100 protein-coding genes and 1 riboswitch (2 of these 101 running past the window's edge) are annotated in these 114,219 nt (G+C 60.2%); of the genes, 57 read left to right on the top strand and 43 right to left on the bottom strand.

Translation table 11 applies throughout. The features are described 5' to 3' along the window. Positions 1-346: the 5' portion of an energy transducer TonB gene (locus HGP31_RS29325; RefSeq protein WP_020797383.1), read on the bottom strand. Its footprint begins 554 nt before the window's first position; the window shows 346 of its 900 coding nt (coding positions 1-346); its start codon is at positions 344-346; the stop codon falls past the left edge of the window. A gap of 64 nt (positions 347-410) precedes the next feature. Then, positions 411-1,364 carry a glutathione synthase gene (gene gshB, locus HGP31_RS29320; RefSeq protein ID WP_020797384.1) on the bottom strand — a complete coding sequence of 318 codons (954 nt, stop codon included), beginning with the start codon at positions 1,362-1,364 and terminating at the stop codon, positions 411-413. Positions 1,365-1,707: 343 nt separating this feature from the next. Between gshB and pilG the strand changes: the two genes are divergently transcribed. The 6 genes from pilG to HGP31_RS29290 all read left to right on the top strand — a co-directional run bounded on the left by pilG (position 1,708) and on the right by HGP31_RS29290 (position 11,816). Beyond that, entirely contained in the window at positions 1,708-2,112 is a 405-nt protein-coding gene (pilG, locus tag HGP31_RS29315; protein WP_020797386.1) for a twitching motility response regulator PilG, read from the top strand. A gap of 57 nt (positions 2,113-2,169) precedes the next feature. Continuing rightward, positions 2,170-2,535: a twitching motility response regulator PilH gene (gene pilH / locus HGP31_RS29310; RefSeq protein ID WP_007897961.1), complete on the top strand. Its 366-nt coding sequence runs from the start codon at positions 2,170-2,172 to the stop codon at positions 2,533-2,535. Between the two features lie 10 nt (positions 2,536-2,545). Further along, positions 2,546-3,079, top strand: coding sequence for a chemotaxis protein CheW (locus HGP31_RS29305; RefSeq protein ID WP_020797387.1), 534 nt, complete (start codon positions 2,546-2,548; stop codon positions 3,077-3,079). Positions 3,080-3,234: 155 nt separating this feature from the next. Continuing rightward, the gene (locus HGP31_RS29300; protein WP_020797388.1) at positions 3,235-5,295 is read left to right on the top strand and encodes a methyl-accepting chemotaxis protein; all 2,061 of its coding nucleotides are present in this window, start codon (positions 3,235-3,237) and stop codon (positions 5,293-5,295) included. A 49-nt stretch (positions 5,296-5,344) separates the two neighbouring features. Continuing rightward, a complete protein-coding gene (locus HGP31_RS29295) occupies positions 5,345-11,356 on the top strand; it encodes an Hpt domain-containing protein (RefSeq protein ID WP_168759076.1) in 6,012 nt (2,003 codons plus the stop codon). Then, entirely contained in the window at positions 11,349-11,816 is a 468-nt protein-coding gene (locus HGP31_RS29290) for a chemotaxis protein CheW (RefSeq protein WP_083349853.1), read from the top strand. The genes HGP31_RS29295 and HGP31_RS29290 overlap by 8 nt, the downstream gene beginning before the upstream one ends. Before the next feature lie 113 nt (positions 11,817-11,929). Here the strand turns inward: HGP31_RS29290 and HGP31_RS29285 are convergent, their stop codons facing one another. Continuing rightward, entirely contained in the window at positions 11,930-12,298 is a 369-nt protein-coding gene (locus tag HGP31_RS29285; protein WP_020797391.1) for a DUF6124 family protein, read from the bottom strand. A 677-nt stretch (positions 12,299-12,975) separates the two neighbouring features. Here HGP31_RS29285 and mdcA point away from each other — a divergent pair. From mdcA to madM, 9 genes are all read left to right on the top strand, one after another. Further along, a complete protein-coding gene (gene mdcA / locus HGP31_RS29280; RefSeq protein WP_083349852.1) occupies positions 12,976-14,646 on the top strand; it encodes a malonate decarboxylase subunit alpha in 1,671 nt (556 codons plus the stop codon). Then, complete coding sequence (locus tag HGP31_RS29275) at positions 14,646-15,521, top strand: triphosphoribosyl-dephospho-CoA synthase (RefSeq protein ID WP_168759075.1); 876 nt, start codon at positions 14,646-14,648, stop codon at positions 15,519-15,521. Before mdcA ends, HGP31_RS29275 begins: the two co-directional genes overlap by 1 nt. Beyond that, on the top strand, positions 15,521-15,820 hold the full coding sequence (locus HGP31_RS29270) for a malonate decarboxylase subunit delta (RefSeq protein WP_020797395.1): 300 nt from the start codon (positions 15,521-15,523) through the stop codon (positions 15,818-15,820). The genes HGP31_RS29275 and HGP31_RS29270 overlap by 1 nt, the downstream gene beginning before the upstream one ends. Beyond that, the gene (locus HGP31_RS29265; protein WP_033045264.1) at positions 15,813-16,664 is read left to right on the top strand and encodes a biotin-independent malonate decarboxylase subunit beta; all 852 of its coding nucleotides are present in this window, start codon (positions 15,813-15,815) and stop codon (positions 16,662-16,664) included. Before HGP31_RS29270 ends, HGP31_RS29265 begins: the two co-directional genes overlap by 8 nt. Next, positions 16,661-17,464, top strand: a complete 804-nt coding sequence (gene mdcE, locus HGP31_RS29260) for a biotin-independent malonate decarboxylase subunit gamma (protein WP_168759074.1) — start codon at positions 16,661-16,663, stop codon at positions 17,462-17,464. The genes HGP31_RS29265 and mdcE overlap by 4 nt, the downstream gene beginning before the upstream one ends. After that, complete coding sequence (locus HGP31_RS29255) at positions 17,458-18,078, top strand: malonate decarboxylase holo-ACP synthase (protein ID WP_033045268.1); 621 nt, start codon at positions 17,458-17,460, stop codon at positions 18,076-18,078. Before mdcE ends, HGP31_RS29255 begins: the two co-directional genes overlap by 7 nt. Beyond that, positions 18,075-18,986 (top strand): malonate decarboxylase subunit epsilon, encoded by a 912-nt coding sequence (gene mdcH, locus HGP31_RS29250; RefSeq protein ID WP_083349851.1) that lies wholly within the window; start codon positions 18,075-18,077, stop codon positions 18,984-18,986. The genes HGP31_RS29255 and mdcH overlap by 4 nt, the downstream gene beginning before the upstream one ends. Before the next feature lie 63 nt (positions 18,987-19,049). Beyond that, positions 19,050-19,466 (top strand): malonate transporter subunit MadL, encoded by a 417-nt coding sequence (madL, locus tag HGP31_RS29245; RefSeq protein ID WP_168759073.1) that lies wholly within the window; start codon positions 19,050-19,052, stop codon positions 19,464-19,466. A gap of 1 nt (position 19,467) precedes the next feature. Continuing rightward, positions 19,468-20,232, top strand: coding sequence for a malonate transporter subunit MadM (madM, locus tag HGP31_RS29240; protein WP_020797401.1), 765 nt, complete (start codon positions 19,468-19,470; stop codon positions 20,230-20,232). A 113-nt stretch (positions 20,233-20,345) separates the two neighbouring features. Here madM and HGP31_RS29235 read toward each other — a convergent pair whose 3' ends face one another. Beyond that, positions 20,346-21,266: a LysR family transcriptional regulator gene (locus HGP31_RS29235; RefSeq protein WP_151143667.1), complete on the bottom strand. Its 921-nt coding sequence runs from the start codon at positions 21,264-21,266 to the stop codon at positions 20,346-20,348. A 99-nt stretch (positions 21,267-21,365) separates the two neighbouring features. On the opposite strand from HGP31_RS29235, the gene trhA reads away from it, so the two are divergent. After that, positions 21,366-21,983, top strand: coding sequence for a PAQR family membrane homeostasis protein TrhA (gene trhA / locus HGP31_RS29230; RefSeq protein WP_033043069.1), 618 nt, complete (start codon positions 21,366-21,368; stop codon positions 21,981-21,983). A 26-nt stretch (positions 21,984-22,009) separates the two neighbouring features. On the opposite strand, the gene HGP31_RS29225 is transcribed toward trhA, so the two are convergent. Continuing rightward, complete coding sequence (locus tag HGP31_RS29225) at positions 22,010-22,915, bottom strand: LysR family transcriptional regulator (protein ID WP_020797405.1); 906 nt, start codon at positions 22,913-22,915, stop codon at positions 22,010-22,012. 109 nt (positions 22,916-23,024) lie between these two features. On the opposite strand from HGP31_RS29225, the gene HGP31_RS29220 reads away from it, so the two are divergent. From HGP31_RS29220 to HGP31_RS29210, 3 genes are read left to right on the top strand one after another with little or no spacing between them, the layout of a single operon-like run. Next, positions 23,025-24,266 carry a D-amino acid dehydrogenase gene (locus HGP31_RS29220; protein ID WP_033043071.1) on the top strand — a complete coding sequence of 414 codons (1,242 nt, stop codon included), beginning with the start codon at positions 23,025-23,027 and terminating at the stop codon, positions 24,264-24,266. A gap of 27 nt (positions 24,267-24,293) precedes the next feature. Next, on the top strand, positions 24,294-24,644 hold the full coding sequence (locus HGP31_RS29215; RefSeq protein ID WP_168759072.1) for a RidA family protein: 351 nt from the start codon (positions 24,294-24,296) through the stop codon (positions 24,642-24,644). 29 nt (positions 24,645-24,673) lie between these two features. Then, positions 24,674-25,576, top strand: a complete 903-nt coding sequence (locus tag HGP31_RS29210) for a transporter substrate-binding domain-containing protein (RefSeq protein ID WP_020797408.1) — start codon at positions 24,674-24,676, stop codon at positions 25,574-25,576. Positions 25,577-25,657: 81 nt separating this feature from the next. Here the strand turns inward: HGP31_RS29210 and HGP31_RS29205 are convergent, their stop codons facing one another. Further along, a complete protein-coding gene (locus tag HGP31_RS29205) occupies positions 25,658-26,377 on the bottom strand; it encodes a 16S rRNA (uracil(1498)-N(3))-methyltransferase (RefSeq protein ID WP_168759071.1) in 720 nt (239 codons plus the stop codon). Between the two features lie 134 nt (positions 26,378-26,511). Continuing rightward, complete coding sequence (locus HGP31_RS29200) at positions 26,512-27,918, bottom strand: adenosylmethionine--8-amino-7-oxononanoate transaminase (protein ID WP_020797410.1); 1,407 nt, start codon at positions 27,916-27,918, stop codon at positions 26,512-26,514. A gap of 221 nt (positions 27,919-28,139) precedes the next feature. Here HGP31_RS29200 and HGP31_RS29195 point away from each other — a divergent pair, with 221 nt between their 5' ends. The 3 genes from HGP31_RS29195 to HGP31_RS29185 all read left to right on the top strand — a co-directional run bounded on the left by HGP31_RS29195 (position 28,140) and on the right by HGP31_RS29185 (position 31,687). After that, a complete protein-coding gene (locus HGP31_RS29195) occupies positions 28,140-29,876 on the top strand; it encodes a flavin monoamine oxidase family protein (protein ID WP_020797411.1) in 1,737 nt (578 codons plus the stop codon). Between the two features lie 639 nt (positions 29,877-30,515). Continuing rightward, a complete protein-coding gene (locus HGP31_RS29190; protein ID WP_020797412.1) occupies positions 30,516-31,067 on the top strand; it encodes a cytochrome b in 552 nt (183 codons plus the stop codon). Positions 31,068-31,099: 32 nt separating this feature from the next. Further along, on the top strand, positions 31,100-31,687 hold the full coding sequence (locus HGP31_RS29185) for a YceI family protein (protein ID WP_008057034.1): 588 nt from the start codon (positions 31,100-31,102) through the stop codon (positions 31,685-31,687). Positions 31,688-31,926: 239 nt separating this feature from the next. On the opposite strand, the gene HGP31_RS29180 is transcribed toward HGP31_RS29185, so the two are convergent. The 4 genes from HGP31_RS29180 to ahcY form a co-directional block, all read right to left on the bottom strand. Beyond that, positions 31,927-33,795, bottom strand: coding sequence for an RNA helicase RhlE2 (locus HGP31_RS29180; RefSeq protein ID WP_020797414.1), 1,869 nt, complete (start codon positions 33,793-33,795; stop codon positions 31,927-31,929). A gap of 225 nt (positions 33,796-34,020) precedes the next feature. Then, positions 34,021-34,836: a substrate-binding periplasmic protein gene (locus tag HGP31_RS29175; RefSeq protein ID WP_020797415.1), complete on the bottom strand. Its 816-nt coding sequence runs from the start codon at positions 34,834-34,836 to the stop codon at positions 34,021-34,023. Positions 34,837-35,022: 186 nt separating this feature from the next. After that, the gene (gene metF / locus HGP31_RS29170) at positions 35,023-35,868 is read right to left on the bottom strand and encodes a methylenetetrahydrofolate reductase [NAD(P)H] (RefSeq protein ID WP_020797416.1); all 846 of its coding nucleotides are present in this window, start codon (positions 35,866-35,868) and stop codon (positions 35,023-35,025) included. 162 nt (positions 35,869-36,030) lie between these two features. Further along, on the bottom strand, positions 36,031-37,440 hold the full coding sequence (gene ahcY, locus HGP31_RS29165) for an adenosylhomocysteinase (protein WP_020797417.1): 1,410 nt from the start codon (positions 37,438-37,440) through the stop codon (positions 36,031-36,033). A gap of 23 nt (positions 37,441-37,463) precedes the next feature. Continuing rightward, positions 37,464-37,566: riboswitch (S-adenosyl-L-homocysteine riboswitch) on the bottom strand. A gap of 198 nt (positions 37,567-37,764) precedes the next feature. Between ahcY and HGP31_RS29160 the strand changes: the two genes are divergently transcribed. Further along, positions 37,765-38,169 (top strand): acyl-CoA thioesterase, encoded by a 405-nt coding sequence (locus HGP31_RS29160; RefSeq protein ID WP_020797418.1) that lies wholly within the window; start codon positions 37,765-37,767, stop codon positions 38,167-38,169. A 72-nt stretch (positions 38,170-38,241) separates the two neighbouring features. Beyond that, positions 38,242-39,129 (top strand): formate/nitrite transporter family protein, encoded by an 888-nt coding sequence (locus HGP31_RS29155; RefSeq protein WP_020797419.1) that lies wholly within the window; start codon positions 38,242-38,244, stop codon positions 39,127-39,129. Here HGP31_RS29155 and HGP31_RS29150 read toward each other — a convergent pair whose 3' ends face one another. After that, entirely contained in the window at positions 39,130-40,299 is a 1,170-nt protein-coding gene (locus HGP31_RS29150) for an MFS transporter (RefSeq protein WP_020797420.1), read from the bottom strand. 281 nt (positions 40,300-40,580) lie between these two features. Here HGP31_RS29150 and HGP31_RS29145 point away from each other — a divergent pair, with 281 nt between their 5' ends. Both HGP31_RS29145 and HGP31_RS29140 read left to right on the top strand, forming a co-directional pair. Then, positions 40,581-41,414 (top strand): EamA family transporter, encoded by an 834-nt coding sequence (locus HGP31_RS29145; protein ID WP_020800891.1) that lies wholly within the window; start codon positions 40,581-40,583, stop codon positions 41,412-41,414. A gap of 30 nt (positions 41,415-41,444) precedes the next feature. After that, the gene (locus HGP31_RS29140) at positions 41,445-41,828 is read left to right on the top strand and encodes an MAPEG family protein (protein ID WP_020800890.1); all 384 of its coding nucleotides are present in this window, start codon (positions 41,445-41,447) and stop codon (positions 41,826-41,828) included. Between the two features lie 123 nt (positions 41,829-41,951). Here the strand turns inward: HGP31_RS29140 and mltA are convergent, their stop codons facing one another. Then, the gene (gene mltA / locus HGP31_RS29135) at positions 41,952-43,124 is read right to left on the bottom strand and encodes a murein transglycosylase A (RefSeq protein ID WP_020800889.1); all 1,173 of its coding nucleotides are present in this window, start codon (positions 43,122-43,124) and stop codon (positions 41,952-41,954) included. Positions 43,125-43,252: 128 nt separating this feature from the next. Between mltA and HGP31_RS29130 the strand changes: the two genes are divergently transcribed. Then, on the top strand, positions 43,253-43,702 hold the full coding sequence (locus HGP31_RS29130) for a c-type cytochrome (protein ID WP_020800888.1): 450 nt from the start codon (positions 43,253-43,255) through the stop codon (positions 43,700-43,702). Between the two features lie 116 nt (positions 43,703-43,818). Here the strand turns inward: HGP31_RS29130 and HGP31_RS29125 are convergent, their stop codons facing one another. The 4 genes from HGP31_RS29125 to HGP31_RS29110 form a co-directional block, all read right to left on the bottom strand. Then, a complete protein-coding gene (locus tag HGP31_RS29125; protein WP_020800887.1) occupies positions 43,819-44,214 on the bottom strand; it encodes a DUF1090 domain-containing protein in 396 nt (131 codons plus the stop codon). A 104-nt stretch (positions 44,215-44,318) separates the two neighbouring features. Continuing rightward, a complete protein-coding gene (gene ligB / locus HGP31_RS29120) occupies positions 44,319-45,992 on the bottom strand; it encodes an NAD-dependent DNA ligase LigB (protein ID WP_168759069.1) in 1,674 nt (557 codons plus the stop codon). A 159-nt stretch (positions 45,993-46,151) separates the two neighbouring features. Next, complete coding sequence (gene metK, locus HGP31_RS29115) at positions 46,152-47,342, bottom strand: methionine adenosyltransferase (protein ID WP_020800885.1); 1,191 nt, start codon at positions 47,340-47,342, stop codon at positions 46,152-46,154. An 18-nt stretch (positions 47,343-47,360) separates the two neighbouring features. Beyond that, positions 47,361-48,356 carry an ArsR/SmtB family transcription factor gene (locus HGP31_RS29110; RefSeq protein ID WP_033045623.1) on the bottom strand — a complete coding sequence of 332 codons (996 nt, stop codon included), beginning with the start codon at positions 48,354-48,356 and terminating at the stop codon, positions 47,361-47,363. 272 nt (positions 48,357-48,628) lie between these two features. Between HGP31_RS29110 and tkt the strand changes: the two genes are divergently transcribed. From tkt to HGP31_RS29075, 7 genes are all read left to right on the top strand, one after another. Beyond that, positions 48,629-50,626 (top strand): transketolase, encoded by a 1,998-nt coding sequence (gene tkt / locus HGP31_RS29105; RefSeq protein ID WP_033045622.1) that lies wholly within the window; start codon positions 48,629-48,631, stop codon positions 50,624-50,626. A 190-nt stretch (positions 50,627-50,816) separates the two neighbouring features. Then, a complete protein-coding gene (gene epd, locus HGP31_RS29100; protein WP_033044723.1) occupies positions 50,817-51,872 on the top strand; it encodes an erythrose-4-phosphate dehydrogenase in 1,056 nt (351 codons plus the stop codon). Between the two features lie 26 nt (positions 51,873-51,898). Next, positions 51,899-53,062, top strand: coding sequence for a phosphoglycerate kinase (locus tag HGP31_RS29095; protein WP_020800881.1), 1,164 nt, complete (start codon positions 51,899-51,901; stop codon positions 53,060-53,062). 35 nt (positions 53,063-53,097) lie between these two features. Further along, on the top strand, positions 53,098-53,319 hold the full coding sequence (locus HGP31_RS29090; protein ID WP_020800880.1) for a putative periplasmic lipoprotein: 222 nt from the start codon (positions 53,098-53,100) through the stop codon (positions 53,317-53,319). Between the two features lie 56 nt (positions 53,320-53,375). Further along, positions 53,376-53,708 carry an MliC family protein gene (locus HGP31_RS29085; RefSeq protein WP_020800879.1) on the top strand — a complete coding sequence of 111 codons (333 nt, stop codon included), beginning with the start codon at positions 53,376-53,378 and terminating at the stop codon, positions 53,706-53,708. Positions 53,709-53,863: 155 nt separating this feature from the next. Further along, the gene (gene fba, locus HGP31_RS29080) at positions 53,864-54,928 is read left to right on the top strand and encodes a class II fructose-bisphosphate aldolase (protein ID WP_007975467.1); all 1,065 of its coding nucleotides are present in this window, start codon (positions 53,864-53,866) and stop codon (positions 54,926-54,928) included. Between the two features lie 266 nt (positions 54,929-55,194). Next, complete coding sequence (locus HGP31_RS29075; RefSeq protein ID WP_168759068.1) at positions 55,195-55,650, top strand: DUF3757 domain-containing protein; 456 nt, start codon at positions 55,195-55,197, stop codon at positions 55,648-55,650. Positions 55,651-55,895: 245 nt separating this feature from the next. On the opposite strand, the gene HGP31_RS29070 is transcribed toward HGP31_RS29075, so the two are convergent. Further along, positions 55,896-56,276, bottom strand: coding sequence for a hypothetical protein (locus HGP31_RS29070; protein ID WP_168759067.1), 381 nt, complete (start codon positions 56,274-56,276; stop codon positions 55,896-55,898). Positions 56,277-56,760: 484 nt separating this feature from the next. Then, entirely contained in the window at positions 56,761-57,429 is a 669-nt protein-coding gene (locus tag HGP31_RS29065) for a polysaccharide lyase family 7 protein (RefSeq protein WP_020800876.1), read from the bottom strand. A gap of 322 nt (positions 57,430-57,751) precedes the next feature. Between HGP31_RS29065 and HGP31_RS29060 the strand changes: the two genes are divergently transcribed. The 3 genes from HGP31_RS29060 to HGP31_RS29050 are packed head-to-tail and all read left to right on the top strand — an operon-like array spanning position 57,752 to position 60,785. Continuing rightward, on the top strand, positions 57,752-59,875 hold the full coding sequence (locus tag HGP31_RS29060) for a putative bifunctional diguanylate cyclase/phosphodiesterase (protein WP_168759066.1): 2,124 nt from the start codon (positions 57,752-57,754) through the stop codon (positions 59,873-59,875). A gap of 45 nt (positions 59,876-59,920) precedes the next feature. Next, complete coding sequence (locus HGP31_RS29055; protein WP_168759065.1) at positions 59,921-60,427, top strand: M48 metallopeptidase family protein; 507 nt, start codon at positions 59,921-59,923, stop codon at positions 60,425-60,427. Between the two features lie 58 nt (positions 60,428-60,485). Continuing rightward, positions 60,486-60,785, top strand: coding sequence for a winged helix-turn-helix domain-containing protein (locus tag HGP31_RS29050; RefSeq protein WP_020800873.1), 300 nt, complete (start codon positions 60,486-60,488; stop codon positions 60,783-60,785). 101 nt (positions 60,786-60,886) lie between these two features. Here HGP31_RS29050 and HGP31_RS29045 read toward each other — a convergent pair whose 3' ends face one another. Next, positions 60,887-61,339: a GNAT family N-acetyltransferase gene (locus HGP31_RS29045; protein WP_020800872.1), complete on the bottom strand. Its 453-nt coding sequence runs from the start codon at positions 61,337-61,339 to the stop codon at positions 60,887-60,889. Positions 61,340-61,593: 254 nt separating this feature from the next. On the opposite strand from HGP31_RS29045, the gene HGP31_RS29040 reads away from it, so the two are divergent. Continuing rightward, positions 61,594-62,331 carry a substrate-binding periplasmic protein gene (locus tag HGP31_RS29040; protein ID WP_033045007.1) on the top strand — a complete coding sequence of 246 codons (738 nt, stop codon included), beginning with the start codon at positions 61,594-61,596 and terminating at the stop codon, positions 62,329-62,331. Between the two features lie 31 nt (positions 62,332-62,362). On the opposite strand, the gene yccS is transcribed toward HGP31_RS29040, so the two are convergent. The 9 genes from yccS to betI form a co-directional block, all read right to left on the bottom strand. Further along, complete coding sequence (yccS, locus tag HGP31_RS29035) at positions 62,363-64,546, bottom strand: YccS family putative transporter (RefSeq protein WP_168759064.1); 2,184 nt, start codon at positions 64,544-64,546, stop codon at positions 62,363-62,365. A gap of 226 nt (positions 64,547-64,772) precedes the next feature. Further along, positions 64,773-65,951, bottom strand: coding sequence for a BaiN/RdsA family NAD(P)/FAD-dependent oxidoreductase (locus HGP31_RS29030; RefSeq protein WP_020800868.1), 1,179 nt, complete (start codon positions 65,949-65,951; stop codon positions 64,773-64,775). A gap of 144 nt (positions 65,952-66,095) precedes the next feature. Further along, positions 66,096-67,433, bottom strand: coding sequence for an ATP-dependent RNA helicase DbpA (gene dbpA, locus HGP31_RS29025; RefSeq protein WP_240963564.1), 1,338 nt, complete (start codon positions 67,431-67,433; stop codon positions 66,096-66,098). A gap of 105 nt (positions 67,434-67,538) precedes the next feature. Then, positions 67,539-68,966, bottom strand: coding sequence for a multidrug transporter subunit MdtD (gene mdtD / locus HGP31_RS29020; RefSeq protein WP_168759062.1), 1,428 nt, complete (start codon positions 68,964-68,966; stop codon positions 67,539-67,541). Between the two features lie 172 nt (positions 68,967-69,138). After that, on the bottom strand, positions 69,139-70,476 hold the full coding sequence (locus HGP31_RS29015) for a TldD/PmbA family protein (protein WP_020796096.1): 1,338 nt from the start codon (positions 70,474-70,476) through the stop codon (positions 69,139-69,141). Continuing rightward, complete coding sequence (locus tag HGP31_RS29010) at positions 70,476-71,918, bottom strand: TldD/PmbA family protein (RefSeq protein WP_020796095.1); 1,443 nt, start codon at positions 71,916-71,918, stop codon at positions 70,476-70,478. Before HGP31_RS29010 ends, HGP31_RS29015 begins: the two co-directional genes overlap by 1 nt. A 160-nt stretch (positions 71,919-72,078) precedes the next feature. Then, complete coding sequence (gene betA, locus HGP31_RS29005; protein WP_020796094.1) at positions 72,079-73,782, bottom strand: choline dehydrogenase; 1,704 nt, start codon at positions 73,780-73,782, stop codon at positions 72,079-72,081. A 183-nt stretch (positions 73,783-73,965) separates the two neighbouring features. Beyond that, positions 73,966-75,438, bottom strand: a complete 1,473-nt coding sequence (gene betB / locus HGP31_RS29000) for a betaine-aldehyde dehydrogenase (RefSeq protein WP_020796093.1) — start codon at positions 75,436-75,438, stop codon at positions 73,966-73,968. A 62-nt stretch (positions 75,439-75,500) separates the two neighbouring features. Continuing rightward, the gene (betI, locus tag HGP31_RS28995) at positions 75,501-76,094 is read right to left on the bottom strand and encodes a transcriptional regulator BetI (RefSeq protein WP_020796092.1); all 594 of its coding nucleotides are present in this window, start codon (positions 76,092-76,094) and stop codon (positions 75,501-75,503) included. Between the two features lie 381 nt (positions 76,095-76,475). Here betI and HGP31_RS28990 point away from each other — a divergent pair, with 381 nt between their 5' ends. Then, positions 76,476-78,416 (top strand): BCCT family transporter, encoded by a 1,941-nt coding sequence (locus tag HGP31_RS28990; protein ID WP_225441959.1) that lies wholly within the window; start codon positions 76,476-76,478, stop codon positions 78,414-78,416. Positions 78,417-78,610: 194 nt separating this feature from the next. Here the strand turns inward: HGP31_RS28990 and choV are convergent, their stop codons facing one another. From choV to HGP31_RS28975, 3 genes are all read right to left on the bottom strand, one after another. Beyond that, on the bottom strand, positions 78,611-79,789 hold the full coding sequence (gene choV, locus HGP31_RS28985) for a choline ABC transporter ATP-binding protein (protein WP_020796090.1): 1,179 nt from the start codon (positions 79,787-79,789) through the stop codon (positions 78,611-78,613). Then, the gene (choW, locus tag HGP31_RS28980; protein WP_020796089.1) at positions 79,786-80,631 is read right to left on the bottom strand and encodes a choline ABC transporter permease subunit; all 846 of its coding nucleotides are present in this window, start codon (positions 80,629-80,631) and stop codon (positions 79,786-79,788) included. Before choW ends, choV begins: the two co-directional genes overlap by 4 nt. 77 nt (positions 80,632-80,708) lie before the next feature. Beyond that, positions 80,709-81,656 (bottom strand): choline ABC transporter substrate-binding protein, encoded by a 948-nt coding sequence (locus HGP31_RS28975; RefSeq protein WP_020796088.1) that lies wholly within the window; start codon positions 81,654-81,656, stop codon positions 80,709-80,711. 438 nt (positions 81,657-82,094) lie between these two features. Here HGP31_RS28975 and HGP31_RS28970 point away from each other — a divergent pair, with 438 nt between their 5' ends. The 3 genes from HGP31_RS28970 (at position 82,095) to gbdR (ending at position 86,265) form a co-directional block, all read left to right on the top strand. Further along, complete coding sequence (locus tag HGP31_RS28970) at positions 82,095-83,471, top strand: L-serine ammonia-lyase (protein WP_151143613.1); 1,377 nt, start codon at positions 82,095-82,097, stop codon at positions 83,469-83,471. A 95-nt stretch (positions 83,472-83,566) separates the two neighbouring features. Further along, positions 83,567-84,673, top strand: a complete 1,107-nt coding sequence (locus HGP31_RS28965) for a hypothetical protein (protein WP_168759061.1) — start codon at positions 83,567-83,569, stop codon at positions 84,671-84,673. A 488-nt stretch (positions 84,674-85,161) separates the two neighbouring features. Further along, positions 85,162-86,265, top strand: a complete 1,104-nt coding sequence (gbdR, locus tag HGP31_RS28960) for a choline metabolism transcriptional regulator GbdR (RefSeq protein WP_007975492.1) — start codon at positions 85,162-85,164, stop codon at positions 86,263-86,265. A gap of 102 nt (positions 86,266-86,367) precedes the next feature. Here the strand turns inward: gbdR and HGP31_RS28955 are convergent, their stop codons facing one another. Next, positions 86,368-86,634 (bottom strand): hypothetical protein, encoded by a 267-nt coding sequence (locus tag HGP31_RS28955; RefSeq protein WP_020796085.1) that lies wholly within the window; start codon positions 86,632-86,634, stop codon positions 86,368-86,370. A 504-nt stretch (positions 86,635-87,138) separates the two neighbouring features. Between HGP31_RS28955 and HGP31_RS28950 the strand changes: the two genes are divergently transcribed. After that, on the top strand, positions 87,139-88,086 hold the full coding sequence (locus HGP31_RS28950) for an IS110 family RNA-guided transposase (RefSeq protein ID WP_168757207.1): 948 nt from the start codon (positions 87,139-87,141) through the stop codon (positions 88,084-88,086). A gap of 96 nt (positions 88,087-88,182) precedes the next feature. Here the strand turns inward: HGP31_RS28950 and HGP31_RS28945 are convergent, their stop codons facing one another. The 5 genes from HGP31_RS28945 to HGP31_RS28925 form a co-directional block, all read right to left on the bottom strand. Next, entirely contained in the window at positions 88,183-89,346 is a 1,164-nt protein-coding gene (locus tag HGP31_RS28945; RefSeq protein ID WP_168759060.1) for a gamma-butyrobetaine dioxygenase, read from the bottom strand. 12 nt (positions 89,347-89,358) lie between these two features. Beyond that, the gene (locus HGP31_RS28940; RefSeq protein WP_168759059.1) at positions 89,359-89,835 is read right to left on the bottom strand and encodes a thioesterase family protein; all 477 of its coding nucleotides are present in this window, start codon (positions 89,833-89,835) and stop codon (positions 89,359-89,361) included. A gap of 137 nt (positions 89,836-89,972) precedes the next feature. After that, a complete protein-coding gene (locus HGP31_RS28935; protein ID WP_020796081.1) occupies positions 89,973-90,938 on the bottom strand; it encodes an L-carnitine dehydrogenase in 966 nt (321 codons plus the stop codon). 91 nt (positions 90,939-91,029) lie between these two features. Next, complete coding sequence (gene cdhC / locus HGP31_RS28930; protein WP_020796079.1) at positions 91,030-91,917, bottom strand: 3-dehydrocarnitine:acetyl-CoA trimethylamine transferase CdhC; 888 nt, start codon at positions 91,915-91,917, stop codon at positions 91,030-91,032. 74 nt (positions 91,918-91,991) lie between these two features. After that, positions 91,992-92,936, bottom strand: a complete 945-nt coding sequence (locus HGP31_RS28925; protein WP_020796078.1) for a choline ABC transporter substrate-binding protein — start codon at positions 92,934-92,936, stop codon at positions 91,992-91,994. Positions 92,937-93,130: 194 nt separating this feature from the next. Here HGP31_RS28925 and HGP31_RS28920 point away from each other — a divergent pair, with 194 nt between their 5' ends. After that, positions 93,131-94,075: a GlxA family transcriptional regulator gene (locus tag HGP31_RS28920; protein WP_020796077.1), complete on the top strand. Its 945-nt coding sequence runs from the start codon at positions 93,131-93,133 to the stop codon at positions 94,073-94,075. A gap of 51 nt (positions 94,076-94,126) precedes the next feature. Here HGP31_RS28920 and HGP31_RS28915 read toward each other — a convergent pair whose 3' ends face one another. Further along, on the bottom strand, positions 94,127-94,543 hold the full coding sequence (locus HGP31_RS28915; protein WP_020796076.1) for a DUF3010 family protein: 417 nt from the start codon (positions 94,541-94,543) through the stop codon (positions 94,127-94,129). A gap of 59 nt (positions 94,544-94,602) precedes the next feature. Continuing rightward, entirely contained in the window at positions 94,603-95,004 is a 402-nt protein-coding gene (locus HGP31_RS28910) for a lysozyme inhibitor LprI family protein (protein ID WP_033044083.1), read from the bottom strand. A 235-nt stretch (positions 95,005-95,239) separates the two neighbouring features. Here HGP31_RS28910 and HGP31_RS28905 point away from each other — a divergent pair, with 235 nt between their 5' ends. From HGP31_RS28905 to HGP31_RS28875, 7 genes are all read left to right on the top strand, one after another. Then, a complete protein-coding gene (locus tag HGP31_RS28905; protein ID WP_008019494.1) occupies positions 95,240-96,217 on the top strand; it encodes a dipeptidase in 978 nt (325 codons plus the stop codon). A gap of 78 nt (positions 96,218-96,295) precedes the next feature. Beyond that, positions 96,296-96,826: a DUF5943 domain-containing protein gene (locus HGP31_RS28900; RefSeq protein WP_020796073.1), complete on the top strand. Its 531-nt coding sequence runs from the start codon at positions 96,296-96,298 to the stop codon at positions 96,824-96,826. Between the two features lie 15 nt (positions 96,827-96,841). Next, positions 96,842-98,902, top strand: coding sequence for a dimethylglycine demethylation protein DgcA (dgcA, locus tag HGP31_RS28895; protein WP_033044081.1), 2,061 nt, complete (start codon positions 96,842-96,844; stop codon positions 98,900-98,902). 134 nt (positions 98,903-99,036) lie between these two features. Further along, a complete protein-coding gene (dgcB, locus tag HGP31_RS28890; RefSeq protein ID WP_168759058.1) occupies positions 99,037-100,983 on the top strand; it encodes a dimethylglycine demethylation protein DgcB in 1,947 nt (648 codons plus the stop codon). Then, entirely contained in the window at positions 100,983-102,203 is a 1,221-nt protein-coding gene (gene etfA / locus HGP31_RS28885; protein ID WP_168759057.1) for an electron transfer flavoprotein subunit alpha, read from the top strand. Before dgcB ends, etfA begins: the two co-directional genes overlap by 1 nt. Positions 102,204-102,218: 15 nt before the next feature. Then, positions 102,219-102,989, top strand: a complete 771-nt coding sequence (etfB, locus tag HGP31_RS28880) for an electron transfer flavoprotein subunit beta (RefSeq protein WP_020796069.1) — start codon at positions 102,219-102,221, stop codon at positions 102,987-102,989. Between the two features lie 22 nt (positions 102,990-103,011). Then, positions 103,012-103,578: a GNAT family N-acetyltransferase gene (locus tag HGP31_RS28875; protein ID WP_020796068.1), complete on the top strand. Its 567-nt coding sequence runs from the start codon at positions 103,012-103,014 to the stop codon at positions 103,576-103,578. 851 nt (positions 103,579-104,429) lie between these two features. On the opposite strand, the gene gbcA is transcribed toward HGP31_RS28875, so the two are convergent. Then, a complete protein-coding gene (gene gbcA, locus HGP31_RS28870) occupies positions 104,430-105,725 on the bottom strand; it encodes a glycine-betaine demethylase subunit GbcA (RefSeq protein ID WP_020796067.1) in 1,296 nt (431 codons plus the stop codon). Between the two features lie 294 nt (positions 105,726-106,019). Here gbcA and gbcB point away from each other — a divergent pair, with 294 nt between their 5' ends. Continuing rightward, positions 106,020-107,120: a glycine-betaine demethylase subunit GbcB gene (gene gbcB / locus HGP31_RS28865; protein ID WP_020796065.1), complete on the top strand. Its 1,101-nt coding sequence runs from the start codon at positions 106,020-106,022 to the stop codon at positions 107,118-107,120. An 80-nt stretch (positions 107,121-107,200) separates the two neighbouring features. Here gbcB and HGP31_RS28860 read toward each other — a convergent pair whose 3' ends face one another. Next, complete coding sequence (locus HGP31_RS28860) at positions 107,201-107,383, bottom strand: hypothetical protein (RefSeq protein WP_168759056.1); 183 nt, start codon at positions 107,381-107,383, stop codon at positions 107,201-107,203. 237 nt (positions 107,384-107,620) lie between these two features. After that, positions 107,621-108,661, bottom strand: a complete 1,041-nt coding sequence (locus HGP31_RS28855) for a threonine aldolase family protein (protein WP_168759055.1) — start codon at positions 108,659-108,661, stop codon at positions 107,621-107,623. 131 nt (positions 108,662-108,792) lie between these two features. Here HGP31_RS28855 and HGP31_RS28850 point away from each other — a divergent pair, with 131 nt between their 5' ends. The 5 genes from HGP31_RS28850 to HGP31_RS28830 all read left to right on the top strand — a co-directional run. Next, complete coding sequence (locus tag HGP31_RS28850; RefSeq protein ID WP_168759237.1) at positions 108,793-109,521, top strand: TraX family protein; 729 nt, start codon at positions 108,793-108,795, stop codon at positions 109,519-109,521. A gap of 293 nt (positions 109,522-109,814) precedes the next feature. Beyond that, positions 109,815-111,068, top strand: a complete 1,254-nt coding sequence (gene glyA, locus HGP31_RS28845; RefSeq protein WP_020796061.1) for a serine hydroxymethyltransferase — start codon at positions 109,815-109,817, stop codon at positions 111,066-111,068. A gap of 23 nt (positions 111,069-111,091) precedes the next feature. Continuing rightward, positions 111,092-112,342, top strand: coding sequence for a sarcosine oxidase subunit beta (locus tag HGP31_RS28840; RefSeq protein WP_007980419.1), 1,251 nt, complete (start codon positions 111,092-111,094; stop codon positions 112,340-112,342). A gap of 14 nt (positions 112,343-112,356) precedes the next feature. Continuing rightward, a complete protein-coding gene (locus HGP31_RS28835) occupies positions 112,357-112,686 on the top strand; it encodes a sarcosine oxidase subunit delta (RefSeq protein WP_008057118.1) in 330 nt (109 codons plus the stop codon). Then, positions 112,683-114,219, top strand: the 5' portion of a protein-coding gene (locus HGP31_RS28830) for a sarcosine oxidase subunit alpha (RefSeq protein WP_168759054.1). It continues 1,481 nt past the right edge of the window; 1,537 of the gene's 3,018 nt are visible here — the first part of the coding sequence; its start codon is at positions 112,683-112,685; the stop codon falls past the right edge of the window. Before HGP31_RS28835 ends, HGP31_RS28830 begins: the two co-directional genes overlap by 4 nt.

Below are 114,219 nucleotides of genomic sequence, written 5' to 3'. Positions count from 1 at the left end.
GTTCTGGCTTGGCGGCGGGCGGTGGCGTGACTTTTTGTACCTTGTTGTCCTGGAAAGGCGCGATCTCGGTGGTCTTGGGGATGGCCTTCTTGTCCAGGGTGCCGCTGCCTTGCTGGTTTTCCTGGGCGAGGAAGTCAGCCTTTTCCGGTTTCTTTTCGCTTTTGAAGGTGGCGAGGGTGATTTCCAGGGTTTTGCTGATCTGCTTGGGCTCGACCATTGTGAAACCGACACCCAGCAGTAATGCCAGGTGGATCAGCGCCGCCAGGAACAGGGTAAAACCGAGGCGATCGGCCGGGCGCACGCCGTGGTGGGCGAGTTCGGGGGGCAGATCGGACGGGAGGGTCATGACAAGGAAACCAACATCGCGTTTTCACAGGCCGCGCATGATAACGCAATGTTGGTTTGGCTTATCAACGGGCCTTGAGCTTCTGATCGATGGCATCCATCAACATGCCGCCAATATCGGTGCCGAAGGCATTGTCGATTTCGCGAATGCAGGTCGGGCTGGTGACGTTGATTTCGGTCAGGTGCTCGCCGATCACATCGAGGCCGACGAACAGCAGGCCTTTTTCGCGCAGGGTCGGACCGACTTGCGCCGCAATCCAGCGATCCTTCTCGGTCAATGGACGGGCTTCGCCGCGGCCACCGGCTGCAAGGTTGCCACGGGTTTCGCCGGCAGCAGGAATGCGCGCCAGGCAGTAGTCCACCGGCTCGCCGTCGATCATCAGGATGCGTTTGTCGCCATCGACGATGGCCGGCAGGTAGCCCTGGATCATGATTTGCTGCTGGCCGTGCAGGGTCAGGGTTTCGAGGATCACCGACAGGTTCGGGTGGCCGGCGGTGTGGCGGAAGATCGAGGATCCGCCCATGCCGTCGAGTGGCTTGAGAATCACATCGCCATGATGGTCGGCGAATTCACGCAATACGTCAGGGCGACGGCTGACGATAGTCGGAGGCGTGCACTGCGGAAACAGCGTGGCGAACAGTTTTTCGTTGCAGTCACGCAGGCTTTGCGGCTTGTTGACCACCAGTACGCCAGCATTCTCGGCCTGTTCCAGCAAATAGGTGGTATAGACGAATTCCATGTCGAAAGGCGGATCCTTGCGCATCAGGATCACGTCCAGGTCGCTCAGCAGGTTGTCCTGCTCGGCTTCCAGCTCGAACCATTTTTCCGGGTTGGCGAACACTTTCAGCGGGCGCATCCGCGCCCGTGCCTGGCCTTCGGCCTGGTACAGGTCGCGCTGCTCCATGTAGAACAGTTCCCAGCCGCGTTTCTGTGCGGCCAGCAGCATGGCCAGCGAGCTATCCTTTTTATAGGAGATGCTGGCGATAGGATCCATGACAATCCCGACACGAACGCTCATGGGTTATTCCTCGAAATTGGGGGGCTATGGCGACCTTGTAGGAGCGAGCATGCTCGCGATGGACTTCAGAACGCCGCGCTCATCCAGCCAGTACGCGTCATCGTTGACGACCATCGCGGGCATGCTCGCTCCTACAAAGGACCGTATAAAAGTGGCGTCAGAGTGGCGCTGAGTGTGTTCCCGGTCAAGGAAAAACCACTGCCGGGGCCGGCCGATAGATTGGATTTGGAGACTGTGCTAAAAAGGCTGCCATGTCGTGCCGGCCCTTGAACATCAAGGGTTTCGAGTCCTCGACGCCCCGCAGATGGACAAATAGATTCCTAAAGGCGACGGTAGAGCAACTATGGAACAGCAACCCAGCGCCTTGAAGGTCATGGTGATCGACGATTCGAAGACGATTCGCCGCACCGCCGAAACACTGCTCAAGAATGTGGGTTGTGAGGTCATCACGGCCATCGACGGGTTCGATGCGTTGGCCAAGATCGTCGATCACCACCCCGGCATCATCTTTGTCGACATCATGATGCCGCGCCTGGATGGCTATCAGACCTGCGCGTTAATCAAGAACAACAGTGCATTCAAGTGCACGCCAGTGATTATGCTGTCGTCCAAGGACGGGCTGTTCGACAAGGCCAAGGGGCGCATTGTCGGCTCCGACCAGTTTTTGACCAAGCCTTTCAGCAAGGAAGAGCTGCTGAGCGCGATCCAGGCCCATGTTCCGGGCTTTGCCGCTGTTTTGCCGCAGTAAGACACCTACAGTGACGCTCGGCCATTGGGCCCTGCGCCGACAAGAATGGGGAAGACCATGGCACGTATCCTGATCGTCGATGATTCGCCGACCGAAATGTACAAATTGACCGGCATGCTGGAGAAGCACGGTCATGAAGTATTGAAAGCCGAAAACGGCGCAGACGGCGTGGCGCTGGCCCGCCAGGAAAAACCCGACGCAGTGCTGATGGACATCGTCATGCCCGGACTCAATGGTTTCCAGGCGACCCGCCAGTTGACCAAAGACCCGGAAACCGGGCACATCCCGGTGATTATCATCACCACCAAGGATCAGGAAACCGACAAGGTCTGGGGTACGCGCCAAGGGGCCAAGGACTACCTGACCAAGCCGGTTGACGAAGATACCCTGATCAAGACCTTGAACAACGTGCTGGCCGGTTGATCACAGGGCCATGAGCGAATCACTGACCGCCTTCGAACTGCTATTGCAGATCGACCGGCGTTGTCGCTTGCTGGCGGCGGACTTGCCGTCCCAGCCCGCCCGCCAGGACAGCTGGAGCGGCATCGGTTTTCGCCTGGGCGAACAGTGGTACGTCGCGCCCATGGGCGAAATCGGTGAAGTGTTGCACGAACCGCGTTTTACGCTGGTGCCGGGGGTCAAGTCCTGGGTAAAGGGCGTGGCCAATCTGCGCGGGCGTTTGTTGCCGATCATTGATTTGTGCGGTTTTTTTGGCCTGGAAATCTCGGCGACGCGCAAGCAGCGGCGCGTATTGGTGGTGGAACATGACGAGGTGTTTGCCGGGTTGCTGGTCGATGAAGTCTTCGGCTTGCAGCACTTTGCCCGCGACAGTCTGCAGCCAATAGACGCACCGGGCGGCCCGATCGCACCGTTCATCACCGGCCGGTTTCAGCGCGAGCAGAGCTGGCAGGTGTTGAGCCTCTTTACGCTGGCGCGGTCGCAGGGGTTCATGAATGTTGCCATTTAAATGGAACGACACAGTTCTAAATGTGGGAGCGGGCTTGCTCGCGAAAGCGGTAGATCAGTCAATATCAATATTGAATGGACTGGCGCTTTCGCGAGCAAGCCCGCTCCCACAGGGGATTCTGTCAGGCCCAGAAGTGGGTTAACAGGCGAAGACCGATGATAAAAGCAAAAACAGGCAAGCCAATGGAGGCGTCGCGCAGTCGATCGCAGATCATCGCGCTGTTCATCGCCCTGATCATCTTCATCATGTTGTTGTTCGCCAACTTCGCGTACCTCAACACCCAGGCCACCTACGACAAACAGTACATCGGTCACGCCGGTGAGCTGCGCGTGTTGTCCCAGCGCATCGCCAAGAATGCTACCGAAGCCGCGGCCGGCAAGGCTGCGGCATTCAAGTTGCTCAGCGATGCGCGCAACGATTTCGCCCGGCGCTGGAGCTATCTGAAAAAAGGCGACCCCGCCACCGGCCTGCCTCCGGCACCGCCCAGCGTGCGCCCGGAAATGCGCGCCGTGCAACTGGACTGGGAGCGCCTGCTGAAAAACACTGATGCGATCCTGTCCAGTGAACAGACGGTGCTGTCGCTGCATCAAGTCGCCGCGACCCTGGCCGAAACCGTGCCGCAGTTGCAGGTTGAATACGAAAAGGTGGTGGAAACCCTGCTGCAACGTGGCGCCCCGGCGGCTCAGGTGGCGATGGCGCAGCGTCAATCACTGTTGGCCGAGCGTATTTTAGGGGCGGTCAATACCGTGTTGTCCGGCGACGAAAACTCACAGCAGGCCGCCGATGCGTTCGGCCGTGATGCGGCGCGGTTCGGCCAGGTGCTCAACGGCATGCTCCAGGGCAACGCATCTCTGCGGGTCAGCCAGGTCGAGGACCGTGACGCGCGCGCGCGGCTGATCGAGATATCAGAGCTGTTCGAATTCGTCTCAGGCTCAGTGGACGAAATCCTCGAAACCTCACCGGAGCTGTTCAAGGTTCGTGAGTCGGCCACCAATATTTTCAGCCTTTCGCAAACCCTGCTCGACGAAGCTTCCCATTTGGCCAGCGGCTTTGAAAACCTCGCCGGAGGGCGTGACACCGACACCATCGGCGGTTATGTCCTGGGCCTGGGGGCGCTGATGTCGATCATCCTCATCGGCCTGGTGATGGTGCGCGAAACCAATCGCCAGCTGCGCGAGACCGCTGAAAAAAACGAGCGCAACCAGAACGCGATCATGCGCCTGCTCGACGAAATCGAAGACTTGGCCGACGGCGACCTGACCGTGACCGCCACGGTAACCGAAGACTTCACCGGGACCATCGCCGACTCGATCAACTATTCCGTGGACCAACTGCGCGATCTGGTGGCAACGATCAACCTGACGGCGGGCCAGGTTGCAGCCGCCGTGCAGGAAACCCAGGCTACCGCAATGCACCTGGCGCAGGCCTCGGAACATCAGGCCCAACAGATTTCCGAAGCCTCCACCGCGATCAACGACATGGCTGAGTCCATCGATCAGGTGTCGGCCAACGCTGCGGAATCCTCGGCGGTGGCCGAGCGTTCGGTGGAAATCGCCAACAAGGGCAACGAAGTGGTGCACAACACCATCCATGGCATGGACAACATCCGCGAACAGATTCAGGACACCGCCAAGCGAATCAAGCGCCTTGGCGAGTCCTCCCAGGAAATCGGCGATATCGTCAGCTTGATCGATGACATTGCCGACCAGACCAACATCCTCGCCCTCAACGCGGCGATCCAGGCGTCCATGGCCGGTGATGCCGGGCGTGGTTTCGCAGTGGTCGCCGACGAGGTGCAGCGCCTGGCGGAGCGTTCTTCGGCCGCAACGCGGCAGATAGAGACCCTGGTGCGGGCGATCCAGGCCGACACCAACGAAGCGGTCATTTCCATGGAGCAGACCACCACCGAAGTGGTGCGCGGCGCGCGTCTGGCGCAGGATGCCGGTGTGGCCCTGGAAGAAATCGAAGGGGTGTCCAAGACCCTGGCGGCGCTGATCCAGAGCATATCCAACGCGGCGCAACAACAAACGTCGTCTGCCGGTCAGATTTCCCTGACGATGAACGTGATCCAGCAGATCACTTCGCAGACCTCGTCCGGCTCTACCGCCACCGCCGAGAGCATCGGCAACCTGGCAAAAATGGCCAGCCAGTTGCGGCGTTCGGTGTCTGGCTTCACCTTGCCGGCCACCCAGGCGCAGGTCGCGGACAAAGCTTGAACCGCCCCCGGGCATGGCTATCTTGATAGAAGTGGGGATTGGAGTGGTTATGGGTGATCGGCACGACTATGTGGCCCTCGAATGGGTCAAAGGCGAAATTGCCGAAACGCTGAAGCAGGCTCATCACGCGATCGAAACCCAGCTTGATGACCCGCAGGCGACGCACGCCCTGAGCGAATGCCTGGCGTGCATCCATCAGGTTCACGGCAGTCTGCAGATGGTCGAGTTCTACGGCGCGGCCTTGCTCGCCGAAGAAATGGAGCAACTGGTCACCGCCTTGCAACACAATCGCGTCCATCATCGTGACGAGGCGCTGCACCTAATGCTGCAAGCGCTGGGGCAGTTGCCGATCTATCTGGATCGCGTGCAAGGTGCCCGCCGCGATCTGCCTTTGGTCGTGTTGCCGCTGATCAACGACCTGCGCAGCGCCCGCGGCGAAAGCCTGTTGTCGGAAACCAGCCTGTTCAGCCCGCAGTTGCCAGACCTGCCTGCCCTGGATCAAGCGTCCCTGGCGCGGCTGGAGCCGGCGGACCTGCCGAATGTGCTGCGCAAGTTGCGGCAAATGTTGCAGATGGCCCTGGTCGGGTTGCTGCGTGAGCAGGATGACGACACGCACCTGGAGTACCTGGCCAAGGTCTTTACGCGTCTGGAAGGCTTGTGCGATTCAGCGCCCCTGAGCCCACTGTGGCAGGTCGCTTCAGCGCTGGTCGAAGGCATGCGCGCCGGCGTCATTACCAACAGTCCGGCCTTGCGCAGCCTGTTCAAGGAGGCCGACAAAGAGCTCAAGCGTCTGCTCGAACAGGGCATGCAGGGCATCAATCAGCCGCCGCCACCCGAGTTGCTGAAGAGTTTGCTGTTCTACATTGCCAAGGCCGAACATCCCACCGGGCAGATGCTGACCATGAAAGATCGCTACGCACTGGACGATGCATTGCCTGACAGCGCGATGGTCGACGAAGAACGCGCCCGCCTGGCCGGTCCTGATCGTGATGCCATGCGCTCGGTATTGGCGGCATTGTGCGAAGAGCTGGTGCGGGTCAAGGAGCGCCTGGACCTGTTCGTGCGCAGCGACCGGCAACACACTTCGGACCTCGACAGCCTGCTGGCACCCCTGCGGCAAATCGCTGACACCCTGGCGGTGCTGGGTTTCGGCCAACCCCGCAAGGTCATCATCGATCAACTGGCCGTGGTGCTGAGCCTGGCCCAAGGCCAGCGCGTACCCGATGATGCGATCCTCATGGACGTGGCCGGGGCCTTGCTTTACGTCGAAGCGACGCTGGCCGGCATGGTCGGCACCGTAGAGCCTGAAAGCCAGGAAGACAGTCGGCTGCCCACCACCGACCTGACGCAGATCCACCAGATCGTCATCAAGGAAGCGCGCATCTGTCTGCAGCAAGCCAAGGACATGATCGTCGACTACATCGATGCCGATTGGGACCGACAGCACCTGCAGGAGCTGCCGGCCCTGCTGACCCAGGTTCGGGGTGCGCTGGCGATGATCCCGTTGACCCGGGCGGCGGGCCTGATCGAAACCTGCAATCACTACATTCATGAACACCTGCTGCTCGAGCCGGATCAGCCCGGCTGGCAGGCGCTGGACAGCCTGGCCGACGTGATCACCAGCATCGAGTATTACCTTGAACGCCTCAACGACGACCCCGAAGCACCCGGTGAGGGTCTGCTCGACGTGGCGCAAAGTAGCCTGGCCTCACTCGGGTTTTTCCCCAGCGAACGACAGGTGCCAGTGCTTGCGGATGTCCTGAGCCCCGGCGAAGCGCAGTCCCTGCGGCAACAGCAGGAGCGGGATGCCCCGGCCATCGCCCAGGCCCTGGCTGATGTGCTGGCCAGCCCGGTTTCGGCCCTGAACCCGCCCGCGCTCGACACCCCGGATAGCCTGCTGCCGCCACCTTCAGGCGAAGAGCCGGTGGATGAGGAGTTGCGCGAAGTATTCCTCGAAGAAACGGATGAAGTGCTGGAGATCCTTCGCGAGCATTTGCCACGCTGGTCGGCGGATCCCACCAACCGCTTGGCCCTGAGTGAATTGCGCCGTGCCTTTCATACCCTCAAGGGCAGTGGCCGGATGGTGCGAGCCCTGGTGCTTGGCGAATTGGCCTGGGCGGTGGAAAACCTGCTTAACCGCGTGCTGGAACACAGCGTGGAGCCTGGCGCCAGCGTGCAGCAACTGCTCGACGATGTGCTCGATCTGCTGCCGGAGCTGGTGGCCGAATATGCCTCCGATGCCCAGCGTCAGCGCAATGATGTCGACCAGTTGGCGGCCCGTGCCCACGCCCTGGCCAAGGGCGATACCCTGGCAGCGGACGAGGATACCCAGGACGTCGCGGCCCTCGACCCGCTATTGCTGGAAATCTTCCGCAAGGAAGCCGAAACCCATTTGAGCAGCCTCAACCGCTTTCTCGACCAGGCCGCCGAACGCCTGCCGCTGCAGGCCAGCGATGAGCTGCAGCGTGCTTTGCACACCCTCAAGGGCAGTGCGTCGATGGCCGGGGTGGTGCCGATTGCCGAGCTGGCGACGACGCTCGACCAACTGGCCCGGGAGTACAAGGCTCATCTGATCGCGCTCGACCTGGACGAAGTCGAGGTGCTGCTGGAGGCCGAAGGTCTGTTCCGTCTTGGCTTGCGTCAGCTCAAGACCGACCCGTTGGCTGAAATCCCCGGCTCCGGGGCCCTGATCGAGCGCGCCAGGGCGCTGCTCGCCGAACGCCTGCAAAGTCACTTGAGCACGCCCAGTGCCGGCCTGAGGATCAAGCGCGACCCGCAGTTGATCAACAACTTCCTGGCCCAGGGCATGGACATCCTGCTCGACGCCGAAAGCCTGTTGCGGCGCTGGCAGCAGCATCCAGGCGAACGCCAGGAGCTCAGTGCACTGCTGGACGAATTGACCACCCTCGGCGAAGGCGCGCACCTGGCCGACCTGCATCCGGTGGATGAGCTCTGCGAAGCCTTGCTCGACCTCTACGGTGCTGTGGAAGAGAGCAGCCTGGCGGTTAGCGAGGAATTTTTCCAGGAAGCACAAAGTGCCCACGAAGCGCTGATCAACATGCTTGATGAGCTGGCTGCCGGCCAGGAAGTCAGCCCGCGCCCGGAAAGGATTCGGGCCTTGCACGGCTTGCTCGATCAGAGCCTGGACCCTTCGGCCATGGGCCTGATCCGCAGTGACGGCAGTCGCACCTTGAGCATCCGCGAGCTGGGCGCCGCCACCGCCGAACTCGAGCGCACGCTCCCCCCTGTAGGAGCGAGCACGCTCGCGATGGACGCTAACGATGACGCGCTTTCATTGGATAAACGCGGCGCCTATGAGCCCATCGCGAGCAGGCTCGCTCCTACAGGAGACCGCGCAGCCGAACTGGACGACGACATCGTTTCGATCTTCCTTGAGGAAGCCGAGGATATCCTCGAAAGCGCCAACCATTCCTTGCAACGCTGGGTCAGTGACCCGCATAACCCCGCGCCGCTGTCCTCGTTGCAGCGCGACTTGCACACCCTCAAGGGGGGCGCGCGGATGGCCGAGGTCGAACCGGTCGCAGACCTGGCACAGGAACTGGAAAACCTCTATGAGGGCCTGGCGGACCGCCGTTACAGCCACAGCGAAGTGTTGACGCAATTGCTGCAACTGAGCCATGACCATCTGGCGCAGTTGCTTGAGCAGTTGCACGACCATCAGGCCCTGGGCGATCCCGGGGAACTGATCGAAGCGATTCGCGCGTTCAGGCAAAGCCACGCAAACAATGCCGATGTAATCGAAGCTGCCGCTGGCGTCGACTCGGCCCACCATGACAGCGAGTTGCTGGACATCTTTCTTGAAGAAGGCTTCGACATCATCGAAAGCTCCGGGGCGGCACTGCTGCGCTGGCAGGCCGAGCCGTCGAACCGGCAGGAAATGGAAACCCTGCTGCGCGACCTGCATACCCTCAAGGGCGGTGCGCGCATGGTGGAAATCGCTCCCATTGGCGATTTGGCCCACGAGCTGGAGTTTCTCTACGAAGGTTTATCCACCGGCATGCTGCAACCCACGTCGGCTTTGTTCGAGCTGCTGCAGCGCAGCCATGACCGGCTGGCGCAGATGCTCGACGCGGCGCGCGCCGGTGAGCCATTGCCGCCGGCCGACCGGCTGATCGATGCCATCCAGAACTTCAGTCACCCGGTGCTGCCTGAAGCCCCGGCGCCACTCACCGTTACGGCAAAAACCGAGACACCACCGCTGCAGTCCGATGCCGGGGCGGATATGGTCAAGGTCTCGGCGGAACTGCTCGACGACCTGGTCAACCTGGCCGCTGAAACCTCGATCTTTCGCGGTCGCATCGAACAGCAGGTCAACGACGCGCAGGTCGCCCTCAACGAGATGGAAACCACCATCGAGCGCATGCGCGACCAGTTGCGCAGGCTCGATACCGAAACCCAGGGCAGGATTCTCAGTCGTCAGCAAGTCGATGCCGAGCGCCTGGGCTACGAAGAGTTCGACCCGCTGGAAATGGATCGCCACTCGCAACTTCAACAACTGTCGCGAGCGCTGTTCGAATCCGCCTCCGACTTGCTTGATCTCAAGGAAACCCTCGACCGCCGCAACCAGGATGCGCAAAACCTGTTGCAACAGCAGGGCCGCATCAACACCGAATTGCAGGAAGGCCTGATGCGCACGCGCATGGTGCCGTTCGAGCGGATGCTGCCGCGCTTGAAGCGCATTGTTCGCCAGGTTGCCAGTGAGTTGGGCAAGGACGTCGAGTTCATCGTCGGCAACGCCGAAGGCGAGATGGATCGCAATGTGCTCGAACGCATGGCGGCGCCACTGGAGCATATGCTGCGCAATGCCGTCGACCACGGCCTGGAATCCGCCACTGTGCGGTTAGCGGCGGGCAAGCCGGCGCAAGGGCGGATCACCCTGGATCTGTTGCGCGAAGGTGGCGACATCATTTTCGATATTCGCGATGACGGTGCCGGCGTGCCACTGGAGGCGGTGCGGCGCAAGGCGATCAAACGCGGCCTGCTCGACCCGAACAGTGTCATCAGCGACCACGACGTGTTGCAATTCATCCTGCAGCCGGGGTTTTCCACCGCCGAGAAAATCACCCAGATCTCCGGGCGTGGGGTCGGCATGGACGTTGTGCACGAAGAGGTGCGGCAACTGGGCGGCACCATGAGTATCGACTCAGTGCCAGGGCAGGGTGTGCATTTTCGCATTCGCCTGCCATTCACTGTGTCGGTCAACCGGGCGCTGATGGTGCAATGCGGGGAGGATCAATACGCCATTCCACTGAACACCATTGATGGGATTGTCCGCGTGTTGCCCAACGAACTTGAAGGGCATTTCCGCCTTGATCCGCCGACCTACGAATACGCCGGTCAGTGCTATGAACTGTGTTACCTGGGCGAGCTGCTGAAAACCAGCCCGCGTCCACGGCTGTTGGGCCAGAGCCTGCCGCTGCCGGTATTGCTGGTGCAATGCAACGAGCGGCATATTGCAGTGCAGGTCGATGCCATGGCCGGCACGCGCGAGATCGTGGTCAAGAGCCTCGGCCCGCAGTTTGCCGCTGTGCAAGGGGTGTCCGGGGCGACGATTCTGGGGGACGGTCGGGTGGTGCTGATCCTGGACCTGCTGGCGCCGGTTCGCGCCATGCAAGCCCGCGCGCCGCAGCGTCCGGTCAGTCACGACGTCGAGGTCGAGCCGCAGCGGCCGTTGCTGGTGATGGTGGTCGACGACTCGGTCACCGTGCGCAAGGTCACCAGCCGTTTGCTTGAACGCCACGGCATGAACGTGCTGACCGCCAAGGACGGTGTCGACGCCATGCTGCTGCTGGAAGAGCACATCCCGGACCTGATGCTGCTGGACATCGAAATGCCGCGAATGGATGGCTTCGAAGTCGCGACCCAGGTGCGCAACGATGAGCGTCTGCGGCACCTGCCGATCATCATGATCACCTCCCGCACGGGCCAGAAACACCGCGACCGGGCCATGGCCATTGGCGTCAACGACTACCTTGGCAAGCCGTACCAGGAATCGGTATTGCTTGAAAGCATTGCCCTGTGGAGCAAGACCCATGCATGAGCGTCGCCACGACCCGCGCGACAGCCAACTCACCGGCCTGCTACTGCCTTTGGCTGACCGCCACCTGATCCTGCCTAACGTCGCGGTGGCTGAACTGATTGGTTACCAACCCGCAGCCATCGACTTGGACTCACCACCTTGGTATCTGGGAAGGGTAGCGTGGCGCGACCGGCAGATACCATTGCTCAGCTTCGAGTCGGCGTGCGGGCAGAAAATCGTCATCGGCGAACGCGCGCGAATTGTCATTCTCAACGCGCTCGGCGGTCGGCCCGAGCTGAAGTTCATCGCGCTACTGGTCCAAGGGATACCGCGCTCGTACAAGCTCGACAGTCAATTGAGCTACGTGGATGTGCCGTTGTGCCCGCTGGAGAAAGCGGCGGTGCAGGTGGCGGATCAAGTGGCCAAGGTGCCGGATTTGTTGGCGCTGGAGGAGTTGTTGGTAGGTGCTGCGCTCGTCTGAAGGGCCCCTTCGCGAGCAGGCTCGCTCCCACAATGGTTTTGCGGCGAATACCAAACCCTGTGGGAGCGAGCCTGCTCGCGAAAGCGGCCTCCAATTCACCAAAAATCTGACGGCTAAACCTTGGCCTGAGCCAACGCCTCATGGTGATCCAACGCCCGCTCCACCAACAAATGCACACCATCGGCCATGCGGCTGAGCGCCAAGGCTACCGAACGGCGCGAACCCTCCACGCCGTCCGCCAGATCGGCCGCAATGGCACTGATGGACAGCAGGTCTTCGGAGGCATTGGCCAGAAGTGCTTCAGTGCCGATGTCAGGAGAGACGGTGAACAGCTGGAATTTTCGGCGCTTGGCCGGTTTTTCGTGAGGGGGCGGGAAGTAATGAGAGAGGGCGCGGTCTGCGGCTTCGCTGAGCTTCTCGGCTTCCAAGGCAGCTTGGAAATCGGGATCGGTTTCCGGGGGATTGGGAGTTACTTTGAACATACTGAATCTCCATTTGACGAGTTTCAGCTGCCCCATTCGGTTCCAAACGAATTAGGGTGGCAGCTGTACGCAGGTTGGAACCCGAGGTAAATGGAGAAAACCCGGTAGACCCGAAGGTCTCCCGCGCACAGCCGCCATAACGGAATGCACACTATGAAGGTGCGCAAGCATACGTTATGAATGGCGCTTTTTCGCCCTTTACACCTCGGGGTTCCAAACCCGGCCGCTGAATTTGCAGCGACGCACAAACGATAAAGATCCGCGCAAAAGCGCACCAGTCAGCGGGTTCCGGCATTTCTGTAGGCAGCGATGTCAGGCGTTGTAGCCTTCCATCCTTTCTGCGGACAAATGTTTAAACACAAAACCCGATCAGTTGGCGAAGATGTCCAATGGTTGAAGATTCCCAAAAAGGGACTGATCGGTCCTTTTTTGGGACTTTTCGACAATTTTATTCCGGCCTTCGACAGCAGTTGTGACCATCGCGGCCCCTTCGCGAGCAGGCTCGCTCCCACAGGGTTGGTGTTCGCCGCAAAACCAATGTGGGAGCGAGCCTGCTCGCGAAGGCGTCAGAATAGTCAACCATTAACCTAAGCGTAACAATCCACCCCTCTGCTTGATTGATACCCCCCACCAACACTCCTACTGTGACCCCACGACAGCGAACCCGTGGAGTGGTCATGACAACAACAATATCCCCCGACTCGCGATGGACGCGGCGGCGCAGCGAGAAGCAGCGACGTCTTGCGCTGGTGCGAGACCTGGCCGACGGTGTGGTGTTGCCCACCGACAAGATCGTGGCGGCGCTGGAGGCGTTGATCCTGCCGGGCGATCGAGTGGTGCTGGAGGGCAATAACCAGAAGCAGGCGGATTTTCTCTCCCGTTCCCTGGCCAAGGCCGATCCGGGCAAGCTGCATGACCTTCACATGATCATGCCCAGCGTCGGTCGTTCCGAGCACCTGGACCTGTTCGAGCGTGGCATTGCGCGCAAGCTCGACTTCTCCTTCGCCGGCACCCAGAGCCTGCGCATCAGCCAGTTGCTCGAAGACGGCCTGCTGGAAATCGGCGCCATCCACACCTACATCGAGCTCTATGCGCGGCTGGTGGTCGACCTGATTCCCAACGTGGTACTCAGCGCTGGCTTCATGGCCGACCGCGCCGGCAACATCTACACCGGCCCCAGCACCGAAGACACGCCGGCGCTGATCGAACCGGCTGCCTTCAGCGACGGCATCGTCATCGTCCAGGTCAATCAACTGGTGGACGATGTCAGTGAATTGCCGCGGGTCGACATTCCCGCCTCTTGGGTCGACTTCGTGGTGGTGGCGGACAAGCCGTTCTACATCGAGCCGCTGTTCACCCGAGACCCTCGGCACATCAAGCCGGTGCACGTGCTGATGGCGATGATGGCGATTCGCGGGATCTACGAAAAACACAACGTGCAATCGCTCAACCACGGCATCGGTTTCAACACGGCCGCCATCGAACTGATCCTGCCGACCTACGGCGAATCCCTGGGCCTCAAGGGCAAGATCTGCCGCAACTGGACACTCAATCCCCATCCAACCCTGATCCCGGCGATTGAAAGTGGCTGGGTCGAAAGCGTGCATTGCTTCGGCACCGAACTGGGCATGGAAAACTACATCGCTGCCCGGCCCGACGTGTTCTTCACCGGGCGCGACGGCTCGCTGCGTTCCAACCGGATGTTCAGCCAACTGGCCGGGCAATACGCGGTGGACTTGTTCATCGGCGCGACCCTGCAAGTCGATGGCGACGGCCATTCTTCGACCGTGACCCGTGGTCGCCTGGCCGGTTTTGGTGGCGCGCCGAACATGGGCCATGACCCGCGCGGTCGCCGCCACGGCACGCCAGCCTGGCTCGACATGCGCCACACCGACACTGCACAACCCATGCTCGAACGCGGCAAAAAACTGGTGGTGCAAATGGTCGAGACCTTTCAGGAAGGCGGAAAGCCGACCTTCGTCGAGACCCTCGACGCCATCGATGTGGCGAAAAAAAGCGGCATGCCACTGGCGCCGATCATGGTCTACGGCGACGACGTCACCCACCTGCTGACCGAAGAAGGCATCGCCTATTTGTACAAGGCCCGCACGCTGCAAGAGCGCCAGGCCATGATCGCCGCCGTCGCTGGCGTGACCGCCATCGGCCTGCGGCACAACCCCAAGGACACCGCGCGCATGCGCCGCGAAGGCTTGATCGCCTTGCCCGAAGACCTCGGCATCCGCCGTACCGACGCCACCCGTGAATTGCTCGCCGCCAAAAGCGTAGCGGACCTGGTGGAGTGGTCTGGTGGCCTCTACAACCCGCCCGCCAAGTTCAGGAGCTGGTAATGCACGCACTCAACCTGCAACCGAAAACCCTGAGCCTGGCCGAACGCCTGGCGGACCTGGCGGTGGATGCGCTCATCGACGAGGCTGACCTGTCGCCAAAACCGGCGTTGGTCGACCGCCGCGGCAATGGCGCCCACACCGATTTGCACCTGGGGCTGATGCACGCCTCGGCGCTGGCCCTGTGGCCGGCGTTCAAGGAAATGGCGCAAGCCGCTATCGAGATGGGCGAGGTTGGATTGCCGCTGCGCGAGGCGATTGGCCTGATCGGACGTGAAGGCGAACAAGCGATGCTCGCCACCACCAACGGCGTGAATACCCATCGCGGGGCCATCTGGGCGCTGGGCCTGCTGGTCGCCGCTGTTGCGCTGGAGCCGCATTCCACCGCCGCTGGCGCCATCGCCTTGCGAGCGGCACGCCTGGCCTTGCTCGACGACCGTTATGCGCCGCGTCCACTGAGCCACGGTGCGCAAGTCGCCCAACGCTACGGTGTGCGCGGTGCCCGCGAGGAAGCGCAACTCGGTTTTCCGGCAGTGATTCAACGCGCACTGCCGCAACTCAAGCGCAGCCGCTCTGTCGGCCATGGCGAACAGAACGCTCGGCTCGATGCGTTGCTGGCGATCATGACGAATCTGGCTGACACCTGCGTGCTGTACCGCGCCGGTGAGGAAGGCCTGAGCACCATGCAACTCGGTGCCCAGGCCGTGCTCGACGCCGGTGGCAGCGCCAGCCTCGCCGGGCGTCGTCGGCTGCATGAGCTGGACCAACAGTTGATCGCATTGAATGCCTCGCCCGGTGGTGCTGCGGATTTGCTCGCAGCCTGCCTGTTCATCGACCGCATCGAGGCCGGCGACCGCATTACCCAGGGAGCGTTTTAATGGAAACCTTATCTTTTGAATTCCCCGCCGGGCAGCCGCCACGCGGTCGCACGCTGGTGGGTTGTGTCGGCTCGGGCGATCTGGAAGTGCTGATCGAACCGGGTCAACCCGGCAAGCTGAGCATCACCGTGCAGACCTCGGTCAACGGCAGCGAGCAACGCTGGCAGCACCTGTTCGCACGGATGTTCGACGGCCAGGTCCCGCCGGCCATGGACATCGACATCCACGATTTCGGCGCCACCCCCGGGGTAGTCCGCCTGCGCCTGGAACAGGGCTTCGAGGAGATCGGCCATGACTGACAGCGCAGCGCTTCTCAACAAGCACAGCTTCGTTGAACTCGGTGCCCGGCAACGGGCGAAAGCCTTGCTTGATACCGGCACCTTTCGCGAATTGCTCGATCCGTTTCAACGCATCATGTCGCCGTGGCTGGCGCGCCAGGGCGTGGTGCCGCAAGCCGATGACGGCGTGGTGATCGCCAAGGGCAGCCTCGACGGATTGCCAGTAGTGATCGCGGCTATCGAAGGGGCATTCCAGGGCGGCAGTCTCGGTGAAGTCGGAGGGGCGAAAATTGCCGGTGCACTGGAACTGGCTGCCGAGGATAACCGCAAGGGCATCCCGACCCGAGCCGTGCTGCTACTGGAAACCGGAGGTGTGCGCCTGCAGGAAGCCAACCTCGGCTTGGCGGCCATTGCCGATATCCATGCGGCGATCGTCGATTTGCGCCAGTACCAACCGGTGATCGGTGTGGTAGCGGGCAGCGTCGGTTGTTTTGGCGGCATGTCGATTGCCGCCGGTTTGTGCAGCTACCTGCTGGTGACTCAGGAGGCTCGCCTGGGCCTGAACGGTCCCCAGGTGATCGAACAGGAGGCGGGGCTCGAGGAATACGACTCGCGCGATCGCCCCTTTATCTGGAGCCTGACCGGCGGCGAGCAACGTTTCGCCACGGGTCTGGTGGATCGCTACGTGGAAGACGACGTGGCGCGGATTCGTCGGCAGGTCGGCGAATTGCTCAAGCAGGGTTTGCCTGCGCAGCAACGCAGTACTCAGGCCGACCTGTTTCTGCAACGGCTGGCGCGTCTGGACGCCGAGCCGCAAATCGAGCCGGCCACGGTTCGCGACCTGTATCAAGGAGAGCGCTCATGAGTTCGTATTCCCTGAGGGGCTTGAACTGGTTCAACGCCTTGAGCGGCGATGCCAGGCCGGTCACTGGTTTGCCGACCTCGCTGAAAGTGGCGGATGGATTTGTGGGTGAACAGCCCGCGCGCTTCATCGCCGTGGTGGCCGATCCAGACAACCGGTTCGTGCGTGCCCGCCATGGTGAAGTCGGGCTGCTCGAAGGCTGGGGCCTGGCCAAGGCGGTGAATGACGTCATCGTTGCCGATCAGGACAAGCTGCAAAAACGCGCCTTGATCGCCATCGTCGATGTGCCGAGCCAGGCCTACGGGCGCCGCGAAGAAGCCCTCGGTATTCATCAAGCCTTGGCCGGTGCCGCCGACAGTTATGCCCGCGCCCGGCTGGCCGGTCATGCCGTGATTGGCTTGCTGGTGGGCAAGGCGATGTCCGGGGCGTTTCTGGCTCACGGTTATCAGGCCAACCGCTTGATTGCCCTGCGCGATCCAGGGGTGATGGTGCATGCCATGGGCAAGGCTTCGGCGGCGCGGGTGACCTTGCGCAGTGTCGAAGAGCTGGAAACCCTGGCCGCCAGCGTGCCACCGATGGCCTATGACATCGACAGCTATGCCAGCCTCGGACTGCTCTGGGAAACCTTGTCGGTGCAGCAGATCGAACAGCCCACCTCGGCGGATCTGGCGCGGGTGATCGAGTGCCTGACGCAGGCGATTGCCGATGTCGCGCACAAGGGCACTGATTTGAGCGCTCGCCTCGGGGCGGCCAATCGGGCGGCCTCGAGCAAGGTCCGCCAGTTACTGAGAGAACAATGGTGAGCCGGTTTCTGGCCCACGACCTGCTCTGGGGCATGACTCCTCGGCAGCTGCCTGAGGATGCGCCTGCCTGGGCGGTCGAGTCGATCGGCGCCGGTCAGCCCGTGGTGGTGCGCCGTGCGGTGTCGACGGCGGATCGGATTGCGGTCGGCGTGCGTGGACGTTTACGTGAACAGCGCTATGGGACGTCGATGGCAATTGCCGCGGTAACCCGTTGTGTCAGCCCGGAAGCGCTTTGCCACGTCGAGAGCCACCGTGACTTGCCGGCGTTTGAAGCCTTGGCTCAATTGCGCCCTGTACTCGATGCCTGCGGTTGGGCCTGGGGTGTCAGCGGCAGTGCCGGCTTCGAGTTGGCCAGTGGCGTCGCAGCCTTGCATGAGGCCAGCGATCTGGATTTGATCTTGCGCACACCACGACCCCTGGCGCGTGTTCAGGCTCGAGAGTTGCTGGCGTTACTCGATACGGCGCCGTGTGTGGTGGACATGCAATTGCAGACCACGTTCGGCGCTGTCGCCTTGCGTGAGTGGGCGGGTTCTTCCTCTCGGGTTTTGCTCAAGAACGCAACAGGGGCCTGCCTGGTCGTCGACCCGTGGAACGCGCAGGAGCAGGCAGCGTGAGCAGTTTGCTGGTGTTCCCGGGGCAGGGTGCGCAGCGGCCGGGCATGCTCCAGGGTTTGCCTGGGGACACGCTGATCGAGGCCAGCGACCTGTTGGGCGAAGACGTTCGGCGGCTCGATTCTGCACAGGCGTTGCAATCGACAAGGGCGGTGCAGCTCTGCCTGCTGATCGCCGGTGTGGCGGCTGCGCGGCAGTTGTCATTGCCGGCGGATTACGTCGCCGGGCTGTCCATTGGTGCCTACCCGGCCGCGGTGGTCGCCGGTGCCCTGGATTTCAGCGATGCGTTGCATCTGGTCAGCCTGCGCGGCGAGTTGATGCAGCAGGCTTATCCACATGGCTACGGGATGACCGCGATCATCGGCCTGGAACTGGCGGTGGTGGAGGGCTTGCTGGCCCGGGTTCACAGCGTCGATACACCGGTTTACCTGGCCAATATCAACGCCGATAACCAGGTGGTGATTGCCGGCAGCGACGCTGGGATGAAAGCGCTGGCCGAGCTGGCAAGGGCGCGTGGGGCGGGGATGGTCAAGCGTCTGGCGGTGAGTGTGCCGTCGCACTGCCCGCTGCTGGACGTACCGGCGCAAACCCTGGCCGAAGCGTTCGCCAGGGTGAAGCTGCAAACGCCGAAGATCGGCTACCTGAGCGGCAGTCGCGCCCGCCCGGTGATCAAGGTTGACGCCTTGCGCGACGACCTGGCCTTCAACATGTGCCGCGTGGTGGATTGGCGCGGCACGGTGCAAAGCGCGTATGAGCGCGGCGTACGTCTACAGATCGAACTGCCGCCCGGTGCAGTGCTGACCGGGCTGGCGCGCCGGGTCTTCGAACAGGGCACCGTGATTGCGTTCGACGGTGCAAGGCTCGATACCCTGCAGGCGCTGTTGCGTGAGGAGGGATGTCGCCACCCCTAGAGCAACCCTGAGGCTTCGAACAACAAGAACAACATTCGACGATGCACTTTGAGGACGACAACAATGATTATTTACGGTGTGGCGCTGCTCGCGATCTGTACGCTGGCAGGGGTGATCATGGGTGACATGCTGGGCGTCCTGCTGGGCGTAAAATCCAACGTCGGCGGGGTCGGGATCGCCATGATCCTGTTGATCTGCGCGCGGCTGTGGATGCAAAAACGCGGTGGCATGACCAGGGATTGCGAAATGGGCGTGGGCTTCTGGGGTGCCATGTACATCCCCGTGGTGGTGGCGATGGCCGCGCAACAGAACGTGGTCACGGCCTTGCATGGCGGTCCGGTGGCGGTGCTGGCGGCGATCGGTTCGGTGGTGGTCTGCGGCTGCACCATTGCCTTGATCAGCCGGACCCATAAAGGTGAACCCTTGCCCGATGAGCCCACGGAAATTACCCCCGTCGGCGCACCAGTAGGAGGTCGCTGATATGTGGGATCTCATCGAGAAAGGCCTGGAACATAACGGCTTGGTCACCGCATTCGCCTTCGTCGGCGTGATCATGTGGGTGTCGGTCATCCTCTCCAAACGCCTGACCTTCGGACGCATTCACGGCTCAGCGATTGCCATCGTCATCGGCCTGGTGCTGGCCTGGGTCGGCGGCACCATGACCGGCGGGCAAAAAGGCCTGGCGGACCTGACGCTGTTCTCCGGCATCGGCCTGATGGGCGGCGCAATGCTGCGCGACTTCGCCATTGTCGCCACGGCCTTCGAAGTGCAGGCCACCGAAGCGAAAAAAGCCGGGCTGATCGGCGTGATCGCGCTGCTGTTGGGTACGGTGCTGCCGTTCATTGTCGGCGCATGCATGGCCTGGGTATTCGGTTATCGCGATGCGGTGAGCATGACCACGATTGGCGCGGGCGCGGTGACCTACATCGTCGGGCCGGTGACCGGTGCGGCGATTGGCGCGACCTCGGATGTGATGGCACTGTCGATCGCCACCGGGTTGATCAAGGCGATCCTGGTGATGGTCGGCACGCCGATGGCGGCGCGCTGGATGGGCCTGGATAACCCGCGTTCGGCGATGGTGTTCGGTGGCCTGGCCGGTACGGTAAGCGGTGTGACGGCGGGGCTGGCGGCGACGGATCGACGGCTGGTGCCTTATGGGGCGTTGACGGCGACCTTTCACACCGGGCTTGGGTGCTTGTTGGGGCCTTCGTTGCTGTACTTCATTGTTCGCGGGATTGTTGGCTAACTGATCGTTCCCACGCTCTGCGTGGGAATGCCTCAAGGGACGCTCCGCGTTCCAGCTCTCGAATGGGACGCGGAGCGTCCCGGGCTGCATTCCCACGCAGAGCGTGGGAACGATCACTGGTTGGCGTGGCGATTGGCGTACATCCGGCATTCCGCCAGCAACGCCAGCAGATTCGGATCACGCTCCTTGGCCTTCAAGAACACCACGCCAATGTGCTGTTGCATCCGATACTTCTCCTGCAACGGAATCAGCTTCACCCGGTTCTCGTACACCGCCGCAATCCTGCCCGGCAGCAACGCATAACCCACGCCTGAACTGACCATGCTCAGCAGGGTGAAGATATCGTTGACCTGCATCGCCACCTTGGGCTCGAAGCCCGCTTGGCTGAACACCCGATTGCTGTCCTGATGCGTGGCAAAGCCCTGGGTCAGGGTGATGAAGGTCTCTTCGCGGACGTCGGCGAGGTCGACTTCGCTTCTTTGCGCAAACTTCGAGTCGGCCGGTGTCGCCAGGAAGATGTCGTCGGAAAACAGCTCGATATGCTCCAGATCCGGATCGTTGATGCTGTCGTCCAGGGACACCAGGATTGCATCGACCTCCATGTTCTTGAGCTTGTACAACAGGTCGAAATTCGAGCCCAGGATCAGGTCGATATTGAGCTCGGTGCGGCGGATCTTCAGGCCCATGATCAATTGCGGCACGGTCTTCACCGTCAGCGAATACAGCGAGCCCAATTTGAAACGCTCGGCGGAAAATCCGGCGGCTTCGCGAGTCAGGCGCACAGTTTCTACGACATCCTGGATTAGCTTGTGCGCCCGTTCTTCCAGGACGTAGGCGCTTTCCAGTGGTGTCAGGTTGCGCCCCTCGTGCTTGAACAGCGGGCAGCGCAGGGCGCTTTCCAGGGAGTGGATGGCCCGATGTACGCTAACGTTACTGGTCTGCAATTCGGCAGCGGCGCGGGCCAGGTTGCCAGTGCGCATGAAGGCCAGGAACACCTCGAGTTTTTTCAGGGTCAACTCTTCATCGATCAACATGGGGTGGACTCTTATTGGAATAACCTGATTGTGCACGTATGTGGGTGTATGTAGGAGCGCACCCTATTGAGCTTTATCGATTTTCGAGGTGGGTAAACGATGTATCACGGGGAAAGATTGAACGCCTGGACGCATCTGGTCGGAGCAGTGGCAGCCTTTGTCGGCGGTGTGTGGCTGATTGTGCTCGCCAGCCTCGACGGAAGTCCGTGGAAAATTGTCAGCATGGCGATCTACGCCTTTACCTTGCTGGTGCTCTACAGCGCATCGACCGTCTACCACAGCGTGCGCGGACGCAAGAAAGCGATCATGAAAAAGGTCGATCATTTTTCGATCTACCTGTTGATCGCCGGCAGCTACACGCCATTCTGCCTGGTGACCCTGCGCGGGCCGTGGGGCTGGACGTTGTTCGGGATCGTCTGGGGGCTGGCGCTGATCGGCATCCTGCAAGAGATCAAGCCGAGATCGGAAGCGCGGATCCTGTCGATCGTGATCTACGCGGTCATGGGCTGGATCGTGCTGGTGGCGGTCAAACCCTTGCTGGCGGCGCTCGGCAGCGCCGGATTTGCGTGGCTGGCGTCGGGCGGGATTTTTTATACCGTGGGGATTATCTTCTTTGCCCTCGACCATCGCCTGCGCCATGCCCACGGGGTCTGGCATCTGTTCGTGATTGCCGGGAGTTTGCTGCACTTCGTGGCGATATTTTTTTACGTCTTGTAGGCGAAGCGGCCTTGCAGGTTTCAGGCTCAGCAGAGGCGATCTAATTGCTCCTGGGCTTGGCGGCCGAACACCTGCAACAGGTCGTTCAACGTGTGGGGTGGGGGTTCGGCGGCGCGGGTGACTGCGTACAGGGTGATGGGCAGCGGCGGCGCCAGAGGGCGAATCGTTGTGGTGTCGGGAGACGCACCAAGGGCGGTGAACGGATCGATCACCGCTACACCCGCGCCAGATTCCACCATCGCCCGTGCCAGAGAGTAGGTCTGCACGGCGATGCGTACGCGAGGAGGTGGTTCGACGGCTTCCAGATAGCTGTCGAGCCGTGCGGCCAGCGGATCGGCACTGGATAAACCAATCAGGGGCGCATTCGCCAGCGCCATGAGCGGTAACGGCCTGCCTGCCTCTTGCGGCGGCCAGTAACCAATCGGCGCCAGCGCCACCAGCACGCCGCACGCCAGGGCTTGGGCCTTGAGCCCCGGGTGATCCGGGCGTTGCAGGGTCAGGGCGACATCCACTTCGCGCATCAACAGGTTCTGCACCAGTTCGCGACTGTGGGCGCTGGACAACTCGCAGACGATGTCCGGGTAGCGTCCGGTCCATTCGTGAATGGCCGGCGGCAGCAATGACAGGGCCAGTGCCGGGGTCGCGCCGATGCGCAGGCTGTGCCCCGGCTCGCGACGCAGACTCTGGGCCAGGCGTCGTACGCCTTGCAGGCTTTCACTGACCTTGTCCACTTCGCGCTCCAGCTCCAGCGCTTCCGGCGTCGCCTGCAACTTGCCGCGCACCCGCAGGAACAACGGGAAGCCCAATTGCTGCTCGGCGTGCTGCAACACCTTACTCACCGCCGGCTGCGAGACGTGCAGCAACTGTGCGGCCGCGCTGATCGAGCCGGTCTGGCGGATGGCCTGGAAAATTTCGATATGGCGAAGACGCATGACAAGTCCATAACCTTTGTTTATGGGTTTGACATATTTATGCATTGTTCAACGTCTGTCACCTGGCTCTAACCTCGGCCTTGTCTTCACAACGGTTTTAAGGACGGACATGGCTCAGCGAGTGTGCATCATCGGCGGTGGCGTGATTGGCCTGGCTACGGCCTATGCGCTGGTGCGCGACGGCTTTGAGGTCACGGTGGTCGAGGCTCGGGACTCATTGGGCAGCGAAACCAGTTTCGCCAATGGCGGCCAGTTGTCTTATCGCTATGTCGCACCCCTGGCCGACGCCGGTGTGCCATTACAGGCCATCGGCTGGATGTTGCGCGGCGATTCACCGCTAAAGCTGCGCCCGCGCTTCGACCTGGCGCAATGGCGCTGGATGGCATCGTTCCTCGGGGCCTGCCGCCACTCGGTCAACCGCGCGAACGCCGCCCACTTGCTGCGCCTGGCGCTCCTGAGCCAGGGCACGTTGAAGTCCTGGCGCGAGGACGATGGACTGGCGGGTTTCCAGTGGCGGCGCAATGGCAAGCTGGTGACGTTCCGCCAGAACAGCAGCTTCGAACATGCGCGCCATGGGCTGGCCGACCCGCAACAACAGCAGGTGTTGTCGGCGGCCGAATGCGCGCAGCTGGAGCCGGCGCTGATGGATGCACCCTTCGTCGGGGCGATCTACACCCCGGACGAAGAGGTCGGCGATTGCCACGGTTTCTGCCAGCAACTGGCCGCCCGGCTGCAAGCGTCCGGTCGTTGCGAGTTTCGTCTCGGGCAAGCAGTGACCGGGATTCGCCATGGCCACGGCAGCGTCAACGCCATCGAGTTGGGCGAACACCTGCTGCCGGTTGAGCAACTGGTGATCGCTGCCGGCCACCGCAGTCCGCTGTTGGCGCTGCCCGGGCTGCAACTGCCGCTGTACCCGCTAAAGGGCTACAGCTTGACCGTGCCCATCGGCGTCGGTCACCGGGTGCCCGACGTGAGCATCACCGACTACGACCGCAAGATCGTCTACGCCCGCATCGGCGAGCAATTGCGTGTGGCGGCGATGGTCGACATCGTCGGCTTCGACCCTGCGCTGGACCCCAAGCGCCTGGCACTGATCAAGCGTCAGGCCCAGGACACCTTTCCAAATGCCGGCGCTTATGACCAAGCCGTCGAGTGGGCCGGCATGCGCCCGGCCACCCCCAGCGGCGTACCGTTGCTGGGCGCGACGGCCTATCGCAACCTGTGGCTCAACCTCGGCCACGGTGCGTTGGGGTTCACCCTGGCGTGCGGCAGCGGGCGATTGCTCAGCGAGTTGATCGCTGAGCGTCCACCTTCCATCGACCTGCAGGGGTTCAATCATCGGGCCGCCTGAATAGCCATTTCTGAAGAGGACACTGCAATGAGCATTACCCGACTGCACAGCAACCCGCGCCTGTCAGGCGCCGTGACTTTTGGCGATCTGGTGTTTCTTTCCGGGCAGGTACCGGGCGATGCCCTGGATGCCAGCGGACAGACCCGGGAAGTACTGGGGAAAATCGACGCCTTGCTGGCCGAGGCTGGCAGCGACAAGGATCATCTGCTCAGCGCGACCATTTACCTGAAGAACATCACCGAGGATTTCGCCGCGATGAACGAGGTCTGGTCGGCCTGGTTATCGCCCGGGCAGGCCCCGAGCCGCACCACCGTGCAGGCCGAACTGGCCCGCCCGCAGGTGCTTGTGGAAATCACCGTCATCGCTGCACGCGCCTGATAAACCAACACCCACAACGGAGAATAACAATGCAAAAAATCACGTTGCTCGCTTGCAGCCTCGGCCTGTTGCTAGGCAGTCAGGTACAGGCCAATGAAACGCCGCTGACCGGCACCCTGGGCAAGATCGCCAGCACCAACAGCATTACCCTGGGTTATCGCGATGCGTCGGTGCCGTTTTCCTACGTGGGTGATCATAGCGGCAAGCCGATGGGTTACTCGGTGGATCTGGCGAGCAAGATCGTCGAGCGTATCCAGCAGCAACTGGCGCGGCCTGACCTGAAGGTGAAGTACAACCTGGTAACCTCTCAGACCCGCATTCCATTGGTACAGAATGGCACCGTGGACCTGGAATGCGGTTCCACCGGCGTCACTGCCGAACGGCAGAAACAGGTGGCGTTCTCCTATGGCTTCATCTACGTCAAAGGCCAGTTGCTCACCGCCAAGGACAGCGGCATAAAAGGTTTTGCCGACCTGCGCGGAAAGAACGTGGTGACTACCGCCGGCACCACCAACGAGCGCTTCCTCAAAAGCTACAACGTCGATCACAAGATCGACATGTTCGTGATCAGCGCCAAGGACCACGGGGAAGCCTTCCAGATGCTGCAATCGGGCCGGGCCGCGGCGTTCTACATGGACGACGCGCTGCTCTACGGCGAGCGTGCCAAGGCCAATGACCCGCACAAGTGGGTGGTGGTCGGGGAGGAGCAATCGCGGGAGATCTACAGCTGCATGGTACGCAAGGACGACCCGCAGTTCCTCGCCCTGGTCAACGGCGTGTTGGCGGATCTGTACAGCTCGGGCGAGATCAATGGCATCTACCAGCGCTGGTTCGAGCAGCCGATCCCGCCGAAGGGTTTGAACCTTGAGTTCCCGATGACCAGCGAACTCAAGGCGATCATTGCCAAGCCGGTGAGTGATCCGGTGCAATAAAGTCAAAAGATCGCAGCCTTCGGCAGCTCCTACACGGGATTGCGCTCCAGCCTGTAGGAGCTGCCGCAGGCTGCGATCTTTTTAGAAGTCACCCCAGAGCTGCTGGGCAACCGCCAGTGCAACCACCGGCGCGGTCTCGGTGCGCAACACTCGCGGGCCGAGGCGGGCGGCGTGGAAGCCGCTGGCCTTGGCCAGATCGACTTCGGCATCGGACAAACCACCTTCCGGGCCGATCAGAAAGGCCAGGCTTGAAGGCTTGGCATGGCTGACCAATGGCTCGGCCACCGGGTGCAGCACCAGCTTCAGTTCAGCCTCAGTCTGTTTCAACCAGTCGGCCAACAGCACCGGCGGATGAATCACCGGCACCCGTGAGCGCCCGCATTGTTCGCAGGCGCTGATCGCTACCTGGCGCCAGTGCAGCAGGCGTTTGTCGGCGCGTTCGTCCTTGAGTCGCACTTCGCAGCGTTCGCTGAAAATCGGCGTGATTTGCGTGACACCCAATTCAGTCGCTTTCTGGATCGCCCAGTCCATGCGCTCGCCACGGGACAAGCCCTGGCCGAGGTGGATCTGCAACGGCGATTCCACCTGGCCGGCAAACTCCTCATGGATCTGGACTACCACGCGTTTTTTGCCGACTTCAACGAGCGTGCCGCGAAATTCATGGCCGGAGCCGTCGAACAGTTGCAACGCATCGCCCTCGGCCATGCGCAGCACGCGTCCGATATAATGGGCCTGGGCTTCGGGCAATTCGTGCTCGCCGGTGCTCAGGGGGGCGTCGATGAAGAAGCGGGACAGTCTCATGCTAAATCTCTGTAGTTGGATCGTTCCCACGCTCTGCGTGGGAATGCCTCATCGGACGCTCTGCGTCCGCTTTTGGGACGCGGAGCGTCCCGGGCTGCATTCCCACGCAGAGCGTGGGAACGAGCAGGCGAACGCTAGCCCGGATCGCGGAAACCGGGGTGGAAGTCCTTCGGCACCGCCACGCTGACGCTATCGCGAGTGGCAATGTCGATGCCCTCACTGGCGACCTCGGCGAGGAAGTCGATTTGCTCCGGGGTAATCACATACGGCGGCAGGAAATACACCACGCTGCCCAATGGCCGCAGCAAGGCACCTCGCTCCAGTGCATGCTGGAACACCTTCAGGCCGCGACGCTCCTGCCATGGGTAGGCCTCTTTGCTGGCCTTGTCCTTGACCATCTCGATGGCCAGCACCATGCCGGTCTGGCGCACTTCGCTGACGTTAGGGTGGTCGACCAGATGTGCAGTGGAGGAGGCCATGCGCTGCGCCAGCGCCTTGTTGTTCTCGATGACCTTGTCTTCTTCGAAGATATCCAGCGTCGCCAGGGCCGCCGCGCATGCCAAAGGGTTGCCCGTATAGCTGTGGGAATGCAGGAAGGCGCGCAGGGTCGGGTAATCGTCGTAGAAGGCGCTGTAGACGTCATCGGTGGTCAGGCACGCCGCCAGCGGCAGGTAGCCGCCGGTCAGGGCCTTGGACAGGCAGAGGAAGTCCGGCCGGATACCCGCCTGTTCACAGGCGAACATCGTCCCGGTGCGGCCGAAGCCCACGGCGATTTCGTCGTGGATCAGGTGCACGCCATAGCGGTCGCAGGCTTCACGCAGCAGCTTGAGGTACACCGGATGGTACATGCGCATGCCGCCGGCGCCCTGGATCAGCGGCTCGACGATCACCGCGGCAACGGTGTCATGGTTCTCGGCCAGGGTTTGCTCCATGGCGGCGAACATGTTGCGCGAGTGCTCTTCCCAGCTCATGCCCTCGGGGCGCAGATAGCAATCGGGGCTCGGCACCTTGATGGTGTCGAGCAGGAGCGCCTTGTAGGTTTCGGTGAACAGCGGCACGTCGCCCACCGACATCGCCGCCATCGTTTCGCCGTGGTAGCTGTTGGTCAGGGTAACAAAGCGCTTCTTGTTCGGCAGGCCGCGGTTGAGCCAATAGTGAAAACTCATTTTCAGCGCAACTTCGATGCAGGACGAACCATTATCGGCGTAGAAGCATCGAGTCAGGCCCTCCGGCGTCATCTTCACCAGGCGCTCGGACAACTCGATCACCGGCTGATGGCTGAACCCGGCGAGAATCACGTGTTCCAGTTGATCGACCTGGTCCTTGATGCGCTGGTTGATGCGCGGGTTGGCATGGCCAAACACGTTCACCCACCAGGAGCTCACCGCGTCGAGGTAGCGCTTGCCTTCGAAATCCTCCAGCCACACGCCTTCACCGCGCTTGATCGGGATCAGCGGCAGTTGTTCGTGATCTTTCATCTGGGTGCAGGGATGCCACAACACCGCGAGATCGCGTTGCATCCACTGATTATTCAGGCCCATGTTCAGTCTCCTCGAGGCGGTCCGTGTCGTGCGCGGACATACAATCGCGCAAGCCTATGCAATGCGTGCCTCGGGAACAACCCATTGTGTTGTTTGAGCTACTTTGTATAGGACGGTAGACGTTGCTGGCAGGCGTCTGGCGGCTGACGTATCCTTCGCGGTTCTGGAGCCGCCTGGCTCGCAAAAACCGCTATTTTTCCTGTATTTCCGGAGTTCGCTGAATGTCTGTCGGTTGGCTGCGCGCCTGTGCGCTGGTGATGTTGGGGCTGTTCAGCGTGTCTGCGCTGGCCAAGGATAAAACCGCGATCGTGATCGGCGGCGGGGTCTCGGGCCTCACGGCTGCTTACGAGCTGCAGAAAAAAGGCTGGCAGGTCACGCTGCTGGAAGCCAAGCCGAGCCTGGGCGGCCGCTCCGGCATGGCGACCAGTGAGTGGATCGGCAACGACAAGACCCAGCCGGTCTTGAACAAGTACATCTCGACGTTCAAGCTGAGCACCACGCCAGCACCTGAATTCGTGCGCACCCCGGGCTACCTGATCGACGGTGTGTATTACACCGCGGCCGACCTGGCCACCAAGGATCCAACCACTGCCGAAGCGCTCAAGCGCTACGAAAAGACGGTGGACGACCTGGCGCGCTCGATCGAAGACCCGCAAAACCCGTCAGCCAACAACACGCTGCACGCCCTGGACCAGATCAACGTGTCCAACTGGCTCGATCGCCTGAGCCTGCCGGCCACTGCCCGTCAGTTGGTGAACCAGCAGATTCGTACCCGTTATGACGAACCTTCGCGTATCTCGCTGCTGTACTTCGCACAGCAGAGTCGCGTTTATCGTGGCGTTTCCGACCGTGACCTGCGCGCGTCGCGCCTGGTCGGTGGCAGCCCGGTGTTGGCCCAGGCCTTCGTCAAAGAACTGAAAACCATCAAGACCAGCTCCCCGGTCTCGGCCATTACCCAGGACAAGGACGGCGTCACCGTCAAGGTCGGCAGCGTTGGCTACCAGGCTGACTACGTTGTGGTGGCCGTGCCTTTGCGTGCCCTGAACAAGATCCAGATGACCCCGGCACTGGACGCCCAGCACCAGGCCGCGATCAAGGGCACCAACTACGGTTGGCGCGACCAGATCATGTTGAAGTTCAAGACGCCAGTGTGGGAAAGCAAGGCGCGCATGTCCGGTGAGATCTACAGCAACACCGGCCTGGGCATGTTGTGGGTCGAGCCGGCGCTGAAGGGCGGCGCCAACGTGGTGATCAACCTGTCCGGCGACAACTCGCGGGTCATGCAGGCGTTCGGCGACAAGCAGATGGTCGATCAGGTACTGATCCGCCTGCACGCGTTTTACCCACAGGCACGCGGTTCGTTTACCGGTTATGAAATCCGTCGCTACAGCACCGACCCTTCGATGGGCGGCGCTTACCTGGCCTTCGGCCCGGGTCAGATCAGCAAGTTCTGGCGTCTGTGGGAGCGTCCGGTTCAGCGTGTAGCCTTTGCTGGCGAACACACTGACACCCTGTACCCGGGCACCTTGGAAGGCGCATTGCGCACCGGTCAGCGTGCGGCCAGCCAGGTTGAAGACCTGGCGGCGGGCAAGTCGTTTGACCCGGCGAAAGCCGCTCCAGTAGCCGCTGCCGCTGCAGCCGGCGCGGTGGCAGCGAAGAAGGGCAACTTCTTCAGCAACCTGTTCGGCGGCTCGGATGACGAGAAGAAGCCACAGCCGATCAAGGCGCCAGAACCCGTCGCACCGGCTCCCGCACCAGCCCCGGCGCCGACCCCTGCACCTGCTCCGGTCGAAGCGCCGAAGCCTGCGGCACCGGTGAAAGCCGAGCCTGCGAAGAAAGCACCGGCAAAAGCGCCAGTGAAGAAGACCGAGGCGAAGAAAACGTCGGCCAAGGCACCGGCGAAAAAGGCCGAACCGACCAAGAAGCCAGCGGCGACCACGGTTACCAAGGCCCAGTAACGTTCAGGCGTAAAAAACGCGGCTCATGGGCCGCGTTTTTTTTTGCCAGATCTCGGCGTTGTCTCCCGTCCTACATGCGCCAGCGATATCAGAGACTTCCCACAAGCGAATCAGAAGGGGGTGATGGGTAGAGCTTGATCTTGGGCCCATGCTCTTCAAAAACTGGAGAGCATATGAAAGAACTGACAGTAATCATCATATTGATAACCCTTTTGGGTTGTGCAAATGCGGAGATATTTCATGAGGGATATCGCCGGGGATACGGGCATGAACTGGCCTATAAATGCGATATGGATCCGTACAATCCTGACTGTCTGCAGCCCCCTTCCGTGTACCACAAATAGGAAGGTCGATATCGCCCCGCTAAGTCTACGTAGCGTTCAAGCACAAAAAAGCGCGGTTCAAGGCCGCGTTTTTTTTTACGCTTGAAAAAATGAGGCAAGAAATCGAATAAACCTTTTGATACAGGTGTTCTCTGGTTTGTATTCACTTCTTTTCACAATTTCGACTTTAATCTTTCCTTAACCCGCGTGATTTAGGCTATTGATCGCATTTATCGATATTTCAAAGCGAAATTTTCCGCTTTAATCCGATAGATAAATCGATAGTCTTGGGCCAGCACTTACAGGGATCTGGGCAATGCAGCTACGAAATTCTACTTCCCGCTACGGCTGGGTCAGCATTTTCATTCACTGGAGTGTGGCGCTGGCGGTTTTTAGCCTATTCGCGTTGGGGTTGTGGATGGTCGGGCTCGACTACTACAGCACTTGGCGCAAAGACGCACCGGACCTGCACAAGAGCATCGGCCTGGTGTTGCTGGGTGTGATGGTGTTGCGGGTGGTGTGGCGTTTCATCAGTCCGCCGCCGCCGACCCTGTCCAGCTACAGCCGCATGACGCGCCTGGGCGCCAAGTTCGGCCATGGCTTTCTGTATCTCAGTCTGTTCGCTGTGATGATTGCCGGTTACCTGATTTCCACCGCAGAAGGTGTCGGTATCCCGGTGTTTGGCTTGTTTGAAGTGCCTGCGCTGGTGTCCGGGCTACCGGACCAGGCAGATACCGCCGGTGTGATTCACCTCTGGCTGGCATGGATACTGGTAATTTTTTCCGGCCTCCATGCGTTGGCAGCATTGAAGCACCACTTTATCGACCGTGATGTGACCCTCAAGCGAATGCTGGGTCGCAAAGCCTGAAGTTCAACCTCGACTCCAAAGGAAAACAATGTATGTTGAAAAAGACTCTGGCCGCTCTGGCAATCAGTTCCGCCCTGTTGTCCGCCGGTAGCGTCATGGCCGCTGACTACGTGGTCGACAAGGAAGGCCAGCATGCCTTCGTTGACTTCAAGATCAGCCACCTGGGCTACAGCTTCATCACCGGTACTTTCAAGGACATCGACGGCAAGTTCAGCTTTGACGCTGCCAAGCCTGAAGACAGCAAGATCGAGTTCAACGTAAACACCGCCAGCGTGTTCACCAACAACGCTGAGCGTGACAAGCACATCTCCAGCAAAGACTTCCTGAACGGGAGCAAAGCCACCTTTGTTTCCACCAGCGTCAAGCCAACCGGCAAAAACGCCGCTGGCAAGGACACTGCGGACGTGGCTGGCGACCTGACTATCCTTGGCGTGACCAAGCCAATCGTGGTCAAGGCTACCTTCCTGGGTGAAGGCAAGGATCCATGGGGCGGCTACCGTGCAGGCTTCGAGGGTACCTTCAGCCTCAAGCGTTCCGATTTCGGCAAGCAGAAAGACCTGGGCCCATCGTCCGATGCAGTTGAAATGTACGTGACCTTTGAAGGTGTCAAAGCGAAATAATTTTCGCCGCTGACAAAAACGCCCGCCGCTCTCACGAGCGCGGGCGTTTTTTATTGCCGTACACAAACCCCTGTAGGAGCGAGCCTGCTCGCGAAAAACCCATAGGCGCCACTGGGCATCTGGTTTAACGCGTTATCGTTCACGACCATCGCGAGCAGGCTCGCTCCTACAGGTTTTGTATCGCTCAAAAAAATGCCCCGGATCTTTCGATACGGGGCATTTTTCATTTCAGCGATAACTCAGCGATTGCGGGTCAGCAATGCCGGTTTTTCGCCACGAGGACGGCTTGGCAGTTGATCCAGCTGCTCAGGTGTCGGGAAGCGATCGGCCTTCGACTCCTTGTGCATGATCTTCGGCGCCGGACCACGCGGGTTCTGCACGGCCGGTTCCGAACGCGGTTGATCGTCACGGGCCGGGCGGCGGTTGCGGGAGTCTTCGCGACGGGCCTGGCCATCTCGTGGAGCCCCGCTGCGTGGACCGCTGCGCTTGGCTGGCGGGGTGCCGGTGCTGGCGCCATCGCTGTTGCGCGGACCGTTCTGGCGACCGCCCTGCGGCTTGCCGCCACGTGGAGCGCCTGCGGCTGTCCCTTGTGCCGGAGCACCCGGACGACGGCCGCGGCCTTGGGCCGGTTTCTGCTGCGGAACGTAGTCGACGCGGTTACCGAAGTTATCGATATCGTCGTCCAGGAACTCGTCCGGCGCACGATCAGCTGCGGCACGCGGCGGCTGGCTTGGCTGACGCTGTTCGCGGGCTGGGGTGCCTTCACGGGGCTTCTGCTGACGGGCTGGACGCTCACCGCGCTCACCCGCTGGTTTTTCCTTGCCCTTGTCCTTGCCTTTGTCCTTGCGACCGCCACCACCACCGCCGCCATTCGGACCATCGCCGCGCGGGCCACGTGGATTGCGCGGGTTGCGCATGTCCGGACGCTCGCGAGCTTCGGGTTTCTCGGCTTCCACGGCGCTGGCATCGAAGCCCATCAGGTCGCCGTCGGCGATTTTCTGCTTGGTCATGCGTTCGATGCTTTTCAGCAGTTTTTCTTCGTCCGGGGCCACCAGCGAGATCGCCTCGCCCGAACGACCGGCACGGCCAGTACGGCCGATGCGGTGCACATAGTCTTCATCGACGTTCGGCAGTTCGAAGTTGACCACGTGTGGCAGCTGGTCGATGTCCAGGCCGCGAGCGGCGATGTCGGTGGCAACCAGGATGCGCACGGTACCGGCCTTGAAGTCGGCCAGGGCTTTGGTGCGCGCATTCTGGCTCTTGTTGCCGTGGATCGCGACGGCGCTCAGGCCGTGTTTGTCCAGGTACTCGGCCAGGCGGTTGGCGCCGTGCTTGGTACGGGTGAACACCAGTACCTGTTCCCAGGCGCCAGCGGTGATCAGGTGCGCCAGCAACGCACGCTTGTGGCTGGCCGGCAGGCGGAATACGCGCTGTTCGATGCGCTCGACCGTGGTGTTCGGCGGCGTGACTTCGATGCGTTCCGGGTTGTGCAGCAGCTTGCCGGCGAGGTCGGTGATGTCCTTGGAGAACGTCGCCGAGAACAGCAGGTTCTGACGCTTGGCCGGCAAACGGGCGAGGACTTTCTTCACGTCATGGACGAAGCCCATGTCGAGCATGCGGTCGGCTTCGTCCAGTACGAGGATTTCCACGTGGGACAGGTCGACGCTGCCTTGGCCGGCCAGGTCGAGCAGGCGGCCAGGGCAGGCCACCAGCACGTCTACGCCACGGGACATGGCCTGGACCTGCGGGTTCATGCCGACGCCACCGAAAATGCAGGCACTGACGAACTTCAGGTCACGGGCATAGACCTTGAAGCTTTCGTGCACTTGCGCCGCGAGTTCGCGAGTAGGGGTCAGGACCAGTACGCGCGGTTGGCGCGGGCCGTGACGCTGGGATTTGTCCGGGTGACCGTTGGGGAACAACCGCTCCAGGATCGGAAGGGCGAAACCGCCGGTTTTACCAGTACCTGTCTGTGCCGCGACCATCAGGTCGCGACCTTGCAACACGGCGGGAATGGCCCGCTGTTGCACCGGAGTAGGCTCGGTATAGCCCGCTGCCTCGATGGCGCGGACTAAAGCCTCGGAGAGACCGAGGGAAGCAAAGGACATGAGTAATCCTGTTTTAAGTTAGGGCTTGGCCCAATGGGAGTCTTGCCTGGCGCGAATGGCGTTTATGAGGAACGCAATCCCGTCCGGTCCTGCTTCGGTCACGAAGGCTCGTCTGGAGCGCTCGCGCGGGCTGAAAAGCTGCGCTGTAGCGGGTTCGAGATGCCTTGAACGGTTCCGAGCGTCCGGGCGTGAGCCTGGCGGGAAGGCCGGAGTATAACAGAGCAATCACTGCGCGCCGCTTTCCTGCTGCTCAACGGTTTTTTCCGTGTTGGCCGTGGTCCGCCCGACGTTGATTGTAGCGGCCGGTGCGGCGCCATATCGGGCGCTGAGCTCGGCGTACGCGGGTTCGCGCTTGAAACGTTTGAGCTCGGCGCCGAAACGCTGCACCAGCAAGTCCATGCCGGCATTGCGGCGCACCGCCAGAAACTGGCTCTGTTGACTGATGACAGTGGGGTTTTCGGTAATTATGTTGCGGATATTCAGTTCGTCGAGCAAATGCTGGCCCACCCTGCGGTCGGTGATCAGCAGGTCGATCCGCCCACGCACCAGTTTGCCGAAGTTCGCTTCGTGGCTCGGCGCAGGCTCCCGGGTGAACAGGGTCGAGTCCCTGAAATCCTCGCTGTACAGGTAGCCAGGAGAGATGCCGATGGTCAGGCCGCGCAGTTCGTCGAGGGTGCGAAACGGATGGGGCCTGGCGTTGGCGTAGAACATCACGAACTGGACTTCCGAGAGCGGTTCGCTGGGGTAGAGCAGGGTCGCATCGCGTTCATCGCTATGGAAAATGTCCAGCGCGCCATCGGCCTGACCTGTTTCCAGCATCGAAAGGCAGCGTTTCCATGGCAGGAATTGCCATTCCACTTCGATGCCCAGGCGCTTGAAGACGATGGCGGTGGTTTCGTAGTCCAGCCCCAGGGCCTTGCCGTTCTCCTCGTACACGTATGGTGCCCAGGGTTCGGTGACAATGCGCAACTTCTCGCCCCTAGCGGCAAAGCTAAGGCAAGTGAAAACAAGCAGGGCGACGAACTGCGTGATCAAAGGCATGGGCTTGAGATTACGACGAGAAACGCGAAAGAGCCAGAAACTGGCAGCAGATGCTCTAACTCCGTGGATTGCCGCACAATAAAAGTGCTTGAAAGCAAAAGATCGCAGCCTGCGCAGCTCCTACAGGAATTAAACATTTCCCATGTAGGCACTGCCGCAGGCTGCGATCTTTTGATCTTGCTGTGTTTAACGCGGCAACTTCAGGTTGTTCCAAACCGCCAGGCTCGCTTCAGCCTGGTTCAGTGTATAGAAGTGCAGCCCTGGCGCGCCGCCCTGCAGCAGGCGTTCGCACATCTCGGTAATGACTTGCTCGCCGAAGCGTTGAATGCTTTGGGTATCGTCACCGTAGGCTTCCAGTTGCTTGCGGATCCAGCGCGGGATTTCCGCACCGCAGGCATCGGAGAAGCGTGCCAGCTTGCTGTAGTTGGTGATCGGCATGATCCCCGGCACGATCGGAATGTTCACACCCTTGGCCCGCACGCGCTCGACGAAGTAGAAGTAGCTGTCGGCGTTGAAGAAATACTGGGTGATCGCACTGTCGGCGCCAGCGTTGGCCTTGCGCACGAAGTTGTTGAGGTCGTCTTCGAAATTGCGTGCCTGAGGATGCATCTCCGGGTAGGCGGCAACTTCGATGTGGAAATGATCGCCAGTCTCTTCACGGATGAATTCGACCAGGTCGTTGGCGTGGCGCATTTCACCGCTGGCCATGCCCATGCCTGAAGGCAGGTCACCGCGCAAGGCGACGATGCGCTGGATGCCGGCGGCCTTGTACTGGCTCAGCAGGCCGCGCAGGTCAGCCTTGCTGTCGCCGACGCACGACAAGTGCGGTGCGGCCGGAACTTTGACTTCGCTCTCGAGCTGCAACACGGTGTTGAGCGTGCGATCACGGGTCGAACCACCTGCACCGTAGGTGCAGGAGAAGAAATCGGGGTTGTACGTGGCCAACTGGCGGGCAGTGGCAAGCAGCTTTTCATGCCCAGCATCGGTCTTGGTAGGGAAGAACTCGAAGCTGTAGCGACGATCTTGGGACATGGTCATATCCTTGGAAACACGTAAGCCTGGAAGACATGCACATCCCCATGTGGGAGCGGGCTTGCTCGCGAAAGCGGTGCGTCAGACAACATTAATGTCGAATGATAAACCGCCTTCGCGAGCAAGCCCGCTCCCACAAGGGAGAGCAGGCTGCAGAACCGATCAGTAGCGGTAAGCGTGCGGCTTGAACGGACCTTCGACCGTCACGCCGATGTAGTCGGCCTGGGTCTTGGTCAGTTGAGTCACGACGCCGCCGAAACCGCGGACCATTTCCAGGGCCACTTCTTCGTCGAGTTTCTTCGGCAGTACTTCAACGGTCAGGCGCTCGGCTTTCTGGGCTGGCGACAGGTCGGCGTATTTCTGGCCGAACAGGAAGATCTGCGCCAGTACCTGGTTGGCGAACGAACCGTCCATGATGCGGCTCGGGTGGCCAGTGGCGTTGCCCAGGTTAACCAGGCGGCCTTCAGCCAGCAGGATCAGGTAGTCGTCGTTCTGCGGATCGAAGCTGCCAGCGCCGGTACGGTGGATCTTGTGAACCTGCGGCTTCACTTCTTCCCATGCCCAGTTCTTGCGCATGAAAGCGGTGTCGATTTCGTTGTCGAAGTGGCCGATGTTGCAGACAACAGCGCGCTTCTTCAGGGCCTTGAGCATGTTCGCATCGCAAACATTGACGTTACCGGTGGTGGTCACGATCAGGTCGATCTTGCCCAGCAGCGCTTTGTCGATGCTTTCTTCGGTGCCGGTGTTGATACCGTCGATGAACGGCGAAACCAGTTCGAAACCGTCCATGCAGGCTTGCATGGCGCAGATCGGGTCGACTTCGGAAACCTTGACGATCATGCCTTCCTGACGCAGGGACTGGGCCGAGCCCTTGCCCACGTCACCGTAGCCGATGACCAGCGCTTGCTTGCCGGACAGCAGGTGGTCGGTACCGCGCTTGATCGCATCGTTCAGGCTGTGACGGCAGCCGTACTTGTTGTCGTTCTTGCTCTTGGTCACCGAGTCATTGACGTTGATGGCCGGGATTTTCAGCTCGCCCTTGGCCAGCATGTCCAGCAGGCGGTGCACGCCGGTGGTGGTTTCTTCGGTCACGCCGTGAACGCGATCCAGTACCTGTGGGTACTTCTTGTGCAGCAGTTCGGTCAGGTCGCCGCCGTCGTCGAGGATCATGTTGGCGTCCCATGGCTGGCCATCCTTGAGGATGGTTTGCTCCAGGCACCACTCGTACTCTTGCTCGGTTTCACCTTTCCAGGCGAAAACCGGAATGCCAGCAGCGGCAATGGACGCAGCAGCCTGGTCTTGAGTCGAGAAAATGTTGCAGGACGACCAGCGTACTTCGGCGCCCAGGGCAACCAGGGTTTCGATCAGCACGGCGGTCTGAATGGTCATGTGGATGCAGCCGAGGATCTTCGCGCCCTTGAGCGGTTGCTCTTCGGAGTACTTGCGGCGCAGACCCATCAGGGCTGGCATTTCCGATTCGGCGATGATGGTTTCGCGACGGCCCCAGGCAGCCAGGGACATGTCGGCGACTTTGTAATCGTTAAAATCTGCAGGCGTGATAACAGCGCTCATGAAGAGTCTCCATTCGTAATGTATGCGAATGGGCGCCGTTGTGCGTTTAGTGTCTGGCCGTTGATGGCCAAGCAACGCCCCATCCGAGCCTGACAGGTCTAGCCTGCTGCAGCGCCCCTCGGACAGGTGGCGGGAAAACGGTAGCAAGTGAAGATTACCGTTTTGAAACGGGGGCGATTATAGCGGGCTATGCTGATCTTCCAAAGGGTTTCTGTCGGTCAATGTGCGAACGGTAATACTGGCTATAGAAGATCCCGAATAGAGCTCTGGCCCGGGGTCTGCCAAGATACCGTCCATCATTCGGCAAGACGCTCAGGAGTGCATATGAATTTCCACACCCGCAAATGGGTCAAGCCCGAAGACCTCAACCCCAATGGGACACTGTTTGGCGGCAGCCTGCTGCGTTGGCTCGACGAAGAAGCGGCGATCTATGCCATCGTCCAGCTGGGCAATCAACGCGTGGTCACCAAATACATTTCCGAGATCAACTTCGTCAGCGCCTCGCGCCAGGGCGACATCATCGAGCTGGGTATCACCGCCACTGAATTTGGTCGCACCTCGATCACCCTCACGTGCGAAGTGCGTAACAAGATCACCCGCAAAAGCATCCTGACGGTGGAGAAGATTGTTTTCGTCAACCTGGGGGAAGACGGATTGCCTGCGCCGCACGGGCGGACCGAGATCAAGTACGTCAAGGACCAGTTCAAGGATGAAGGCGCCGTCGAATAATTTGTGGATGACGAACGGAATCTGAACCGCGCGGGTCGTAACTACATCGCACGCCAGCGGTTCAGGAGTTCCATGGACACTAAAAAAGACGGCAAGACCCCCGACCTTTCGGAAAAAGAGCAGCACGAAGTCGAAAAGAACCAACCGCCACGCGCGGCGGTGCTGCACGAAATTATCCGCACCCAGGGCGATCAGGAACTGGAGCGCAGCGTTGCTGCGCTGTGGTGGTCGGCGTTGGCTGCTGGCCTGACCATGGGCCTGTCGTTGATGGGCATGGGCTTGCTCAACTCCCGACTGCCGGACGGCGAAGGTTTCAAGGTGATAGCCAGTTTCGGCTACTGCGCCGGTTTCCTCGCGGTGATTCTTGCCCGCCAGCAACTCTTCACCGAAAACACCCTGACCGCCGTGCTGCCGATCATGAGCAAGCCCACGCTCGGCAATTTCGGCCGATTGCTGCGACTGTGGGGGGTGGTGCTGGTGGGCAACCTCTGCGGCACCTTGCTGGTGGCTTACGTCATGCTCGAGCTGCCGATTTTCGACAGCAAGACCGACGAGGCCTTCCTTGATATCGGCCGCAAGGTCATGGAAAACGATGCCAGTCAGATGTTCGCCAAGGGCATCGTCTCGGGCTGGATGATCGCCACCATGGTCTGGATGATCCCGTCGATGGAGAGCGCCAAGATGTGGATCATCATCCTCATCACCTATCTCATGGCGCTGGGGGATTTCACGCACATCGTGGTCGGTTCACTGGAGGTCGGTTATCTGGTGTTCGCTGGCGAGCTGCCGTGGAAAGATTTCTGGCTGGTGTTCGCAGGTCCCACGCTGGTGGGGAACATTGTTGGTGGTAGCTTCATCTTTGCATTGATCAGCCATGCGCAGATTCGCAGCGAGAGCGGGCCACCCAAAAGCGCGGCGGAGCAGGCTGCAAAACCTGATCCGCAAGCGCAAAAAAAATAATCAACCCGGCACATTTACCGCAGCGGCACTGCGCCGTTGCAGGTAGATGAAATACAGCGCGGCCAACACCGTCAAGCCACTGACCATGGCGCCGGTCCACGGCAGGTCCGCGAGATCTGCACCGCTGGCGACTACCAGCCCACCGATCCAGGCACCCGCTGCGTTACCGAGGTTGAATGCACTCTGGTTCAGCGTCGAGCCCAGGTTGGGCGCTTCATGGGCTTGATCGATGATCAGCAGTTGCAGGATCGGGCACAGGGCAAAGGCGAAAAGGCCCCACAACACCAGGGTGATTGCCGCGGGAATTACCGAATGGCTGGTCTGGCTGAACGCGGCCAAGACCACCACCACGGCCAGCGCCATGCCGACCAGTGAAGGCAACAGGCGGCTGTCGGCCAATCGCCCGCCGAGCATGCTGCCCGCCGTCAAGCCTACGCCGAACAACAACAGCATGATGGTCACGCCATGGGGGCTGACACCGGTGATGTCCTGCAGGATAGGTGCGATGTAGGTGAATACGCTGAACAGGCTGGTCGAGGCCAATACGCTCATGCCCAATGCCAGCAGCACGTTGGTCTTGCCCAGCACTTTGAACTCGCTTGCCAGGTTGGCTTTTTCCATCACGATGTTCTTAGGCAGCCAGACCCATTGCGCAATCGCCGCGATCACGCCGATCACCGACACCGCCCAGAACGTCGAGCGCCAGCCGGCGTACTGCCCCAGCGCGGTGCCCAGCGGCACTCCAAGCACGTTGGCCAGGGTCAGGCCGGTGAACATCATGGCAATCGCCTGGGCGCGTTTGTTCGGCGCCACCAGGCCGGCGGCAACCACCGAGCCGATGCCGAAGAACGCGCCGTGGCACAGCGCAGTCACCACGCGCGCGGCCATCAGCGTGGCGTAGTTCGGCGCCAGTGCGCAAAGCATGTTGCCCAGGATGAACATCAGCGTCATGCCCAGCAGTGTCGCTTTGCGCGGCATGTTGGCGGTGCCGACCGCGAGGATTGGTGCGCCGAACACCACGCCCAGGGCGTAGCCGGTAATCAGCAATCCGGCGTGGGGAATGCTGACCGCGAGGTCGCGGGCAACATCGGGCAGCAAGCCCATAATGACGAATTCAGTGGTGCCGATGCCGAACGCGGCAACAGCAAGGGCAAGCAAGGCGAGTGGCATGCGCAAGGTCTCTGTCGGTAGTCTTGACGCTGTGATCAGGCATACGCATGCCAGGACCGATCTCGATGAGAGCGGGCAAGGGCATTGTTATTGGAATTAGTCTGTGCGCAACTGAGTGCGGCGTGGTCGGTTGCAGTATAAACAGCTGCTGACATATGGCGAATCAATTCTCTCCCCAGCCCTTGTAGGAGCCGGCTTGCTGGCGATGGCAATCACAGGAACGCCATCGCCAGCAAGCCGGCTCCTACAAGGGGGGGCGGTCAACAAAAAAGGAGTAGGCCGTGCTTGCGACGGCGTTAGTGTTGGTGGCGGCGCTGTTGCATGCGGCGTGGAATACCCTGATCAAGTTCAGCGCCGAGCGTTTGCTGGTAGTGGCCTGCATGGACAGCGTGGCAATGCTCTTCGTCGCGCTTATGTTGCCGTTCGTGGCGCTGCCGCCATTGGACATCTGGCCGTGGATTCTCGCCTCGGCAGCCTTCGAGTTGCTCTACCGTTATTTGCTGATCCAGGCTTATCGGGTCGGCGACCTCGGGCTGGTCTATCCGCTGATGCGGGGGTTGTCGCCGCTGGTGGTGCTCGCGCTGACCCTGGTTTTTGCCGGGGAAGTGCTGACCCACCAGCAGATCTTCGGAATTCTGTTGATCCCGCTTGGCATGCTGTGCCTGCTCTGGCAGGGGGGAGGCGGCGCTCGCTTGCCGTGGTCGATGCTGCCTGTGGTCGCGCTGATCGGCTTGTGCATCGGTTGCTACACCTTCATCGATGGCCAGGCCTTGCGGCGCTGGTCGCATCCACTGGATTACCTGGTTTGGGTGACATTGCTCAGTGCCTGGCCGTTTCCGTTGCTGGCCTGGGTGAGCAAGCGGCCGGCGTTCAAGCTGTTCTGGCGTGAGCAATGGCGATTGGGCCTGGCGGTCGGATTCTGCGTGTTGTTCAGCTACGCTCTGGTGCTGTGGGCCATGCAGCTGGGCTCCATTGCCGAAGCGGCGGCCTTGCGCGAGATCAGCGTGATCCTGGTGGTGCTGTTCGGCATGCGTTACCTGAAAGAACCTTTCGGCGGGCCAAGGCTACTGGCCTGCGGGCTGGTTCTGGTTGGCATGCTGGTAATGAAATTTTGACGGGTCTAAACGTGAGAAAGGGACTGCTTCATGAATGTTGCTCTGTGGTGCATTTTAATTGCGATCATCCTGCCGTATGTGTGTACGGCGGTGGCCAAGATCAGCGGTGGATACGGTTTGAGACACAATCACGATCCCCGGGGATTTCTTGATTCCCTGGAGGGCTTGGGCAAGAGGGCACATGCCGCGCAACTGAACAGCTTCGAAGTGGCCCCGGCGTTCGCGGCGGCAGTGCTCGTGGCGCACCTGGTCGGCAATGCGGAGCTCGTGACCCTCAATGTGCTGGCGGTGTTGTTCATCACCAGTCGCCTTCTCTTCATCATTTTCTATCTGGCGGACTGGGCGACCTTGCGGTCGTTGGTGTGGTTTGTGGGGATGGGGCTGATCGTCAGTTTCTTTGTCGTGTCGGTTTAAAGGCAAGATCAAAAGATCGCAGCCTCGTTTCACTCGACAGCTCCTACAGGCATTGAGAGCATCCGCGATAATGCGGCGGATGAGGTCAATGTAGGCGCTGTCGCAGGCTGCGATCTTTTGACTTTAAAGCTTGTCGGCGACTTGCGGCACTTGCGGCAGCGCCGCGCCTTTGGGCCACAGCATCCAGATCTGCCCCTGCTGCTTCATGTCGCCAGCCAGTTGCCCGGCCGCCTCGCCAGTACCCCAGAACAGATCCGCACGAACCTCGCCAGCAATGGCGCCGCCGGTGTCCTGGGCTGCCACCGGGCGTACCAGTGCAGTGCCATCCGGTTTTGTGGTGGATAACCACAACAGGCTACCCAGCGGAATCACTTTGCGATCCACCGCCGCGCTATAACCGGCCGTCAACGGCACGTTCAGCGAGCCGCGCGGGCCTTCGTTGCTGTCCGGGTTCTGGGTGAAAAACACGTAGCTTGGGTTGCTGCCGAGCAGTTCTGGAATACGCGCTGGGTTGGCCTTGGCCCAGTTGCTGATTGCGCCCATGGTCACGTCTTCTTTCTTCAGCTCGCCTTGCTCCACCAACCAGCGTCCGATCGGTCGATAAGGGTGGCCGTTCTGGTCGGCGTAAGCGATTCGCAGCTGACGACCGCTGTCGAGCTGGATACGACCCGATCCCTGGATTTGCAGGAACTGCAGGTTCATCGGATCGGTCAACCAGGCCACGACGGGAGCCTTGACCCCCTTGCTGCCGATGGTCGCTGCATCGTCGTAAGGCTTGAGCACGCGGCCTTCAAGTCGGCCGCGCAGGCGTTTGCCCTTGAGTTCCGGGTAGATGCTGTCCAGCGAGACGATGATCATATCTTCAGGCACGCCATACACCGGGACGTTCGCCTTTGCGGTTTGGGTCAGGCTGCCGGGGTAGACCGGTTCGTAGTAGCCAGTGATCAAACCGTTGGGATTGTCGTTGGCGGCGCGCAGGCCGTAGACATCCAGGTTCTGCTTGAGAAAACCACGGATGTCGCTGGCACTCTGCGGCACGTTGGTCGCCGCTGCGCAGGTGGCGCCCCAGACCGGGTCAGCCTTGAGTCGGGTGCAGGCGCTGCGCCAGGAGCCGAAACCGGCAACGAGGTCATTGTCGGAGACTGCCGGCAACGCTTCCCAAGTGGCGCTGGAGTAGGTGGCCAGGGCGTGGGTCTTCGGTTGTTTGTCTTCGCCACCGGTGCAGCCAGCGAGCACGGCCACAATCGGAAGCGTCCAGGCCAGGGGGTGACACCAGGCCTTGAAACGGCTGTTCATGGAATATTTCCTTTGCCGGTTGCCTGAGCGTCGTGTGCACTCATGCAACCCGTATTGATAATAGGGGTATTGGTGTTTGCCGGTGACGCGAGGATACTGGCCCCCGTTTTCCGTGACCTGAAGCCACCATGACTCTTAAAAGACTTTCTGTTGTATTGCTGGCCTGCCTGACGCTTTGCGCTTGTGGCGGCGTCGATCCCAACTCGCCCCTCGGTCAGCGCAAGGCCATTTTCAAGCAGATGCTCAAGACCGGTGAAGACCTGGGTGGCATGTTGCGTGGCCGCATTGCGTTCGATGGCCCCAAATTCGCCGACGGCGCGGTGAAACTCGATGCGCTGTCCCATGAGCCATGGAAACATTTCCCGCAGGTGCGTGAAGAAGACCACACCAGTGCCAAGAATGATGTCTGGGAGAAGCAGGCACGCTTTGAGCAAATGGCTCGCAGTCTTGAAGCGGCCACGGGCGAGCTGGTGATCGCCAGTCAGGTTCAACCCTACAAGGCCAGTAACCTGGGGCCGGCGGTACAGAAGGTCGAAGATGCCTGCAGTGCGTGCCATAAAGAATTTCGGGATCATTGATCAACGATACCCGGTCTGATGTCTTCGCGAGCAGGGGCATGCGGTCAACTGTGGGGGTGAGCCTGCTCGCGAAGGCGGATTTTGCAGCACCAGGGATTGCCGATCTTTACCTGTTCTTATTTATCCAGCTCGTCCACCGCTTCCTGCAATTCCTTGCGGGACTCGGCGAGTTTGTCCTTGCGCTTGTTGATCTTCTCGGGGTCGCCTTGTTTCATGGCTTTATCAAGGTCGGCCTGACGCTTGCTGACTTCGTGCTTGGCGTCGAGCACCTTGTTTTCCCGTTCTTTCTTCAGCGAGGCATCAGTGCAATTGGCGCTGACTTCGCTCAAGGCTTTCTCCAGGCCAGCCTGCTGGTCGGCATTGCCGTGGGATTTGGCCAGTTCGATCTGATTGATGATGCCTTGTTTCTTGGCGGCGCAGCCGGTCAGGCCTGGGGCGTCTTCGACGGCCATCAATGGAGTGGCCATAACGCTGCAAAGGGTCAACAGGACCAGTGGTGGAAGAAATTTCATAAAAGCTCCAGGTGAAAAGGCATACGTGTCGATGCAGCGATGGCACGTTTGAGCCCATCGGGACTTCAGGGTTCCCGGGCGCATGGGCATCACCGGGGCTAAAGCTAAAAACCGTCTATGGCAGCCCGGCGAAGTGTTTCACTCAGCGCCACGACCTGCGGATCGCGAAAAAATGCGCTTAATTGTGCGGCGCGTCCTGGTCCGATGTCGGGTTGGGCCTGCCATTGCTCGATGTCTCGTTGTGCCAGCTCCTGCCATGAGTCGCCCAGGTGTGCCTGGCCGATCGGCGGCATACCCAGGGCTTTGAGCCAGCGGGCGAGTGGGCGTTGCCGGGCATTGTCGAAACTGCTGGCCAGCCGAGTAGCGCTGCGCTCGCCGAAACCGTCAATGTTAGCAAGCTCTTGGGCATCGAGGGTCAACCAATCCAACAGGCCGTTCAGGTGACCTGTTTCAAGAAGTTTTTCCCATGTGCCGGGGCCGACATGGGGCAGGTCCAATCCGTGTTTGCCGCTGAGCCATGTCAGGCGTGCGAGAAACTGGCTTTGGCATCCCGGCGTCGGCTGCCAGCAGCTCAATGGGTGAAAGTCGGCAGCCAGCGGTACGTTCATCTCAGGGCGCTCGGTATTGCGCAGCACAACGCCATCGAGCCTGGGAATGGTCAGGCCGGCCAGGCTGATGGCGACCTGGTCGCCCGCTCGGATATCCAGCGTTTGCCAGCGTTGCAAGGAGCTCACGCTGACGCGCTTGATCTGCTGGTCATCGAGCGTCACCGGGATCAACTCCAGCACGGGGGTGATCCGTCCCGTGCGACCAATCTTGAAATGAACTTTTCGTACCTCGGCCAGTGCCTGGGCAAAGGGATACTTCCAGGCAACGATCCAGTATGGCGCTTTTGCCTGCCAGCGTTCGGCGGGCGGGCGCTGCTCTTGGCGCAGGACAATCCCGTCGCTGGCAAACGGCAGGGGCGAGCGATACCAGTGATCACGCCAGTACTCGACTTCGGCTATTGAACTGATGGCCTGGGTGTACTGTGCGGAACTGGAAAAACCGAGTTTTTCCAGTTCCGCGATACGGGCCGGCAAGCTCGTCGGACCGTGGGGCCATTCCCAGGCAAACAGGCCGATCCCCTCGGACTGCTCGACGCTCAATGTCTTGCGGGCCATCAACCCGGCTACCGTGCCGCGGGCGTTCAGGCTGCCGGCGATGGCTTGTACATGGTCAGCGAGGCGCCAGTAGAGCTCGCCCTGTACCACCAGGTCCCGTGGCTCGGACAGGCGTTGAGGAATGGCGCCGACCTGGCGGGCCGAGTCGGTCCAGTCCTGACCATGCACACCATCGCCGCGACTGATCGCCTGGACCAGCAGGCCATTGCGGTAGACCAGGGTCACCGCCACGCCGTCGACCTTGGGCTGGGCCCAGACCTGAGTTCGACCCCGCAGCCAATGCTCGACGGCACCCGCATCTGGCAGTTTTTCCAGGCCGGTATGCGGCACTGGATGGGCCAGCGGACCGCTCGCGGTGCGCAATGGATCGATGGCCGAACCGGGGCTGAAGCATTGGCGCCATTGGCTCAGGCGCGCGAAGGACTGATCGTACAGTTCGTCGGCGATCAGCGAACGACCTTCGCGGTGATAGCTGTCATCCCAGAGGTCGATCTGTTTTTGCAGGGCGGCGAGTTCTTGCGCGGCACGAGTCGGCGGCCAGGCCGGGCATTCGCCAGCAACAGTTTCGAGGCACAGGCAGGTCAGGAGTAAGCCGGTCAGCAGGCGGGGCAGCATAGTGAGCTTCCTTGCTCGATAGAGGTGCCTGAAGGTTAGTCAGCGGCGGGCTGATGGGTGTGCCGCTGTTTTTCGGAGTGTTTCAACCTACTAAGTTTTCACCCATAAAAAAGCCCCGCACGGCGGACCGTGCGGGGCTTCAGGTACCACCGGGAAGTCTTACAGGCCGGCAGCCGTGCGCAGGTGTTCGGCGCGGTCGGTCTTTTCCCAGGTGAAGGTGGTGAAGGTGTCATCACCAACCGTCTTGGTTGCCGGGGTGCGACCGAAGTGGCCGTACGCAGCGGTTTCCTGGTACATCGGGTGCAGCAGGTCAAGCATGGTGGTGATTGCGTAAGGACGCAGGTCGAACACTTCGCGGACCAGCTTGACGATCTTGTCGTCGCTGATCTTGCCGGTGCCGAAGGTGTTCAGCGAGATCGAAGTCGGCTGGGCAACGCCGATGGCGTAGGACACCTGAATCTCGCAGCGCTCGGCCAGGCCGGCGGCAACGATGTTCTTGGCCACGTAACGACCGGCATAGGCAGCCGAGCGGTCAACCTTGGATGGATCTTTGCCGGAGAACGCACCACCACCGTGGCGGGCCATGCCACCGTAGCTGTCGACAATGATCTTGCGGCCGGTCAGGCCACAATCGCCCACCGGGCCACCGATGATGAACTGGCCGGTCGGGTTGATGTGGAACTGAGTGTCCTTGGACAGCAGTTCGGCAGGCAGCACGTGCTTGACGATCAGCTCCATCACGCCTTCGCGCAGGTCTGCGTACGACACTTCCGGGTTGTGCTGGGTCGACAGGACAACCGCGTCGATGCCGACAACCTTGCCGTTTTCGTAGCGGCAGGTCACTTGCGACTTGGCGTCCGGACGCAGCCAAGGCAGCAGGCCGGATTTACGGGCTTCGGCCTGGCGTTTCACCAGCTGGTGCGAGAACGTGATCGGTGCAGGCATCAGCACGTCGGTTTCGTTGCTGGCGTAGCCGAACATCAGGCCCTGGTCGCCGGCGCCCTGATCTTCAGGCTTGGCACGGTCGACGCCCTGGTTGATGTCAGGGGACTGCTTGCCGATGATGTTCATTACGCCGCAGGTCGCACCGTCGAAGCCGACGTTGGAGCTGGTGTAGCCGATGTTGGTGATGACGTCACGAACGATCTGCTCCAGGTCAACCCAGGCCGAGGTGGTGACTTCGCCAGCGATGATCGCCACGCCGGTTTTCACCAGGGTCTCGCACGCCACGCGCGCGAACTTGTCTTCAGCGATGATGGCGTCCAGCACCGCATCAGAAATCTGGTCGGCGATTTTGTCCGGATGCCCTTCAGACACGGACTCGGAGGTGAAAAGGGAGTATTCGCTCATCTCGATGTTTTCCTGAAATTACCGATGGTGAGTGTCGCCAGCCGACCGCTGAAAATGGCGGACCTGAATCTGGAAACCATTACGTAAGCCTACATAGAGGCTTTCTCCGGGGACGAGCCCCGCAGCGGTGGCCCAACGGGCCAGATCGTCCTGTTCAAACCCCAGCCAGAGATCACCGCAGGCCTCCTTGGCCCAACTCTGGTTGTGGCTACATAATTCTGTCACCAGCAGGCTGCCGCCCGGTTGCAGCAAATTGGCCATGTGCTTGAGCGCATCGGCCGGCGCGGCAAAGTGATGCAATACCATGTTCAGTACAACGCAATCGGCCTTGAGACTGACGCCGTTCAGGGCATCGGCCAGTTGCAGGTTAACGTTAGTCAGCGAATCGCGTTCGCACACCTGGCGTGCCAGTTCGAGCATGGCCTGGCTATTGTCCAGTGCCGTGACCTGAGTGAAGCGGCGCGACAGTTCCGGCAGGAATGCACCGTCGCCGGGGCCGACTTCGATCGCCGTGGCAGCGCTGCCGAAGCTCAGCTTGTCGAGCAGGGCCACCACGCTCTCGCGGTACTGTGGCAGGCCAGCGATCAAGTCTTGCTGGGCGCGAAATTTCTCGGCGACCCGTGAGAAAAAGTCCTGGCTGGCCGCCTCGCGTTGCTTGTGAACCTGGGTGATGCGCATTTGCACGTCGACCGGCAAACGCAGGTTATCCACTTCCTCGAGCAATGCCGCGTGCAATTTTCCCCCCGGCAACTCAGTGTGTGGCAGGGCGCGACGGTAGAAAATCGCATTGCCTTCACGGCGGGTCGCTACCAGATCAGCCTGGGCCAGCACCTTGAGGTGATGGCTCATGCCCGATTGGCCGATGCCGAAGATCTGCGCCAGTTCCAGTACGCCGAACGAATCGTTGGTCAAAGCGCGCAAGACATTCAGGCGCAAGGGATCGCCGCCGGCCTTGCACAAGGCCGCCAGCTCATCACAATCGTCCTGGCGAATGGAGGGCGCGCGTAAATTCATAGGCCGGCAGTCTAGTCACGCACCGGAAGCACCGCAAGATCAATATCAAAAAGTTTTGATATTGATCGATAGATGGCACTTCTCAGGAGCTGCTCAACTCTACAAACCGATAGCGGAAAGGTTTCACCCGCCTAATCCGTCGCCAAGCGTTGGAAAAACGCCTTCAGATGACTTTCTGTCATTGCCCCGAGGCGTCCGGGTGAGGGAAAATGCTCGCCTTTTTTCCGTTTCATTTTTATCACTCTCGATTCAGAACCCGCAGGAGAACAGCGATGCCTAGCCGTCGTGAGCGTGCCAACGCCATTCGTGCCCTCAGCATGGATGCCGTGCAAAAAGCCAACAGCGGCCATCCCGGTGCCCCCATGGGTATGGCGGATATCGCCGAGGTGCTTTGGCGCGACTACCTCAAGCACAACCCGAGCAATCCATCGTTCGCCGACCGTGACCGCTTCGTGCTGTCCAATGGCCACGGTTCGATGTTGATCTACTCGCTGCTGCACCTCACCGGCTACGATCTGTCGATCGAAGACCTGAAGCAGTTCCGCCAACTGCACAGCCGTACCCCGGGTCACCCGGAATTCGGCTACACGCCGGGCGTCGAGACCACCACCGGCCCGCTGGGCCAGGGCCTGGCCAATGCCGTGGGCTTTGCCTTGGCTGAAAAAGTCATGGCGGCGCAGTTCAACCGTCCTGGCCACAACATCGTCGATCACCACACCTACGTGTTCCTGGGTGATGGCTGCATGATGGAAGGCATCTCCCACGAAGTCAGCTCCCTTGCCGGTACCCTGGGCCTGGGCAAGCTGATCGCGTTCTACGATGACAACGGTATCTCCATCGACGGCGAAGTCGAAGGCTGGTTCACCGATGACACGCCAAAGCGCTTTGAATCGTACAACTGGCAAGTGATCCGCAACGTCGATGGTCATGATCCGGAAGAGATCAAGATCGCGATCGAGACAGCGCGTAAAAGCCCTCAGCCGACGCTCATCTGCTGCAAGACCACCATCGGCTTCGGTTCGCCGAACAAGCAAGGCAAGGAAGACTGCCACGGCGCCCCGCTGGGTGACGCGGAAATCGCCCTGACCCGTGCGGCGCTGAAGTGGAACCACGGCCCGTTCGAAATCCCGGCCGACATTTATGCCGAGTGGGATGCCAAGGAAGCCGGCCGCGCGGTCGAAGCCGAGTGGGACCAGCGTTTCGCGGCCTACTCCGCGGCGTTCCCGGCCGAAGCCAACGAACTGATCCGTCGTCTGAGCGGCGAACTGCCGGCCGACTTCAGCGAAAAAGCCGATGCCTACATCGCCGAAGTGGCTGCCAAGGGCGAAACCATCGCCAGCCGTAAAGCCAGCCAGAACGCCCTGAACGCGTTCGGCCCGCTGCTGCCTGAGTTCCTCGGCGGTTCGGCTGACCTGGCCGGTTCCAACCTGACCCTGTGGAAAGGCTGCAAAGGTGTCACCGCTGAAGACGCCAGCGGCAACTACATGTACTACGGCGTGCGCGAATTCGGCATGACCGCGATCATGAACGGGGTTGCCCTGCACGGCGGCCTGGTGCCTTACGGCGCGACCTTCCTGATGTTCATGGAATACGCCCGCAACGCGGTGCGCATGTCGGCCCTGATGAAGCAGCGCGTGATCCACGTCTACACCCACGACTCCATCGGTCTGGGCGAAGACGGCCCGACTCACCAGCCAATCGAGCAACTGGCCAGCCTGCGCTGCACGCCAAACCTCGACACCTGGCGTCCGGCCGATGCCGTTGAATCGGCGGTGTGCTGGAAGTATGCACTGGAGCGTAAAGACGGTCCTTCGGCCCTGATCTTCTCGCGTCAGAACCTGCAGCACCAGACCCGCAATGCCCTGCAGGTCGCCGACATCAGCCGCGGTGGCTACGTGTTGAAGGACTGCGCAGGCGAGCCTGAGCTGATCCTGATCGCTACTGGTTCGGAAGTCGGCCTGGCCGTTCAGGCGTACGACAAGCTGACTGAGCAGGGCCGCAAGGTGCGCGTGGTTTCCATGCCTTGCACCAGCGTGTTCGACGCTCAGGACGCTGGCTACAAGCAATCGGTCCTGCCGCTGCAGGTCAGCGCCCGTATCGCCATCGAAGCTTCCATTGCCGACTACTGGTACAAGTATGTCGGCCTGGAAGGTCGCGTGATCGGCATGACCACCTACGGCGAGTCGGCGCCTGCGCCTGCCTTGTTCGAAGAGTTCGGCTTCACCCTGGAAAACATCCTGGGTCAGGCTGAAGAGCTGCTGGAAGACTAAGCACAGCGCGGCGGTCTAATGACCGCCGCGAACCCTTGTAGGAGCGAGCATGCTCGCGATGGTCGTTAACGATAACGCTGGCTGTCTGGATGAACGCGTTGTCCTGAAGTCCATCGCGAGCATGCTCGCTCCTACAGGTGGGGTGTGTTGTTAAAGAGATTTCGTCTGACTGCGTCTATCGAGAACCCCCATGCCTCAACCGCGTCCCTACAAAGTTGCACTCAACGGCTACGGCCGGATTGGTCGTTGCGTATTGCGTGCGTTGTTTGAACGAGGCGATAAGGCCGGGTTCGAGATTGTCGCGATCAACGATCTGGCCGACATGGCCAGCATCGAATACCTGACACGCTTCGACTCCACCCACGGGCGCTTTCCCGGTGAGGTCAGGGTCGATGGCGATTGTCTGCATATTAATGGCGACTGCGTGAAGGTCCTGCGCAGTGCTACTCCCGAAGGCATCGATTGGGCGTCGTTGGGCGTCGATCTGGTGCTGGAATGCTCCGGCGCTTACCACACCCGCGAGGACGGCCAACGGTTCCTCGACGCTGGCGCTCCGCGCGTATTGTTTTCCCAGCCGATGGCCAGCGAGGCGGATGTCGACGCCACTATCGTCTACGGCGTGAACCAGGATTGCCTGACGGGCGATGAGTTGCTGGTGTCCAACGCTTCTTGCACGACTAACTGCGGCGTGCCGTTGTTGCGATTGCTGGATCAGGCCATCGGGCTCGAGTACGTGTCGATTACCACCATCCATTCGGCAATGAACGACCAGCCAGTGATCGACGCCTATCATCACGAAGACCTGCGCCGCACCCGTTCGGCGTTTCAGTCGGTGATTCCGGTGTCCACTGGTCTGGCGCGCGGCATTGAACGCTTGCTGCCGGAACTTGCCGGGCGAATTCAGGCCAAAGCCGTACGCGTGCCGACGGTTAACGTGTCTTGCCTCGACATCACGATGCAGACCGTGAGCGACACCGACGCCACCGAGGTCAACCGGATCCTGCGCGAGGCTGCCACCCGCGGCCCGCTCAAAGGCCTTCTGGCCTACACCGAGTTGCCCCATGCAAGTTGTGATTTCAACCACGACCCACATTCGGCGATCGTCGATGCCAGTCAGACTCGAGTTTCCGGCCCAAGGCTGGTGAACATCCTGGCCTGGTTCGACAACGAATGGGGTTTTGCCAACCGAATGCTGGATGTTGCGGAACACTATCTGCACACAGCCTCAAAAAAACCTGCTCTCTAAGAACAGCTACTCAGGAAATGCGACCCATGACCGTGTTGAAGATGTCCGACCTCGATCTGCAAGGTAAGCGCGTACTGATTCGCGAAGACCTCAACGTCCCAGTCAAGGACGGTGTAGTCACCAGCGATGCGCGAATCCTGGCTTCGCTGCCGACCATCAAGCTGGCCCTGGAAAAAGGCGCGGCCGTGATGGTCTGCTCGCACCTTGGCCGTCCGACCGAAGGCGAATTTTCCGCCGAGAACAGCCTCAAGCCAGTGGCAGACTACCTGAGCAAGGCTCTGGGCCGCGAAGTGCCGCTGGTGGCTGATTACCTCGACGGCGTCGACGTGAAAGCCGGCGACATCGTGCTGTTTGAAAACGTGCGCTTCAACAAGGGCGAAAAGAAAAACGCGGACGAGCTGGCCAAGCAGTACGCGGCTCTGTGCGATGTGTTCGTGATGGACGCCTTCGGCACCGCGCACCGTGCCGAGGGTTCGACCCACGGCGTGGCCAAGTTCGCCAAGGTTGCCGCCGCGGGCCCACTGCTCGCCGCCGAACTGGACGCGCTGGGCAAGGCCCTGGGCGCACCGGCCCAGCCGATGGCCGCGATCGTTGCCGGTTCCAAGGTATCGACCAAGCTTGACGTTCTTAACAGCCTGAGTCAGATCTGCGACCAGCTGATTGTCGGCGGCGGTATCGCTAACACTTTCCTGGCGGCGGCTGGTCACCCGGTCGGCAAATCGCTGTACGAGCCGGACCTGCTGGACACCGCCCGCGCCATTGCCGCCAAAGTCAGCGTGCCGCTGCCGGTGGACGTGGTGGTTGCCAAGGAATTCGCTGAAAGCGCGACGGCTACTGTCAAGTTGATCGCCGATGTTGCCGATGACGACATGATTCTCGATATTGGCCCGCAGACGGCGGCGAACTTCGCCGAACTGCTGAAGTCATCCAAGACTATCCTGTGGAACGGTCCGGTTGGCGTGTTTGAATTCGACCAGTTCGGTAACGGCACCAAAGTGCTGGCCCAGGCCATCGCTGACAGTGCCGCATTCTCCATTGCTGGCGGCGGCGACACCCTGGCGGCCATCGATAAATATGGCGTTGCCGAGCAAATCTCCTACATTTCTACCGGTGGCGGCGCGTTCCTGGAGTTCGTCGAAGGCAAGGTGTTGCCAGCCGTTGAAGTCCTGGAAAGCCGGGCCAAGGCCTGAGGGTCGCCCGTTTGACCAGGCAAGGGAGTGTTGACATGGTCAAGACCTTAGCGCTGTTGATCGTAGCGGGATTGCTGGCGGCTTGTGGGAGTAATCCCAAGGCTACGTCGGAACCCGCGCCGTCGGCGCCCCAGAACGGTTGCTATCAAGCCGACTGGCAGGCAGAAACCAATCCGGTGCTCAACAAGCGTTCCGGGCCTGACGGCCTGGACAAATACGAGACACAGGCTCCCGCCAAGGAACATGGTTGTCCTTGACGGGTCTGACTCTTTACTCAGCGCTGGCGGTGTCTGCCGTCAGTCGAGGGACACGGATGAAAGGCTTTATCGCCATTACGGCGTTGGTGTTGCTGGGCGGGTGCGCGAACTGGAACCCGTTCCAGTCGTCCACCCCTGCGGATGACTGGACTACCTGGACCTGCGACAGCCAGGCCAAGGTGGTTTGGCGCTACACCGACGACAGCCGCCAGGAAGTCGACGTGCGCCTGGGCGGAGCCGATCAGGTTCATCGCCTCAAGCAGGAGCCAGGCGCGTCGGGTTCGCTGTACAGCGACAACATGCTGGCGTTTCACATGAAAGGTGAGGAAGGCCTGGTTTACTGGGTCGCCACCAATGATTTGATTGGCCGCGGTTGTAAGGCGCAATAAACGGACTGTGCTGTACCTGTAGGAGCGGCGTTGAGATTGATGTAACACCGAATTCGCAGCCCGGGACCAACCCCCGATCTGCAATAACTTGAATAGCCGCCGCCGCTACGGCAGGCTGGCACGATTAACGACCCAAACCGGGAGAGAGACACACAATGGCACTTATCAGCATGCGCCAGATGCTGGACCACGCAGCCGAGTTCGGCTACGGCGTTCCAGCCTTCAACGTCAACAACCTTGAGCAGATGCGCGCCATCATGGAAGCCGCTGACAAGACTGACTCCCCGGTGATCGTCCAGGCTTCGGCCGGTGCTCGCAAATACGCCGGCGCACCGTTCCTGCGTCACCTGATCCTGGCGGCCATCGAAGAATTCCCGCACATCCCGGTGTGCATGCACCAGGACCACGGCACCAGCCCTGACGTCTGCCAGCGTTCCATCCAACTGGGCTTCAGCTCGGTGATGATGGACGGCTCCCTTGGCGAAGACGGCAAGACCCCGACCGACTACGACTACAACGTACGCGTTACTCAACAAACCGTGGCCATGGCTCACGCCTGCGGCGTATCGGTAGAAGGCGAGCTGGGCTGCCTGGGTTCGCTGGAAACCGGCATGGCCGGTGAAGAAGACGGAATCGGCGCCGAAGGCGTTCTGGACCATAGCCAGATGCTGACCGACCCGGAAGAAGCCGCTGACTTCGTCAAGCGCACCCAGGTCGATGCCCTGGCCATCGCCATCGGCACCAGCCACGGCGCCTACAAGTTCACCAAACCGCCTACCGGCGATGTATTGGCGATCGACCGCATCAAAGAGATCCACAAGCGCATTCCGAACACTCACCTGGTGATGCACGGCTCGTCTTCGGTTCCGCAAGAGTGGCTGGCGATCATCAACCAGTACGGCGGCGACATTAAAGAGACCTACGGCGTACCGGTTGAGGAAATCGTCGAGGGCATCAAGCACGGCGTGCGCAAGGTCAATATCGACACCGACCTGCGCCTGGCGTCCACCGGTGCGATGCGTCGCCTGATGGCCACCAACCCGAGCGAATTCGACCCACGTAAATTCTTCGGCGCCACCGTGACTGCCATGCGCGACGTGTGCATCGCCCGTTACGAAGCCTTCGGTACCGCAGGCAACGCTTCGAAGATCAAGCCGATCTCCCTGGAAGGGATGTATCAGCGTTATCTGAAAGGTGAGTTGAACGCCAAGGTTAACTAAGTCTTCAGTTTGGTAGCGCCTCGCAAGCTTCCTTGAATGACTGGCGGTTGACAAAAAATGCCCTTGTCGCAAAGACAAGGGCATTTTTTATGTTCGTTGAAAGTTTCTTGCAATTTCGTAATCTTATATTTCGTAGTTTCTCGGTTATATATTTTAGTAATTATTAATGTTGTTGAGTTTTGAAATAACCTGTCAAAACTGAGGGTGGACAAGTTTTTCTTTAGTGTTCAGTATCTGGGTTCAATTCAATGTGTGGAGTTTAAAAATTGAACTACTTAAGTTTTGATACTAATAATAGTAAGAAACACTTTTGGAGCCGTGGAGTGGTTTCACTGGGCCTTCTGGGTGTTATTGCCTTTGCTGGTAATGTAAATGCGGCTGATGAAATGTGCCCACAGGTCAGTCAAATCATGGCGCAGTCAATTACTCCGGAGCGCGGTTTTACCTATGCAGCCAATGCCATCAGAGGGGGCTGGAAAGGTGAGAATCCGGCCGCGACTGAGTCATATCTGGATAAAGTGAAGTTCACCTCGGCAGCCATTCGGCAAACTACTGATAACGGTAACCCGGTGTATTTTGTTGCCTGTGATTACGAGGGCGAAGGTAAGGCAGGTGTGAGGATGTCGCAGCGCATTCCTGCGCCAGCCAAGCCAGTCGGTAATGACTGGAAAGATAACTTCTGTTCTGCTGGTGTAAGCCAGTGTGCTTTCAAGTTTGATTGAATGAAAGAATAACTCAAAGTCAGCTAAAAGCCTTGATTGTTCAGGCTTTTAGTTGTTTAAGCTGAAGCTCGAGTCTTGGGGCTACCGATTATCGAACGACCAGGAATTTCGGGTTGGCGGCGCCCCACATCGTGTATACCTCGGCCAGCTACCGGCAGGCGCTGGCCGTCGATCAGGACGATGCCTTTGCAAGTCGTGTTCACTTATCGTGGTCAATAATTCAGGATGCTGTACGGGGTTCTTTCTCAAAGAGCGGGTTTTCTGAAAAATTCTATGTCAAGTATGTAGAGCGACTGGGTATGAGGGTCGCTATATACGCGTTTTCCCTTGAGGGATTCATAACGCCGATTGATGGCTTCGAGGATGAAGTATCCAGAGCGCGCGTTGTGGTCACGAGTGTTTGACCCGGCAAAGTAAATGTCGGTTTGAATGCCGTTCGCATTTCTGAAGCGATAGTCCCCGACCAGACCGTATTCGATCACGCCAATACGTAGAGTACCTGTCATGGCGCCGCTTCTGTCCGTGCTGGAAGTGATGTTCAGTTCGTAGGTTGTTCTCGCTTTATCCGTAGCATTATAAACGGCAGTGATGCGGCCCAGCAGGCTGATGTCTTCCTTGGCACTCATGGAGTCTGTTCCTTGGGGTAATCTGCAGAAGGAAAACGGTAATGGGTTGCCAGCCAAGAATAATTTGCAGATGGCGAATTTCCACCTGTTATAAATGACAGTTACTTATTCGAATTTATTGTGTTATGTGAATTTTTAGCAATAAGAACTCCCGTTTGTGCAGAATGCGTCGATTCCCCTTCGAGTTTCACGCCAGTGGCGACTGTAAATGTTAATTCAATCTGTATTTGCTGTTATTGCGAAATCGTCTATTAGACTGTCATTTTGCACAGGTGATTTTGGAATGGGGTAGCCCTACTCTCGTTTGGGTGAAAAACTTAATCTGCACGAATCGAAATGAGGGGTGGATATGCGGATTAAACTTGAGCAGCTTTTTGAGGAAAATATAATCAAGACAGTAATGGTGGAGGTTTATGTTTAAGAGCGAATTTTATCCCGAGGTTCATTCCCGCGTGAGCGGAAATGAAACAATGGGAAGTGCTTTTTACTTATCGTGATCGATATCGAGTTTGCTGAATGTCACCTTACCGCCCTCTGTGGTGTATCCCGTGTTGTCCTGCACATACACCCCGGCCTTGAAGTACAGCGGTTTGACTCGCCAGGTCTGGCTGATGTTGGTGTCCCATTGGTAACCCGCGGCGCTGACCCCCAGCGCGCCGCCAGGACTGAGGTGAATGAGGTAGGAAAACTCCTGGTCCAGTTTCACGCCGGAGGCGACAGTGATTACCCGACCTTCGTCGTCATCGGGGTGCATGCGTACTTTGGCGACGATGTTGCCGCTCTTAGTGCTGGTCGTATATTGGTACTCGACCTTGACCAGAGGCTTCTGGCTTTGGTAGGCGTGGATCTGACCAATGACGATCTTTCCAGAGCTCGGCACCTGGTTCACCGCCAGGGTGGCACGCAGGAAGTTGTCGGCATTGGGGTAGTACCAGTTTTTCAGGGTGCCGTTGCTGTAGGTTTCCCGTAGTTCGGTACGTGGGTATTTGGCATTTTCGGTGCGCGTGCCAGTCACCGGGGTCCAGAAAATCAGTGTGCCGGTGTCGGAATGGAAGTATTGATCCTTGAAGCCATCTACCAGTTTGGATGTTTCAACGGTGTAGGGCGGGCTGCCGACGGGAACGCTGAGGTTCCAGGTTGCGAGATCGATCATAGTCAAAAGCTTCCACGAATTCATACTGCACGGGCGTGCCAAACGCTCTGGCACGCACTTTTTTGGGCGGCCTTTATAAGCGCAGTGAACTATTTTGTTAACGCCCATTGGGCAGGTTTTTGGCGTCAACATCCTGTCGAAATGCCATCCCTCCCGGTTTTGGCGGGCTGTAGCGCCGACCGTTAGTCGGCTAAATCTGCATCGGCCGAGTGATGGCGCACTGACACCTACTGCTTTCACTGATCACCGTCTAGAGTGAAGGCACAGTATCTGTCCGGTTTTCACGAGAAGTCGGCCTGACTTCCAGACCTAGAGAAGCAGCATGGAATGCGCGCACCCAATGCCAGCTGAAGGCCATTCAACCCTGTTGATCGTCGATGACTACCCTGAAAACTTGGTCAGCATGCGCGCATTGCTGCAGCGCCAGGATTGGCAGGTCATCACCGCTGCCTCCGGTTTCGAGGCGCTCGGGCTGTTGCTTGAGCACGATATCGACCTGGTGTTGCTGGACGTTCAAATGCCGGGCATGGACGGTTTCGAAGTGGCGCGCCTGATGCGCGGCAGCCAACGGACGCGCCTGACGCCGATCATTTTCCTGACCGCCAATGAACAGTCCCAGGACGCCGTGATCAAGGGTTACGCCAGTGGCGCAGTGGATTACCTGTTCAAGCCCTTCGACCCGCAGATTCTCAAACCCAAGGTCCAGGCGCTGCTCGAACATCAGCGTAATCGCCGGGCCTTGCAGCGACTGAGTCATGACCTGGAGGCCGCTCGCGCGTTTAACGCCTCGGTGCTGGACAACGCCGCCGAAGGCATTCTGGTCGTTGGCGAGGACGGCCTGATTCGTTTTGCCAACCCGGCGATGTCGCGGTTGCTCAGTGCTACGGTGCAGGAGCTGGAGGGCAGGGAGTTCCTGGATTTCCTGCAAAAACCACACATACCGGTGTGGGCCGATTCTGACGTGTTGAGCGGTTACAAGCGCGGCGAGACCTTGCGCCTGCACGACGCTTTGCTGCGTACCGCCCCCGGGCAACAGGTGCCGGTGGCACTGTCTTGCGCGCCACTGCCCTCTGACCAGCACGCGATGGTCGTGACAGTGTTGGACATGTCGGTGGTGCGCCACCTGCACCAGCAACTCGAATTCCAGGCGGTCACCGATCCGCTGACCGGGCTGCTCAACCGTCGCGGCTTCTACCAGACCGTGGAAAATCTGCTGTTGCGCGGCGAGCGCTCGGACAGCGCATGGGTCCTGCTGTACCTGGACCTCGATGGCTTTAAACGGGTTAACGATTCTCTCGGTCACGATGCAGGCGACCGGGTTCTTCGTTGGGTGTCAGAACAGTTGAAGGCCTGTCTGCGCCCGTTCGATATCCTGGCACGCATGGGGGGCGATGAGTTCACGGCGCTGCTGGACCTGGAATTTCCTGAACAGGCGGCAAAAATTGCGGAAAAACTCATCGAACGGGTATCGATCTGCCAGCAAATCGACGGTATGGATATCGTCCTTGGTGCCAGTATTGGTATTGCCACCTTTCCCGATTGTGGTGCCAATCTCGACGGTTTGATGCGTGCGTCCGATATTGCCATGTACGAGGCCAAGCGCGCCGGTCGTCAACAGTATCGGTTTTACGATCACGAAATGAACGGTCGGGCACGATCGCGCCTGATGCTCGAAGAAAGCGTACGCACGGCCATCGAAAACCGTGATTTCAATCTCGTGTATCAACCGCAGGTGGCTGTTGCCGATGGGCGAACTCGCGGGTTCGAAGCGTTGCTGCGTTGGCAGCACCCGAGCGTCGGCGACGTTCCGCCAGGATTGTTTTTGCCGCTGCTGGAAGAAGCGCGATTGATCAGTCGCCTGGGCAGCTGGATTTACCAGAACAGTGCCGGGCAGCGTAAAGCCTGGGAGGCTCTGTTTGGCGAGGATCTGGTGGTGAGCGTCAGTTTGAGCAGCACTCAGTTTGCCATGCCCAATCTGGTCACCGAATTGCGCCAGGTCGTGGAGCGCCATGGCTTGAAGCCGCGTCATCTGGAAGTCGAAGTGACGGAAGCGGCCCTGATGCACAACCCTGACGAAACCCGCAAACAGCTGCGTTTGCTGCGCAATCTGGGGGTGCGGGTGGCGCTGGATGATTTCGGTTCAGGCCCGTGTTCTTTATCCCACTTGCGCGATCTGGAGATGGATACGCTGAAGCTTGACCGCCATCTGATCAGCCGTATTCCTGAGTCTTCAAGGGATGCGGCTCTGGTGCGTAATGTGATCGACCTGTGCAAAGAGTACGGGATGCTGGTGATTGCCGAGGGGGTCGAAACCATGGCGCAATACCAGTGGCTGCAGGCCAATGGTTGTGAATATGTGCAAGGTTTCCTGGTAGCCCGGCCGATGATGGCCGAAGACACCGAAAGCTTTATGCAGCCCTTCGACTGGGGCGCGCTGACTCGCTGAATTCGCTACACTGGCTACCTTTTGCTGATTTGCGTTGCTGCTCCGATGACCGCGTTGAAGTACCTCCAGGCCTATCCGGCTACTTTGCAGGACCAAGTGCGCCAGTTGATCGCCGAAGGCCGGCTGGGCGATTACCTGAACCAACGCTATCCGCAAAAGCATGCGGTGCAGAGCGACAAAGCGCTGTATGCCTACGCGCTGGACCTCAAGCAGGAATACCTGCGTAACGCCCCCTCCATCGACAAAGTGCTCTTCGACAACCGTCTGGACCTGACCCATCGTGCACTTGGCCTGCACACCACGATCTCCCGGGTGCAAGGTGGCAAGCTCAAGGCCAAGAAAGAAATCCGCATTGCCTCATTGTTCAAGGAGGCGCCGGCGGAATTTCTTAAAATGATCGTGGTGCATGAACTGGCGCACTTCAAGGAGTCCGACCACAACAAGGCATTCTACAAGTTGTGCGAGCACATGTTGCCCGGGTATCACCAGGTGGAATTCGATGTTCGGGTGTACCTGACCTGGCGGGATATGCCGGTGGCTACAGGCGTGTAGGATCTGCCGCAGGTTCGGGCCGCGATCGGACGATCTTTTGATCTTAACAGGAGCAAACGTGACAGACGTAAGCAAGACCAAGAGCAGCTTCTACCGCCGCCTGTACGTGGCATACCTGATCGACAGCGGCCTGGCCAGCAGCGTTCCGGCATTGACCGAAGTCACCGGGATGCCCCGGCGGACAGCCCAGGACACCATCGCCGCCCTGGCGGATCTGGATATCGTTTGCGAGTTCGAACAGGAAGAAGGCGCGCGCAACCACGCCGGGCGCTATCGGATTCGCGGGTGGGGAGCAATCGATCGCGGCTGGATCGAGCGTAACCTTCGGCAGATCAAGGCGGTGCTGGAGTATCCCTGAGTTTCTACGGTGTTTGATCTGACGCCTTCGCGAGCAAGCCCGCTCCCACAGTAGATCTTCGGCATGACAAAGATCTGTGGGCCTGCTCGCGAAAGGAGCCCTTACGAACGACGCATACCGATATGTGGAATCCCGTCCTCGACATACACCTCGCCCGCGACTTCAAACCCGTACCGCCCGTAATACCCCTGCAAATGCACCTGGGCCGAGAGATAGACCGGCATCTCAGGCCAACGCTTCTCAATCTGCTTCAGCGCCTGGGCCATCATTTCATGACCCAGCCCGGTGCCTCGCGCCTGTGGCGCAATGATCACGCGGCCGATTACGACATCGCCGCCCTGTAGCTCGGGATCGAGCAGGCGCAGGTAGGCCACCAGCCGATCTTCGTCCCAGGCCATCAAATGACAGGTGTCGCCCTCCAGGTCCTGGCCATCGATGTCCTGATAAATGCATTTCTGCTCCACGACGAACACCTCGGCGCGCAGTTGCAAAATGGCATACAGCTGCTCTTTGCCCAGATCGCTGTGGTGTTTGCAGACCCAGTTGATTGTCATGTGCCGATTCCCTGAAAACGTCCTTGTGATACTAGGCGCCTGGACGATAGATGTCTCCATGGCGTAGTAATCTGTGACAAAGACCAAAATGCCATCATTCATTTATCGCGGTGCTGTCTTCTTTGTGTAATCTGAAACGGAGCGATGTGCAGTGCTGCAACGAGCTGACATCGAGTGCCTGGGGGTGCCGGTACGGAGTCTTGGCGTTTTCGCTGAAAACATGTCGGGCAGCCGCCCGCTAAGGATTTTCTGGCATGCCGCGATTGCATCGAGCCTTTGCCTTGTTTGGATTGCTGTTGCTGACTAACGCGGTGGCAGCAGAAAAGTTGCGGCTGGTGGCGGACGCCTGGCCTCCTTTCACCGACGCCACGTTGTACAACGGTGGGTTGGCCACGGATATTGTCAGTACCGCCTTGGCCCGAGCCGGCTATGCCAGTGATTTCGAGCAGGTGCCTTGGGCGCGGGCGCTGCTGGGGGTGGGCGAGGGTCGCTATGACGTTCTGGTCAATGCCTGGTTCGATGAGGAACGCACACGGCTCGGCCAGTTTTCGGGCGAGTACCTGATCAATCGCGTGCGTTTTCTCAAGCGTAAGGATGTACCCATCGAATTCAGCAATTTGCAGCAGCTATACACCTATCCGATTTCGGTGGTGCGTGGCTACGCCTATTCTCAAGCCTTCGATCAAGATGTTTCATTGCAGAAGATTCCGGTACATAACTTCGCCATGGCCGTACGCATGGTTGCTGCCGACAGGGTCAAGTTGACCCTGGAAGACGAATACGTCGCTCGTTACTACCTGGCCCGCGAATCTCCCAAAGTCCGTAACGCCGTGGAGTTCTTGCCCAAACCGCTGAGCGAGAACGGCCTGCACATTTTGGTCAGCCTGAAGAATCCGCAGCATGAGCAGATTGTCGCCGGTTTTGACCGCGCCATTGCGGCAATGAAGGCCGACGGCAGTTATGCGCGGCTGATGAAGCGACACGGCATGTAGGCGGTGGCTGTTGGTCCGGGCACCACCGCTCTCAATCTTCGCTGGTGTCCTTGATCAAATGCGCCGCCAGCGTACGCAATGGCCCCAACTGCCGGCAGATCAACGCCAGTTGCGTCTGCACCAATCGCTGGCCCTCGTCGATTTCATCGGGCATCTGCTCGAGCGTATTGGCCAACGCTTCCTCCTCATCGCTCTGAATGGCAATGGCGGATTTACTCGCCAGGCCTTGGGCAATTTCATCGATGCTGGCGGCCAGTTTCACTCCCGCGCCTTCGATCAGGTGTTCGCGTACATCCTGCGGTAATTGGGTTTCCCGATGCGCGCCCAGCCCGGACAAATAACTGAGCAAGGTGTGCGACAACACCAGGAAGCGGAACCCGACATCCGCTTCCTTACGGAAATGTCCCGGCTCCATCAGCATGTTGGCCAGGGTAGTCGACAGCGCCGCATCGGCGTTGTGAGCGTTGCGCCGCGCCAGGCGATACGCCAGGTCGTCGCTTTTGCCAGCGGCGTATTGCTGCATGATCTGGCGCAGGTAGATGCTGTTGCAGGTCAGGGTGTTGGCCAGCACTTTGTTCAGGCGACGACCCTGCCAGTCCGGGAGGAACAGGAACACCGCCAACCCGGCGATCAGGCTGCCGAGCAGGGTATCGAACAGGCGTGGCAGGAGCAGCCCGTAGCCGTCGCCCACCTGGTTGAAGCAGAACAGCACCATCAGGGTGATCGCCGCCGTCGCCAAGGTGTAGCGCGTGGTGCGGTTGGTAAAGAACACTACCCCGGCGGCAATCGCGAAACTCGACTGGATCAGCGGGTTCGGGAACAGGTCGAACAGGGCCCAGGCCAGGGTCAGGCCGATCGCGGTGCCGATGATCCGCTGGCCGAGCTTGCGCCGGGTTGCACCGTAGTTCGGTTGGCAAACAAACAGCGTCGTGAGGATGATCCAGTAACCCTGGGACGGGTGGATCAAGTGCACCATGGCGTAGCCGATGCTCAAGGCCAGGGGCAGGCGCAGGGCATGGCGGAACAGCAGCGAGGTCGGCGTCAGCTGTGTGCGCAAGCGTACCCAGACATCCTTTAGATTGCGCGGCGAGCGGTCGAGCAGGCTGCTGTCGGTGGCGTCGGCAAGGGTGTCGGGGTTGCTGGCATCGCTGAGCAGGCGGTCAAGTGTGGCCAGGTTCGCAGCCAGTGCCCGCAGTGAGCGCAACAGCCCGCGCCAGGCAGGATTGCTCTGAATGCGCAGGTGTTCGAGGGAGGCGTGCAGGTCGCCCAGGGCTTCGGCGAAACTCGCGTCATAGGTGAACGGCTGGCGCATCTGGATCGATTCGGCCAGCGCCCGGCAAGCCTTGCCTTGCTGGCGCAACAAGCGCTGGCAGCGGAACAGCACGTCGCTGTGGAAGAATGCATCGGCCAGGGCGTTGTAAGGGTAGTGCGAGGAACTGGCGCGTTCGTGGATGTCCTGGGCCAGGAAGTACAGCTTCAGGTAACGGCTGACTTTCGAGCCCGGTCGACCGTTGCCCACCCGGTGCAGGATGATTTCCTTGGCGGCGTTGAGTGCCGCAACCACGCGGCCGTTCTGCTGGGCCAGCTCCAATCGCCGAGCCTCCACGTCCATCTGCCGGATCGGCTCGAAAAGCGACGACTTCAACTTCAGGTAATAACCCAGCTCCCGGAACAGTTTCGCCAGGCTCTGCTGCACGGGCTGATTGGAAAACAGTGCCTGCCACAACACCGAGAGCAATCCGTACCAGGCGGCACCCGCCACCAGCAGCACCGGCTCATGCCAGAAATCGGTAACCGCGCCGCCGCGCTGATCGACACCGATCATGGTGTAGACCGAAAGAATCAGCGTCGCCGAGGCAATCGCGCCGTAACGCTCGCCAAGGGCGCCGAGCATGGTCAGGGCGAAGGCGGCCAGGGCGAAGGCGATGATAAAGAGTATGGGGTAGGGGAACAGCAGTTCGACCGACAGTGCGGCGACGGCAAAACACACTAGCGTCACCGCCAACGCGTTGAGGCGCCCCTGCCAGCTGTCATCGGTTTCGGCCAGGGCGCTGGCGATAATCCCCAGGAACAACGGGATCAGCAGCCCCATTTCATCCTGATACCAGCACAAGGCCATGGTGCCGGTCAGGGCGATGAATACCCGCACGCTGTAACTGAATTTATCCAGTGCCCAAAGGCGGCGCATAGACTGACGGAGTGAGGTCGATGACATGAAGTGCGAAGGCCTTCCGAGGCAATGACGCTAAATTGAGCCAGTAATGACGCCGACGCAATGGCGGCGATCACATCTGACAGCAAAATCTGTTCCTTTATCGATCAGTACACAGTCAGTGTGGGAGCGAGCCTGCTCGCGAAAGCGGTGGGTCAGCCAACATCAATGGAGGCTGACAGATTGCATTCGCGAGCAGGCTCGCTCCCACAGTTTTGATTCGTGTTTGTCAGACGTACTGCGCAGCCGCGTAACCCGAGGCCCAGGCCCACTGGAAGTTGAAGCCGCCCAGGTGCCCGGTGACGTCCAGCACTTCACCGATGAAATACAGGCCAGGGCTTTTGAGCGATTCCATGGTCTTGGACGACACCTCGTTGGTATCGACGCCGCCCAACGTCACCTCGGCAGTGCGATAGCCTTCGGTGCCTGCCGGCACGACTTTCCAGCTCGCCAGCTTTTCGGCAATGTTCGCCAGTTCGGCGTGGGTGTACTGCTTCATCGGTTTGGAAACGAACCAGTTGTCCGCCAGCAGGTTGGCCATCTTCTTGGTAAAGATTTCACCGAGCAGGGTTTTCAGTTCACTGTTCGGGCGTTCGGCTTGTTGCTGTTGCAACCAGCTTGGTACGTCGTGGTCGGGTAGCAGGTTGATTTCGACGGTGTCGCCGGATTCCCAAAACGAAGAAATCTGCAAAATCGCCGGTCCACTGAGACCGCGGTGGGTGAACAGGATGTTCTCGCGAAAGCTCTGGTCATTGCAGCTGACCAGGCAATCGACCGAGGTGCCGGACAGCTCGGTGCATAATTCCTTAAGCTGATCGGTGATGGTGAATGGCACCAGCCCGGCGCGCGTCGGCAGCAACTCATGACCGAACTGTTTGGCCACTTGATAGCCGAAACCGGTGGCGCCCAGGGTCGGGATCGACAAGCCACCCGTGGCGATCACCAGGGATTCGCAGGTAACCTGCCCCAAAGTGGTGTCCAGCAAATAGCCCTTTTCAAGCTTCTCGATGGTCTGGATCGAGGTGTCCAGGTGCAGGCTGACGCCGACCTGATTGCACTCATCGAGCAACATTTCGAGGATGTCGCTGGACTTGTTATCGCAGAACAGTTGGCCGAGCTTTTTCTCGTGGTATGGCACACCGTGCTTGGCCACCATGCCGATGAAGTCCCACTGGGTGTAGCGCGCCAGTGCGGATTTGCAGAAGTGGGCGTTCTGCGAGAGAAAGTTGCCAGGTTCGGTGTACATGTTGGTGAAATTGCAGCGGCCACCGCCCGACATCAGGATTTTCTTGCCAGCCTTGTTGGCGTGGTCGAGCAACAGTACCTTGCGCCCGCGCCCGGCGGCGGTCAGTGCGCACATCAAACCTGCGGCGCCAGCGCCAATGATCACGACTTCGGTAGAGCGCAAAACGGTGTCCTCTAAATGTGTCACCACAAAGCAAACTGTGGGAGCGAGCCTGCTCGCGAAAGCGGTGTGTCAGGCACCTTAATGTTATCTGACACTCAGTCTTCGCGAGCAGGCTCGCTCCCACAGGGGGTAGATGCGTTGTTGTTACAGGATGCGCACGCGCAACGAGCGGCCCTTGATCTTGCCGTCGTTCAGGCGCTGCAAGGCCTGCTTGGCGACAACGCGCTCCACTGCCACATAGGCCTGGAAGTCGAAGATCGCGATCTTGCCGACTTGGGCGCCGGGGATGCCAGCTTCACCGGTCAGTGCGCCAAGGATGTCGCCCGGACGAACCTTGTCCTTGCGGCCGGCAGCAATGCACAGGGTGCTCATTTGCGGCAGCAGCGGACCGCCACCCTGGGAGGTGAGGTTGTCCACCTGATCCCAGGTCAATGGGGATTTCTGTAGCTGTTCGATGGCTTGGGCGCGCTGGGCTTCAGACGGTGCGACCAGGCTGATGGCGAGGCCTTTTTCACCGGCGCGGCCAGTACGGCCAACGCGGTGGATGTGGATTTCCGAATCACGGGCCAGTTCGACGTTGATCACCATGTCCAGCGAGTCGATGTCGAGGCCACGGGCGGCGACGTCAGTGGCAACCAGTACGGAAGTGCTGCGGTTGGCGAACATCGCCAGCACCTGGTCGCGATCACGCTGTTCAAGATCGCCGTGCAAGCCGACGGCGGAGATGCCTTTGGCCGTCAGGTGATCGACGGTTTCCTGGACCTGCTGCTTGGTGAAGCAGAACGCCACGCAGGACGCCGGGCGGAAGTGGCCCAGCACCTTGGTCACGGCGCTCATGCGATCGTCCGGGGAAATTTCGTAGAAGCGCTGTTCGATCTGGGTGTCGTCGTGGAACGCCTCGGCCTTCACTTGCTGCGGGTTACGCATGAATTTCGACGCCAACTGCTTGATGCCCACCGGGTAGGTGGCGGAGAACAGCAGTGTCTGGCGACGCTCGGGGGCCTGCATGATGATTTCTTCGATGGAGTCGTAGAAACCCATGTCGAGCATGCGGTCGGCTTCGTCGAGGATCAGGGTGTTAAGGCCATGCAGGACCAGCGAGCCCTTGCGCAGGTGTTGCTGGATGCGTCCCGGGGTGCCGACGATGATGTGCGCGCCGTGTTCCAGCGAAGCGATCTGCGGGCCGAGGGATACGCCGCCGCACAGGGTCAGGACCTTGATGTTGTCTTCGGCACGGGCCAGGCGACGGATTTCCTTGGCGACCTGGTCAGCCAATTCACGGGTAGGGCACAGGATCAGCGCCTGGCAACCGAAGTAGCGCGGATTGATCGGGTTCAGCAGGCCGATGCCGAAGGCCGCGGTCTTGCCGCTACCGGTCTTGGCCTGGGCGATCAGGTCCATCCCCTTGAGGATCACCGGCAAGCTCTGCGCCTGGATCGGCGTCATCTGGGCATAACCGAGGGAGTCGAGGTTAGCCAGCATGGCGGCGGACAGCGGCAAAGTATTAAATTCGGTGGCGATGGTGGTCACGGGACTGGCCTGCAAAACAAAATGTCGCGCAGTGTACCAGCCCGATGGCCATTCGCCCTAAGGTTCGATGTGCTCTTCCGGACGCTTGACGCGCCGTCCGTCTTCCTTTGAGAGTTGGGAAAAGATCGCTGCCGCCAGCATGGCCATGATTCCGACGGTCACAAACGTCAGTTGGAACGCGCCCAACACCGTCTCCACGCCGTCATTGCCGATCCCTGCCGTGAAACCGCCTAGCAATGCGCCGGCGCAGGCCACACCCAGGCTCAGGGACAATTGCGCCACCACCGACAGCAGGCTATTGCCGCTGCTGGCACTGGCGTCGTCGAGGTCGATCAGGGTCACGGTGTTCATCGCGGTGAACTGCAAGGAGTTGATCGCCCCCAAAATTGCCAGCAGGCACAACAGCAGCCAGTAAGGTGTCTGCTCGCTGACCAGGCCCATGCTCGCCAGCATGATCCCCAGCGCCAGGGTATTTCCGGTCAGCACGATGCGGTAGCCCAGGCGTTCGATCAGCGGTCGCGCCACCCACTTGGCGATCATCGCGGCGGCCGCCAGTGGCAGCATGCTCATCCCGGCCTGGGACGGTGAATAACCCAGCGCCACTTGCAGCAGCAGCGGCACGAGGAACGGCAGGGCGCCACTGCCGAGCCGGGCGAAGAGGTTGCCGAGAATGCCAACGGCAAAAGTCCGGGTCTTGAACAGCGACGGCGCAAACAGCGGATTATCAACGTGGCCGGCGCGCAGCCAGTAGGCTGCCAGGCAAGCCATGCCGCCGAACAGCAGCAGCATCACCCGCAGGTGCGGCAGGTGCAGTTCGCCCAGGCCTTCCATGGCGATGGTGATCAGGATCATCGCCGCGCCGAACAGCAGGAAACCCAGGCTATCGAAGCGGGTACGCTCGGAGCCGCGCAGGTCCGGGATGAATTTCCACACGGCGTAGCAGCCCACGAGTCCCACCGGCAGGTTGATCAGGAAGATCCAGTGCCAGGTCAGGTATTCCACCATCCAGCCGCCCATGGTCGGGCCGAGCAACGGCCCGAGCAGGCCGGGGATGGTGATGAAGCCCATGATCCGCACCAGTTCCGAGCGCGGGTAGGCGCGCAGCACCACCAATCGCCCGACCGGCAACATCAGTGCGCCGCCCAACCCCTGGATAACCCGGGAGCCGATCAGCATGCTCAGCGTGTTCGACATTGCACAGAGCAACGAGCCGAGGCTGAACAGCAAGATGGCGCCGAAGAAGATTTTGCGGGTGCCGAAGCGGTCGGCGATCCAGCCCGAGGCGGGGATCAGCAAGGCGACCGTGAGCATGTAGGCAATGATTACGCCCTGCATGCGCAGGGGATCTTCCGCCAGGTCGCGGGCCATGGCGGGCAGGGCGGTGTTGAGGATCGTCCCGTCCAGGGACTGCATGAAGAAGGCAATGGCGACGACCCAGGGCACCCAGCGGGCGGTGACAGGATCGAGAGGCGGGCGGTTGGGCATGGGACCTCTTGTAGTTGAAGTTGTTAATGCAAGGCCATCGTCGGTCGCAGTCCCTGTGGGAGCGGGCTTGCTCGCGAAGAGGTCATCACGTTCAACATCAATGTTGACTGACCCACCGCCTTCGCGAGCAAGCCCGCTCCCACAGGGTGCCCTGTGTGCTGGGGATTTGTGTTTACAGGGTCAAGGTCAACCGGCTAATAAGCGCCCCCGGCAACAGCGCCGATGCCGTCGCCCGCTGGCTGTAGGTGCTCGCCGACAACAGCAGTTCGCGTTCCGCGGTCAGCGCTTCCAGCTGTGAGCCCAGCAAACTGTAGGCGCTGTCATCGAAGCGCATGGTGCTGACCGGAGCCTGGATCTTGCCATTTTCGACCCAGAAGGTCGCAAACCGCGTCATGCCGGTCAGGCGTGCGGCCGGTTGATCCGAAAAGTTCAGGTACCACAGGTTGCTGATGTACAAGCCTGTACCGAGTTGCTCGAGTATCTCTGCCTCAGGCAAATCCCCGGCGCGCATGTTCAGGGCGGTTGGCGACTCTCCACCACTGGCGCCGTTGGCGCTCAAGCCGTACTCTGCGGCGCTGCGTGAGCCCACGAGTTGCGCGCCGGCCTTGCCCTCGACGATCAACCCCAGGTCGCTGCGCGGATAACCTTCGTCGGAGAACGCCGGGCTCAGCGAACCGCTGACTTTTTCCTCCAGCGAGACCAACGGGCTGAATGCTTGATCACCCCCGTAGAGCTTTTGCAGCGGACTACTTTTGCTGGCAATCGACTGCGCCGAAAAACCGCCCCAGCACAGCATGCCCATGATTTCTTCCAGCGCGGCGGGCGCCAGGTAGGCGCGGTACTGACCCGGCGCCAAAGTGCGCAGCGGCCGTCCCAGGTATTCCAGCTGTTCACGTGCTTGCTGGAAGCGTCTGGCAAAGCCTTCGGTGTTCCAGTCGTGCCCGGCATAGCTGGCCTTGACCGCTTGGCCGTTTTCATGGAACAGGCTGAAATCGAAGTTGAAACTGTTGGCCTGATGCCAGCCGAAGGCGCCAGCGGAACTGGCGAAACCGCGGCTGATCGGCCCTGCCGCATAGAACCCGACCAGGTCCAGTCCTTCGGCGGCCTGGGTGATTTCGCCGACCACTTGCTCGGTGTCCGGTAGCGGGTGCTCCTGCACGTTCTGGCTTTGCCAGCCGTTGTGATTGAGCAGCAGGTAGGGGTCCTGGGGCAACAAAGGCAAGGTTTCGCGCAGTTGTTGCAGACCTTCGGCCAGACGCTGATGGTCGACTGCAGGGTCGCCTGCCAAGGTGATTTGCAGATCGGCGTGGCGGCCATCGTTGATCAATTTCAAACCGATGCTGGCCTGTTGCACCTGTCCGGCCTGACGCACCTTGGCGTGGTTGAAACGCACGAAGGCCGATGATTCGGCGGCGTAGCTCAGGGTGAACTGTTCCGGTTCGCGCAACGCTTCGCTTAACCCGGCCACCAATGCCTTGAAAGACTCGGCCTGTGCTTTCGACGTAGTCATCAGCTGTCTCCCCCAAAAACATCAACGTTGCTGAATACGCAGGCTGGCGAGGCATGGCCGACGCGAATCACTTGATTCGGTTCGCCCTTGCCACAATTGGGCGTACCCAGGACCTTGAAGGTGCTGGCATCGCCGACCGCGCTGAGGCTTTTCCAGAACTGCGCGGAAATCGCCCGGTAATTCGGGTTCTTCACCACGCCCTTTAATTCGCCGTTTTCAATCAACTGACCCCATTCGCAACCGAACTGGAATTTGTTGCGCGCATCATCAATGGACCACGAGCGGTTGGTGCTCATCAGGATGCCGTGCTCGATGTTGCCGATCAGTTGCGCAAGCGGCTGATCGCCAGGTTCGATGTTGAGATTGGCCATGCGGTCGATCGGCGGGCGGTTCCAACCGCAGGCACGGCTGTTGGCGACACCGTCCAGGCCCGCGCGAAATTGCGAGAGTGCACCGCCCAAGGGGCGCAGCAACAGGCCTTCGCGAATCAGGAATTGTTTGCTGGCAGCCGTGCCGTCGTCGTCATGGCCATAGCTGGCGAGCTGTTCGGGTATATCGGGGTCGAAGGTCACATTGAGAAGTTTAGAGCCGTATTGCAGGCGGCCAAAGTCTTCTGCCTTGACGAAACTGGTGCCAGCGTAATTGCGTTCATCGCCGAGGATGCGGTCCAGTTCCAACGGATGACCGATGGATTCGTGGATTTGCAGCATCATCTGGTCGGGCATCAGCAGCAGATCGCGTGGACCTTGCGGCGTGTTCGGTGCCAGCAGCAGTTGCAGCGCCTGATCGGCGACCAGCGGGCCGGCACCGACCAGGCCGCAGCGGCTGATCACATCCGCGCCACCCTGCTGGCCGAAATTCTCGCGACCCAGGCTGCGGGTCTGGCTGTCGTTACCGTCGTAGGCGGTGACATCGAGGCCCGGGTAGACGAAGCGTTGGGCCTGGCGCAGTTCGGCGCCGGCGCTGTTGAGGTAGATCTGCTCGACGTGGGTGATGCCGAGGCTGACCTGCCAGCTCACCAGGCGCTCGTCCTTGGGCACGGCGGCGGATTCGGCCCCCAGCAGCTGATAGCAGTCGCTCAGGGAGGGGAAAGGCTGGTCGAGGGTCGGCGAGAAATAGTCGGCACGGTCGCTGGAAACGGCGTGTTCGCGCAGGTCCAGCAGGGCATGGGGCTTGAGTCGGCGCGCCTGCTGTTCGGCGCGTTCGAGGGCGGCTTGCAGGCCCTGTTGCGACAGGTCATTGGTGGCCGCATAGGCTTCGACGCCATTGACTCGCACGGTCAGCATCGCGCCTTCGTCGCGGCTCAGGCTCGGCGGTTCGGCGACGTTCTTGCGCACCGACAGGTACTGGCCGGACTCTCGCACATAACGCAGGGAAAAGAATTCGGCGCCCGTGCGCAAGGCAGCAAAGCGCTGCTTGAGCTGGGGGTGGAAATCGAACATTCGGGAACCTCCTTGGTGTGGAGCATCGATGTTGCGCGGGGAGGGTGAAGCATTTGCGTGGCGCTAGAGTAGGCCTGCGAGGGGGATGGATCAAGGATGGAGCGGTGTCAGCGGGGATTGATCGTTCCCACGCAGAGCGTGGGAACGATCAGGGGGAGGCTTACTGTGCGGTGGCGCTGACTTCCCGCACAGGCTTGCCCTTCACCGGCGCATCGCCTGCTACGTAGTACTTGGCCTTGCTGCGCGGCAATGGCTTGCGACCACGGATCTTGTCGGCGATTTTCTCGGCCATCATGATCGTCGGCGCGTTCAGGTTGCCGGTGGTGATGATCGGCATGATCGAGGCATCGACCACGCGCAGGCCTTGCATGCCATGCACGCGACCCTCGCCATCGACCACGGCCATTTCGTCGGTGCCCATCTTGCACGAGCAGGACGGGTGGAACGCGGTTTCGGCGTGCTCGCGGATGAACTTGTCCAACTGCTCATCGGTTTGCACTTCGATGCCCGGGCTGATTTCGCGGCCACGGAAGGCGTCCAGTGCCGGTTGCTGCATGATTTCACGGGTCAGGCGGATGCCGTCGCGGAATTCCTGCCAGTCCTGCTCGGTGGCCATGTAGTTGAACAGGATGCTCGGGTGCTGGCGTGGATCCTTGGACTTGGCCTGGATGCGCCCACGGCTTGGCGAACGCATGGAGCCCATGTGTGCCTGGAAACCGTGCTCTTTCACACCGTTGCTGCCGTTGTAATTAATCGCTACCGGCAGGAAGTGGTACTGGATGTTCGGCCATTCGAATTCCGGACGGGTACGGATGAAACCGCCGGCTTCGAACTGGTTGCTGGCACCGATGCCGGTGCCGTTGAACAGCCATTCGGCACCGATCGCCGGCTGGTTGTACCAGAGCAGCGACGGGTACAGCGAGACGGGTTGGGTGCACGCGTATTGCAGGTACAACTCAAGGTGGTCCTGCAGGTTTTCACCGACGCCCGGCAGGTCGTGAACCACCGGAATGTCGAGCTTTTTCAGCAGTTCGGCCGGGCCGACGCCGGAGCGTTGCAGGATTTGCGGCGAAGCGATGGCGCCGGAGCACAGCAGCACTTCCTTGCGCGCCTTGGCTTCAACGCGCTCTTCGGCGGAGCCAACCAGGTAGCGCACGCCGACCGCACGCTTGCCTTCGAACAGGATCTTGTCGGTCAGGGCGTGGGTGACGATGGTCAGGGTCGAACGCTTCTTGGCGATGTCCAGGTAACCGCGGGCGGTGGAGGCACGACGGCCTTTGGGCGTCACGGTGCGGTCCATCGGACCGAAGCCTTCTTGCTGGTAGCCGTTCAAGTCTTCGGTGCGTGGATAACCGGCCTGTACGCCCGCTTCGACCATAGCGTGGAACAGCGGGTTGTTGCCGGCTTTCGGTGTGGTCACGCTGACCGGGCCGTCGCCACCGTGGTAGTCGTTCGGGCCGATGTCGCGGGTTTCCGCCTTGCGGAAATACGGCAGGCAGTCCAGGTACGACCAGTCCTCGAGGCCTGGCAGTTTTGCCCAGCCGTCGTAATCCATGGCGTTGCCACGGATGTAGCACATGCCGTTGATCAGCGAGGAGCCGCCGAGGCCCTTGCCGCGGCCGCATTCCATCCGGCGACCGTCCATGTGTGGTTCTGGATCGGTTTCGTAGGCCCAGTTGTAGCGACGGCCTTGCAGCGGGAACGCCAGGGCGGCCGGCATCTGCGTACGGAAATCCATGCGGTAGTCCGGGCCGCCGGCTTCGAGCAGCAGGACGGTGACGCCTTCATCTTCAGTCAGACGGGTCGCCAGGGTGTTACCGGCCGAGCCGGCACCGATGATGATGTAATCGAATTCTTGGGACATTGAATGCACCCTCTTGAAAGTTGGTCAGGTCAGGCCACGGCGAGTGCTGCGCACTCGATTCGCGAGCAAGCCCGCTCCCAAATTTGATCTCTGGTGTACACAGGATCTGTGTCCACCTCTGGCCCCTTGTGGGAGCGGGCTTGCTCGCGAAGAGGCCCTCGCGAGCAATACAGGTCTCGGGTCTTAGAACACCGAGACGTAATCGCCCAGCTCGACCTGTACCGATTTGATGCGGGTGAAGTTGTTCAGCGAGCTAATGCCGTTCTCACGGCCAACACCCGACTGCTTGTAGCCGCCAACCGGCATCTTCGCGTCGGATTCGCCCCAGGCGTTGATCCAGCAGATACCGGCTTCCAGTTGATGAATCACGCGGTGAGCGCGGTTCAGATCCTTGGTGACGATACCGGCGGCGAGGCCGAAGTCGGTGTCGTTGGCGCGGCGGATCACTTCTTCTTCGGTCTCGTAGGTGAGGATCGCCATCACCGGGCCAAAGATTTCTTCGCGCACGATGGTCATGTCATCGGTGCAGTCGGTGAACACGGTCGGTGCGACGAACGCGCCCTTGGCGAATTCACCTTCGGTCAGGCGCTCGCCGCCGCACAGCAGGCGCGCACCTTCTTCCTTGCCCTTTGCGATATAGCCCAGCACGCTTTCCATGTGGGCGAAGCTGACCAGCGGGCCGAAGTTGGTGTTTTCATCTTCCGGATTGCCGACGCGGATGCGCGCAACACGTTCAACGATCTTGGCTTCAAAAGCGGCTTTCAGGTGCGCCGGTACGAACACGCGAGTGCCGTTGGTGCAAACCTGGCCGGAGCTGTAGAAGTTGGCCATCATCGCGGTATCGGCAGCACGGTCGAGGTCGGCGTCGTCGCAGATGATCAGCGGCGACTTGCCACCCAGTTCCATGGTCACGTCCTTGAGCGAAGAGCTCGAAGCGCTGGCCATGACTTTCTTGCCGGTGTCGGTGCCGCCGGTGAACGAGACTTTCTCGATGCGCGGGTGTTCGGTCAGCCAGGTGCCGACTTCACGGCCGCTGCCGGTCAGGACGTTGAACACACCCGCTGGCAGGCCGGCTTCGGTGTAGATCTCGGCCAGTTTCAGGGTGGTCAGCGAAGTGACTTCGCTTGGCTTGAAGATCATCGCGTTACCGGCGGCCAGGGCCGGTGCGGATTTCCACAGGGCGATCTGGATCGGGTAGTTCCACGCGCCGATACCGGCCACGACGCCCAGTGGCTCGCGACGGGTGTAGACGAACGAAGTGGTGCGCAAAGGGATCTGCTCGCCTTCGATGGCGGGTACCAGGCCTGCGTAGTACTCCAGCACGTCAGCGCCGGTGACGATGTCGACGTAGCGGGTTTCGGAGTACGACTTGCCGGTGTCCAGGGTTTCCAGTGCGGCCAGTTCATCGTTGCGTTCGCGCAGGATGTCCACGGCACGACGCAGGATGCGCGAACGCTCCATGGCGGTCATCGCAGCCCAGATTTTCTGGCCCTTTTCGGCGCTGACCACGGCGCGCTCGACGTCTTCCTTGGTCGCACGTTGTACTTTTGCGAGGACTTCACCGTTAGCCGGGTTGATGGCTTCAAACGTGGCATCGCTGCCAGCGTCACTGTAGCCGCCATCGATGTAGAGTTTTTGCAGTTCGAAACGGGCCATAAAGTCCTCGCAAGTGCATTGGTTATTGGCACGGTGCAGGTGTCGAGCGTTCTATGTGTGCTCTAACTCACCTGCTTGGCCAGTTGGATATCCATGTATTCGTAAGCGATCCGTTGTGCCTGCTCGGTGTCGAAAGCATCTCCCGACAGCGCGCCGCGCAACCACAAGCCGTCAATCAACGCTGCCAGGCCACGAGCCGCACTGCGCGCTTCGACAAGCGGCAACACGCGGCGGAACTGGCAGCACAGGTTGGAATACAGACGGTGATCGTTGATCCGCTGCAACCTGTGCAAAGACGGCTGGTGCATGCTGGTAGCCCAGAAGGCCAACCAGGTTTTCATTGCCGGGCCGTTGACCTGGCTGGCGTCGAAGTTGCCTTCGATGATCACCTGCAGATGCGCCCGCGGGCTGTCATCTGTCAGCGCCAATCGGCGCGCGGTGACGTTCTCGCTCAGGACGGTCATCAGGTACCCCATGGTGGCGGCGATCAGGCCGTTCTTGTCCTGAAAGTAATGACTGATGATGCCGTTCGAGACACCGGCCAAACGGGCGATCAGCGCAATGCTGGCGTCCCCCATTCCGACCTGGTCGACCGCCAGCAAGGTGGCTTCGATCAACTGTTGGCGACGGATGGGTTGCATACCGACCTTGGGCATCTTGCACATCTCCTTAGGCCTTCCGGCAGACGCAAGACGTCTATCGGTTTGAGGGCCAGTCTATTTTGTTTTGATTGAACGTTCAATCAACAAAGAATAAGATCTGCGACAAATCGTCGCTGCCTACAGATTTTTCCGACGCGTAGCGGCGAAAAAAAACGACTTCCGCAATTGCTCGAAACCCACGCGCCACGGCGTTAAAGGGGGTTCGAGCTTTATCGGGTTGTCTTTATATCACCCGCTGGTCGGCTGCCCACTAAGCGATTGGTCGGGTACCTCGTTTGTCTTGCGTTCTTCTCTCGCACTGCCCGGAGCATCTGTGCCATGAGTTCTGCCTCGCTAATAAAGACCCCACCCGAGAAGGTGACGGTCAACGGTTGGGTGTTCTACACCTCTACCGCGTTGATTCTGTTGTTGACCGCCATTCTGATAATTGCCCCGCAAGAGGCCGGCAGACTGCTCGGTACGGCGCAAGCCTGGTTGTCCCGCAGCTTCGGCTGGTACTACATGGTGGTGATTGCCGCCTACCTGATTTTCGTGGTCGGCCTGGCGTTCTCCTCCTACGGCAAGCTCAAGCTGGGCAGCAAGGACGACACCCCGGACTTCAGTTACGGCGCCTGGGCGGGGATGCTGTTCTCCTCGGGTATCGGCATCTCGCTGCTGTACTTCGGTGCGTCCGAGCCGCTGGACCATTATTTCAACCCGCCGGAAGGCGTGGCCGGCAGCAACCTGGCGGCACGTCAGGCCGTGCAGCTGACGTTCCTGCACTGGGGCCTGCATGGCTGGGCGATCTACGCCTTGGTCGGCCTGGCGGTGGCGTACTTTGCCTACCGGCATAACCAGCCGCTGGCGCTGCGTTCGGCGCTGTACCCGCTGGTGGGTGAGCGTTGGGTCAAAGGCGCGGCCGGTCATGCGGTGGACGGCTTTGGCATGTTCGTGACCCTGCTGGGCCTGGTGACCAACCTGGGGATTGGTTCGCTGCAAGTGTCGTCGGGCCTGGAAAACCTGTTCGGCATGGAGCACAGCAACACCAACCTGCTGATCGTGATCATCGTGATGAGCACCGTGGCGACCATCGCTGCCGTGTCGGGTGTGGAAAACGGCATCCGCCGCCTGTCCAACCTCAACATCGTGCTGTTCAGCGGTCTGCTGATTTTCGTGCTGCTGTTCGGCCCGACCCTGCACCTGCTCAACGGCTTCGTGCAGAACGTTGGTGATTACCTGAACGGTGTGGTGCTGAAGACTTTCGATCTTTATGTGTACGAAGGCGACAGTGAGAAGTCTGACCGCTGGCTGGGCCTGTGGACCCTGTTCTACTGGGCCTGGTGGATTTCCTGGGCCCCATTCGTAGGCATGTTCATCGCACGTATTTCCCGTGGTCGCACGGTGCGTGAAATGGTTGCTGGCGTGCTCCTGATTCCGCTGGGTTTCACCCTGGCGTGGCTGTCGATTTTCGGTAACTCGGCGCTGGACCTGGTGATGAATCACGGCGCGGTGGAGCTCGGCAAGACTGCGCTGGAACAGCCGTCCATGGCGATCTACCAGTTGCTGGAGCATTACCCGGCATCGAAGGTGGTGATCGGTGTATCGATTTTCGTGGGCTTCGTGTTGTTCCTGACGCCGGCGGATTCGGGTGCGGTGATGATGGCCAACCTGTCGTGCAAGGGCGGTAACGTCGACGAAGATGCGCCGCACTGGCTGCGGATCTTCTGGTCGGTGGTGATCACCCTGGTGACCATCGGCCTGCTGTTCGCCGGTAACTTCGAAGCCATGCAAACCATGGTGGTTCTGGCCGGCTTGCCGTTCTCGGTGGTGTTGGTGTTCTTCATGTTCGGCTTGCACAAGGCCATGCGCCAGGACGTGCAGATTGAACAGGAGCAGGCGGAGTTGGCAGCGCGCGGTCGTCGTGGCTTCAGCGAGCGTTTGACGCAGCTGGACCTGCAGCCGAGCCAGTCGGTGGTACAACGCTTCATGGATAAGCATGTGAGCCCGGCATTGCAGGATGCGACGACGCAAATGCGTGCCCAAGGCCTCGAAGTGCAGACGCTGCTGGGCAAGTCCAAGCGCTGCATGGGAGTGCGGGTCGAGATGGAAGAGGGCAACCCTTTTGTCTACGAAGTCAGCCTGGACGGGTATCTGGCCACTCCAACCGAGTCAGCCCAGTCCGATGAGGCGCGTCAGCGTTACTACCGCGCCGAGGTGTACTTGCACAACGGTAGCCAGGACTACGACCTGATGGGTTTCACCCAGGATCAGATCACCCGTGACGTGCTCGATCAGTTTGAAAGCCATCGCCAGCTTCTTGGCCGGGTGTATAGCTAAGTTCTGAACTGATGCGGTGTTTCAGTGACACCGCGTCGCCTTCTTTGCGAGCAAGCCCGCTCCCACATTTGGAATGCATTCCCCTGTGGGAGCGGGCTTGCTCGCGAAGGGGTCATCAGCCGCAATGCTGCATTACCCGATTTCACACAAATAAAAACGCCGCGATCTCTCGCGGCGTTTTTGTGTCTGTGGCCTTAGCCCAGGTTCTTGCCGAGCAGCGCGTGGTACAGCTCGCTGTCGCCGAGAATCCCGACCACTTTGTTGTTGTCGTGCAACACCAGTTTGTTGCCGGTCTGATAACGAATCTGCAATGCGTCGCGCATGCCGATGTTGGAATCCACCAGCGTCGGCCGACGGCCCAGGCCTTCGACCGCCTGACCTGGAATCCAGTTCTGCAGGTCCAGGCTCGCACCGTTCTGGCGTGCGCCCTTGATGGTGTTGCCTTCGGCGAGGTCAAGCCACGAATCGCCGCCCGGATCGAGGCACACCGAGCCGTTGATGCGCTTGCAGTTGTCCAGGGTGCGCATCAGGCTGCGCCCGCACAGTACGTTCAGCGGGTTGGTGTGGGCGACGAAGGTCCGCACGTAGTCGTCCGCAGGGTTGAGGACGATTTCTTCGGGCTTGCTGTACTGGATGATCCGGCCGTCTTTCATGATCGCGATACGGCTGCCGAGCTTCAGGGCTTCATCGAGGTCGTGGCTCACGAACACGATGGTCTTGCTCAGCTTGCGTTGCAGCTCCAGCAGTTCGTCCTGCAGGCCCTGGCGGATCAGCGGGTCGAGTGCCGAGAACGGTTCGTCCATCAGCAGAATGTCGGCGTCCATCGCCAGCGCACGGGCCAGGCCCACACGTTGCTGCATGCCACCGGACAGCTCATCGGGTTTCTTGTTGCGCCATTGGGTCAGGCCCACCAGCTCAAGTTTTTCATCGACCAGTTTCCGGCGTTCCTTCTCCGGACGGCCCTGCATTTCCAGGCCGAAGCTGATGTTCTCGCGCACCGTCAGCCAAGGCATCAGGGCGAACTTCTGGAACACCATCGCAATGCGCTTGGTGCGCATCATTTTCAGCTCGGCCGCGGAGCAGGACGCGATGTTGATCTGCTTGCCTTCGTGTTCGACGAACAGCTTGCCACGGCTGACGGTGTTGAGACCGTTGATGCAACGCAGCAGGCTGGACTTGCCGGAGCCGGACAGGCCCATCAGCACGCAGATTTCACCTTTTTCGATATCCAGGCTGGCCTTTTCGACGCCAACGATTTGCCCGGTCTTTTTCAGGATCTCGCTGCGGGTCAAGCCTTGATCGAGAAGTTTCAGTGCTTCGCGTGGATCCTTGGTGAAGATCACGTCGACGTCTTCGAAGCGAATTATGCTCATGCGTCACCCCCTACTTTCGCGTCGGGTTGTTTGCAGATACGGTCGAGCATGATCGCCAGCAGTACGATCGCCAGGCCCGCTTCGAAGCCCAGGGCGATATCAGCAGTGTTCAGTGCGTTGACCACCGGTTTACCCAGTCCGTCGGCGCCCACCAGTGCCGCAATCACCACCATCGACAGCGACAGCATGATGCACTGGGTGATGCCGGCCGCGATGCTCGGCATGGCGTGGGGCAGTTCGATCCGTGTTAGTAGCTGGCGACGCGAGCAGCCAAAGGCCTTGCCGGCGTCCATCAGTTCTTGCGGGACATCGCGGATGCCCAGGTAGGTCAGGCGGATCGGCGCGGCGATGGCGAATACCACCGTGGAGATCAGGCCTGGCACCACACCCAGCCCGAAGAGGGTCAGGGTAGGAATGAGGTAAACGAAGGTCGGTACGGTCTGCATCAGATCGAGTACCGGACGCATAAAAGTGTAGAACATTGGCTTGTGCGCCGCGACGATGCCCAGTGGCACGCCGATGACCACGCAGACCAGGGTGGCAAACAGCACCTGGGCCAGGGTCTCCATGGTTTCCTGCCAGTACCCCAGGTTGAGGATCAGCAGAAAGGAGGCGATGACGAAAGCGGTCAGCCCCCATTTGCGCTGGATGAAGTGGGCCAGGAGGGCGATGAGGCCGATCAGTGCCAGCGGGTTGAACCAGGTCAGCGCGAAAGTCACGCCGTGGATCATCGTTTCCAGCGTCACGGCAATGGCGTCGAAGGTGTTGGCGCCGTGTTGCGTCAACCATTCGACAAAGCTCGCGATGTGCTGGCCTAAAGGGATTTTCTGATCAATCAGCATGGTAGTGAACGTCCGCATGCAAGGAAATTAACAGCCCGGACGGCGTGAGCCGCCCGGCATAAGCGATGCTCCCCGATTCAAGGCGCGAGTTTGGCTTTCACGGCCTCCAGGCCTGGTTTACCGTCAATGGTGGTCACGCCAGCGAGCCAGGTATCGAGCACCTGTGGATTCTTTTTCAGCCAGGCCTTGGCGGCCGCGTCAGGCTTCATCTTGTCGTCCAGGATGTTGCCCATCAGTTCGCTCTCCATGTCGACAGTGAACTCCAGGTTTTTCAGCAGTTGGCCCACGTTGCTGCACTCCTCGGCGTAACCCTTGCGGGTGTTGGTCGCCACGGTGGCAGCACCGAAATCCGGGCCAAAGAAATCGTCGCCGCCGGTCAGGTATTGAATCTTGAAGCGCTTGTTCATCGGGTGCGGCGCCCAGCCGAGGAAGACCACGGCGGTGTCGCGTTTCTGGGCGCGGTCGACCTGGGAGAGCATCCCCGCTTCGCTGGATTCGACGACCTTGAAGCCTGCGTCCTTGAGGCCGAAGGCGTTCTTGTCGATCATGCTCTGGATCAGGCGGTTGCCGTCGTTGCCGGGCTCGATGCCGTAGATCTTGCCGTCCAGTTCCTTCTTGAACTTGGCGATGTCGGCAAAATCATGCAGCCCTTTGTCGTACAGGGCTTGTGGCACGGCGAGGGTGTATTTGGCGCCCTTGAGGTTGGTGCGCACGGTTTCCACGGTGCCGGCGTCGCGGTAGGCCTTGATGTCGTTTTCCATGGTCGGCATCCAGTTACCGAGGAACACGTCCATGTTCTTCCCGTCGGCCAGGGACTTGTAGGTCACGGGCACGGAAATCATGGTGGTCTTGGTCTTGTAGCCGAGGGCGTTGAGCACGACGCTGGTGGTGGCGGTCGTTGCGGTGATGTCGGTCCAGCCGACATCGGAGAAGTTTACGGTGCTGCATTGAGCCGGTTCGGCGGCTTGCGCCATAACCGGCAGACTAAGCAGGGCGGCCAACAACAACGACGGGGAACCTTTCATGGATGGACTCCTTGGTGTTTTTTTTGGCAGTAGTTTCCGACTGGAACCACCGCACTTATAGGTTGCGGTTGGATGGCGTTCTGGAGACATCTCTACCACGGCGCCTTGCAATCGAGTCGTTACGATCATGTACCAGTGAAAATCTGACGCCTACAGGGTGCGTCGTAACCAGTACAGGGATGGTCGCATCCAGTGTCGGTGACGTCGTTTACAGATTTTTTCAGCCTCTTTTGTCCGTCTGAGCCGCAAAAAAACGGCGAAAACACGACGTGAAAGACACGCGGCGTTCGTGGACATGAGTGCGTCGGTGTGAGACGTCGAACGACAGGATAAAAGCCTGATGATGCGGCCATCACGACGGATTGCAGCTTGAGCGTAGCAGCTCCGTCACCGGGCGCTTCTGCGCCTGGAGTTGGCACATCCAGGAGTCCGGCAGTAATGGCTATCAGTGTTTTCGACCTGTTCAAAATCGGCATTGGCCCTTCCAGTTCACACACCGTGGGGCCTATGCGGGCCGCGGCGCTGTTCGTGCAGGGCTTGCGCGAACGCGGGCAGCTTGAGCAGGTTCGGCGCGTCGAAGTGCAGCTTTTTGGTTCGCTGTCGGCTACCGGCATCGGCCACGGCAGCGACAACGCGGTGATCATGGGCTTGATGGGGGAGTGGCCGGACGCGATCGATCCGTCGCAAATCGGCATCCGCATCGCCACCCTGCGCGAAACCGACACGCTGTTACTCGATGGCCGCCTGCCGGTGCCGTTCATCTGGGCTCGGGATATGCGCCTGATCGACGAAAACCTGCCATTCCATCCCAATGCCATGACCCTGATTGTCGAGGGCGATGACGGCGAGTTGCATCGCGACACCTACTATTCGGTGGGTGGCGGTTTTGTCGTCGATGAGGCACAAGCCAGCAGCGGGGTGGTCGACATGGATCACACCGAACTGCCGTACGATTTTTCCAGCGCTGCCGAGCTGCTGGAGTTGTGTAAAAAGCACAACCTGCGCGTGGCCGAATTGATGATGGCCAACGAGAAGGTGTGGCGCAGCGAAGAGGAAATCCGCAGTGGCCTGATGCACCTGTGGCGCGCCATGCAGGATTGCGTCGAACAAGGCCTCAAGCACGAGGGCATCCTGCCCGGCGGGCTGAACGTGCGCCGTCGCGCGGCGAAATTGCATCGCAGCTTGCAGGAGCTGAACAAGCCCAACGTGATCGGCTCGACACTGAGCGCCATGGAGTGGGTCAACCTGTTCGCCCTGGCGGTCAACGAAGAGAACGCCGCTGGTGGGCGCATGGTCACGGCACCGACCAATGGCGCGGCCGGGATCATCCCGGCGGTGCTGCACTACTTCATGAAGTTCAGCGAGGACGTGACCGACGCCAATGTCGTCGACTACATGCTCGGCGCGGCGTCGGTCGGGATCCTGTGCAAGAAGAACGCCTCCATCTCCGGTGCCGAAGTCGGCTGCCAGGGCGAAGTCGGCTCGGCCTGCGCCATGGCGGCCGCGGGCTTGGCAGAAATTTTGGGCGCCACACCGGAACAACTGTGCAACGCGGCGGAAATCGGCCTGGAGCACAACCTGGGGCTCACGTGTGACCCGGTGGGCGGCCTGGTGCAGGTGCCGTGCATCGAGCGCAACGCGATTGCCGCGGTGAAGGCGATCAATGCGGCGCAGATGGCATTGCGCGGCGATGGCCAGCACTTTATCTCCCTGGACCGGGTGATCCGCACGATGCGCGATACCGGGGCCGATATGCATGACAAGTATAAAGAGACGTCGCGGGGTGGGTTGGCGGTGAGTGCGGTGGAGTGTTGATGTAGCTTCAGGAATCACTTGGATACACGTGAAGAACCTTTTCAGCAGTAGCGTATTCTAGAATGCCGGGCTCAATATCCTGGCATCGAGGACTTATGCTGACGACAACGCTATCCGGTTCTGCTCCAAATCTCACTGTGGTGCCTCTGGATCCGGGATTTCGCGCAAAAACAACGCTGGTCCACAAACAATTGGTTTCGACAGCAAACAATCCGGGCTCCCTTCATCTTGCTAGCAGCAGCAAGTCGACATGGGTAAAGCACGATTGCTCTCCAGCGACGTTGTTGCATAGTGTCGAAGTTCATGCCAAACGTGGTCTGTTGAATTTAAATGCTTCGAAGGATTTTGCCACTGGGGCGCTCAGTCAAGAGTGCAAGCGTGAGGTTGAGCGCGCAGTGACCTCGACGGTAGCCGCGCTGAACCAAGTTTTGGCCAGGAGCGACGCCGGATCACCGTTGATTACGATTCACGAAAACCACTTGCTCGGTGATGGTTTGGTTTACGAGGACCGCAATATTCCCCGGCGGGGTAACCCCGACGATTATGATCGTTACCACACTCTTGGCGTTCCTTTTGCCGAAAATGGTCGCATGCAGGCCCATTATCATCTTGAGCTCAGGGGTGGGTTAACTGCCACAATCGTCGCTGATGTACTCAATAGCCTTAACGATATAGGGACGGTCATTGCAGGAAGGGAGATTATTTCAGCAGACGATATCGAGCTGATCCTTGGCAAGCTGCCGGATCGTGAAACAGCGAAGTCATCGTTGCGTATGGAAATCAAAGCTGTCCGACAGTTGATCCCCACTGAGCTTGACGCAAAGGCCTCAAAAACGCAGGTTCGCGATGAGCTATTTGGAGCATTCACTGCGTTGGGAAGCGCTAATGTCGAGATAAGTACAGGCCATGTGTTTCGGAACGCTCATATGAACGGGTTTCGCATCGCGGAGCCTGACTGTCTGGGTAATGGCAATACTCGTTTGAGCGATGATCTTGCATTGGTTGAGTCTTTTGCAGATGGTGCTTCGACTACGCCTTTGACTACCCTGCAATTCTTGGACATTCATCTTTCTTTTCGTAAAGCGATGGCTGATCTACCCGCTGCGGATGGGGATGGGATTGAGGTGAAGGAACTTCAGGCATTTAAAGAGCGGTTGGAGGCAGCCTCTGAGCAGGTAATAAGGATGTTGAGGCGTTCTTGATCGTCAAAATAATGCGCTGATGCGAAGTATAACGCTTGGCAGAGGGGGGCTTTGTGATTCGGACCAGTCAAAACTGCGCGTTAAGTGAACAGGTAATACCTGATGCGCCTCCTTTTGGCGCGTCGCTAACAGATAAGTACCTGACCTCAAAATCAGGTCCTCCCCATCCCGGACCACCCGTCACCCCGTGCCTGCGGTGACACTCTTACAGAGCTCCCTGTAGCCCTGTTCCCACAAGTGCTACCGTTTTGCTCAAACGCAACGGGGCAGAGCGCTTGCAGCCATTGATGGCACTTATAACCCTTACTCCCTGCGCGTCATATATAGACACATTCCGACGTCGTTTTTAGGAGTTATTGAACGCGTATTCAAATTTAGGCATGGCATTTGCTCTGTCATTACAAAGCCCGTCTCCCATGCGAGAACGATGGCAATAACAAGAGCCTCCGCCTGAGGCCATCACCCGCTTTGTGTGAGGAGATACTGCGATGACGACGTTCAACTCCGGGGCCCAACCCCAGAACCGTGCGCCACAATCCATCGGCTTTCTGTTGCTGGACAATTTCACGCTGATTTCCCTGGCATCCGCAGTCGAACCACTGCGTATGGCCAACCAGCTGTCCGGTCGCGAGCTGTATCGTTGGACCACTCTCACCGTCGATGGCGGGCAAGTCTGGGCCAGTGACGGTCTGCAAATCACCCCCGATGCCTCCATGCACAAAGCCCCGCCAATGGACACCGTGATTGTCTGCGGCGGTATCGGAATTCAACGCACGGTTACCCGCGAACACGTGTCTTGGCTGCAGAGCCAGGCGCGGCAGTCCCGTCGCCTGGGTGCGGTGTGCACCGGCAGCTGGGCCCTGGCGTGCGCCGGCCTGCTCGACGGTTTCGATTGCAGCGTGCACTGGGAATGCCTGGCGGCGATGCAGGAAGCGTTTCCGCGGGTGGCCATGAGTACTCGCCTGTTCACCCTCGACCGTAACCGTTTCACCAGCTCCGGCGGCACCGCGCCGCTGGACATGATGCTGCACCTGATCAGCCGCGATCACGGTCGTGAACTGTCGGCCGCGATCTCGGAGATGTTCGTCTACGAGCGCATCCGCAACGAACAGGATCACCAGCGCGTACCGCTCAAGCACATGCTCGGCACCAACCAGCCGAAACTGCAGGAAATCGTCGCGCTGATGGAAGCCAACCTCGAAGAGCCGATCGACCTCGACGAACTGGCGGTGTACGTCGCCGTGTCCCGTCGTCAGCTGGAGCGGCTGTTCCAGAAGTACCTGCATTGCTCGCCTTCGCGGTACTACCTGAAGCTGCGCTTGATCCGCGCTCGGCAACTGCTCAAGCAAACGCCAATGTCGATCATCGAAGTGGCATCGGTTTGTGGCTTCGTGTCCACGCCGCACTTCTCCAAGTGCTACCGCGAGTACTTCGGCATTCCGCCACGCGACGAGCGCGTAGGTTCCAACACCACGCAGCAAGTGGCGATGATGCCGCTGCCACAGGCATTGGTGCTTTCACCGTTGTCCGGGCCGTTGTCGGCGCTGAGTCAGGCGCGTAATGAGTCGACGTTCGCCAGCGTAAGGCTCTAATAGCGAGTCGCTTCATTCGCGAGCAGGCTCGCTCCCACATTGACCGAGTTCCAACATTGGGATGCGGTCGAATGTGGGAGCGAGCCTGCTCGCGAAGGCGTTTTAGCGGGTGGTGTGGCTCTGTTGGTATTGCGCCAACGCTGGCAGCAATTGCTTGTCGATGGCCTGGCGCACAGCCGGCAGGATCGTCGCGCTGCTGGTGTACATCTCCTTGACCATCTTGCGAAGTTCATAGGCCCGAGCATCGTCCAGGCCCCTTACCGCGCATTCGCAAGCCTGTTCGGCCGTCGCGCCGCTCGGCACTTGAAAACCCAATGACTTGAGCTGGCCCAACAGGTCTTCCTGGTCTATCAAATCGGCGTGCATCATGACGCAAATCCTTCTTCTGGGAATGATGTCGTGGGTCGATTCTGGTAGTGGCACGCAGTGGCGGCAAGGGCGATTTGTCGTTATGGCAGCATTGACTATGAACAGGTCGTTTTCGGGCTATTTACCTGCGCTGAGAGTCGGCACACTGGACCCAGCTTGCTTCACGAGGGTTTGGTCACCTTCCCGCGGCAGCTCCTCAACAGTACCCTCTGCCTCGATCCTGTCACGGCTTGATCGGGGCTTTTTTTTGCCTGTGGTTTCTGTGTGGTCTGTACAGTCGCCTTCGCGAGCAGGCTCGCTTGTATGGTAGGACTTGAAGGGAGGAGGAGGGACAAGGCTCGATTCTGACTGTTGACGCAGTACAGACTGTGGGAGAGTTCGCCCCTCCTCCTTTCACCCAAGCGCCGATAAAGAATGCATCTGGCCTAGACCGACGATAGGAACAAGCCTGCGCCTCTGGGTGAGCCCTTCAAGTGCTTAAAACCTTATCCCGGAGGAAAACCTATGGCAATGCCGGTTTCTGTTTCAAAGCCGATCGTGGGCGTGGATGTCGCCAAGAAAGAATTGGTGATTTATCACGCCGAACTGGACCTGCTTGAAGAGATTCCCAACAACAAAACCAGCATCAACAAGTGGTTAAAGGACTTGCCGGGGAGTGTGGCTATTGCTATTGAAGCCACCAACATCTACCACCTGGAGTTCGCTGACCTGGCCTTTGAGGCCGGCTGCGTGATTTACATGGTGGGCGGCTATGAGCTCAAACATTACCGAGAAGGTGTGAAGGTCCGTGCCAAAACCGATGCACTGGATGCCAAACTGCTTGCTCGCTATCTGAAGAACGAGCATGAAGAACTTCACCCATGGACGCCGCCGACACCGCTGTATCGCCAACTCCTGAGTCTTTTTCGCCGCCGGGCGGCCTTGGTCCAGGCCAGGGTCGGCCTAGTGCAAAGCTGGTCGAATGAGCCCTTGCTGAAGGCTGCTTTTTCCGAGCAAATAAAGTCCATGCAGCAGCTTGAGACGCTGATCGAAAAGACGATCAACGATCAGCTGAAAGAAGCCGGTTTGCTGGGGCAGTTGAAGCGTTGCTTGAAAGTTGAAGGGGTTGGATTTTTGACTGGCGCGCGCTTGCTCACGGCGTTCCAGCGCGGAGACTTCCGAAACGCAGATGCCTTTATCGCCTTTCTTGGAATGGACTTGCGGGTGTCAAAATCAGGGCAAAAAGATGGTCGCCGGAGTTTGACCAAGCGAGGCGATCCAGAAGCCCGCCGCCTTCTGCACAATGCGGCTATGTCGGCGAGTCGAACCGAAGCCTGGAAAGGGTTTTACCAAGAACAAAGAAATCGGGGTTTCAGCACCACTCAAGCCCTGGTGATGCTGGCTCGCAAGCTCGCTCGTATCGTATTCGCCCTGCTGAAGGGGCAGAGTGAATACCAACCGAAAACCAGTTGAGGGCTTCCCCTCAACCATAGAATCTCCCACATTTGATCTGCGTCATGCGCAAATCCCTGTGGGAGCGGGCTTGCTCGCGAAGAACGATGACGCGGTTTAACGCTGTAGCACGAGGATGCGCGACAACAACTCATCCCGATCCACATAACACCCCTGGAAATGGCGGGCACCCGTGGCAGGGTCGAAGGCGTTGCGCGCGTGCAGGGTACGGCGATTGTCGAAGCACCAGAGTTCGCCGGGGTTGAGCCTTTGCATCAGCCTGAATCGAGGCTCGCGAGTCATCGCGATGAAACGGCGATAGGCGTGATAGAGCCTGGGCATCTGCTCCACCGATGCATCGAACGGCCCTCGCAGAAAGTTCGCCATGCGGATTTCCGAGACCCGCCCCAAGGTATCCAGCGCGATGATCGGCGCCAGGCAACGATAGTCACTGAGGCGGTCTTTATTGCGAAATTCCACGGGGATTTCGCACAGGCTTCGGAACGACTCGGGGTCCTCCTGGCGTAACGCCTCGGCGATGGCAAAACCGTCGACGAAAATACTCTCGCCACCCTCGGCATCGTTGACCAGGCAATGCAGGAACTGCAGCCCCGGTTGCAACTCGCGCGTCGGCAGGTCGCTGTGCAGCGGCAAGTTGAAAGCGGTGTAGGCGTTGCTGTCGGCGTCGGCCTTCGATTGCACATTGAACAGCACGCCGAAATTGCTCTCGCGGATGAAGGAAATGCGCTGGGCGACCAGCTTCAGCGAGCCAGGCTCGGTGGGTACGCCACGGACCTGGGTCAGGCCGGTGTCACGCACGGCCAGCAGCCATTGCAATAGCGCCTGGTTGTCGTTCATCAGTGCTTGATACTCGAACGCCGGCAACTGCAAATCACTGTGCCAAAGCCTGGCCTTGGGCTTGCTTGCCAGGCGCTCGGCGCGGGACTCGTCGTCGTAGGCGTGGGCCCGCAACCAGCCAGGGTCGAAGCGGCTGAGGTGGCCATCCTGCCACTGCACGCTCAGGCAACCATCAGGGTCGACACTGGTTTGGACAGGCTTAAGGTTCTCCGGCACATCGACGATTTCCAGCACCTGTTCGCGCGTCACCGTGTAGACGCATTGCGGACACGGGCAATTGTCCCGCAGCCATGGGTGGTGGAAGGGACTGACGCGGTTGTCGGCCCACGTCACCAGGATACGATCGGCCATGGCCTGCACGCCTGTCAGCGCGCTGATCAGCGGATAAGTACGGAAGTCGGCAAAAGCGGCGGCAGTGTTCATGGGATCTCCTTGTTATTTTTTTGGCGGCAATGCGATCACTCGGCCGATGCAGGCGGGGGCGGGCAGGTCGCTCTGTTCGGCGACCATGGCTTGCAGCCGGCCCAGGGTCTGCTCGCTGAATGGCGTGGAGCGTGGTCCGGCGAGGTCGACGTGCAACAGCATTTGCTCGTTGCCCGCCAGCTCCTTGGCGTCGCCCACCAAGTGCAGGCTGTGGTAGAGGTGCAGGCGTTTACTGTCGTGGCCGATGATTTGCGTGTGCACCTCGACCTCGGCGTCGAGCTTCACTTCGTGCAGGTAGTTGAGGTGCAGTTCCAGGGTGAACAGCGAGTTGCCGCTGGCTTCGCGGTTGCTGCTGTCCATGCCGAGGCGGTCCATCAGGGCATCGGTGGCGTAGCTGAAGATCAGCAGGTAGAACGCGTCGCGCAGGTGGCCGTTGTAGTCGACCCAATCGGGGATGATGCGGGTTTGATAGGTGGTTAGTGCGGGCATCTTGCTCTCCAGAGATGATCGTTCCCACGCTCTGCGTGGTAACGCCTCCTGTGACGCTCTGCGTCACGATCTTTTGGGACGCCGAGCGTCCCGGGCTGCATTCCCACGCAGAGCGTGGGAACGATCAGTGGTACGGGTTACTCGCTGAAACTCATCCCATGCTTCTCTTTGGTGGTCTTCACGGCTTCCAGCACCGCCAGCAGGCAATCATCACGATAGCGCTCCAGCGCCGAAATGCTGTGTGTGCCCAACTGATCGCTGGTGCCATCCACCACATCGTCGATCAGTTTTTCCGTCAGTTCCGGCGCCGGCAGGTAGGTCCATGGCAACTGCAGGGCGGGGCCGAACTGTGCCATGAAGTGGCGCATCCCGGCGTCGCCACCGGCCAGGGTATAGGTCAGGAATGTGCCCATGAACGACCAACGCAGACCGGCGCCAAAACGAATCGCGTCGTCGATTTCGCCGGTCGTCGCCACACCGTCGTTGACCAGGTGCAGCGCCTCGCGCCACAGCGCTTCGAGCAAGCGGTCGGCGATGAATCCCGGCACTTCCTTGCGCACGTGCAGCGGGCGCATGCCAAGCGATTCGTAGACTTTCATAGCCGCCTGCACGGCTTCGGGGGCGGTATTCTTGCCACCGACCACTTCCACCAATGGCAACAGGTAAACCGGGTTGAACGGGTGGCCGACCACACAGCGCTCCGGGTGGGTCGAACTCTCGTAGAACTCGCTTGGCAACAGGCCGGAGGTGCTGGAGCCGATCAATGCATTGGGCTTGGCCGCGGCGCTGATCTTGCTGTGCAACTCCAGTTTTAGTTCCAGGCGCTCAGGAGCGCTTTCCTGGATGAAATCGGCGTCGCGCACGCATTCTTCGATGGTTGCGACAAAGCGCAGGCGATCCTGCGAGGCTCCGGGCGCCAGGCCTTGTTTCTCAAGGGCGCCCCAGGCATTGGCGACGCGTTTGCGCAGGGCGGCTTCGGCACCGGGGGCCGGGTCCCAGGCCACCACGTCGAGGCCGTGGGCGAGGGCGCGGGACACCCAGCCGCTGCCGATGACACCGCTGCCCAGTGCGGCGAAGGTTTTGATTTCGGTAATGAAGGTCATGGCAATTTCCTGAAGAATTCGATGATTCCCTTGTGGGGCAGACCCTTGCCACAAAAGCCCACACCCACAAGGGGAAAAAGGGTGGGGAGGATTAACCGCGCTGTTTCAGGCCCATTTTCTTGCGGCCCTCAGCAGGCGTGAGCACACGGGCACCGAGGCGGCTGAGGATTTCGCTGGCGCGTTCGACCAGTTGGCCATTGGTCGCCAGTACGCCCTTGTCCAGCCACAAGTTGTCTTCCAGCCCAACTCGCACGTTGCCACCCAGCAGCACGGCTTGCGCGGCCATCGGCATTTGCATGCGGCCGATGCCGAAACCGGCCCACACGGCGTCGGCCGGCAGGTTGTCGACCATGGCTTTCATGGTAGTGGTGTCAGCCGGCGCGCCCCACGGGATGCCCAGGCACAGTTGGAACAGCGGGTTGTCGAGCAGGCCTTCCTTGATCATCTGCTTGGCGAACCACAGGTGACCGGTGTCGAAGATCTCCAGCTCGGCCTTAACGCCCAGTTCCTGGATGCGTTTGGCGCCCGCACGCAGCTGTGCCGGAGTAGAGACGTAAATGGTGTCGCCATCGCCGAAGTTCAGGGTGCCGCAATCGAGGGTGCAGATTTCCGGCAGCAGTTCCTCGACATGGGCCAGACGAGTCAACGGGCCGACCAGGTCAGTGTTCGGGCCGAACTCCATCGGGTTCTCGCCCGCGCCGATTTCCAGGTCGCCGCCCATGCCGGCAGTGAGGTTGACGATGATGTCCACGTCGGCTTCGCGGATGCGCTCCATCACTTCGCGGTACAGCGCCACGTCACGGCTGAACTTGCCGGTTTCGGGGTCGCGAACGTGGCAGTGAACCACGGTAGCGCCGGCCTTGGCGGCCTCCACGGCAGCGGCCGCAATCTGTTTCGGGGTGACCGGCACATGAGGGCTCTTGGCGGTCGTGTCGCCAGCACCGGTGAGTGCGCAGGTGATGATGACGTCGTGGTTCATTTGGCGGTTTCCTTCAGGCGTGGTGGTCCCGTTCGCAGCCCGTTCGGGCCGCGAATCGGTGGTTCAATTGAGGGTTACTTGCTGGTCAGCTTGAGGTTTTCAGCCGCAGGCTTGCCGTCGAAGGTGGTCACGCCTTCCAGCCAGCGCTGCTTGTCTTGCGGGTGATCCTTCAGCCACTGTTTGGCGGACTCGAAGGCGTCCTTGTGATCCAGCAGCGGCTGCATCATCCGGCTTTCATCTTCGGCGGTGAACGTCAGGTTGCTCAGCAGGCGACCGATGTTCGGGCACTGCTCGGCGTAGGTCGGCGAGGTCACGGTCCAAACCGTGGCCATGCCTTCGTTAGGGCCGAGGGCGTCTTCACTGCCGGTGAGATAGGTCATCTGTACGTTGACGTTCATGGGGTGCGGTGCCCAGCCGAAGAACACCACGGCTTCCTTGCGGCGCACGGCGCGATCCACCGCCGCGAGCATGCCCGCCTCGCTGGATTCGACCAGTTGGAATTTGCCGAGGCCGAACTGATTCTTGGCAATCATCGCCTTGATCTGGGTGTTGGCGCCTGAGCCTGGCTCGATGCCGTAGATCTTGCCGCCCAGCTCTTTTTCGAACTTGGCGATGTCGGCGAAGGTCTTCAGGCCCTTGTCGGCGAGATAGGTCGGAACGGCGAGGGTGGCACGTGCGTCTTTCAAGTTGGGCGCTTCAAGCACCTTGACCTGATTGGCGTCGACGAACGGGGTGATGGTCTGGGTCATCAGCGGGTTCCAGTAACCCAGGAACAGGTCCAGGCGCTGATCGCGAATCCCGGCGAAGATGATTTGCTGGGAGGCGCTGGTTTGTTTGGTGCTGTAGCCGAGGCCGTCGAGCAATACCTGGGTCATCGCACTGGTGGCGATCACGTCGGTCCAGTTCACCACGCCCATGCGCACGTTCTGGCACGACGCCGGTTCGGCTGCCATGACACTGGCGCTCAGCAAAGCGGTACCACTGAGTGCAAGAACACAGCTGCTGATCAGTCGTTTCATTCTCAGGTTCCTCGGCAGTTTCATTATTGTGGGTCCGGTCGTCTGTGCGCCGGTGATGTCACGTTACGCAGCTAATCTGCCACGAAAGCGCACTGCGGCGACCGACTCTTGCACTGCAGCGACCTGTGCTCTTGAATGCCTTCTGCAAGTGGCGTATCAACGTCTTCACGCTACCCGTCGAACGAGTGCGCTCCATGTCCCAGGATTTCTATTTCTTGTTGATGCCGGGTTTCTCGGCGATTGGATTTATCTCGGCAATCGAGCCATTGCGGGTTGCCAATCGCTTTCGCGGCGAGCTCTATCGCTGGCATGTATTGAGCGCCGATGGTGGGGCGGTGCTGGCCAGTAACGGCATGTCGGTCAACGCCGACGCGGCGCTGGAGCCGTTGAAAAAAGGCGCGACGTTATGGGTGGTCGCCGGCTTCGAACCGCTGAAATTCGCCACTCCGGCGCTGGAGCACTGGCTGCGTCGCCTCGACAACGAAGGCGTGACGCTCGGCGCCATTGACACCGGCAGCTTCATCCTCGCTGAGGCAGGTTTGCTCGACGGTCATCGCCTGACCCTGCACTGGGAGGCCATCGACGCCTTCAAGGAGTCCTATCCGCAGCTCAGTGTCACCCAAGAGTTATTCGAGATCGACCGTCGACGCATCACCAGCGCTGGCGGGACCGCGTCGATCGATTTAATGCTGGATCTGATCGCCCAGTCCCATGGCCCGGAACTGGCAATCCAGGTCAGCGAGCAATTCGTGCTCGGGCGCATCCGTCCGCGTAAAGACCACCAGCGCATGGAAGTCGCGACGCGTTATGGCATCAGCAACAAGAAGCTTGTTCACGTGATTGGCGAGATGGAGCAGCACAGCGAGCCGCCGCTGAGTACGTTGGAATTGGCGGAATCGATCAAGGTCACCCGGCGTCAGCTGGAGCGCTTGTTTCGCCTGCACCTGAACGACACACCGAGCAATTTCTACCTGCGCCTGAGGCTGGAGAAAGCCCGGCAACTGCTGCGCCAGACCGATATGAGTGTGTTGGAGGTGAGTATTGCCTGCGGGTTTGAATCGCCGTCGTATTTCACCCGCAGTTATCGGGCGAAGTTCGAGCGGTGCCCGCGGGAGGATCGGCGTACCGCCAAAGCATAACCACCCCGAAAACCTGTGGGAGCGAGCCTGCTCGCTCCCACAATGGGCAACTTATTTCTTCAGAAGTGCCGAGCAGGCAGCCTTGTACGCCTCATGCTGATACTTGTTCAGCGTCTCCGGCGGCTCAAAACCATGCTTCTTGGCCTGTGCATTGATCGTCTGCGGCGACAGCAGCGTCACCTCGCAATTCTCCAGCAACTGGAAAACGCCCTCGATCTTGAACGTGGTCGGCCCACCGGCAAACTCACCTTTCTTGCTGCGCTTCTTGATCACGATTCGATCTATCGAGTTCTCGCGAACAAAGGATGCGACCTGAGCGGCAAACACTTTGACATTGGCGGCTTCGTCGTCATCCTCCAGGGCGATTTTCTTGGTCGCAAGCGCGACATGGCTCAGCGTGGAACCGTCGAGAGCTGCCACGGCGATGATCGCTTCGCTGCCTTTGATTTCGATGCCGCAGACTTTCATGGTGAATCCCTTTTCTGGCTGAAGGCGTGAAGCTTACAGCTCCAGTTGAATAGCAGGCGTTACTCCTGCCCAATCGTCTCCAAAAACTCCGACCGCTCGTCACTCATCCGCGCCACGCAATCATTCTGCGCAATAGTGAATGCCTTGCTGCCGGCGGTGGCCGGGAAGGCTTCGATGGCGCAGTCAGCGTCGCGGGTTTTCAGCCATTGTTGCTGGGCGGCCTTGATCTTGGCGGTGATCTCGGCCAATTGCGACGGGTTCTTGCCGTAGAGCGACTGCATGCGTTCGTTCAGGCTTTTGTAGTTTTCGCTCAGCAAGTCTTCGGCGGTGGTTTTGCTGAAGGCGGAGCATTCCAGGGTCTGTACGTCGTTTTCGACTTTGTCGCAGGGGGTGTCTTCAGACTCCTCGGCGGCGTGTACGCCGGTCGCAATCAGTGCCAAGGCCAGGACGATGAATTTCATGTGGTTGCCGCTCCCATCCAGTGAAGCATCAAGAGATGTGGCGAATTCTGGCCCAAGCGGATTGCCTTGAACAGGTCGGCAATTGTGCCTTGCGACGACCCTTTGTCGCGGATTGACGCTTTCGGCAATTCCCCTGTCGTTTTTGCACCCGGCTACCAATGCACCGAGGCATATGCTGGCCCCAAAGCGCCGACAGACGATTCGGCGCATGAATCGCTAACAAGGGGACAGCCTGATGAGCCCAGCCGAATTGCACGCCGACAGCATCGTTATCGACGGGCTGATTATTGCCAAGTGGAACCGTGAACTGTTCGAAGACATGCGCAAGGGCGGTTTGACCGCAGCCAACTGCACCGTGTCGGTATGGGAGGGCTTCCAGGCCACCGTCAACAACATCGCCGCCAGCCAGAAGCTGATCCGCGAGAACAGCGACCTGGTGATTCCGGTGCGCACCACCGCCGACATCCGCAAGGCCAAGGAGCAGGGCAAGACCGGCATCCTCTTCGGTTTCCAGAATGCCCATGCGTTTGAAGACCAGATCGGCTATGTCGAAGTGTTCAAGCAGCTGGGCGTCGGTATTGTGCAGATGTGCTACAACACCCAGAACCTGGTCGGCACCGGTTGCTACGAGCGTGACGGCGGCCTGTCGGGCTTCGGTCGTGAAATCGTAGCCGAGATGAACCGCGTAGGCGTCATGTGCGACCTGTCCCACGTCGGTTCCAAGACGTCCGAAGAAGTCATCCTCGAATCGAAAAAGCCGGTGTGCTACTCCCACTGCCTGCCGTCGGGCCTCAAGGAGCACCCGCGCAACAAGTCCGATGAAGAACTGAAGTTCATTGCCGACCACGGCGGTTTCGTCGGTGTGACCATGTTCGCGCCATTCCTGGCCAAGGGCATCGATTCGACCATCGACGACTACGCCGAAGCCATCGAATACACCCTGAACATCGTCGGTGAAGATTCGATCGGTATCGGCACCGACTTCACCCAGGGTCACGGCCAGGACTTCTTCGAGTACCTGACCCACGACAAGGGCTATGCCCGCCGCCTGACCAGCTTCGGCAAGATCATCAACCCGCTGGGCATCCGCACCGTCGGCGAGTTCCCGAACCTCACCGAAACCCTGCTAAAGCGCGGCCATTCCGAGCGCGTGGTGCGCAAGATCATGGGCGAGAACTGGGTGAACGTCTTGAAAGATGTCTGGGGCGAATAAGCCACCGCTCTTCTGAATCCTTTCCTGCGGCCGTCCGCGCCGCAGGCAACAACAAAATTTTTCTGGAGTTAAGTTTCCATGGCCAAGATCGCCCCGCAATTGCCTATCGAAGTCGACAGCGAAACCGGTGTCTGGACGTCCGACGCCCTGCCGATGCTGTATGTGCCCCGTCATTTCTTCGTCAACAACCACATGGGCATCGAGGAAGTGCTGGGCGCCGAAGCTTACGCCGAGATTCTCTACAAGGCCGGCTACAAGTCCGCCTGGCACTGGTGTGAAAAAGAAGCCGAATGCCATGGCCTGGAAGGCGTTGCGGTGTTCGAGCACTACATGAAGCGCCTGTCGCAGCGCGGCTGGGGCCTGTTCAAGATCCAGGACATCGACCTCGACAAAGGCACCTGCAGCGTCAAGCTTGAACACTCGGCATTCGTCTACGTGTACGGCAAGGTCGGGCGCAAGGTCGACTACATGTTCACCGGTTGGTTTGCCGGCGCGATGGACCAGATCCTCGCCGCTCGTGGCAGCAAGATCCGCACCGTGGCCGAACAAGTCTACGGTGGCTCCGAAGAGGGCCACGAAGACGGCTTGTTCACCGTCAAGCCGTTGTAAGTCGAGGAACCCGCCATGGCTTTCGAAGCAATGTTCCAGCCGATCCAGATCGGCAAACTGACCATCCGTAACCGCGTGCTCAGCACTGCACACGCCGAGGTCTATGCGACCGACGGCGGCATGACCACCGACCGGTACGTCAAGTATTACGAAGAGAAGGCCAAGGGCGGGATCGGCCTGGCGATCTGTGGCGGTTCGTCCGTCGTCGCCATCGACAGCCCGCAGGAGTGGTGGAGCTCGGTGAACCTGTCCACCGACCGCATCATCCCGCACTTCCAGAATCTTGCGGACGCCATGCACAAGCACGGCGCCAAGATCATGATCCAGATTACCCACATGGGCCGTCGCTCGCGTTGGGACGGCTTCAACTGGCCGACGCTGATGTCGCCGTCCGGCGTACGCGAGCCGGTGCACCGCGCCACCTGCAAGACCATCGAGCCGGAAGAAATCTGGCGGGTGATCGGCAACTACGCGCAAGCTGCGCGTCGCGCCAAGGCCGGTGGCCTGGACGGCGTGGAATTGTCGGCGGTGCACCAGCACATGATCGACCAGTTCTGGAGCCCGCGGGTCAACAAGCGTACCGACGAATGGGGTGGCACCTTCGAAGGCCGCATGAAATTCGGCCTGGAAGTGTTGAAAGCGGTGCGCGCGGAGGTCGGTGACGATTTCTGCGTGGGCATGCGTATCTGCGGTGACGAGTTCCACCCGGATGGCCTGTCCCATGAAGACATGAAGCAGATCGCCAAGTATTACGACGACACCGGCATGCTCGATTTCATCGGCGTCGTGGGCTCGGGTTGCGACACCCACAACACCCTGGCCAACGTGATTCCGAACATGAGTTATCCACCTGAGCCGTTCCTGCATTTGGCCGCCGGTATCAAGGAAGTGGTCAAGGTTCCGGTGCTGCATGCGCAGAACATCAAGGACCCGAACCAGGCCACCCGTATCCTGGAAGGCGGTTACGTCGACATGGTCGGCATGACCCGCGCGCACATTGCCGACCCGCACCTGATCGCCAAGATCAAGATGGGCCAGATCGACCAGATCAAGCAGTGTGTCGGTGCCAACTACTGCATCGACCGCCAGTACCAGGGCCTGGACGTGCTGTGCATCCAGAACGCCGCGACTTCCCGTGAATACATGGGTCTGCCGCACATCATCGAAAAAACCACCGGCGTTAAACGCAAAGTGGTGGTGGTCGGTGCCGGTCCTGCCGGGATGGAAGCCGCTCGTGTGGCTGCCGAGCGCGGCCACGACGTAACCCTGTTCGAGAAAAAGGACTTTATCGGTGGCCAGATCACCACGGCGTCGAAAGCGCCGCAGCGTGACCAGATCGCCGGTATCACCCGCTGGTATCAGCTGGAGCTGGCGCGGTTGAAAGTCGACCTGCGTCTGGGCACCGCGGCGGATGCGCCGACCATCATGGACCTGCGTCCGGATGTGGTGGTGCTGGCCGTCGGCGGTCATCCGTTCATCGAGCAGAACGAGCACTGGGGCGCGGCTGAAGGCCTGGTGGTCAGCAGCTGGGACATTCTCGACGGCAAGGTTGCACCCGCCAAGAACGTGCTGGTCTACGACACCATTTGCGAGTTTACCGGCATGTCGACTGCCGACTTCCTCGCCGACAAGGGCAGCCAGGTCGAGATTGTCACCGATGACATCAAGCCAGGCGTGGCCATTGGCGGTACGTCGTTCCCGACCTACTACCGCAGCATGTATCCGAAAGAAGTGATCATGACTGGCGACATGATGCTGGAGAAGGTCTACCGCGAAGGCGACAAGCTGATAGCGGTGCTGGAAAACGAATACACCGGCGCCAAAGAGGAGCGGGTGGTGGACCAGGTGGTCATCGAGAACGGCGTGCGTCCGGACGAGGAGATCTACTACGCGATGAAGGAAGGCTCGCGCAACAAAGGCCAGATCGACGTCGAAGCCTTGTTCGCGATCAAGCCGCAGCCATGCCTGGAGCAGAAAGGCGACGGCTACCTGTTGTTCCGCATCGGCGACTGTGTGGCCCAGCGTAACGTGCATGCGGCGATCTATGACGCGCTGCGGCTGTGCAAGGACTTCTAAAATCACACCGAACCAATGTGGGAGCGGGCTTGCTCGCGAAGAACGATAACGCGGTACACCTGATACACCGCGTCGCCGGATTCGCGAGCAAGCCCGCTCCCACATGAGACCCCGCGGTCTTTGGGAGCTTCACCATGCTCAACACCCTTCTTCCCATCCTGATCTTTGCTGCCCTGGGCCTCGCGGCTCTCGGTGCATTGCGACGGGTAAACATGTGGCGCCGAGGCCGGGCCTCGAAGGTCGATCTGATCGGCGGCCTGTTCGCCATGCCCAAGCGCTACATGGTCGATCTGCACCATGTAGTGGCGCGGGACAAATACATTGCCAACACCCACGTCGCGACGGCCGGCGGCGCAGTGGCGTCCATCGTGCTGGCAATTCTGGTGCATGGTTTCGGATTGCATAACCGCTTCCTCGGTTATGCATTGTTGTTGATGTCGGCGGTGATGTTCGTCGGTGCGGTCTTTGTTTACCTGCGTCGGCGCAATCCACCTGCGCGCCTGTCGAAAGGTCCGTGGATGCGCCTGCCGAAAAGCCTGATGGCATTTTCGGTGTCGTTCTTCCTCGTGACCCTGCCGGTGGCCGGTATCCTGCCGGAAAACTTCGGCGGCTGGCTGTTGGCGGTGATCCTCGGGATTGGCGTGCTGTGGGGCGTGTCCGAGCTGTTCTTCGGCATGACCTGGGGCGGGCCGATGAAGCATGCCTTCGCCGGTGCCCTGCACCTGGCCTGGCACCGTCGTGCCGAGCGCTTTGGCGGCGGTCGTTCCACCGGTCTGAAACCCTTGGATCTGAACGACCCAAGCGCGCCACTGGGCGTGGAAAAACCCAAGGATTTCACCTGGAACCAGTTGCTCGGCTTCGACGCCTGCGTGCAGTGCGGTAAATGCGAAGCCGCGTGCCCGGCCTTCGCCGCCGGCCAGCCGTTGAACCCGAAAAAATTGATCCAGGACATGGTCGTCGGCCTGGCTGGAGGCACCGATGCCAAATTTGCCGGCAGTCCGTATCCGGGCAAGCCAATCGGTGAACACGCCGGTAATCCGCATCAACCGATCGTCAACGGTCTGGTGGACGCCGAAACCCTGTGGTCGTGCACCACCTGCCGCGCCTGTGTCGAGGAATGCCCGATGATGATCGAGCACGTCGATGCCATCGTCGACATGCGTCGCCATCTGACCCTGGAAAAAGGCGCTACCCCGAACAAGGGTGCCGAAGTCCTGGAAAACCTGATCGCCACCGATAACCCGGGCGGTTTTGCGCCAGGCGGGCGGATGAACTGGGCGGCGGACTTGAACCTCAATCTGCTCAGCGAAAAGAAATCCACCGACGTGCTGTTCTGGGTGGGCGATGGCGCCTTCGACATGCGCAACCAGCGCACCTTGCGTGCGTTCGTCAAAGTGCTGAAAGCGGCAAAAATCGACTTCGCCGTGCTTGGCCTCGAAGAGCGCGACAGCGGTGACGTGGCTCGCCGCCTGGGCGACGAGGCAACCTTCCAGTTGCTGGCCAAGCGCAACATCCAGACCTTGGCCAAGTACAGCTTCAACCGCATCGTCACCTGCGATCCGCACAGCTTCCACGTGCTGAAAAACGAATACGGCGCTTTCGATGGAAACTACCTGGTGCAGCACCACAGCACCTACATGGCGGAAATCATCGACGCCGGCGCGCTGAACCTTGGCCAGCACAAGGGCGACAGCGTGACCTATCACGATCCGTGCTACCTCGGCCGCTACAACGGCGAGTACGAAGCGCCGCGCCAGGTTCTGCGCGCGCTCGGCATCGAGGTCAAGGAAATGCAACGCTCCGGTTTCCGCTCGCGCTGCTGCGGCGGTGGCGGCGGTGCGCCGATCACCGACATTCCGGGCAAGCAGCGTATCCCCGACATGCGCATGGAAGACATCCGCGAGACGGGCGCCGAACTGGTGGCCGTGGGCTGCCCGCAGTGCACCGCGATGCTTGAAGGTGTGGTCGAACCACGACCGTTGATCAAGGACATTGCCGAACTGGTGGCCGACGCGCTCCTGGAGGATCAGGCCCCAAAGTCGGCTACGCCGGCCAAACGTGAACCCGCGGAGGTGCACTGATGAGCGACATTATCCGCCGCGACCCCCGTGCCGAATGGATCGCCCGTAATCGTTTGCACCCTCTGCACGCCGCCATGCAACCGGCGCAGCACAGTTGGATGGGGCCTAACGGCGTCATTCGCAAGAACCCGCACGGCATCGGTTTCATCGGCCCTAACGGCATCAAGCGAATCGACCGTAGCGGCGCTCAGCAGGGCGGGACGACGAAACGTTCGGCCGCCGTTGAAGTGCAATTACCGCTGCATCAAGTCTCTGCGCCGGCATTCTTCATCTGCGTGGTGCCGGACATGGTCGGCGGCCGCTTGAGCAGTCACGACCGAGATCTGCTGGGACTGGCCCATCAACTGGCCGGCAGCGACGGCGCGGTGTTGGCCGTGGTCTTTGGCGAACATAAGGAAAACGCGTTTTCCACAGCCGGCGTCGATCGCCTGCTGGTGCTGGAAGGCGAAGAGTTCAGCGGTTATGCACCGGAACAACGTGTCCAGGGCCTGCGGGCTGTGGATAACCAGTTCAACCCACGTCACTGGCTGCTGCCGGACAGTCGCAGCGGCGGTGGCGAATTGGGTCGGCGCTTTGCCGCTGCCTTGGGCGAACGCCCGGCCACGCGGGTCTGGCAGGTCAAGGATCAGGAGTGTATTGGTCGCGCCGGTGCCGGTTTGCAAGATCTGGCGCGTCCGGTTGCACGGTTGATCCTGGCCGCCGTCGAATGCGCCGAGCCGGTCAGCGAAACTCGTCACGAAGTTTTGCCGGTGGAGTTATCCACAGCCGTCGCCCGCAGTCTCTCGCGCATCGAGGACCTGGGGGCGGTGGCAGTGGACCCGGCGGCGATTCCCATGGCCGAAGCCGAATTCATCTTCTCCGGCGGCAATGGGGTCAAGGATTGGGACTTGTTCCACCAGGCCGCCGCCGCCCTTGGCGCCACCGAAGGCGCGTCGCGGGTGGCAGTGGACGACGGCTTCATGGCGCGCGACCGTCAGGTCGGCGCGTCCGGCACCTGGGTCACCGCGAGGGTCTATGTGGCGGTGGGGATTTCCGGGGCAATCCAGCACCTGCAGGGCATCGGTGCCTGCGACAAGGTGGTGGCGATCAACCTCGACCCGGGTTGCGACATGATCAAACGGGCCGACCTGTCGGTAATCGGCGAAAGTGCGGAGATTCTTCGGGCCTTGATCGCGGCGGTAGAAGCCTACCGCAACGACGCCAAGCGCGATGCGGCTTAAGGGAAGGAAAGGGTTATGAGCACGAAAATCATCAGCCTGGTGTCCATCGGCGCCCACCCGACTTCCGGTCGACCACGTCGCGCGGAACAGGATGCACGGGCGGTGGAGTTGGGCTTGCAGCTGGCTGGGGATAACTTGCAGGTGCTGCACGCCGGCGACGTTGGCGAACCGGCCTTGCGCGCTTATCTGGGCATGGGGCTGGAACAATTGCATGTGCTTGAACAACCGCAGGGCGCCGATGCGCTTCCGGCGTTGACCGCTTATTTGCGCGATGCCGGGGCACAGGTGGTCCTGACCGGTAGCCAGGCGGAAACCGGCGAGGGCTCGGGCATGCTGCCGTTCCTGCTGGCCGAAGGCCTTGGCTGGCCGCTGGTGGTGGGATTGGCGCAGGTCGAGTCGATTGATGGGGGTTCGGCGCTGGTACTGCAGGCTCTGCCGCGCGGTCAGCGGCGTCGCTTGAAGGTTCGCTTGCCGTTTCTCGCCACTGTGGATAACGCTGCGCCAAAGCCTCGGCAAAGCGCCTACGGTCCGGCCCGGCGCGGAGTTTTGCAAGCCAATGAGGTGGAAATCGTCGACGATGAATTGCTCGCGGTCGCCACCCTGCAACCGGCCAAGCCACGGCCGAAGCGCTTGAAGGTAATCAAGGCCAAGAGCGGCGCCGATCGCATGAAAGCCGCAACGGCGAAAGCCAGTGGTGGTGGCGGACAAGTGCTCAAGGGCGTGACGGCACAGGCGGGGGCTGAAGCCATCCTTAAGTTGCTGATCGAAGAAGGTGTGGTCCGCTAGCGGTCCGTTTGGGGGCAGGTCAATGGCAGTAGAATTTCGTCCGGCAGTTCGCGCGGATGCGCGTGAGATTGCGCGTTTGTTCCAGATTTCATCGGAGGGCGCTGCGGATTACATCTGGAGCCAGATAGCAGAACCGGGGCAGGATCTGTTGGACGTCGGAGCCCTGCGTTACGCCCGCGACGATGTGGATTTTTCCTGGCAGAACTGCCTGATCGCCGAAGCTGAAGGTAAGGTCATTGGCATGCTGCACAGCTACGTGATGCGTCACGATCCGTTCGCGGCACCGGTGACCGACCCGGTGCTGGCGCCGTACGCCAAGATGGAAATCCCCGACACCCTTTATATTTCCAGCCTGGCGCTGCACGAAGGCTGGCGCAACCAGGGGCTGGGCAAGCAGTTCCTTGCCTACGCCTACGACCGCGCCAACCGGCTCGGGCTCAATGGCTTGAGCCTGATCGACTACGCCGCAAACACCGGTGCCCGGCGGTTCTATGAGCGCCATGGTTTCCGTGTTGTCGATACCTGCCAGATTGCGCCGCATCCGATGATTCGAGTCACGGGAGAAGCCTATTTGATGTATCGGCCTTAACGGGCTGCCCGGTGGCGGGCGGCCCTATCAGGCCTGATAGTGTTGGCTTTAGTGGCGCTTTGTTAGGGTAGTTAACAGTTTGTACCCACTATCTTCGGCAGTGCCGTAAAACACAGTAAGCCGTTTTAACAAGATTTTTCCTGGTTTACCCACAATCCCTGTTAGCTCTTCTGTGGATAACATGTTCGCCCCTCGCTATACCTCTTTAAAACCGTGAGCTGCAAGACTTAGGTCAAATTATAACCAGCATAAGATACGGTTTTTTCACACTTTTTTATCCAAAGCAGGCCCCTAGTTGCCCCCAAAGTCTGTTGGCGCTTCTGTGGATAAGATGTTCGCTTACCGCTGAGGGCCTTATAAACAGCGGCTTTCAGGCTTCTGGTTAAAAATTGATCAAAGATGGCTTTTTAACGGTTATCCCCTGCGTAAACCCTCAAAAATCGCGGCTTTCAGCGCTTTTCCACAGATGAACAATAGTTGCCCCCAAAGTCTGTTGGCGCTTCTGTGGATAAGGTGTTCGCCATCCTCTGAAGGCCACGTATTTCGTGCTTTATAGAGGTTTGATCAATAAATGATCAGGCTCTGTGAAAAACCTTGATTCTGGATAAGTCACGGATTTTCTTTGAGTTCTGTGGAGAAAGTTATCGGCATTTCCACAGTTGTCCCCATTTGCTGTGGGTGGATATGTGGATAACTTGTTTGCGGAAGGCTGGGAGGCACACAGGGTATAGCTCTGAACGCAATAGATCATATTTCGTACAGTGCTAAAGAGGTGATATGAGATATGAATTCGGAAGAGAACCCGTCCCTGTAGGAGAGAGCATGCTCGCTCCTACAGGGGGGCGTGGGCGTTAGCCCTGGACAGGGACGCCTTTGAGGTACGGCGCAGGCTCGGCGCCCAGGTTGCTCAGCAGGCGCTCGCTGTACCAATCCACGAAGTTCACCACGCCGAATTCGTAAGTCTTGGAGTACGGACCTGGCTGGTATGCCGTGGAGTTGATGCCACGCTGGTTCTCTTCGGCCAGGCGACGGTCCTGGTCGTTGGTGGCGTCCCAGACCTGCCGCATGCGGTCAACGTCGTAATCCACACCTTCAACGGCGTCCTTGTGCACGATCCACTTGGTGGTGACCATGGTTTCCTGCGCGCTGATCGGCCACACGGTGAACACGATGATGTGGTCGCCCATGCAGTGGTTCCACGAGTGTGGCAGGTGCAGGATGCGCATCGAGCCCAGATCCGGGTTCTTGATGCGGCCCATGAGTTTGGCGCAGCCTTGTTTGCCGTCCAGGGTCATCGACACGGTGCCCTTGAGTAAAGGCATGCGCACGATGCGGTTACGCAGGCCGAAGCTGGCGTGGGCGTAAGGGATCTTTTCGGCTTCCCAGGCAGCGGCAGAGGCGGCCACGTGGTCCTTGAACGCCTGGTCGGCGCGCGGGTCGGTGACGTCGTCCCATTCCAGCAGGGTTTTCAGCAGTTCCGGGTGCGACGCATTGCAGTGGTAGCACTCGCGGTTGTTTTCCAGCACCAGCTTCCAGTTGGCTTTCTCCATCAAGGTGGTGGTGATTGCCACCTTGGTGTTTTCCATGTCGTACGGTTCCATGTAATGGCTGAGCGTCGACAGGAAGTCATCAATGGCTGGCGGATTCTCCGACAGGCTGATGAAGATGTAGCCACCGGCGGTCTTTACGTTCACCGGCTTGAGGCCGTACTGCTTCATGTCGAAGTCGGCGCCCATTTCGGTACCGGCAAACAGCAGGCGACCGTCCAGTTCATACGTCCACTGGTGGTAGTGGCAGACCAGTTTGGCGACCTTGCCTTTTTCGCTGGTGCACAGGCGCGAACCACGGTGGCGGCAGACGTTATGGAAGGCATGCACCACGCCTTCGGCACCACGAATCACGATGATCGGGTTCTTGCCCACTTGCAGGGTCAGGTAGTTGCCCTTGGCTGGGATTTCGCAGGTCATGCCGGCGATCAACCACTCTTTCTGGAAGATTTCCTGCATGTCGATATCAAACAGGCGCTCGTCAGAGTAGAAAGGCTGCGGCAGCGAGAACGTGCGTTCGCGCTCTTGCAGCATCTGCGCGGTGGCCTTGCGTGCGGGTTCCAGCGGATCGCCCAGGCTCAGGGTAGTAGTGACGTCCATCGTTTAATCCTCAAGGCCATCTGCGTGGCCGGCGAAAGTGGCTAATCAGGTGTACTGCTAAGGGTGCTACGCAAGGTGTAAAGATTGTGTCTTGGTATGGGGCGAGTGTGGGGCCGGCGCTGGCCAGAACCTTATCCATGGGCGACATGGTGCAATCTGTTCCCGACGCGCAAGCCCCGGTCGTTGGGGGCTGGTCGCGATAAGCATGTGAATGTCGCAGATAGGTAAATGGCTGTTTCGCGCTATACGCAGAATCGCCAACATGAAGGCCGACAGTCGGCCGTGGAGATCAGCATGTCCAACAGCTTCCTGAACCCGGTAACCACCCAGACCTGGGCCAATGGTCGGCACATCGTCCGTTGTGTCAAAGTCATCCAGGAAACCTGGGATGTGCGCACCTTCTGCTTTATGGCCGACCAGCCGATCATGTTCTTCTTCAAGCCGGGGCAGTTTGTCACCCTGGAGCTGGAAATCGAAGGCCAGCAGATCATGCGTTCGTACACCATTTCCAGCTCGCCGTCGGTGCCGTACAGCTTTTCGGTGACCATCAAGCGAGTGCCGGGCGGCAAGGTTTCCAACTGGCTGCACGACACCTTGCACGAAGGCCAGGAGCTGGCGGTACACGGGCCGGTCGGGCTGTTCAACGCCATGGATTTCACTGCGCCAAAGGTGCTTTACCTCAGCGGCGGCGTTGGTATCACGCCAGTCATGTCCATGGCGCGCTGGTTCTACGACACCAACGGCAATGTCGACATGGTGTTTATCCACAGCGCCCGTTCGCCCAAGGACATCATTTACCACCGCGAGCTGGAACACATGGCGTCGCGGATCGACAACTTCAGCCTGCACCTGATCTGCGAGAAGCACGGTATGGGTGAGCCTTGGGCCGGCTATCGCGGTTACCTCAACCATAGAATGCTTGAATTGATGGCGCCGGACTTCCTGGAACGGGAAGTGTTTTGCTGCGGCCCGACACCGTATATGAATGCGGTGAAGCGCCTGCTGGAAGCCGCCGGATTCGACATGAAGCGTTATCACGAGGAATCCTTCGGCGCGACGCCGCCAGAGGCGCGTGCCGATGCTGTGGAACACGCCGAACAAGCGGCCGAAGCACCGGAAGTCGACGTGGCGGATCTGCATCAGGTGGAGTTCATCTCGTCCGGCAAGAGCATTCGCGTGGCGCCTGGCGAAACCGTGCATGCGGCAGCGGCCAAGGTCGGTTTGCTGATTCCCAAAGCCTGCGGCATGGGCATCTGTGGCACATGCAAGGTGCTGAAGCTGGGAGGTGAAGTGGAGATGGAGCACAACGGCGGGATCACCGAGGAAGACGAAGCCGAAGGGTACATCCTGTCGTGCTGCAGCGTGCCGAAGGGGGATGTGCGGATTGAGTTTTAGATCATTCGAAAGGAGTGTCGAACAACTTCGGTAGGAGCAGCCTTCGGCGGCTCCTACAAGAAGTAGAGGCGTGAGAGTAGTTACTTGACGGGTGTGGTTTTAACCTCAATCTCGTACTGGTCACCACCAAGACTCAAAAACGTTTTCTCCTTTACTTCGAAAGTCATGCCTTGGTACTTGTAAAAGTTACCTGGCTGAGCAAGTTCCAAGTACCGTTGCCGATCGATGGGTTCAGATTTGAGCGTGGTGCGTTCAGCTTCCATTTTTCGTTCTCCCAGGGTTGAACACTATGGCTTGTCGAGTCTCGACAGGCCTTGCGGTGGATCCCGAAAGACTGCTTAGGCTCCTTTTCAGGTCGTCTAAAACTACTCGCCCGAAGTCTGGTGACGGTACTGTCAGAAATACCAGTGCCGACAAACGGCCAAATCTGTAGCAGCTGGCGAAGCCTGCACTCGGCGGCTGCTACAGAGAGTGCGTCGCGGGCGGGCAGGCGTGTGAGATTAGTGCGACATCACTTCGCGAATATCCGCCGCCAGTTCCCGCACACGCTCTTCTTCGGTATCCCACGAACACATGAAGCGTGCGCCGCCGTTGCCGATGAAGGTGTAGAAACGCCAGCCCTTGGCGGTCAGTGCGGCGATGGCCGGTTCCGACAGTTGCAGGAATACGCCATTGGCCTGCACCGGGAACATCAGTTCTACACCTGGAATGTCGCTCACCAGTTCAGCCAGCAATTGCGCGCAGCTGTTGGCGTGGCGCGCGTATTTGAGCCAGGCATCGTTTTCCAGGATGCCGACCCACGGCGCCGAGAGGAAGCGCATTTTCGACGCCAGTTGCCCAGCCTGTTTGCAGCGGTAATCAAAGTCTTCAGCCAGCTTATGGTTGAAGAACAGAATCGCTTCGCCCACGGCCATGCCGTTTTTAGTACCGCCGAAGCACAACACATCAACACCGGCCTTCCAGGTCAGATCCGCTGGCGTACACCCGAGGAACGCACAGGCGTTGGAGAACCGCGCGCCGTCCATGTGCAGGTTCAAGCCCAGCTCCTTGCAAGTGGCACTGATGGCGCGGATTTCGTCCGGGGTGTAGACACTGCCGACTTCGGTGGCCTGGGTGAGGGTCACGACGCGGGGTTTGGGGTAGTGAATGTCTTGGCGCTTGAGGGCCACTTCGCGGATCGATTCCGGCGTCAGTTTGCCGTTTTCGGTACGGGCGATCAGCAGCTTGGAGCCGTTGGAGAAGAATTCCGGGGCGCCGCATTCGTCGGTTTCGACGTGGGCGGTTTCCGAGCAGATCACACTGTGGTAACTCTGGCACAACGACGACAAGGCCAGCGAGTTGGCGGCAGTGCCGTTGAAGGCGAAGAACACTTCGCAGTCAGTTTCGAACAATTTGCGGAAATCGTCGGACGCGCGGGCGGTCCATTCGTCGTCGCCGTAAGCGCGCTGGTGGCCATGGTTGGCCTGCTCCATGGCAGCCCAGGCTTCAGGGCAAATGCCGGAGTAGTTGTCGCTGGCGAATTGTTGGCTCTTATCGGTCATGGCCTGCTTCCGTGGTCGGGACGCTTATGGTGAAGCGTCTCGTGGTCAATGATGGTGCGCACTGTACCGAAGATCATCCGGGGAGCGCACGGGATGTCACTGTCAGAACATTACAAGGATGTCGGGCAATTATGCACACGGCTACACACTTAAAGCAGCGCGACCGTGCACTGGATTTGCTCAAGTGGCTGGCGCTTTTGAGCATGGTGCTCGATCACCTGCGATATGTCGGTTACTCCGCCGATTGGCTGTATGTGCCGGGGCGCTTGGCGTTCCCGTGGTTTTGCCTGGCGATAGTGATCAATCTGACGCGCAAGCCGGCGGTGGCGACCAGCGGACAGTGGCGCTATCTGAGTTGGTTACTGATGTTTAGCGCAGTGAGTGAAATTCCCTACCGAATGTTCATTCCCAGCCCCGACACGTTGAATGTGATGCCCACGCTGGCACTCGGTCTGCTGGTGGTGCTCGGCTGGCAGGACCGGACCCTGCAGGCGCGTCTGGTCGCGGCCGGCGCCGTCGTGCTGGCGGCACTGTTTGCGCGACAACTGATGTTCGGATTTTTCGGCGTGATGTTGCCGCTGGCGATGCTGCTGGTGATCCGGCGTCCCTGGTATTTCGCGCTGTTACCGGGGGTGGTTTGTCTGGCGGCCAATCAATGGCAGGTGCTTTATTACTCCGTTCGACAGGGTAATGAGGTGGCGATGGCGGCCATCGCCACTTGTCTGATTGCGCCATGGCTGGGGCTGTTCCTGTTGCGACATGCCAGTGACGTAAAACCACCGCCGATGCGGCGCTGGGCGTATGCGCTGTATCCCGTGCATTTCCTGGTGTTGCTAGCACTGCGCCAAGCCCTCGCATAACCCCGGGAAAGCTTGTGGGAGCGAGCCTGCTCGCGAAGAGGGAGTGTCAGGCGACTTCAATGTTTCTGACTCATCGCCTTCGCGAGCAGGCTCGCTCCCACAGGGGATTGCAGTTGGTTCGCGGGTCGTGTCCGACCTGCCATTTCCCGCCATGTCGTAAACGCACCTTTACGTGGCGCGCGTAGGCATTTGACGACTCGAAGCCGGTCATACCATCGCTATCAAAGGGCACTGCCGAAAAGCCAGTGCCTCACCGAGACGAATGGCGCAGTGCCGCCGCTGGGAGAGACGCGATGTTCAGCAAGCAAGACCAGATCCAGGGTTACGACGATGCACTGCTGGCGGCGATGAATGCCGAGGAGCAACGCCAGGAAGATCACATCGAGCTGATCGCGTCAGAGAACTACACCAGCAAACGTGTGATGGAAGCGCAAGGCAGCGGCCTGACCAACAAATACGCCGAAGGCTATCCGGGCAAGCGCTACTACGGTGGCTGCGAGCACGTGGACAAGGTTGAAGCCCTGGCCATCGAACGCGCCAAGCAACTGTTCGGCGCCGACTACGCCAACGTCCAGCCGCACTCCGGTTCCTCGGCCAACAGCGCCGTGTACCTGGCGCTGCTGCAAGCCGGCGACACCATCCTCGGCATGAGCCTGGCCCACGGTGGTCACCTGACCCACGGTGCGAAAGTGTCGTCCTCGGGCAAGCTGTACAACGCCGTGCAGTACGGCATCGACACCAAGACCGGCCTGATCGACTACGACGAAGTCGAGCGCCTGGCCGTCGAGTGCAAGCCGAAGATGATCGTCGCCGGCTTCTCGGCCTACTCCAAGACCCTCGACTTCCCACGTTTCCGTCAGATCGCTGACAAAGTCGGTGCGCTGCTGTTCGTCGACATGGCCCACGTTGCCGGCCTGGTCGCCGCCGGCCTGTACCCGAACCCGCTGCCTTACGCCGACGTGGTCACCACCACCACCCACAAGACCCTGCGCGGTCCACGTGGCGGGCTGATCCTGGCCAAGTCCAACGAAGAAATCGAGAAGAAACTCAACGCTGCAGTGTTCCCCGGTGCCCAGGGCGGCCCGCTGATGCACGTGATCGCCGGTAAGGCGGTGTGCTTCAAGGAAGCGCTGGAGCCAGGCTTCAAGGCCTACCAGCAGCAAGTGATCGACAACGCCCAGGCCATGGCCGGCGTATTTATCAAACGCGGCTACGATGTAGTGTCCGGCGGCACCGACAACCACCTGTTCCTGGTCAGCCTGATCCGTCAGGGCCTCACCGGCAAAGAGGCGGATGCAGCCCTCGGTCGCGCCCACATCACCGTGAACAAGAACGCTGTCCCGAACGATCCACAGTCGCCGTTCGTGACCTCCGGCCTGCGTATCGGCACCCCGGCGGTGACCACTCGCGGCTTCAAGGTGACCCAGTGCGTGACGCTGGCCGGCTGGATCTGCGACATCCTCGACAACCTCGGCGATGCCGACGTCGAGGCCAATGTTGCGCAGCAAGTGTCGGCTCTGTGCGCGGACTTCCCGGTTTATCGCTGAGTGCGGTTTTGGAGTAAATGACTATGCAACGCTATTCGGGCTTCGGCCTCTTCAAACACTCTCTCAGTCACCATGAAAACTGGCAGCGCATGTGGCGCACGCCGACCCCTAAAAAGGTCTACGACGTAGTCATCGTCGGCGGTGGCGGGCACGGTCTGGCCACGGCCTACTACCTGGCCAAGGAGCACGGCATCACCAACGTGGCCGTGGTCGAGAAAGGCTGGCTGGGTGGCGGTAACACCGCGCGCAACACCACCATCGTTCGCTCCAACTACCTGTGGGACGAGTCTGCGCACCTGTACGAACACGCGATGAAACTGTGGGAAGGCCTGTCCCAGGACCTCAACTACAACGTGATGTTCTCCCAGCGTGGCGTCTACAACCTGTGCCACACCCTGCAGGACATCCGTGATTCCGAGCGTCGGGTCAGCGCCAACCGCCTCAACGGCGTGGACGGCGAGTTGCTCGATGCCAAGCAAGTGGCCGATGAGATCCCGTACCTCGACTGCTCGAAGAACACCCGCTACCCGGTGATGGGCGCTACCGTCCAGCGTCGCGGCGGCGTGGCCCGTCACGATGCCGTGGCCTGGGGCTTTGCCCGTGCCGCCGACGCCTTGGGCGTGGACCTGATCCAGCAGACCGAAGTGATCGGTTTCCGCAAGGAAAACGGCGTGTGCATCGGCGTGGAAACCAACAAGGGCTTCATCGGCGCCAAGCGCGTTGGCGTAGTGACCGCCGGTAACTCCGGGCACATGGCCAAGCTGGCCGGTTTCCGTCTGCCGATCGAATCCCACCCGCTGCAAGCGCTGGTGTCCGAGCCGATCAAGCCGATTATCGACAGCGTGATCATGTCCAACGCCGTACACGGCTACATCAGCCAGTCCGACAAGGGCGACCTGGTGATCGGCGCCGGTATCGATGGCTACAACGGCTATGGCCAGCGTGGTTCGTACCCGGTGATCGAGCACACCATCCAGGCCATCGTCGAGATGTTCCCGGTCTTGTCCCGCGTACGCATGAACCGTCAGTGGGGCGGCATCGTCGACACCACGCCGGATGCGTGCCCGATCATTTCGAAAACCCCGGTCCCGAACATGTTCTTCAACTGCGGTTGGGGTACCGGTGGCTTCAAGGCAACACCTGGCTCGGGCAACGTGTTTGCCGCAAGCCTGGCCAAGGGTGAAATGCACCCGTTGGCCGCACCTTTCTCCATCGACCGTTTCCACAACGGTGCGTTGATCGATGAACACGGCGCTGCTGCGGTTGCCCACTAACAGGAGAAATCCCCATGTTGCATATCTTCTGTCCTCACTGCGGCGAACTGCGCTCCGAAGAGGAATTCCATGCATCCGGCCAGGCGCACATCCCGCGTCCACTGGACCCCAACAGCTGCACCGACGAGGAGTGGGGCGACTACATGTTCTTCCGCGATAACCCTCGCGGCCTGCACCACGAGCTGTGGGATCACGTCGCCGGTTGCCGCCAATACTTCAACGTCACCCGCGACACCGTGACCTACGAGATTCTCGAAACCTACAAGATCGGCACCAAGCCACAATTCACCGACAAGACCGATAGCCCGAAAGCGGCCACCACGGCTCTGGGAGAGAAGGTATGAGCCAGATCAATCGCCTGTCCAACGGCGGACGGATCGACCGCAACAAAGTCCTGACGTTCACCTTCAACGGTCAGAGCTACAAAGGCTTTGAAGGCGACTCCCTGGCCGCAGCACTGCTGGCTAACGGCGTCGACATCATCGGTCGCAGCTTCAAGTATTCCCGTCCGCGCGGCATTTTCGCCGCCGGTGCCGAAGAGCCGAACGCGGTGCTGCAGATCGGTGCCACCGAAGCCACGCAAATCCCGAACGTGCGCGCTACGCAACAAGCGCTGTACCAGGGCCTGGTCGCCACCAGCACCAACGGCTGGCCAAGCGTGAACAACGACATGATGGGGATTCTCGGCAAGGTCGGCGGCAAGCTGATGCCACCGGGTTTCTACTACAAAACCTTCATGTACCCGCAATCGTTCTGGATGACCTACGAGAAGTACATTCGTAAGGCAGCCGGTCTTGGCCGCTCGCCGACCGAGAACGATCCGGACACCTACGACTACATGAACCAGCACTGCGACGTGCTGATCGTCGGCGCCGGCCCTGCAGGCCTGGCCGCTGCACTGGCGGCTGCGCGCAGCGGTGCCCGGGTGATCCTGGCGGACGAACAGGAAGAGTTCGGCGGCAGTCTGCTCGACTCCCGCGAAAGCCTCGACGGCAAGCCTGCGACCGAGTGGGTTGCCAGCGTCATCGCCGAGCTGAAGAACACCCCGGACGTGCTGCTGTTGCCGCGCGCCACGGTCAACGGCTACCACGACCACAACTTCCTGACCATTCACGAACGCCTCACCGATCACCTCGGTGACCGCGCGCCGATTGGCCAGGTACGTCAGCGCATCCACCGTGTTCGCGCCAAGCGTGTCGTGCTGGCGACCGGCGCTCACGAGCGTCCACTGGTCTACGGCAACAACGACGTGCCGGGCAACATGCTGGCCGGTGCCGTCTCGACTTATGTGCGCCGCTACGGTGTAGCACCGGGCAAGAAACTGGTGCTGTCGACCAATAACGACCACGCCTATCGCGTGGCCCTGGACTGGCTCGATGCCGGCCTGCAAGTGGTGGCCGTCGCCGACGCCCGCAGCAACCCGCGCGGTGCGCTGGTGGAAGAAGCACGCGCCAAGGGCATCCGCATCCTCACCGGCAGCGCCGTGATCGAGGCCCGTGGCACCAAGCACGTGACCGCTGCCCGCGTGGCCGCGATCGATGTCAAAGGCCACAAAGTCACCAGCCCTGGTGAATGGCTCGACTGCGACATCGTCGCTAGTTCCGGCGGTTACAGCCCGGTGGTTCACTTGGCCTCGCACCTGGGCGGCAAGCCGATCTGGCGCGAAGATATACTTGGTTTCGTACCGGGCGAAGCACCGCAGAAACGTGTATGCGTCGGTGGCATCAACGGCGTCTACGGTCTCGGCGATTCCCTGGCTGACGGTTTTGAAGGCGGTGTTCGCGCTGCCAGCGAAGCCGGTTTCGGTGCGGTCGAAGCGACCTTGCCAAAAGCCCTGACCCGTCTGGAAGAGCCGACGCTGGCGCTGTTCCAGGTGC

The organism is Pseudomonas umsongensis, from assembly GCF_012647205.1.
In the GTDB taxonomy this organism is placed as follows: Bacteria; Pseudomonadota; Gammaproteobacteria; order Pseudomonadales; family Pseudomonadaceae; genus Aquipseudomonas; species Aquipseudomonas umsongensis.
The sequence above is the reverse complement of the archived record's forward strand: the minus strand, read 5'-3'. Positions and strand labels throughout refer to the sequence as shown.

Excerpts from the sequence above, each read along its gene's own strand:
- gshB (WP_020797384.1), bottom strand. The coding sequence starts at position 1,364 with ATGAGCGTTCGTGTCGGGATTGTCATGGATCCTATCGCCAGCATCTCC.
- pilG (WP_020797386.1), top strand. The coding sequence starts at position 1,708 with ATGGAACAGCAACCCAGCGCCTTGAAGGTCATGGTGATCGACGATTCG.
- pilH (WP_007897961.1), top strand. The coding sequence starts at position 2,170 with ATGGCACGTATCCTGATCGTCGATGATTCGCCGACCGAAATGTACAAA.
- HGP31_RS29305 (WP_020797387.1), top strand. The coding sequence starts at position 2,546 with ATGAGCGAATCACTGACCGCCTTCGAACTGCTATTGCAGATCGACCGG.
- HGP31_RS29300 (WP_020797388.1), top strand. The coding sequence starts at position 3,235 with ATGATAAAAGCAAAAACAGGCAAGCCAATGGAGGCGTCGCGCAGTCGA.
- HGP31_RS29295 (WP_168759076.1), top strand. The coding sequence starts at position 5,345 with ATGGGTGATCGGCACGACTATGTGGCCCTCGAATGGGTCAAAGGCGAA.
- HGP31_RS29290 (WP_083349853.1), top strand. The coding sequence starts at position 11,349 with ATGCATGAGCGTCGCCACGACCCGCGCGACAGCCAACTCACCGGCCTG.
- HGP31_RS29285 (WP_020797391.1), bottom strand. The coding sequence starts at position 12,298 with ATGTTCAAAGTAACTCCCAATCCCCCGGAAACCGATCCCGATTTCCAA.
- mdcA (WP_083349852.1), top strand. The coding sequence starts at position 12,976 with ATGACAACAACAATATCCCCCGACTCGCGATGGACGCGGCGGCGCAGC.
- HGP31_RS29275 (WP_168759075.1), top strand. The coding sequence starts at position 14,646 with ATGCACGCACTCAACCTGCAACCGAAAACCCTGAGCCTGGCCGAACGC.
- HGP31_RS29270 (WP_020797395.1), top strand. The coding sequence starts at position 15,521 with ATGGAAACCTTATCTTTTGAATTCCCCGCCGGGCAGCCGCCACGCGGT.
- HGP31_RS29265 (WP_033045264.1), top strand. The coding sequence starts at position 15,813 with ATGACTGACAGCGCAGCGCTTCTCAACAAGCACAGCTTCGTTGAACTC.
- mdcE (WP_168759074.1), top strand. The coding sequence starts at position 16,661 with ATGAGTTCGTATTCCCTGAGGGGCTTGAACTGGTTCAACGCCTTGAGC.
- HGP31_RS29255 (WP_033045268.1), top strand. The coding sequence starts at position 17,458 with ATGGTGAGCCGGTTTCTGGCCCACGACCTGCTCTGGGGCATGACTCCT.
- madL (WP_168759073.1), top strand. The coding sequence starts at position 19,050 with ATGATTATTTACGGTGTGGCGCTGCTCGCGATCTGTACGCTGGCAGGG.
- madM (WP_020797401.1), top strand. The coding sequence starts at position 19,468 with ATGTGGGATCTCATCGAGAAAGGCCTGGAACATAACGGCTTGGTCACC.
- HGP31_RS29235 (WP_151143667.1), bottom strand. The coding sequence starts at position 21,266 with ATGTTGATCGATGAAGAGTTGACCCTGAAAAAACTCGAGGTGTTCCTG.
- trhA (WP_033043069.1), top strand. The coding sequence starts at position 21,366 with ATGTATCACGGGGAAAGATTGAACGCCTGGACGCATCTGGTCGGAGCA.
- HGP31_RS29225 (WP_020797405.1), bottom strand. The coding sequence starts at position 22,915 with ATGCGTCTTCGCCATATCGAAATTTTCCAGGCCATCCGCCAGACCGGC.
- HGP31_RS29220 (WP_033043071.1), top strand. The coding sequence starts at position 23,025 with ATGGCTCAGCGAGTGTGCATCATCGGCGGTGGCGTGATTGGCCTGGCT.
- HGP31_RS29215 (WP_168759072.1), top strand. The coding sequence starts at position 24,294 with ATGAGCATTACCCGACTGCACAGCAACCCGCGCCTGTCAGGCGCCGTG.
- HGP31_RS29210 (WP_020797408.1), top strand. The coding sequence starts at position 24,674 with ATGCAAAAAATCACGTTGCTCGCTTGCAGCCTCGGCCTGTTGCTAGGC.
- HGP31_RS29205 (WP_168759071.1), bottom strand. The coding sequence starts at position 26,377 with ATGAGACTGTCCCGCTTCTTCATCGACGCCCCCCTGAGCACCGGCGAG.
- HGP31_RS29200 (WP_020797410.1), bottom strand. The coding sequence starts at position 27,918 with ATGGGCCTGAATAATCAGTGGATGCAACGCGATCTCGCGGTGTTGTGG.
- HGP31_RS29195 (WP_020797411.1), top strand. The coding sequence starts at position 28,140 with ATGTCTGTCGGTTGGCTGCGCGCCTGTGCGCTGGTGATGTTGGGGCTG.
- HGP31_RS29190 (WP_020797412.1), top strand. The coding sequence starts at position 30,516 with ATGCAGCTACGAAATTCTACTTCCCGCTACGGCTGGGTCAGCATTTTC.
- HGP31_RS29185 (WP_008057034.1), top strand. The coding sequence starts at position 31,100 with ATGTTGAAAAAGACTCTGGCCGCTCTGGCAATCAGTTCCGCCCTGTTG.
- HGP31_RS29180 (WP_020797414.1), bottom strand. The coding sequence starts at position 33,795 with ATGTCCTTTGCTTCCCTCGGTCTCTCCGAGGCTTTAGTCCGCGCCATC.
- HGP31_RS29175 (WP_020797415.1), bottom strand. The coding sequence starts at position 34,836 with ATGCCTTTGATCACGCAGTTCGTCGCCCTGCTTGTTTTCACTTGCCTT.
- metF (WP_020797416.1), bottom strand. The coding sequence starts at position 35,868 with ATGTCCCAAGATCGTCGCTACAGCTTCGAGTTCTTCCCTACCAAGACC.
- ahcY (WP_020797417.1), bottom strand. The coding sequence starts at position 37,440 with ATGAGCGCTGTTATCACGCCTGCAGATTTTAACGATTACAAAGTCGCC.
- HGP31_RS29160 (WP_020797418.1), top strand. The coding sequence starts at position 37,765 with ATGAATTTCCACACCCGCAAATGGGTCAAGCCCGAAGACCTCAACCCC.
- HGP31_RS29155 (WP_020797419.1), top strand. The coding sequence starts at position 38,242 with ATGGACACTAAAAAAGACGGCAAGACCCCCGACCTTTCGGAAAAAGAG.
- HGP31_RS29150 (WP_020797420.1), bottom strand. The coding sequence starts at position 40,299 with ATGCCACTCGCCTTGCTTGCCCTTGCTGTTGCCGCGTTCGGCATCGGC.
- HGP31_RS29140 (WP_020800890.1), top strand. The coding sequence starts at position 41,445 with ATGAATGTTGCTCTGTGGTGCATTTTAATTGCGATCATCCTGCCGTAT.
- mltA (WP_020800889.1), bottom strand. The coding sequence starts at position 43,124 with ATGAACAGCCGTTTCAAGGCCTGGTGTCACCCCCTGGCCTGGACGCTT.
- HGP31_RS29130 (WP_020800888.1), top strand. The coding sequence starts at position 43,253 with ATGACTCTTAAAAGACTTTCTGTTGTATTGCTGGCCTGCCTGACGCTT.
- HGP31_RS29125 (WP_020800887.1), bottom strand. The coding sequence starts at position 44,214 with ATGAAATTTCTTCCACCACTGGTCCTGTTGACCCTTTGCAGCGTTATG.
- ligB (WP_168759069.1), bottom strand. The coding sequence starts at position 45,992 with ATGCTGCCCCGCCTGCTGACCGGCTTACTCCTGACCTGCCTGTGCCTC.
- metK (WP_020800885.1), bottom strand. The coding sequence starts at position 47,342 with ATGAGCGAATACTCCCTTTTCACCTCCGAGTCCGTGTCTGAAGGGCAT.
- HGP31_RS29110 (WP_033045623.1), bottom strand. The coding sequence starts at position 48,356 with ATGAATTTACGCGCGCCCTCCATTCGCCAGGACGATTGTGATGAGCTG.
- tkt (WP_033045622.1), top strand. The coding sequence starts at position 48,629 with ATGCCTAGCCGTCGTGAGCGTGCCAACGCCATTCGTGCCCTCAGCATG.
- epd (WP_033044723.1), top strand. The coding sequence starts at position 50,817 with ATGCCTCAACCGCGTCCCTACAAAGTTGCACTCAACGGCTACGGCCGG.
- HGP31_RS29095 (WP_020800881.1), top strand. The coding sequence starts at position 51,899 with ATGACCGTGTTGAAGATGTCCGACCTCGATCTGCAAGGTAAGCGCGTA.
- HGP31_RS29090 (WP_020800880.1), top strand. The coding sequence starts at position 53,098 with ATGGTCAAGACCTTAGCGCTGTTGATCGTAGCGGGATTGCTGGCGGCT.
- HGP31_RS29085 (WP_020800879.1), top strand. The coding sequence starts at position 53,376 with ATGAAAGGCTTTATCGCCATTACGGCGTTGGTGTTGCTGGGCGGGTGC.
- fba (WP_007975467.1), top strand. The coding sequence starts at position 53,864 with ATGGCACTTATCAGCATGCGCCAGATGCTGGACCACGCAGCCGAGTTC.
- HGP31_RS29070 (WP_168759067.1), bottom strand. The coding sequence starts at position 56,276 with ATGAGTGCCAAGGAAGACATCAGCCTGCTGGGCCGCATCACTGCCGTT.
- HGP31_RS29065 (WP_020800876.1), bottom strand. The coding sequence starts at position 57,429 with ATGATCGATCTCGCAACCTGGAACCTCAGCGTTCCCGTCGGCAGCCCG.
- HGP31_RS29060 (WP_168759066.1), top strand. The coding sequence starts at position 57,752 with ATGGAATGCGCGCACCCAATGCCAGCTGAAGGCCATTCAACCCTGTTG.
- HGP31_RS29055 (WP_168759065.1), top strand. The coding sequence starts at position 59,921 with ATGACCGCGTTGAAGTACCTCCAGGCCTATCCGGCTACTTTGCAGGAC.
- HGP31_RS29045 (WP_020800872.1), bottom strand. The coding sequence starts at position 61,339 with ATGACAATCAACTGGGTCTGCAAACACCACAGCGATCTGGGCAAAGAG.
- HGP31_RS29040 (WP_033045007.1), top strand. The coding sequence starts at position 61,594 with ATGCCGCGATTGCATCGAGCCTTTGCCTTGTTTGGATTGCTGTTGCTG.
- yccS (WP_168759064.1), bottom strand. The coding sequence starts at position 64,546 with ATGTCATCGACCTCACTCCGTCAGTCTATGCGCCGCCTTTGGGCACTG.
- dbpA (WP_240963564.1), bottom strand. The coding sequence starts at position 67,433 with ATGCTGGCTAACCTCGACTCCCTCGGTTATGCCCAGATGACGCCGATC.
- mdtD (WP_168759062.1), bottom strand. The coding sequence starts at position 68,966 with ATGCCCAACCGCCCGCCTCTCGATCCTGTCACCGCCCGCTGGGTGCCC.
- HGP31_RS29015 (WP_020796096.1), bottom strand. The coding sequence starts at position 70,476 with ATGACTACGTCGAAAGCACAGGCCGAGTCTTTCAAGGCATTGGTGGCC.
- HGP31_RS29010 (WP_020796095.1), bottom strand. The coding sequence starts at position 71,918 with ATGTTCGATTTCCACCCCCAGCTCAAGCAGCGCTTTGCTGCCTTGCGC.
- betA (WP_020796094.1), bottom strand. The coding sequence starts at position 73,782 with ATGTCCCAAGAATTCGATTACATCATCATCGGTGCCGGCTCGGCCGGT.
- betB (WP_020796093.1), bottom strand. The coding sequence starts at position 75,438 with ATGGCCCGTTTCGAACTGCAAAAACTCTACATCGATGGCGGCTACAGT.
- betI (WP_020796092.1), bottom strand. The coding sequence starts at position 76,094 with ATGCCCAAGGTCGGTATGCAACCCATCCGTCGCCAACAGTTGATCGAA.
- choV (WP_020796090.1), bottom strand. The coding sequence starts at position 79,789 with ATGAGCATAATTCGCTTCGAAGACGTCGACGTGATCTTCACCAAGGAT.
- choW (WP_020796089.1), bottom strand. The coding sequence starts at position 80,631 with ATGCTGATTGATCAGAAAATCCCTTTAGGCCAGCACATCGCGAGCTTT.
- HGP31_RS28975 (WP_020796088.1), bottom strand. The coding sequence starts at position 81,656 with ATGAAAGGTTCCCCGTCGTTGTTGTTGGCCGCCCTGCTTAGTCTGCCG.
- HGP31_RS28970 (WP_151143613.1), top strand. The coding sequence starts at position 82,095 with ATGGCTATCAGTGTTTTCGACCTGTTCAAAATCGGCATTGGCCCTTCC.
- HGP31_RS28965 (WP_168759061.1), top strand. The coding sequence starts at position 83,567 with ATGCTGACGACAACGCTATCCGGTTCTGCTCCAAATCTCACTGTGGTG.
- gbdR (WP_007975492.1), top strand. The coding sequence starts at position 85,162 with ATGACGACGTTCAACTCCGGGGCCCAACCCCAGAACCGTGCGCCACAA.
- HGP31_RS28955 (WP_020796085.1), bottom strand. The coding sequence starts at position 86,634 with ATGATGCACGCCGATTTGATAGACCAGGAAGACCTGTTGGGCCAGCTC.
- HGP31_RS28950 (WP_168757207.1), top strand. The coding sequence starts at position 87,139 with ATGGCAATGCCGGTTTCTGTTTCAAAGCCGATCGTGGGCGTGGATGTC.
- HGP31_RS28945 (WP_168759060.1), bottom strand. The coding sequence starts at position 89,346 with ATGAACACTGCCGCCGCTTTTGCCGACTTCCGTACTTATCCGCTGATC.
- HGP31_RS28940 (WP_168759059.1), bottom strand. The coding sequence starts at position 89,835 with ATGCCCGCACTAACCACCTATCAAACCCGCATCATCCCCGATTGGGTC.
- HGP31_RS28935 (WP_020796081.1), bottom strand. The coding sequence starts at position 90,938 with ATGACCTTCATTACCGAAATCAAAACCTTCGCCGCACTGGGCAGCGGT.
- cdhC (WP_020796079.1), bottom strand. The coding sequence starts at position 91,917 with ATGAACCACGACGTCATCATCACCTGCGCACTCACCGGTGCTGGCGAC.
- HGP31_RS28925 (WP_020796078.1), bottom strand. The coding sequence starts at position 92,936 with ATGAAACGACTGATCAGCAGCTGTGTTCTTGCACTCAGTGGTACCGCT.
- HGP31_RS28920 (WP_020796077.1), top strand. The coding sequence starts at position 93,131 with ATGTCCCAGGATTTCTATTTCTTGTTGATGCCGGGTTTCTCGGCGATT.
- HGP31_RS28915 (WP_020796076.1), bottom strand. The coding sequence starts at position 94,543 with ATGAAAGTCTGCGGCATCGAAATCAAAGGCAGCGAAGCGATCATCGCC.
- HGP31_RS28910 (WP_033044083.1), bottom strand. The coding sequence starts at position 95,004 with ATGAAATTCATCGTCCTGGCCTTGGCACTGATTGCGACCGGCGTACAC.
- HGP31_RS28905 (WP_008019494.1), top strand. The coding sequence starts at position 95,240 with ATGAGCCCAGCCGAATTGCACGCCGACAGCATCGTTATCGACGGGCTG.
- HGP31_RS28900 (WP_020796073.1), top strand. The coding sequence starts at position 96,296 with ATGGCCAAGATCGCCCCGCAATTGCCTATCGAAGTCGACAGCGAAACC.
- dgcA (WP_033044081.1), top strand. The coding sequence starts at position 96,842 with ATGGCTTTCGAAGCAATGTTCCAGCCGATCCAGATCGGCAAACTGACC.
- dgcB (WP_168759058.1), top strand. The coding sequence starts at position 99,037 with ATGCTCAACACCCTTCTTCCCATCCTGATCTTTGCTGCCCTGGGCCTC.
- etfA (WP_168759057.1), top strand. The coding sequence starts at position 100,983 with ATGAGCGACATTATCCGCCGCGACCCCCGTGCCGAATGGATCGCCCGT.
- etfB (WP_020796069.1), top strand. The coding sequence starts at position 102,219 with ATGAGCACGAAAATCATCAGCCTGGTGTCCATCGGCGCCCACCCGACT.
- HGP31_RS28875 (WP_020796068.1), top strand. The coding sequence starts at position 103,012 with ATGGCAGTAGAATTTCGTCCGGCAGTTCGCGCGGATGCGCGTGAGATT.
- gbcA (WP_020796067.1), bottom strand. The coding sequence starts at position 105,725 with ATGGACGTCACTACTACCCTGAGCCTGGGCGATCCGCTGGAACCCGCA.
- gbcB (WP_020796065.1), top strand. The coding sequence starts at position 106,020 with ATGTCCAACAGCTTCCTGAACCCGGTAACCACCCAGACCTGGGCCAAT.
- HGP31_RS28860 (WP_168759056.1), bottom strand. The coding sequence starts at position 107,383 with ATGGAAGCTGAACGCACCACGCTCAAATCTGAACCCATCGATCGGCAA.
- HGP31_RS28855 (WP_168759055.1), bottom strand. The coding sequence starts at position 108,661 with ATGACCGATAAGAGCCAACAATTCGCCAGCGACAACTACTCCGGCATT.
- HGP31_RS28850 (WP_168759237.1), top strand. The coding sequence starts at position 108,793 with ATGCACACGGCTACACACTTAAAGCAGCGCGACCGTGCACTGGATTTG.
- glyA (WP_020796061.1), top strand. The coding sequence starts at position 109,815 with ATGTTCAGCAAGCAAGACCAGATCCAGGGTTACGACGATGCACTGCTG.
- HGP31_RS28840 (WP_007980419.1), top strand. The coding sequence starts at position 111,092 with ATGCAACGCTATTCGGGCTTCGGCCTCTTCAAACACTCTCTCAGTCAC.
- HGP31_RS28835 (WP_008057118.1), top strand. The coding sequence starts at position 112,357 with ATGTTGCATATCTTCTGTCCTCACTGCGGCGAACTGCGCTCCGAAGAG.